This window comes from Trichocoleus sp. FACHB-6 (assembly GCF_014695815.1).
In the GTDB taxonomy this organism is placed as follows: Bacteria; Cyanobacteriota; Cyanobacteriia; order Cyanobacteriales; family FACHB-T130; genus Funiculus; species Funiculus sociatus.
This window is the reverse complement of record NZ_JACJOY010000012.1, coordinates 1-115,343: the sequence shown is the minus strand read 5'-3', so window position 1 is coordinate 115,343 and position 115,343 is coordinate 1. Positions and strand designations below refer to the sequence as shown.

The window sequence follows — 115,343 nt, the reverse complement described above, 5'->3', positions numbered from 1 at the left end:
AGCCAATACATCGGGTGCCACAACGTCCAAATTTCTATAAAATGCGTGGCACCGCAGGCAATGATAAATAATCCAAATGCCAAGAACACTGAATAAAAGGGGATGTCTCGGCGGGCTTTGTAGACTAAATAGCTTAGAGTTCCGGAAATCGAAACATAAGCAAGTCCAATCAGAAAATCTGAAACTACGTGGAGCCATACCAAGTTGGGTTTCCACAGGTAACAATGTCCATGTGGGATAAAACCGTTTCCTACCAATAGATTTGTTAAGAGATCGGGCCATAGTGCTAGCACAATCAAAGTACAAATCGATACCGCAACGCCGTAGCCTAGTTCATCCCGATGTATTCGCATATCTTGCTTTTTCGTATCTTCCTCCATTGTGAATCTAAATAAAGGCGATCGCATAGTTGTTGCCTTCAGTCTAAAGCCTAAAGGTTAAAGGTAAAAGGCATCTAATGCAGCATAAATCTACCTTTAGAGATAGTTACAATTGATAGCAGGCTACAGATAAAAACTATTGATTTATATTGCAATGCGGCGAAGAGGATGTCCCAGAAATGTCAAAAGTTGGTATGTTCCCCGCGAGCATACCTATAAATTACTTAAAAGTCTGGAAATAAATTTCACAGCGAGAAGCTAAAGCTTACTGGATAAGGTTTTCAAACCGGTTTAACAGGTTTTAGTTTTGAGCCTTGAACTTTAGTTCAGAGCATAAATCAGTACAATTCGGCTCCAAGTCCCCTACATAGAAGTATCTCCACCGTCTAAGCTTCTCGAATATAACTTTGGGGACATCCTCTAAGGCAGAAGCTTGGCGATCGCTTCTACTAATTCGGTTGGATCGACTGGTTTAGCAAGGTGTTGATGGAAACCTGCCGCGATCGCTCTTTTGCTATCTGCCTCGGTACTATAAGCACTCAGGGCTAGTGCTGGCAACTGCTGCCCGCGTTTTGCCAAACGGCTCCTTACTTGCCGAATCAGCGAATAGCCATCTTCTAGAGGCATTCCGATATCACTGACAAGGACATTTGGCTGGAATTGTTCGAGTGCTTTTAGAGCCTCTCTTGTCGATGCTACAGCTAGTACCTTACCGCCGTATTGTGTTATGGCTGTGGTGAGAAATTCACGAGTGTCCGCTTCATCATCGACCACCAGTATCCGCAAACCTTTGAGGGAAATTGGGGATTGGGAATTGGAGATTGGGGAATCCTGCTTGTCCCTAGTCAAGAGTCCCCTTTCTTGGAGTGGTAACTGCACTGTAAATGTAGATCCTAGTCCTTCTCCGGGACTGGTAGCCTTAATAGTGCCACCGTGAAGTTGCACCAGCTGGCGGACAATTGCTAAACCTAACCCTAGACCGGAGTGCGATCGCGTAGTGGTACTATCAGCTTGCCGGAAGCGCTCGAAGATGAAAGGTAGAAATTCTGGGCTAATACCAATGCCTGTGTCGCTTATCTGAATTTGAGCGTAGTAGTTTATTGGCGTTTGAAAGTTGTCAGATGGGATTGTCAACTTGTTAGAACTTGCCAACCCTGCAACTTGAGAACTTGACAACTCTTCGGTTCCCTTTGTCACGTTTAAACGTGGCAAAGTTGTCAACTTGTTAGAACTTGCCAACCCTGCAACTTGAGAACTTGACAACTCTTCGGTTCCCTTTGTCACGTTTAAACGTGGCAAAGTTGTTAACTTGTTAGAACTTGTCAATTCCCTAACCGCTGACAATCGCACCGTCACGCGATCGCCCTCGCTGGTAAACTTTATGGCGTTGGCAAGTAAATTCCAGATAATTTGCTGCAAGCGTTCTGCATCGCCGGAAACAAAGCCAGCAACCGGGTCTATTACCGAGTCTAAAATTATCCCTTTCGCTTCGCAGGAAGGTAGGACAGTATTAATACAAGCTTCAATTAGTGGCTTTAGTTCAACAGGGCAGATATTCAGGCGGATTTTCCCTTGCATCAGGCGCGAGACATCCAATATATCCTCGATCAGTTTCACCTGTGATTTGGCATTGCGTTCGATTGTTTCCAGCGCCCGTGACGTTGTTTCTTCGTTAAACTTGCGGCTACGCAGCAGAGTCGCCCAGCCGAGCATGGCGTTTAGAGGTGTCCGCAGTTCGTGGGAAACTACAGCTAGGAACTCATCTTTGATGCGATTTGCTTGTTCTAAGTCTTGTGCCTGTTGTCGCAGGCTTTCCTCTAACAACTTGCGCTCACTTAAGTCGAGTACAAAGCAGACACAAGTATTTTCAGGTTCCTCTAAAAGGGCGATACCGACCAAAATAGAAATGCGCGAGCCGTCTTTGCGAATGTATTCTTTTTCCCAAGAAGTAGAACTTCCAGACGCTTGCAGTTCCAAAATTTTCTCCTCATCTAGAGGGAGATATTCTGGCGGTGTCATGGTATCCCAACGCACTTTCCCTTGGTTAAATTCCTCCCGCGTGTAGCCCACCATTTGCAAAAAGGCATCGTTAGCATCAGTAATGTTGCCGCTAAAATCGGCGACAATTACGCCGAGAATATTAGATTCAGCCAAACGCCTAAACCGTGCCTCGCTCTTTACCAGCGCCTCTTGGGAACGCTGACGCTCAATGGCGATCGCTGCTAAACGAGCTGATATCTCGATTAGTTTCCATTCTTGGGAATTGGGCGATCGCGGCGTGCGATAATACATCCCGAAGGTGCCGAAGACTTCTCCCTGCGTGGAAAATATGGGTAGTGACCAACAAGCTTGGAGTCCGTGATCCAAGGCAAAATGGCTGAATCCTGCCCACAGGGGATCATTGGCAATGTCGGATACAATTACCGGCTCCCGTCTATAAGCCGAAGTTCCGCAACTGCCAGCGTTTTCACCGATGGGAAGACCATCCGCAATTACCTGTTGATAGCTTTCTGGGAGGCCGGGGGCAGCAGCGAAAAATAGTTTTTTCCCTTCTTTGTCCAGTAGTAGGATGGAACAAAGCGCCCCATCGGATTGTTCTTCAATTAATCTAGTCAAGACATCCAGCACTTGGGGAAGGGGAGTGCCGCTGGCAATCATTTCCAAAATGGTGTTTTGCGCTTTCATCAGCGCTTTATTTCGTTTGCGATCGCTGATGTCGGAGAAAATAACTACTCCGGCGACAATGGCATCAGTACGCGATCGCACTGGGGAGGAGCTGACGCGCATTGTACCCCGCGTACCGTCGCCGCGCAGTATTTCAATATCCTCTTCCATCACTACTTCGCCTGTGCTTATGGAACGCGCCAGAGGCCACTCTTGCGGCTCGTAGGAACGCCCATCCGGATGAAAGCCTTTGTACTCGTGGTACTCGTGAATATTTGCAGATGTTAAGAAAGGATAACGTAAAATCCTATCTACCTGGTCGTTGCCCAAAATTAGCTTTCCTGACGGTGCTTCGGCAACTATTGCACCCGCTGGCATTTGTTGCAGCACTGCTTCTAAGAAGGCGCGTTCGGTTTCTAATTGTTCCAGCAGGCGATCGCGTTCCATAGTTGCGTGGAAGCGATCGCTTATATCCAAGGTGCAGCCGACTACTCGCACCGCCGCTTGAGAGGCATCTCTCACTATTAGTCCTCTATCCCAAACATACAGGTAGCGATCGCTTTTGTGGCAAACCCGATACTCGATAGTAAAACTGCTCTCTAGAACAAGAGCTTGCTTAATTGCCTCTTGTACACGCTCTCTATCCTCCGGATGGATGCGCTCTGTCCACCAATCAGCGGTGGCTTCAGCTTCTTGGAGTTGATAGCCTAAAACTTCGGTCAGCCCTTTGGTTCTTTGTGCGTAATTTTTAGTAATATCCCAGTCGTAAATAATACCATTAACCGCCTCTGCTGCCAGATGAAAGCGCTCGTTTGCGTTTCGCAGTTCTACCTCCACCTGCTGCATCTCAACCAGCTGCTGTTTCAGAATGGTATTTGCTGTCTCTAGCTGCACAGCCTTCTCTGCTCTGTGTTTGAGGAAACCTACCATCACTACCAGCGCAGGTGTTGTTAAAGCTAGGACAAGTACGCTGTGTGCATTGGCATCTGTGTAATGAAATAGTTCACCTGGTGTAGAAAAGAACCAGAGAGCATAAACTAGCGTCATCGTCGCGCTGATCCACCCAGAGGGGAAACTGCCGCTGAATGTAGCATATACTACAGCCGTGAGGTAGATCGGGGCTGGGTTAGGAATGGAAAATACAGTCTCGGACAGTAGCTCAATGATAGCAATCGTTACTAAGGTAAGGATGGGGCCACTCTGCTGCGACCAGAAGCTGATGTTCAAGAGATTTCCTCTGAGATGATAATACTCAGGTAATACCTGAGAGTTGTGGCTTGATTTTTAGAAAAGCAATAAATAATTCTTATATGTATGTTTAAATTCCTTTATAGATAACCATTTTAAGCCAGGATTAAAAATAGTTTATTAGGTTGGAGTGCTGAAAATGGGGAACAGCCGTCAGATTTTCCAAAGCTTGCTAAATCTTTTTATTGAGTCTAACTGTCCTCTTTGCCAGCGCCCAACTTCCAAAGAATTTTGTCACGATTGTTACAGGCAACTTCAACGCTGCCAATCATCAAATTATGCCCAGTGGGAAGAGGAATTTCCTGTATTTGCCTGGGGAGCTTATGGGGGCGCAATAAAAAGAGCGATCGCTGCCTTAAAATATGAAAACCAACCCCAGATAGCTCGTCCTTTGGGCCATTGGTTAGGTCAAGCTTGGTTAAATTCTCCTGTGTCTTCTCAATCTCTGGTCGTTGTTCCCGTTCCCATGCACGCAGATAAGCGCAAAAAGCGTGGATATGACCAAGCTGACTTATTAGCACAAAGCTTTTGCGAGTTCACCCGCCTCCCCTTACAAAAATGCGGCTTGGAACGCATTCGGGAGACTGAAGCTCAATTTAGCTTATCTGGTACTCAAAGAGAACAAAACTTAGCTGGAGCTTTCAGTTTGGGCAAAGGCTTTAGGCGATCGCGCCCATCTCGATCTGTACTACTATTAGATGATATTTATACTACCGGGGCGACAGCTAAAGCGGCAAGTGAAACCCTGAAGGGGCAAGGTATTCCAGTATACGGGCTGGTAGCGATTGCTACACCAAAAAATTCCCAAAAAACAGCCCATAAGTAGGGTTTTCCTGACATAAAACCCCCCCGCGTGTGTACGAAAAGCTCGTTAGCATCGAAGAGAGAAACGATCCTAACTCTGGTAAATTCGCCAAAAACGCAATTCCAGCGAGTAGTTCAGTCTTTTAGACAAACAAGTGCGTCAGCGCCAGAGCTAAAATCGACTTAAAGCGATCGCAACGTAGATTCAACCAAAATTAGAGTTTTATGACAAGCGTGCTTCAATCTCCCTACACTAGCCAGCAAATGACGGCTTGGATACGCGGTTTGCTGACGCTTGCTTGGGCAGACGGCGACTTTGATGCCGAAGAACAAAAATTAATTGCATCGCTGGCTCAAGATGAACTGGCTCTTGCTAGTGATTTCGCATCAGTTGAACAAATTACGCCCGATGAACTGGCAGCAGCTTTTGGAAAAGATGCCCGCGCCGCAGAAAATTTCCTGCGTACTGCTGTAATGGTGGCAGTGGCTGATGGTGTCTATTCTTCCAGCGAGGATCAATTGTTGAGCGAGTTTTGTCAGGCATTGGGACAGGAGCCAAAAGCTCTGTCCGTGCTGCGACAGGCGCTGAAATCCAGCCAAGGAGATCAGATTGACTCTAAACTAGAGACAGGAGCGGCAGCTCGGATCAAGAATCGCGTGGTGTTGCAACCTGTCAGAGTTTGGCTTGACGGATTAGAAATTCACGACCAGCGATTAGCCCGATTTTTGTGTAAAATGATTCCCGCTCAGTGTCCGTTTGAGCGAGATGTTAAGGTGTTTGGGCAAAAGATTGTCCACATTCCACCACTTTGCAAGCTTAATCCTCTCTACGAACAGTTAGTAGGTTTGCGCTTCCGGGCGTTGTCCTATCTGGCGGATGATTGTGGAGAAGATGTTTCGACTTACTGTTAATTGCTGATGGCTAATAGCAATGAACAATGAACAATTAGCCATCAGCAATTAGCAATCTTTCAATTAGTAATTATGCAATTTATCGATCAGGCAGAAGTTGAAGTTGAGGCGGGAAAAGGCGGCGATGGAATTGTCGCCTTTCGCCGGGAGAAGTATGTGCCAGCAGGTGGGCCATCGGGAGGTAATGGGGGACGCGGCGGCTCGGTGTATCTAGTAGTTCAAGAGAATTTGCAAACGCTGCTGGACTTTAGGTTCAACCATCGTTTTAAGGCAGACGACGGAGAGCGTGGAGGCCCCAATAATCGGACTGGTGCGGCGGGACGCGATCGCGTTATTAATGTCCCCAGTGGCACTATGATTTATGATGCCGAAACGGATGAACTATTGGCTGATTTGGTCGAGCCAAAGCAAACTTTCTGTATAGCTCAAGGTGGCAAGGGCGGATTGGGAAATCAATATTTCCTGAGCAACCGCAACCGAGCGCCAGAGTACGCTTTAGATGGGCTGCCTGGTGAAAAGCGCCATCTACGTATGGAATTGAAGCTGTTAGCTGAAGTTGGAATTATTGGTTTACCTAATGCTGGTAAGTCTACTCTAATTTCATCGATTTCCGCTGCCAGACCCAAGGTGGCAGATTATCCTTTTACAACTTTGGTGCCGAATTTGGGCGTAGTACGCAAACCCAACGGCGATGGTACTGTGTTTGCTGATATTCCCGGTTTAATTGAAGGCGCTCATACGGGTGTCGGATTAGGCCACGACTTTTTGCGTCACATTGAGCGCACCCGGCTACTGCTGCACATGATTGACGTTACCAGCGACGATCCAATTGAGGCGTATCAAACAATACAGCAGGAGTTAGAAGCTTACGGGCGCGGTTTAACGGAGCGTCCGCAAGTTATAGCACTCAATAAGGTAGATGCGCTGGCTCCGGGGGAACGAGATGTAGAAGCGATCGCGCAACAGTTACGCTCATTGACTTCTGCACCTGTCTTTGCTATTTCAGCAGTGGCGCGAATTGGAATAGACCCTGTATTACAGGAAATCTGGCAAACTCTGGATCAGTTATCACTTGTTACTCAATAGCTAATTGGGGATTAGTAAAAAGTCTTACCCAATCCCTAATCCCCAATCCCTTAATTAATAAAACTGGTATTATTTCCCGCAGTAACAGGCTTAGGTATGGGAGACACTTCAGTTGCATCAGGGACTGATGGCGGTTCGCTGAAGTATTGATAAGCTGTACGAGAAATCTGACGAATCAACTCCGAGGCTTTGTAATCGTTGTGGGGGCGTTTCACCATCACAGCGGCTATGTAGCGCTTGCCACTAGGCAAATCGATTAAACCAACGTCTGCGAGTAGAGAGCCGATATCCCCCGTCTTGTGGGCGATAGTAGCGCCTTTTCCGAGTCCCTTTGGCAGCAATGAGTTAGTTACTGTGCGCTGCATGATGTCCAACAAGCGATCGCGTGATGGCAAAGACATCAAATTTCCTTGATTAACCATTGCCATCAAATTCGCCAAATCTTTAGGAGTGGTAGTGTTGGTTCCTTCCAAGTCTGGAAGTAGGTTGTGAATTACTGTTGCTGTTAAGCCCCAAGATTGGAACCGCTGATTGAGCGCCTGAGCGCCCCCCAGACGCTGGATTAGCATATTTGTGGCAGTGTTGTCACTGATGATAATCATCTTGGTTGCCACTTCCAGGGCTGTGTACTGCGTCCCTGGCTTTTTGTACTGCAATTCGCCGCTTCCACCCGCGATCGCATTTTGCTCTAAAGTTAATTTTTCATCCAAACGGATTTTGCCAGCATCTACATCCTGAAAAAAGGCGACCAAAATTGGCACCTTGATCGTGCTGGCGGCGGCGAAAACTTCGCTTCCCGACAAGTCAAGGTAAGCATTCGTCTCCAAATCTACTAAAAATACTCCCGGCTGAAATTTGGGATTTTGCGTTACCAAAGCTTGCACTTTGGCTTTTAACGTTGGGATTTCTTCGCCCACAGCAAGCGCAGTTGGTGGTAAGTTCTGAGTATTCGGTTGTCTTGAAGCTACTGCTTCGCCGCCAACGGCTGAATTTTGAGCGATCGCGACTTCTGGATTAATAGCGCCTGTTAGTTGGCGCTTCGCTGGGTCCCAGGCTGATAATAAAGTACCAGCGATCGCGCCTACTCCTACCCCCAAAATCAACAGACGGGCAGCGTATAACAGTGGGGATACCGGGCGTTGAGGTCTTGTCCGACGAGTTGACTTATTTACTGGCAGATTGACAGGTAGAGACGCAGAAGGTTTTTTCAGGCGTGTAACATTATTCCTTGGCTCTGAGGAGGCAGCAAAGATTGACTGATTGGCATTTGCTCTCTGGCGCACTCGGCCGCTACGCCGACGTGCTTGTTGCCCTCCACGAGTCAAATCTGTACTGCTTTGCGATCGCGCCGACAAGTAGGATTTCCGTCTTTCTGTTCCCAAAGCTGCTTTCTGCCCTAAATCCGCCCGTAATTCCTCACTCCCAATTCCATGTTGACGCTTGTCTTCCACCCTTACCAAGGGTGTACGTCGTGACACTGGACTGCTAGATGCTTCGCGCTGCGTTGGCGATGCAATTTGACTTTTTTCCTTTCGGCGGCGACGTTCGCGGATGGCGGCGCGAACCTTGTCGGGCGTTTGCCCTTTGCCTGTATACTTACTCCCCACTGATACCTCTGGCACAACTGACTGATTTGCAGGCTGCTGAGTCACTCCCAACTCCTCCACCATTATTAGCTGTTAGTTGTTAAAAAGAGCGCCCAACCACTGTACAGGCGACATCGATTTTGGATTTTGGATTTTGAATTGGGAAATTTTCCCAGTCCCCAGTCCCTTATTCTATGGCGCGTCCTATTGCTTGCGATCGCCTATTGCTGATTCGGGTAAAAATTGCAGCGCCCAATCCATTTGACTAAAAATCCCTCTAAGCATAGCTACTTCCTCTTTGCTTAAATTACCTCGATTGAAGATGCGGCGAAATTTTTCCATGCGACTTGTCGCAGTGTGGGGATACAGATAACCCATTTTTAATAACACAGCTTCCATCTGCTGATAATACCCCTCTAAGAGTTCTAAGGGTGCAGTTTCAGTCGGCGTTTCAATATTGTCAGATTGAAAGGTTGCCAAGTTATTAAAATCTGACAACTCAACCTGACAACTTGACAATTCGCTGATTACTGACGAATAAAGCTCGTAACAACAAATGCCAACAGCAGCTGCCAGATTTAAAGAAGGATACTCCGGATTGGTGGCAATGCGTACAAATCGTTGAGCATAATTCAATTCCGCATTACTTAACCCCCGATCTTCGGGGCCAAAAATCAAAGCTGATGACACTGGTTCTGCAATCAACCACGGTAAAGCGGTTCTGGGATTTTCCAGATTAGTTTCTATACTTCGGACGCGGGCAGTGGTAGCGATCGCACGAGTACACCCGGATAATGCTTCTGGCATTGTGGCAACTACCTGGGCTTGTTCCAACACATCTAGGGCATGAACTGCCATATGCACAGCTTCTTCACTGAGGCGATCGCATTGGGGATTCACCAGCACCAACTGACGCAGCCCCATATTTTTCATCACACGAGCCACAGCACCAACATTTCGAGCGCCAGCTGGCTCCACCAACACAATCCGCACCCTCGTTAATGTGGTTTCATCCATGACTTACTCAAGAAAACAGTAAAAAGCACATCTATCTGTAGACAGATAGTAGCCATCCTGCCCTAATTGTTACGTAAAATTAAATAGCAATGTATCGTCAACTTAGCATGAAGCGTGTTCGTTCCAAGTCCGACTTACCCACAAAAATTTGCCCGGTATGTCAACGTCCCTTCACTTGGCGCAAAAAATGGGCTGATTGCTGGGATGATGTGAAATACTGTTCGGAGCGCTGTCGCCGCCGCCGCTCATAAAATGGCTGCGGGCTGGGGATGGGTAAGATTCCTTCCAATTCCCCATCCCCAAACCCTAATCCCTAATCCTCGCTAAATATCACGCATTACAAAGGTTCAAGGAATGTCAGTTAACCAGGTGCAACCCAAGCTTATCATTCACGGCGGTGCCGGAAGCTCTCTCAAGAGTAAAGGGGGAGTTGATGCAGTACGCCAATCTCTATACAAAGTCGTAGAGGAAGTTTACTTGTTGCTGATGGCAGGAGCAACTGCCTCAGCCGCAGTTGTCAGTGCTTGCCATATGCTAGAGGACGATCCCCGCTTTAATGCTGGAACAGGTTCCGTGCTGCAATCAGACGGGCAAATTCGCATGAGTGCTTCGCTGATGGATGGGGAAAGTCAGCGTTTCAGTGGTGTAATCAATGTCTCGCGGGTACAACATCCGATTGAGTTAGCTCAAGCTTTACAAACGTCTGCGGATCGGGTGCTGTCGGATTTTGGGGCGATGGAACTAATCCGGGAATTGCAAGTTCCAGTTTACAATCCCATGATCGAGATCCGGTTGCAGGAATGGCTTCAGGAACGCGATGAGAACTTTATCAAAGAAGCTGCTGGAGTCATAGCGGAACAAGAGCTGGTTGAGCCAAGCAAGGCAGGAGTTGGAACGATTGGTGTAGTGGCTCTAGATGGGCAAGGAAACTTAGCTGCCGGAACTTCGACGGGTGGCAAGGGTTTTGAGCGAATTGGGCGGGTCAGCGACTCAGCGATGCCAGCCGGGAACTACGCCACTCAGAAAGCAGCGATCAGTTGTACGGGTATTGGGGAAGACATCATTGATGAGTGTCTGGCGGCGCGGATTGTGGTACGTGTCACTGATGGTTTATCTCTTGCCCAAGCGTTTGAGCGCTCGTTTGGCGAAGCTTATCACCACCGCCGAGATTTTGGGGCGATTGGAATTGATGCCACAGGCGCGATCGCTTTTGGCAAAACCAGTGAAGTCCTCCTTTCTGCCTTTCACACTGGCGAAAAAATCGGCGACACTCTGGAATGGACTGGAGACACCCTCACAGGCTTTGTAAGTTAAAAGTAGAGGCATTATCCCAAGCAGCCTCGATTTGTGCGTTCCCAGTGGGAGACTGGGAACGCAAAGACAGGTAAAGTTATTCTTCTGGGTTTAAGCGCCAACCGGGTTTAATTACTTGACGCGATCGCGCAATTACCAGAGAATCGTCTGGCACATCTTCTGTAACTACGCTCCCAGCAGCAACAGTCACATCTTCTCCCAATGTTAGGGGAGCGACAAGAACACTGTTAGAACCAGTTTTCGTGCGATCGCCTATGGTTGTCGGATGTTTTTTCACCCCGTCGTAGTTTGCCGTAATTGTACCAGCACCAATGTTAACTTTATTACCTAGTGTGGCATCTCCTAGATAAGATAGGTGAGCGACATTTGTGCGATCGCCCAAAGTGCTATTTTTCAATTCCACAAAATTCCCGACGCGGCAAGATTCCCCAACCTCTACATGACCGCGCAGATGGGCGTAGGGGCCAATTCGGCTGCCATTTTTAACAGCGCTATCCGTCACCACGGAATAAAGAACTGTCACATTTTCCCCAATAGAGCTATTTTCAATCAAGCTACCAGGGCCAATGCGACTACCGGCACCAATTACCGTTTGTCCGCGCAGATGAGTTTGGGGTTCAACGACCACATCGGGAGACAGCTGCACTGTATCGTCAATCGTAATCGTGTCTGGGTGAATCAGAGTGACTCCAGCAGCCATCCAAGAATCTTTCACCCGCTCTTGTAATATTTCGTAAGCGGAAGCCATCTGCTTGCGATCGTTGATGCCGAGAATTTCCTGATAATCCTCTACATCCACAGCCATCACAGGTGCCATGAATTTTACTGCATCGGTGAGATAGTATTCCTGCTGGTCATTGTTCGCCACCAGTTGCGGCAGCACCTTTTCCAGTTGCGACCACTTGAAACAGTAAACACCTGCATTAATCCGACGATTTTGCTTTTGAGCGGGTGTGCAGTCCCGGTCTTCCACAATTTCTTTTACCAGATTTTGACCGTTACAAAAAACCCGCCCGTAGCCTTTAGGATTAGGGAGATGGGCGGTGAGAAGGGTGGCGGCGTTTTGATTTGTTTTATGAGTCTGCAACAGATTTTGGATGGTTTGCGGTCGCAAGAGAGGAACATCCCCATTTAAAACCAGCAAATCGTCAGCGAAGCCCTCTAGGTGGGGAAGTAATTGCTGGACGGCGTGGCCTGTACCCAACTGTTCTGTTTGTTCGACAAATTCTAAACTTCCAATTGGGGGCAAATGATTAATAACCCCCGCAAGAGAGTCTTTGACGCGATCGCCCTGATACCCGACAATGACAAGACACCGAGATGGATTGATTTCGGACAGACTATGCAGAACCCGTTCGACGAGCGATCGCCCTCCCAAAGAGTGTAAAACTTTGGGCAGATCCGATTTCATCCGCGTTCCGCGTCCTGCTGCAAGAATTGCTACTGCTACCATGTTTAGCTATCAGCCTTCAGCTACCAGCTAAAAGGATAAAGGATGAAGGGTGAACCTTCAAAGTTGAATTTCACACTTGAGGAAAAGCTTTCCCATCATCTGAGTCATTTTTGAGCAAACGCTTCCTCACGACTCAGGCTTTCAGGTTGCTGAGTAGATTGAATAAATTCAGCAAATTGCTGCACAAGTTGGGGATTGCGCCAACCTTTTGAGGCTTCCTCGTTCATGATTTCTAAAGCTTCGGCTGGGGTGAAAGCCCGTTTATATGGGCGTTCACTGGTTAGGGCATCGTAAATATCAATAATTTGAAACACTTGAGCAAGAATTGGAATTTCATCGCCTACGAGTCCATCCGGATAGCCAGTACCGTCCCAGCGTTCGTGATGATAGCGAATAATGGGAAGGACACCCCGCATGGTTCGCAGGGGTTTGCAAATAGTCTCCCCGATGGTGACGTGCTGTTTCATAATGTCCCACTCTTCGGGGGTGAGTTTTCCTTTTTTGAGCAGCACGGAGTCGGGAATCCCTACCTTACCGATATCATGGAGATAGCCTCCCCAGACTAAATCCCGAACTTCATTGCGTCCAAGATTGATAAATTCTCCGAAGGTTTGGCCCATTGTCACCAGCCGTTCGCAGTGGTCGCCAGTTACAGGGTCGCGGCTTTCGACGGTACGGGCAATTGAGAAAAGAACTTGTTCAGCGTGATCCAGGTCTTCATTTAATCGCTTTTGCTGAACGAGCGATCGCACTCTGGCAGATAATTCTAAGCGGTCGAAGGGTTTGGTGAGAAAATCATCACCACCAGCTTCTATGCCCATAATGCGCGATCGCCTGTCATTTAATGCAGTGATGAACACTACCGGAATCAAGCGCGTGTGTTCGTTCTCCTTCAGGCGGCGACACACCTCAAATCCATCCATCCCCGGCATCATTACATCCAGCAAAATCAAGTCCGGATTGCTTTCCAGCACTCGTTCTAATGCTACTGGGCCACTGTCTGCTTCTAATACTTCGTAGCCTTCCACCGACAGGAGTGCTACTGCTGTCATCCGACTGGAGGGATGATCGTCAACAACTAGAACTTTGGGCAATTCAGAATCGATAAAGCTCACTGAAGAACACCTTATTTGCGAAAAAGCAGAAGCATCTAATAAGTTTAAAATCGCTTATCCTAGAAATTTGTTTTTAGTATGAGCGAATCGCTCAATTATAAAATCAGGCTTTTCACGGATATTTTAGAGCGATTATGCAAAGTTTTGTTGCAATAGTTGTGATAAATTTTAAGACCTAAATTTAAGATTTTGGATCTTGCTTTTGACACCAGCGCCTTTTCCAATGAGAGGATGGCTCTAGAGAACTGGTTTGCTGTTCTATTGTACGCCGTTGCAAAATTACATCGGCTGGATCGCTCAGAGTCGGATCGCGGTAGGGAATGGCGGCTTTGGTTTGCAAATGCTCCTGTTCTTGTAATGATAGTGGCGGTAATGGGGCTTTTTGCGCGGCGACGGTTCCCGGCGATCGCCTCCCGACTGGTGGTGTCGCACCAATTTGTAACTGGGCTGCTAAAAGTGCTGTCCGCACCGCCGCCGCACAGGAATAGGTAGCAAGTCTCCCTGAAGGTTTTAAGCATTTGGCAACCATGTCCAGAAATTCCACTGTCCACAGTTGGGGACAGTGCAAGGGTGAGAAGGGATCGAGAAAAATTGCATCTGCTCTAAAGCCGGAGAGATATACTTGCCTAATTGTTTCCCTAGCATCACCGATGAGTAGATTTGCTTGTAAACGTTCTGTCTTAACTTGTCCAGATGTTGCTAGTTTAGCGAGAATTTGGATGTATTCGGGGTTCCAGCTGTTGAAGAGATTATGCGCGATCGCAGCTGGTGCTACAGATGCGTCTAATTCCAAGCCTACCCACTCAACGCGACAATCTGGATTTACTGCCCAAATCGTCTCCAACGCTGCTGCTGTATTGTAGCCAAGACCATAACAAACATCCAATAGATGCAATGTTGGTTGCTGCGCTTTCTCCTTGAGTTGGAGAGGATTCACAAACTTAAGTTCGGCTTCCTGCTTAGCACCATGCTGACTGTGAAAAGCTTCGCCAAACTCTTGTGAGAAGAAGGTGAATGAGCCATCATCTGTAAGTTGTGGTGTGAAGATGCCGCCATTATCCATTATTCTTAATTGATGCTTAGGTTATAGAGACGTTGTAAGCATCTCTACCCTTGAGTGTTCTGAAGTGCTTATAGTAGTTAGTTTGTACCAAGGAAACAACCTAGAGCAATACAAAAAACATCATTTTTGGTAAGATTACTCTGTGCCTATAAGGAAATTGTAAAGATATTGTTACTCATAATTACACCAATCATATTTTTTTATAGCCATTACTCAATACAAAGCGAAGCTCAATTATTTGGTATTTTAGATTGACTTTTCAGGTTATGACTGATAACAATTTTATAGTTTCCGCCCAATGGCTAGGTGAACACCTTAACGATCCTCAAGTCGTTATTATAGATTGTCGCTTTTCCCTGACAGATCCAGAATTAGGACACAAACAGTATCTCACCAGTCACATACCGGGTGCTTACTATCTGGATTTAAATAAAGACCTTTCGGGTAATGTTGAAAAGCATGGTGGAAGACATCCTTTACCCAACCCAGAAGAGTTAGCTAATAAGTTAGCAGCTGTCGGGGTAAATTCTCAAGAAACCCTGGTTGTTGCTTACGATGATTCCAGATTCGCTTTTGCGTCCCGTCTCTGGTGGCTGCTGCGGTACCTGGGGCATAATCGTCAAGTCGTCTTGGATGGAGGGTTTGCGGGATGGGTAGCTGGGGGGCATCGAGTTACAGATGTTCTACCGATACCAGATCCAGGTAATTTTGTGGTGCGGTTGCAAGAAGATTTGGTGGTGGATATTGAAACAGTGAAAGCAAAGAAAGACTTGCCGCAAGTTATGCTTGTAGATTCGCGAGAAGGCGATCGCTACCGAGGCGAACGAGAACCAATTGACCCGATTGCAGGTCATATTCCTGGCGCACTTAACTACCCTTGGCAAGATGTCTCTAACACTCAATCTTACTTACGACTGATGACAGAACAACGCCAACGATGGAACGGTTTAGAGCAAGCTGAAGAAATTTTGGTTTATTGCGGTTCTGGTGTCACTGCTTGCGTCAATCTATTATCTCTTGAAATAGCTGGCATTCACACAGGCAAGCTTTATGCTGGCAGCTGGAGCGATTGGTGTTCCTACCTCTAAGATGTTATAGGGGCAGTAGTGGCTAATAGCTTGTCCTAAATATTCATTCTTGTGACAAGTAGGACATTTACAAATTCCTGAACTAAGGTAGAGTTTAAATAAGCAGTAATTGTCAGAGCGATCTTGGTGTGCAGCGTCAATTTTCCGATTTTGCTCCCCGAAGACAGCTCTAAAGTCCGCCTGAATGCCACTGTCGGTCTTTGGGCATACAGTTACAGAGAAACAGATATAGTATATTGACGCTAGAGTAAGTATAAGTAAACTGTTATACTAACAAATTGCTAGAATAAATCATTCCGATTAAATTCTTTTCTACAAATTTTAGGTCTTAGCTTCTATGGCTTGCTTAATGAACCGTCTTTCTATTTTTGTAGACGGGAACAATATGTTCTACGCTCAACAAAAAAATGGTTGGTTTTTTGATCCTAGAAGGGTGTTGGAATATTTCAAAAAAGAACAGCCAGAAACAACACTCATCAATGCCTTCTGGTACACAGGGCTTAAAGATCCGCAGGATCAGCGGGGATTTCGAGACGCACTAATTAGTTTAGGGTATACCGTTCGCACTAAAATTCTCAAAGAATACTACGATGATACATCTGGGCGCTATTCCCAGAAAGCAAATTTAGATATTGAAATTGTCGTAGATATGTTTAATACAGTAGAGCAGTACGACAGGGTAGTTTTATTTAGTGGGGATGGCGATTTTGAAAGAGCCATCGAACTATTACGTTCCAAAAATACTCATATCACAGTGGTTTCTACAGAAGGAATGATAGCTAGAGAGCTGCGAAACGCTACAGATCGTTACATAGACTTAAATGATATTCGGGATCATATTGAGAAGACTGAATATTAGCTAATGACTAATGGGGATGAAAAATTACCAATTAGCTATTAGAAATTGATCGAGAACAACTGACAACTGACCAATTACTATGGAAAATCAATCAAACCAAGGTAGAATCATAATCTTCGATACCACTCTTCGGGATGGCGAACAGTGTCCCGGAGCCACCCTAAATGTAGACGAAAAGTTGAGCATTGCGCGACAACTGGCGCGTTTAGGCGTGGATGTAATTGAAGCGGGTTTTGCTTATGCAAGCCCTGGGGATTTTGAGGCTGTGCAGAAAATTGCTAAAACAGTAGGGACAGAAGATGGCCCAGTTATCTGTAGTTTGGCCAGAGCAATTAAAGCAGATATCGAAGCAGCAGCCGAAGCGCTAAAACCAGCGGCAAAGGGTAGAATTCACACGTTTATTTCGACATCAGATATTCACTTGGAGTATCAGCTGAGAAAATCTAGGGCTGAAGTGTTAGCGATCGCAGAAGAAATGGTCGCTTATGCGAAATCCTTCATGGACGATGTAGAATTCTCTCCAATGGATGCAGCACGTTCTGACCCAGAGTTTCTTTACCAAGTGCTAGAAAGAACAATTGCTGCTGGTGCGAAAACTGTTAACATTCCCGATACTGTGGGTTACATGACTCCCAGCGAATTTGGGGATTTAATTCGGGGAATTAAAGAAAACGTTCCCAACATTGACCAAGCGATTATTTCAGTTCACGGTCACAACGATCTAGGTTTGGCTGTAGCTAACTTCTTGGAAGCTGTGAAAAATGGAGCGCGTCAGCTGGAATGTACTATTAACGGCATTGGCGAACGTGCTGGAAATGCTTCTTTAGAAGAATTGGTAATGGCTCTCCATGTGCGCCGGCAATATTACAATCCATTTTTGGGACGTTCAGAGGATTCAGAAGAACCGCTGACAAATATTGATACGCGCCAAATTTACAAGACATCCCGATTAGTTTCTAATTTGACTGGGATGTTGGTGCAGCCAAATAAAGCAATTGTCGGCGCAAATGCCTTTGCTCACGAGTCAGGAATTCACCAGGACGGGGTTCTAAAAAACAAGCTGACTTATGAAATCATGGATGCCCAATCCATCGGATTAACAGATAACCAGATTGTATTAGGCAAACATTCTGGCCGCCATGCCTTCAGCGCCAGACTTAAAGAATTGGGCTTTGAACTAACTGATAGCGAGTTAAATAAAGCATTTCTGAAGTTCAAAGAATTGGCGGATAAAAAGAAAGAAATCACCGACTGGGATTTGGAAGCGATCGCTAACGACGAAACCCAACAAGCTCCCGAAATTTTCCGCTTAGAATTGGTGCAGGTATCCTGCGGCAGCAACTCCCAGCCCACAGCCACAGTAACACTCCGCACTCCCGCAGGTGAAGAACTAACTGATGCCGCCATTGGTACGGGGCCAGTAGATGCCGTGTATAAGGCAATCAACCGTGTGGTGAACGTACCCAACCAACTGATTGAGTTTTCCGTTCAATCTGTAACTGCCGGAATTGATGCTATCGGGGAAGTCACCATTCGCCTGAAGCACGGAGAACGAGTATTTTCCGGTCATGCGGCGAACACCGATATCATCGTCGCCTCCGCCCAAGCTTATCTCAACGCCTTGAATCGCCTTTACTCAGCTTTACAAGCTCAGGAAGGACGGAAACCCGTGACTTATCAGAAATTGTAAACGTAGGCGCAGAGCTTGACACAAAGGTACGCAGAGTAAGAAAATCCTTTGCGTACCTTTGCTTTTATTTCTTAATACCAACCATGAAAGAAGATATTTTTGACAAAGAGAAAAAATTTCACGATCAATGGGCATCTACTATAGATGTAGAAGGGATTAAAGTTAAAGATTACTTTGAAGCTTGTACCGCGCCAGAAAATCGATTTATCCTCAAGCAATTAGGGGATATTAGAGGTAAGCGACTTTTAGATTTAGGGTGTGGTGCTGGGGAAAATAGCGTCTATTTTGCCAGAAAAGGGGCGCTATGCTTAGCATCTGATTATTCTCCGGGTATGGTGGAAGTGGCGCTGCAACTGGCAGCTGCTAATGGGGTGGAGATTGAGGGGCGAACTATGAATGCGATCGCTCTCGATTGCCCTGATAATAGTTTTGATATCGTCTACGCCTCGAATTTGCTGCACCATTTGCCTAATCCGAAACTCGCTATTAGGGAAATGCACCGGGTTCTCAAGCCTGGTGGAAAAGCTTGTTTTTGGGACCCTTTGAAGCACAATCCAGTTATTAATGTTTATCGGCGGATGGCTACTAAGGTGCGAACTGAAGATGAAACACCGCTGGATATTAATATTGTCAATTTTGTCAAATCCCAGTTTTCAGAAACGTCTTATGATACTTTTTGGCTGGCCACCCTGTGGATTTTCTTGCGCTTCTATTTAATTGAAAAAGTCGATCCAAATAAGGAGCGTTATTGGAAGAAAATTATTATTGAACAGGAAAGATTAAAGCCGACATATCAGCGCTTAGAAACGCTAGATAGTGTGGTAAAAAATATTCCCTTGATGCGGCGTTTTGCTTGGAATTTGGCTGTGGTGGCGACGAAATAATTTGAAACGCAAAGGACGCGATCGCGCTTTCAAATACTGAAAATTTGCGTTAAATCTAGTACAAATCCAGGTAACACTTCTTCACCAGATAAAGTTGTAGGAGATTGGATAATTTCTACTTCCCGATCTTGTCGATAAATCTCCACCCGTTGATTTTGTGGATCAATTAACCACCCCAAACGACAGCCATTGTCAAGGTACTCTTGCATTTTCTCTCTCGCTTTAGACAGAGAATCACTTGCAGAACGCAATTCCAGCACAAAGTCGGGACAAAGTGGTGGAAATTCTGCTTTTTGTTCAGCAGTTAAAGCATCCCAGCGTTCTTGCTTTACCCAACTGACATCAGGAGAACGAGTCGCACCATTGGGTAATTTAAAACCAGTAGAGGAGTCGAAAGCAACGCCCTGATTTGTTTGGCGATTCCATAGCCAAAGCTGACCGTTTAAGCTAAAGTTACGTCTACCAGTTTCTCCGCCCGTTGGTGGCATAACTATCAATTCTCCTTGTGCAGTTAGTTCCAGCCTTAAATCTGGATTTGCCAGACAAATTTGATAAAATTGTTCATCTGTCAGCTTAACAGCAGAGGGTATATTCAAAATTAGGGTATTCATAAATTTACTATTTTCGGCATCTACTACCATTATGTATAATTCTGATACAACATCTTGGCAAGAGGTTCTCGCAGCTTTTAAAAGAATCTGGGGATATGATGATTTTCGTCCGCCGCAGGGAGAAATTATTCGCAGTTTATTAGAAAAGCATGATGCTTTAATTGTGATGCCAACTGGCGGCGGGAAATCTATTTGTTTTCAACTTCCAGCTTTACTTCAAAATGGGTTAACGTTGGTGATTTCGCCTTTGGTGGCGCTGATGGAAAATCAAGTGCAAGAATTGCGCGATCGCAAGTTGCCAGCTGCTCTTTTGCATAGTGAATTACCCACTTGGGAACGCAAGAAAAATCTGCAAAATTTGGAGAAGTTACGGCTATTGTATTTGTCGCCAGAAACTTTGCTGAGTGCGCCAGTGTGGGAAAAGTTGTGTCAACCACAGCTAGAAATTAATGGGTTAATTTTGGATGAGGCGCATTGTTTGGTGCAGTGGGGAGAAACTTTTCGCCCAGCTTATAGAAGATTGGGTGCAGTGCGTCCAGCTCTGTTAAAATCAAAGCCAGCTGGGACAAAAATAGCGATCGCAGCTTTTACCGCCACAGCCGATCCAAAAGCTAGAGCAACCATCCAGAAAGTCTTACAACTGCAAAAACCAGCTGCTTTCCAAATAAGTCCGTATCGGCAAAATCTGCATCTTAAAGTTCAAACTATTTGGACACCCAGAGGTCGCCGCCAAGGGATGTTAAAGTTTATTCAGGCAAGACCACACGAAGCAGGCTTAGTTTACGTCCGCACACGGCGAGATAGCGAAGAATTAACCGAATTGCTACGGCAAAAAGGTTATGCAACAGCAGCTTATCATGCAGGGTTGAGTCCGGAGGAACGTCGCCAAATAGAAGCAAGTTGGCTGGGTGGTAAAATGCCTTTTGTCGTCTGTACTTGTGCCTTTGGTATGGGCATCAATAAGCCAGATGTTCGCTGGGTCATTCACTACCATTCGCCTTTGCTGCTTTCCGAGTACGTGCAGGAAGTTGGGAGAGCTGGACGAGATGGGAAGCCTGCGGAAGCTTTAACATTAGTTAGCGAGGCTACAGGGTGGCTGAACCCGGAGGATAAGCAGAGACGGGAATTTTTTGCAGGAAAGATGCGATCGCAATACCAAGAAGCTCAAGCTATTGCTTCCAAACTACCAACTCAAGGCGAAGTAGCAACGGTGGCGAAGCAGTTTCGCGACGGTGCAATTGCTCTCTCCCTACTCCACAGCGCCGGACAATTAGAATGGCAAAGCCCGTTTCATTATATTCGCCATCAATCAGGAAAATCTTGCTCCTTTGGCGAATTGAACGCGCAGCAGCAGCAGTTTCAGACTCAAATGACGCAATATCTTACTACACGAGAATGCCGTTGGCAGTTTTTGTTACAAGCTTTTGGCTTTGCAAAAGAGGCGGCTGGGTGGCGATGCGGACACTGCGATAATTGCAATTGAAAAAAGAACCCTACCCTAACCCCATCTCCGCTTGCGGGGAGAGGGCTGGGGGTGGGGTTCCCTTGGAGTTTCGCCTTTAGCCACAGTCTAGCGACGGCGATCGCGCACCTTTTCCACTCGTTTTTCTTTCTCCTGACGGCGATCGCGCACCTTTTCCACTCGTTTTTCTTTCTCCTGACGACGACCAGCGCCGGGCAACTTATTTTCTCGTTTTTCTTTCTCCTGACGACGGCGATCGCGCCACTCCGCCAGCGTCAGATAAACGACACCGCCACTGACTATAAACAGCAACGCAAAGGTAACAAGACCTAAAACACTAACGACAGAAGTTTCCACGATGCTTTTAGAAGCCGTTACGACCCCAAACTACCATTGCAATCGACCACGTAAACAGAACCAGAACCGTCACCCAACCCAACGACAAAATATCCATAGCTATATAGTAAAAACCATTACGAAATGTCTCCAAGCCATATGATAATTCAATCTGAGACTTCTATGGCACTTAATTGGGAATTGAGAATTGGGAATTGGGGATTGGGAAAAAGTCGTACCTAGTCCCTAGTACCCAGCCCCCAGTTCCTAGTCCCTAGTACCCAGCCCCCAGTTCCTAGTCCCCAATCCCCATTATGTTTGATCCAAAAGAGCGAATTGAGTCTATCAAAGCAGGAACCCTGGCGGCAGTGTCCGTTTGCCTAACTTATAGTATTGTCACCCTGGGCAATAATTTACTGTCACAGATACAGATCGCGACTGGTTTTAATTTACTGGTGAAGGTAGCGATCGCTCTTTCGAGCGGTTTTCTCTTTGGTGTCACCTACCGCTATATTATTCGGGAAGACCGCAACTCCCATCTCAAAACTGGCGCTGTGTTTGCCTTTGGGTTGGTGCGGGGATTAGGGCAAATAGAGGTTGGGCTTAATTTCCCCGATACCTTCTGGTTGTATGCTCTACTGGGAGTTGAGAGTATCTTGCTGTTTGCGATCGCTCGTTTCACCCTCGACTTAGCAATTTATCGCAGCTGGCTAAAACCCTTCAAGTCAAGCTAAACTCCTCAAATTCAGCTTGCCCATACATCATATTTCTGTCAAGAGCTGACAAAACTTTATTATTAGCAGCATCAGACTCAAGACATCGACAAACCAATTGCGCCACATCAGCCCGATGAATTGTTCCCGCAACTCGCGGATCTTCCGTTAAAACTCCGTTACCAGTTGCCGGTTCAGACTTCAGCCCACCAGGGCGAATAATTGTGTAAATAAGTCCGCTTTCAATCAAATATTGCTCAGCTTTCTCTTTTTCTATTAAAACTGGTTTTAGAGTTTCCAAAGCTTGCGGCGGCAAAGCAACAACACTATTGCCACTGCCAATAGAAGAAACTAAGATAAACTTTTTCACCCCTGCTTTCACCGCCGCATCTATGAGATTTTTGTTGCCCAAATAATCAGCCCTTTCGCCGTCTTTAGGTAAACCGCCAATGGTACTAATTACAGCATGAATTGGTTCTCCCAGCATTGCCTGCTCCACAGAGGCAACATTTAGGCCATCTCCCATTACTACTTTAATTCCCATCCCTTCCAAATCAGCGCGAGACTGATCAGAGCGCAACATTGCCTTTACCTTTTGATTTTCCCCTGTTAAGTAATTGGCAATTTCTCTACCTACACCCCGACTTGCCCCACCTATAAAAATGTATGATTCAGCCGTCATCTGCAAATTCCCACTAACAACTCAAAACTTTTCTTCTTGCCACCATCACCAGCCAAGATTGAGCCTCGCAGGGCAACCCAGGCGGACGATAGTAGTGATGCAAAATTTCAAAATTAGCTTTTTCTAGACAAGCAGTTAAAGTTTCATATTCCCAACCAACAACATAACGAGAACCAGTTGGACGAACGCTATAACCCTCATCATCGCCGCGACAAATAGAAATAACAATTGCGCCGCCGGGAACAAGTGTTTGATGCAAATCTTTCAAGACCCTAACCATTTCCCCACGGGGAACGTGAAGCAAAGAAGCATTCGCAAAAATGCCATCAAAAGTTTCTGGAGGCAACTCAAGCCGGAGAAACGACTGTTGCCAAACCTCACAATCCGCCGCCTGTTGCGCCATCTCCACAAACGCTGGTGTGGCATCCAAACCAATCACCGTATGCCCCTGACGCTTAAAAGCAACCAAGTCACGCCCAGGGCCACAGCCTAAGTCGAGTATTTTACCAGGTATCTTAGGCATAGCCGCTACCAGAGCATCGCGATTTTGAGAGACATCGTGATCCCAAGTTCCATCCCGGAAAGATTCCGCCGTCGCCTGGTACTCCGCAATTGTCAGATGCTCGTGTTGTTCCACACTCCCTCCCTTTCCTCAAACCTACTAAAATCTTAGTATTGCCAGCTCCTCTGTGTTCCGCAGCGCCTCTGCGGTTGGAACTTCTTATCACACAGCTGTTTCTCGGAGAAATATTGGCTTATAACGCTGATTTTGACAAAAATTCCCATCCAGTGCCTTGATATCCAAACTGGAAGATTTCTGGATGGATAATTTCGGCTAATATCTCCAGAGAGTCTACTAATCTAGGGCCGGGGCGGTTGAAGTAGGCATTACCATCGGTAAGATAGATTCTGCCAGTTTTTACAGCTTGCAAGCTTTGCCATTCGGGACGCTGAATTACCTCAATTGCTTCAGAACGGGTGCGGCTTAAGTCGAAACCACAGGGCATGAAGATAATTATGGCAGGGTTTGCGATCGCCATCTCTTCCCACTTCAACCACGGAGAATGCTCTCCTGCAACACCAAACAGCGGTTCTCCTCCCGCCATTTTGACTAATTCTGGAATCCAATTTCCCGCCGCCATCAACGGATCGATCCACTCAATACAAGCAACAGTGGGACGAGTTGTTAAGGATAGCGATCGCGTCTTTTCCACACAATCATCAATCCGAGATTGTAACCCAGTCAGAACTGGTTGCGATTCCACCCCCAAAGCCGCAGCAACTCTGGCAATATCATCCCAGACATCGCTCAAGAAATTGGGCTGTAAGGAAATAATTTGCGCCTGACTATGGGTAAGACTGGCAACAGCTTTCTCAACTTCTGCCAGACTAACAGCACACACTTCACATTGAGCTTGAGTAACAATGTGCGTAGGTTGCAACTCTTCTAGAATGTCGGTTTCAACTTTATAGACACTCAGAGCCGATTGCAACAAATCCGTAACGCGGTCGTGAATTTCTGGACTGCTGCCTTCCGGATTAAATTTAGGCTGAGTACAGACTGGTAGATTTTGGATTTCTCTTGGATAGTCGCATTCATGCGATCGCCCAACAATGGCATCAGTCAGCCCCAATATCGCTAAAATCTCCGTTGCACTGGGGATAAGAGAGACAATTTTAAACTCTTTTTGTTTCATTACTTTCTAACCAATTAATAAATTGTCAGTGATTACGATCACTTCTTATTATTGGAAAAATAACTAACTATGTAGACATAATTAAAATAAACCTTTGAGCTAGAAACCCAACATTGGCTGGGATTCGATGGGTAAGGCTTGTGTTGCTCTATCCATAATAATTATATCCATCTATTTATAACAATCATCAATCCTCCCTAAAATTGTCTACTTCTCTTTCTTCGCGTTCTCCAGGCTTGATTAATTTTTCCCATTACAGCAAGCATTTCTATAACAACTAAAAACTAACAACATACACTATCTAAAGTTAAAAAAAAATTATGCAGCTAACTAACTCCCGTCTGAGCAAATACCTGCAATCAATCTCGCAAGCTGCCAGTATTATTGTATTTGGAATTGGCTGTTTTGTCATAATCGGCTGGATTTTGGACATTACCATTCTCAAGAGTGTTTTTGCGGGATTTGTGACAATGAAAGCCAACACAGCACTTTTGTTTATCCTGGCAGGTGCTTCCCTGTATAAAGAAGGCAAGAGGCGAAAGGTAAAAATGAATAACCTGGAAATTGGGGGATTTTCAAAAGTTAATAGTCAAGAGCCAAGAGTCCCGATTTATCATTTAATTTTACCTTTTGTCGTTGCTTTAATTGGTTTATTAACGTTGATACAATATGGGTTTAACGTAGACTTTGGTATCGATCAATTACTGATAAAAGAGTCAGCTAATGCCATTCACAGCTTTGCTCCAGGTAGGATGGCATTCAATACGGCTCTAAATTGTTTCATTCTTGGCGTTGCCCAAATATTACTATTAAGAAAACGTCCCAATTATCATTTTGCTCAGGTATTGAGCATTGCGGCTTTTTTAGTCGCATGGCTGGCTTTTTTGGGGTATTTATATGGCATTTCCTCATTTTACGGAATTAGTGTCTATACCAAAATAGCGCTGCACAGTGCGATCGCGTTCATGCTGTTGAGTATGGGGATTTTATTTGCTTGTCCGGACAAAGGATTGATGGCAGTTATCACCAGCAATAACGCTGGCGGCATGATGGCGAGGCGTTTATCTTTAGCTGTAATTCTGATTCCGCCAATCTTATCGTGGTTTATCCTCATCGGTTATCGTCACGATAAGGTTAATGCCGAAGAAGGATTTACAGTAATTGGAGTGATGAATCTGGTAATTTTTAGTATTTTGATTTGGGGAAATGCCAAATCATTAAATACTATAGACGAGCAGCGGCAAAAAGCAGAAGAGGAGCTTCGCCAACTCAATGCAGAATTGGAGGAGCGAATCGAGCGTAACATGACAGAATTGAAACGCTCCAACGAACAATTAGCAAGTGAAATCGTCGAACGTCAACAAGCTTTAGTGGCGCTACAGGAGAGTGAAGAACGCTTCCGTCAGATTACTAATAATATCAGAGAAGTATTCTGGATGAGTGACCCGGATAAGAACAAGATAATCTATATTAATCCTGCATACGAAGAAGTTTGGGGACGCACGCGAGAGAGCCTTTACGAGCAACCTAAATCTTTTGTAGATGCTATCCATGAGGAAGATCGCGATCGCATCCTCGCTGATTTCGCCAAACAAGGTTCAGGCGAGTATGATGAACAATACCGGATTATTCAGCCAAACGGTCAACAACGCTGGATACGCGATCGCGCCTTCCCAGTTCACAACGCCCAAGGGGAAGTTTATCGTATTGTCGGCATTGCCGAAGATATTAGCGATCGCAAACAAGCAGAGTCAGCGTTGCGAAAAGCCACCGAAGAATTAGAAATTCGCGTTCACCAAAGAACTGCCGAACTAGCATTAGCCAATGCAGATTTGCAAGAGCAAATACAAGAACGTAAAGCGGCGGAAGCTGCTTTGCAAAGGACAACCAGCCTGCAACGGGCAATTTTAGATGGTGCCAATTACACAATTATTTCTACTTCACTAGATGGCACAATTCTTACCTTTAATCGAGCGGCTGAAGCCTTATTAGGATATGCTGCCGAAGAAGTAGTGGGGAAAACAACCCCCGCCATATTTCATGATACAGAGGAATTAAAGCAGCGATCGCTCTTGCTTGGGGAACAAGCGGAGCAGTTCCCATTATTCGAGGTTCTTATTGCCAAAGCTCGTCTCGGAGAACCAGATGAGCAGGAATGGACTTATATCTGTAAGGATGGCCGCAGTTCTAGAATGCTGCTGTCGGTGACAGCTTTACACGACGCAGAGGGGAACATCACCGGGGTTCTGGGAATTGGCAGCGACATCACTGAGAGTAAAAAGGCTCAGGAGGAACTGAGAGAAAGCCAACAGCGCCTACAGGCAATTCTAGATAACTCTCCAGCGATCATTTATTTAACTGATACTCAAAACAAATACCAGTTGATAAATCGCAGGTATGAAGAATTGTTTCAGATGACTAAAGAGCAGATCATAGGTAAAAGCCTGTACGATATTTGGCCGTTAGAGATAGCGGATCAATTTGCCAAAAATAACTTGGATGTACTTCAAGCCACAACTTCTTTAGAAATTGAAGAAAGTGTCCCTCATGGCGGCGAAATACACACTTATCTTTCTATCAAATTTCCCCTTTATGACTCTAGTGGTGTCCCTTATGCCGTTTGTGGCATTTCCACCGACATCACCCAGCGTAAACAAGCCCAGGAAGCTTTACAAAAACTGAATGGAGAGCTTGAGAGCAGAGTAAAAGAGCGTACATCTGAGCTGACGCTGGCTAACGAATACTTAAAAATTGAAATCCTAGAGCGCCAGATAGTCGAGGAGCGATTACAACATCTACTCACTTCTAGCCCAGCTGTAATCTATAGCTGCAAGGCTTCAAATGATTACGGTGCCACCTTCATTAGCGATAACGTTGTCTCTCAACTTGGCTATGAAGCGCGGGAATTCATCGAGGATTCCAGCTTCTGGATAAACCATATTCACCCGGAGGATAGACCGGATATCCTTGCTGGGCTGTCAAATCTATTTGAGCAAGGACATCATAATCATGAATACCGCTTCCTACATCCGGATGGCAGCTATCACTGGATGCACGACGAATTAAAACTGGTGCAGGATGAAGCTGGCAACCCGATAGAAATTGTCGGTTCTTGGTGGGACATTACCGAACGCAAGCTCTCAGAACAAGAACGCGCCGAACTTTTGCTGCGGGAACAGGCTGCTCGTGAGTTAGCTCAGGCAAATGAGCAACGCTATCGTTCTCTGGCCGAAGCGATGCCACAGATCGTGTTTTCTGCACAGCCAGATGGTAGTTGCGATTACTTCAATCAGCGCTGGGTTGATTATACTGGTTTAACACTACAAGAAAGTCTGGGCTACAAATGGGTATCTGCGGTGCATCCGGACGATCGACAGCAAATTCGCCGCGACTGGTATCACGCTGTTGGCAGGGGCATAAGTTACGAAGGCGAACATCGCCTGAAGCGATCGCTTGATGGACAATATCGCTGGCACCTGAATCGGATAGTGCCTGTACGTGAGAATGATGGGCAAATTGTCAAGTGGCTCGGAACTTCTACAGATATTCACGATCGCAAGCAGATGGAGTCAGCGCTGCGAGAAAGTGAGGGGCGGTTTAGGCGCGTTGTTGATTCCAACATGATTGGCATCAACTTCTGGGATGTTTTCGGGAACGTTACCGAAGCCAACGATGCTTTTTTAGGGATGATCGGCTACACGCGGGAGGATTTGCTTTCCGGGAAAGTGCTTTGGAAAGACATGACACCTGTGGAATACAAAGAGCTGGATGAGCAAAAACTCCTAGAGGTAGCAGCTACGGGAATTTGTACACCTTTCGAGAAGGAATTCATTCGCGCTGATGGCAGGCGCGTCCCGGTTCTGATTGGTGGCGCTCTTCTCGAAGAAAATGAATATCAAGGTGTGTGCTATATCATCGATATTACCGAGCGTAAGCAGATGGAGGAGACACTTTCTAAACAGGCACAAGAACTAGCCCGCTCCAATGCTGAACTGGAAGAATTTGCTTATGTCGCTTCCCACGACTTGCAGGAGCCGTTGCGAATGGTTGCCAGCTATACCCAGCTTTTGTCTCGGCGTTACAAAGGGAAACTAGATGAAGATGCCGACGAATTTATTACATTCGCGGTAGATGGTGCCAACCGGATGCAAAGGTTGATTAAAGATTTGCTGGAGTATTCGCGAGTGGGGACGCGAGGCAACGAGTTTGATCCCGTCGAGTGCGAGGATGTGTTACACGAAGCGATCGCTAATCTGGAATTCGCTATTGATGAAAGTAACGCCATCATCACTTACGATCCGTTACCCACGGTTAGGGGAGATAGTACGCAACTCGGTCAACTGTTACAGAATCTGATCGGCAATGCTATCAAATTTCGCCAAGATACTCACCCTCGGATTCACATTGGTGTCCAACCAACAGAGAATGAATGGATCTTCTCAGTTCGCGATAACGGCATTGGTCTAAATCCCCAAGAGTGCGATCGCATCTTTGTCATTTTTCAACGCTTACACGCTCGCGAAGCTTATCCCGGAACAGGGATTGGTTTAGCTATCTGCAAAAAAATCGTTGAACGGCACGGCGGACAAATCTGGGTAGAGTCTCAAGTGGGACAGGGAAGTGTATTTTACTTTACAATTCCCCGAACAGGAGTGCATTAAAGGTGAATTCGGGTGATATACCAGTGGAAATTCTACTAGTTGAAGATAACGAGGGTGATATTCGTCTCACCAAAGAAGCGTTTAGAGAAAGTATGGTTTGGAATCACATGAATGTCGTCAGGGATGGTGCTGAGGCGCTAGCTTTCCTACGAAGAGAAGGCAAGTATACAGATGCCATTCGTCCCGGTATTATCTTGCTTGACCTCAACTTACCCAAGCGAAGCGGTATTGAAGTGCTAGAAGAAATCAAGCGGGACGACGAACTAAAACATATTCCTGTGGTAGTTCTCACTTCCTCCCAAGCCGAGCAAGATATTCTCAACAGCTACAATTTCCATGCTAACTGTTTCATCAGCAAGCCTCTTGACCTTGAACAGTTCCTGCAAGTGGTACAGTCAATAAAAGACTTCTGGCTGACCATAGTCAAATTGCCACCAGCTAGCTAGTAGCTAATTTCTTGGGTGAGGTTTCTCAAAAGCCACGCACCGAGGGCGTTATTAACACAGCAAACGGGGTGGCTCCCATTCCCTACAACTAGAGATTTTCCCGGCATGGGAAACAGAAAAATTATTTTACTTATTAGAAAAACTTTTATAAATCAACCTGAAATTCATCTAAAACAGATTTCCGACGCAGAGCCTCGCTTATCAGCGTTTCCGCGCTCAGTCTAGGAACGCGCAAAAAAGTTTTTGGGTTAGAGTTTGTTTATGAGTGTATAATGAAAGTTTTGCAAAGTTAAAGCAGAATAGCCAAGAGGAAGGTATATGTCCCGATATAGAGGCCCACGCCTCAGAGTTGTGCGTCGTTTGGGTGAACTGCCTGGTTTAAGCCGCAAGTCGCCGCGCCGCGCATATCCGCCCGGTCAGCACGGGCAAGCCCGCAAAAAGCGTTCAGAGTATGCTATCCGACTTGAGGAAAAGCAAAAACTCCGCTTTAACTATGGGTTAAGTGAAAAGCAGCTGCTGCGTTACGTGCGTAAAGCACGTCGCGCCACGGGTTCAACGGGTCAAGCATTGCTGCAATTGTTGGAGATGCGTCTGGATAACACCGTCTTCCGCTTGGGGATGGCTCCCACGATCCCTGCGGCGCGTCAGTTAGTGAATCACGGCCATGTGACGGTTAATGGTCGCGTAGTCAATATTCCTAGCTATCAGTGTCGCGCTGGAGAGGCGATTGGTGTCCGCGACAATGACGCATCGCGTCGTTTAGTACAAGCAAACCTGGAATATCCAGGTCTGGCAAATATGCCAAGCCATTTGGAGTTCGACAAAACCAAGCTGGCTGGTAAAGTGAATGGCGTTATTGAGCGCGAATGGATCGCGCTGCAAATTAACGAACTGCTGGTGGTTGAATACTACTCGCGGCAAGCGTAAGCAAGGGACTGGGGACTGGATAAAATTCTTCCCAATCCCCAATTCCCAATCCCCCATTACCCACCAATCTGCGACATGGTGCGGCTATACGCACCAGTCGTTCCTGAATCTCGCTGCTTGAAGTTAATTTCTGGTTTCAGAAAGAGCAACTGCCGCACTTTCTCGCGTAGTTCAGCGGTTTCAATGCCAGTGCGAAGGGCAGTTTTCAGGTCAATTTGACCAGTTTCATTGAGCAGACAGGGGCGCAACCAGCCGTCTGCTGAGAGACGCATCCGGTTACAGCGATCGCAAAAACACTCTGACATCTGACTGATAAATCCCAGCGTACCTTTGGCTCCGGGAATCTGGAAAACATCCGCAGGCCCATTACCACGGACGGAAGATTCTGTCAAGCCAAAAACGTCGCGAATGCGTTGCCGCAAATCGGCAGAGGACACCCAACCCTTTCCCGCAAAAAGCTGGTCGTTGCCGATGGGCATGAATTCAATAAACCGGACGTGCCATTGTCGCTCAAGTGTCAGGGCGGCTAAATCTAGAACTTCGTGGTCGTTGACACCAGGAATTACTACTACATTTAGTTTCAGGGGATCAAAACCGACGCGATGAGCCGCTTGGATTCCATCCCAGACTTCCTGCCAGCGGGAACGGCCGCGATTACCACTAATTTGGGCAAATGTATCTGGATCGAGAGAGTCGAGACTGATATTGAGCCGTCGCAAACCAGCATTGTAGAGGTCTTGCGCTATCGGGGAAAGTAAAAAGGCGTTAGTAGTCATCGAGAGGTCTTGGGTTTCTCTTAGGGATGCGATCGCGCTTACCAATTCCACCACACGCGGACGCAGCAACGGTTCGCCACCAGTCAGGCGAAACCGACTAAATCCCACAGGGATAAACACCTCTTTAAGCAGGGTAAGCAGTTCCTGATTAGTTAACAGCTCCTGCTGCAAAATATAGTCAAGTTCAGCCCCCTCCGGCATACAGTATTGACACCGAAAATTGCAGCGGTCAATTAAGCTGATACGGAGATAATCTACTTGGTTCATAAGATTTGCTGACCCTTACCCAGTTTTGTTGTTATCACCACTACTGGGAACACTGGGGTATATTCACCATACTAAAGACTGCTCCAGAGGAAAGCTTACCTGATACAGTCGTTGACAACCTTGGGGGCTTAAATCATGTTTAATAGAGTCACTTCCCAGACCAGCCGCGGCTGAGCATAGCCCCGGAGATATTCGCGGGCTTTTTCTAAATGCTGTAAGGGCAATTTAGAAATTTTTCTGTCTAAGAATTGCTGCCAGTAACTGTGCTGTAAATAATCAACCAACCACAGTTGGGCTTCTGTATCTAGAGTTTTATCAATTTTTTTGGCGAGTTGGAGAGCATTGCGATGAGATTTGGGCAACTGGGTAATGTCTTGGAGTAAGTCTGGGGGAATGGTGGCGAGTTGCGTGAAGGATGCGATCGCATTCCCCGGACTGCCTTGCGCGATCGCTAACACTGGCGGATGCTTCAAAATCTCTTCGTGACCCGTTTGCAGCAGCACTTGCTTCATCGCCGCCTTATCTAAACCGTAAAAAGGAATCCGCTGACAACGCGATACCAGCGTCGGTAACAACGAGGACTCTGATGGTGCCATCAAAATCAGCGTTGCCTGTCCCGGTTCTTCCAGCGTTTTGAGTAAGCCATTCGCCGCCGCCTCTGCCATTGTTTCTGCGGCCTCCAGCACTATCACATTCCTTGGTGCCTCTAGAGGATAACGTCCCAAAAACTGACCGATTTCCCGGATTTGCTCCAGCCGTATTTGTGGCGGGGCCTTGCGTTTCACACCTTTTTCAGCTGCTTGGGCGGCAGATAATCTTTCCCCCTGGTGGAGATAAGTTGGCTGCACCCAGAGCAAGTCTGGATGGTTTCCAGCAGCCAAGCGTTTTTGTAACGCGAAACCATGTTTTAAGTTTGCTTCGTCAGCAGGGGTAGTGGAATTTAGTTTTGCCAGATGGGTGCAGAATAGAAGCTCCACAAAGCACCGGGCCGCTATACTTCTGCCAACACCTTCTGGCCCAGTAAACAGGTAGGCAGGTGCAACCCGGTTTTGGGCAACTGCCTGGGTTAGTAACTCAACGGCTTGATTTTGTCCTACAAGTGGTGCAAAAAAGTTCATTAAACTGGTCGAGAAAGGCAGCAAAAGGAGTAAACAGAGAATCTGTCTCTATTTTCTCGTTCCCAAGATCAGTCTGGGGAAAAGGAATTGTCTGGATACCATTGGGCAAATTTTTGAGTCAAAATCATCTGAATTTGCTCTTGTACTTCTGCCTCACTGCGACTGGCATCCACCCGCACAATCCGATGCGAATGCGCTGCTGCCAATGCGGTGAAGCCTTGCTGTACCCGTCGATGAAACGCTAAATCTGCTTGCTCCATCCTGTCAGCAGTTCCACGAGCCTTGGCTCGTGCTAAACCAACTTCGACATCAACATCCAGCCACAGGGTGAGGTCACTTGTCCTACCGTCGGTCGCTACCTGGCAGATATTCTCGATTAATTCTAGGCTAAGACCGCGACCATAACCTTGATAGGCAATTGTGGAATCTGTGAAGCGATCGCACAAAATAATTCCCCCCGCCAAGAGAGTCGGATTAATAACTTCCTCAACGTGTTGAGCGCGATCTGCCGCAAAAATCAATAGTTCAGCCCTGTCTTGGATTGGGTGCTGGTGTCCTTGCAGCAACAACTGGCGCAAACGACTGCCTAATGTTGTCCCTCCCGGTTCCCTGGTTACTACAACGTTGGATGGCTTTTGATTCATCCTTTCCAGAAGCCAATGGCGCGATCGCTGTATCTGGGTAGTTTTACCGCTACCTTCGACTCCCTCAAACACAATCAGCTTGCCCTGCATTACCCAATTCTCATCATCACAGCACTTTTTTCCTTTTAAATTCAGCCCGCAGTCCTATTCAGGTTCTTTCCGGAGAGATGACTGGTATGCTAGAAGCTGATAAAAGCTTTATTAATGGCTCTAGCCTTAGAAGAAAGCATACTTATTATGACCCTAAACTAAGGTTCGGTATGATGAGAGGGTCTAGGGATATGACTCGGGGGTTTATTTTATGGCTCGCTATACCTGTTCATTTATCATCGCAGTTCCCCTTGAGCGTCTCCAACAGGTGCTCATAGAAGTTTTGGAGTCCTGCAATTTCGATATTATCTACAACACTGGAGACTACCTGATGGCGAGGGAAATACCAGGACACGTCTCCTTTGCCAAGCTGGTGACGGTCGAGGTGCTGATTGATAAATCTACCGCCACAGAACAAGAAGTGCGGATGAACTTTGTGATTAAAAACGAAGAATTGCCCCTCCAGGTTGACAACCACTGTCATCAAATGTTCCACCAGGTGCAGCAGGCGATCGCCCAAAATCGCCATTGGCAACTGGTTGAAAGCGTTGCCGGATAGGCGATCGCTCACTTTTGGGAGCCGGAAGTTGAGCTTTCGATGTGAAGAGCTTAAGTTTCGTCTTCGCCTACCATGTTGGGGCTAATCAGAGTGATGTCCCACTCATCGGGAGGCCCCGTCGGGATTGATTCTTTCTTCAAGTGGAAATATCTCGCCCGTACTTGCGGCCCAAAAACAATCTCGTCCTCGTCTTCAAGATCGTGGGATTGAAGTTTACGCCCATTAATCAACAGTCCGTTGGCACTAGGCTTGCCTTTGTCGCCATCGACAATCCTGTAGTAATAGGAGCCATCCCCACGCATTTTTTGCACTAAAGTTGCGTGCCTACGGGATACAAACTGTGAGTATAGCCGAATATCGCATTTTTGGTCTCTGCCAACGCAATATTCAGGCTTTTCTAAGGTAAACTCCTTGCGTCCCTGATCATCCTCAATAATCAATAAATGGTTCAGATGCAGTTTTGAAGGCATTGAAAAAATAGTTTAGAGAGAGCGGTTGGGAAAAAACAGTTACTTCAACTAACAATGGCACCATCTTCAACTGGCGGGGTAAGCGCCTGTGCCTGCACCCGGATTGACAACCAGCAACCAGATATTATCTTGAGGAAAACAAGAGTAGCTATGGCTGATGTTGTCCGGACTCCAGCGTAACACCCTCTACACCTTTGAAGCCAGTATTGTCAAGTTGCAGCAGGCATGATAGTGCTTTTGGGTTACAATGTTCCCCCTATCATATTGTAGTTATTAGAGATCCCGTAATGACTACAACCGATAACCTACAAACTCCGGACAAACTTCAATCCTGATTTTTCAGGCTTTGACGGAGTAACAGCGAATTGGTGACGACGCTTACAGAGCTAAATGCCATCAATGCTCCCGCGGCAGATGGGCCTAAAACAATGCCGAAACTTGGTAGTAAGATGCCAGCAGCAACGGGCAATGAGAGTGCATTGTAGGCAAAAGCCCAGAAGAGATTTTGGCGGATTTTGTTGAAGGTGGCACGGGAGAGTTGGATTGACTGCACCACGTCAGATAAGCGATCGCGTATTAAAACAATTTGGGCCGTTTCAATAGCAACATCTGTCCCCCCTTGGAGAGAAATTCCAACATCGGCTTGTGCTAACGCCGGAGCATCATTGATGCCATCCCCAACCATTGCCACTCGTTGCCCTAGAGTTTGCAACTGCTGCACGGCGGTGGCTTTAGCCTCTGGGCGGACATTTGCCAAAACGTCATCAGGGTGCAGTTCTAGTTGAGATGCGATCGCGACAGCAGCTTCCATCCTATCCCCAGTCAGCAGCATCACCCGCAATCCCATTGAACGCAATCGCTCCACCGTAGCTTTCGCATCCGGTCTAAGGGTATCGGTTACAGCAATCAACCCAGCTAAATTACCGTCCACTGCCACATAAACCACCGTTTTCCCAGCAGCAAACAGCGATAAAGTGCGATCCGTCGCTGTATCGCTAATCCCAATCCCTTGCTTAGTTAACCACTCAGCGTTACCCAGGAAAACCCGCGAATTATCTACTAAAGCCGATACCCCCAGCCCCGGTTCTGTATAAAACTCCACAGCCGGAGCGATCGCTAATTCTTGCCGATGTGCTTCCTCTAAAATTGCCTTTGCTAGAGGGTGCGTCGTGCCACTTTCTGCCGCCGCCGCTAGGAGGAGGAGAGTTTCCGGGGTGAAATTTCCTATGGGCAAGCAATCTGTCACCGTAGGATGACCAGTCGTTAGCGTTCCCGTCTTATCAAATACCACTGTATTCAGATGGTGTACCCGTTCCAGCACGTCCCCACCTTTGATCAACAGCCCGCGTTCTGCCCCAAGACCAGTCCCTACTAGAATTGCGGTGGGTGTCGCCAAGCCCAAAGCGCAGGGACAGGCGATGACCGAGACAGAAATCGCCAGCTTCAAACTTAATAACATTGGTGAGTGGTTGCTGAGAGCGTGGTTCATTGCGGCATGGCTATCAATGCCAACAACCCGCAATATGGAGACATCAGGCCAAAGTTGAGAGCCGACAAAGTACCAGAATAGGAACGTTAAAGCCGCAGCTGCTAGAACCCCATAGGTGAAGTAACCCGCCACCGTATCCGCCAACTGTTGTACTGGTGCTTTACGGGTCTGGGCTGCTTCCACCAATGCCACGATTTGAGCTAAAGTCGTGTCCTTGCCAGTACGAGTTGCCTTAATAGCGATCGCTCCCGACTGATTGAGCGTCCCCGCAGCCACCGCGTCCCCTGGCTGCTTCATTACTGGTACAGGCTCCCCCGTCAGCATCGACTCATTCACGGTCGTCTGCCCAGCCACCACTTCCCCATCGACTGGGATCTGCTCACCTGGTAACACCCGCAACCACTCGCCCACACGGACTTGATCTACAGGGATTTCCACTTCTGATTGGGGATTGGGGATTGGGGATTGGGGATTGGGGATTGGGGATTGGGGATTGGGGATTGGGGACTTGGCAAAATTCTCCTCTGCGCCTCTGCCTTTCTCACCTGCGCCTCTTCCCAAATTAGTTGGATTGGCAATCAAACGAGCTACTTTTGGCTGTAATGCTAACAATGCCTCAAACGCCGCCGCCGCACGACCTCTTGCCCGTTGCTCCAAAGTGCGCCCCAGTAAGATAAATCCCAATAGCATTACAGGCTCATCAAAGAAACACTCCCAACCCAGCTGGGGGAAGAACAGCGCCACACAACTTGCTGTGTATGCCGTCAGGGTTCCCAATCCCACCAGCGTGTTCATATTGGGAGCATTTCGCCGCAAACCTCGCCAGCCATCTAGTAATATTTCGCGCCCTGGTAACAGCAACGCCGCTGTTGCTAATCCCCAGTGAAACCAGATATTCGTCAGCAGTGACAACTGCGGCAAAAGTAAAGAGTGTTGCCCAAGATGACCAATTCCGGAGAAGAGAATCAGCACACCCGCAACTACCAAGTGCCAGATTTGCTTACGATTTTCCTCGGCGTGTCGCTGGGCTGGACTCAAAGCCTCTTTTCCATCGCCTGTAGTAGCTACGCGAGACTGGGTGGGAAATCCAGCGTCACTCACCTGCTTCGCCAAAGCTGTTGGATCTACTGCGCCAGATTCGCATTCTACGACAGCCACTTCTGTCACCAGATTGACGCAGGCGGAAATGACACCTGGATGTTCTTTTAGCTGCTTTTCTACAACCTTCACACAGCCTGCACATCTCATTCCCCCCACGTCGAGGGTAATAGTGTCTACCGACGATTCGGGGGTAGCAACTACAGATTTGGTCGAAACTTGCATAGATTTGGGACTTACCGCGACACCAAGAGTGCCAGATTAATCTAGCGCCTCTATTTTGAGGTTAGGCGAAAGTCCGCGTCTTGGTGCAAAAATTGTGAATTTTTTTTAAGTTAATTGCCTCTGGTTGGGTCAACGATTCGCCCAGCGCAGATAAAGCACGAAGCATCACGTAGAGCCACTGCCTAAGATGAAGAGACTCACGAGGGTGGCGCTATTCCAGAGAGAGTGGAGGAGCATGGGGGCGAGGAGGTTGCGCGATCGCGTGTAAACTATACCCAAAACAAACCCCAAAGTCGCCAAAGGCAGGATTTCCGAGAGGTGGAGGTGAACAACAGCAAATAGTAAGCTAGAGACAGCGATCGCGCCCCACACTGGCAAGTAACGAGTCAAAGACGGCAACAGAAACCCGCGAAACAAAAATTCCTCAAATAGCGGTGCCGCCACAGCCGCCGTCAAGAAAAATATTGTCAGTGCCACTCCATCCCGTCCCTCTAAGGCAATTGGGAGAATCGGATTACTCCCGCCTTGTCCCTGCCAGAGTTTTTGGTTAATCAGCGACACTATAATCACCAGGGGTAGCGCTACCAAGTAGCCTCCCAATCCCCATAAAATCCAGTTTCCCCGCCAATCGAACCGAAACCAGCCTTCAGGTAGGGGAAAAAATGGTTTTATGGAGAAATAAAGCACTAAAAGACACGGAATTGCCAAAAATAGGTAAGTAGCTAGAACAAACAAAGCTTGCGTCCGACTATCGAAGCTGGCTCGGTTTAGGGGCAGTAAGCTGAAAAAGATCGGTAGCAGAAATTGACCGATAAAGAAAAAGCCAACAACAAAAACTTGCCAGATAGTTTCCCCATTCCAGGGTGTTGTCCATTTAACATCGCCATTGTGAGCCAGAAGGGATTCTTTTCCCTTAATCAATCGTCCAACTAACAGAAAAATCAGCAATCCGATGCCGACAATTACCCCTAAAAGCGGCACCGTAGCGACCATCGCTAATTTAAAAACTGCTTGTTCGGCTATTTCCTGTTCTTGTACTTTGAGAGCCGAAAGCGCCTCTGTTCGATCCTGTAATTCGTACAGCTTGCTTAAAGCGCGATAACGGAACCAACCGTCTAAATGCTGTTCAATTTGCTCCTGGGCATTGGGCAACAGCCGCGAGGGATTGCTCCAAAGCCCGATCAAAACATTAGCCGTTTGAGAGCGCGATCGCTCACTCGTCTCTTTCCAGGTCGCGATCGCTGCATCCGTTTCTCCTGGCACCTGTAAGATTCCCACTCGCAAGTACAGCTCATCAATCACCTTTTTTAACTTGTCTATTGACAAAAGTAATTGCTGCTGATCCAATTTATTTGGAGCTGTATCAGCTTCAACTTGCAGCTTTTTGAGTTGCCCTTGGAGCTTTTGGAGAGTATTTTTATCCTCCGAAAGTGCATCCTGATACTGCTTTTGGGCAGCTTTTAAGGGTTCGTCACCCAGAATGGCGTTACGGGCGGTCGTCAAATTTGAGCCACCGGAATTTTCCGGCTGCCACTCGGTTGCGTGCAGCAACAGATTCGTTTGGTACAATTCCAGACGACTTTGAATCTGAGGCTGACTCCAGCTGCCTTGCAAGGACAGGGCAACTTGGACAATAGCCAAAATTGTCAGCAACCCCAAAATCAACCGCTTAATTGTCATGCGTTCTCCTATAAACATTTAGTATCGTGTCGCCTCTGGAGAATATCTTAGCGACGTGTCCCGAACAGGTTAAAATTCTCCTGAACCTTTTTTTGTTCACTGATTGAGGCAGCAGCCTTGCTCAACTCGTTCTCAGGCAGCAGCCCAAAAACGAGAAATCCTTGCATCCGATCCCCCCTACCCCCTTATCAAGGGGGTGTCTAAAATCTAAAATCTACAATCGATTCGCGGAGGATATTACCCTGAATACTCGTGTCATTCTCGTGCGTCATGGTCAGAGCAGCTATAACACTGAGCGTAGAATTCAGGGCCGCTGTGATGAATCAATTTTGACCGAAAAAGGTCGTGTCACTGCTGGTCAACTTGGTGCTGCTCTAGGTGGCATAAAATTTGATGCAATCTATACCAGTCCCTTACAAAGAGCAAAACAGACAGCAGAGGTAATCGTATCCTGTTTGGCGACACCTGCGCCCTTACAAGCGTCAGATAAGCTGATGGAAATCGATTTGCCTGCTTGGGAGAAAATGCTTTCTTCTGAGGTGAAGGAGAAATTTTCCGAAGATTATCGCTGCTGGCAGGAACGTCCCCACGAACTGCGAATGATGATACAGGAAGCGGAGGGCGTGAGGGAACATTTTCCAGTTTTATCTCTTTACGAGCAAGCGCGACAGTTTTGGCAGGAAATTCTCCCGCGCCATGCTGGGGGAACTATTTTATTGGTGGGGCATAACGGCATCAATCGAGCTTTGATTGCGAATGCGATCGCGATGTCACCTGAGCGTTACCATTCGATTCAGCAGTCGAACTGTGGCATCAGCGTACTAAATTTTGCTGATGGCTGGGACAAACCTGCTCAATTAGAGTCGATGAATTTGACTGCTCATGTGGGCGAAACTCTACCCAGTTTTCGTCCGGGACATAAGGGGTTACGTTTGTTGCTGGTACGCCACGGGGAAACTGAGTGGAATCGTCAGAAACGCTTTCAGGGACAAATTGATGTCCCGCTTAACGACAATGGGCGAGAACAAGCCGAAAAAGCGGCCCAATTTCTCAAAGATGTGCCAATCGACTTTGCTGTTAGTAGTCCACTGCTGCGTCCCAAGGAAACAGCGGAAATTATTCTCAAATATCATCCCCATGTCCAGATTGAACTACAGCCACCTTTGGCGGAAATCAGTCACGGACTGTGGGAAGGGAAATTTGAGGAAGAAATTGAGCTAACGTACCCAGGTATGTTAGAACAGTGGCGAGATTCGCCCCAGACCGTGCAGATGCCAGAGGGAGAAAATTTGCAGCAGGTATGGGAGCGCAGCGTAGCGGCTTGGCAAATGGCGATCGCATCTTATTCTGGAGATCAGCCTAAAACTGGTTTAGTAGTGGCTCACGATGCCACTAACAAAGTCTTGCTTTGTCACATTTTAGGTTTAAAGCCAGAAAATTTCTGGAGCATTAAGCAGGGTAATGGGGCAGTCACCGTAATTGATTATCCCCAAGGCCCAGATGGTATGCCAGTGCTGCAAGCGATGAACATCACAACTCACTTAGGGGGAGGTGTTCTGGATAAAACGGCTGCTGGCGCGTTGTAACTGCATCTTGCACAATTGTCAATAAGCCTCAAAACCAGCCTATAAATAAATTTTTTGGCTAATAGCGAAAGTCTATTAAAATAAACTGAAATCTTTATCTGGTAAGACTTTAGCCGTCTTAAGAGGAATGGGGCTTAATTGAGCCAGGAAATAAATTTCCCGCTTAAAGCTAAAGTAAGCTAAAGCTTACTGAATAAGTCTTTCAACTCTTTAAAACGGGTTACAAGCTTTGAGCCTGCCGATTTAGTTCAGGGCATAAGTCCATGCCATTCGTCTTAAGAAAACTTTCGCTATTAGCCAGAAAAATCTCTGGCGGGTTATTGCAACTGGTGCAAGATGTGCTTTGTAAACAACTGAGAAGTTCAGGATTGAGGGCTGAGAACAAACAGAATTAACAACGTCCTCAGTCCTTAGCCCTCGGTACTCATATATGAATAGTGAACTACTTCAACAAGTAAGGGTAATAGATCCTGTTTCTGGAACTGACCAGATTGCCGATGTTCTGATTGCGGATGGTTACATAAAAGCAGTCGAAACTCAAATTTCTGCAAATCCCGCAGAAACATCGGTTCGGGATTGTCGTGGATTGGTGCTGGGGCCAGGACTGGTAGATTTATACAGCCACTCCGGTGAACCTGGGTTTGAAGAACGGGAAACCTTAGTAACGCTTGTTTCCGCAGGAGCAGCTGGAGGCTTTACCCGGTTGACAATTTTGCCGGATACGTTACCAGCTATCGATAACGCAGCTGGTTTAGCTTATCTTCAACAATCCACAATCCACAATCCGAAATCCAAAATCCAATTTTGGGGTGCTTTAACTTTGGGTGTGCAAGGTCAGCAAATGACAGAGTTGGCAGAACTTGCAGCAGCTGGGGTGGTGGGTTTTGCTGATGGTAAGCCGATATCAAATTTGGCGCTGCTGCGAAGAACTTTGGAATATCTTCAGCCTCTAGGAAAACCAGTGGCTTTGTCGGCTTGCGATCGCCATCTTTCTACCAATGGGGTGATGCGAGAAGGTGCGGCTTCAATTCGTTTTGGTTTACCAGGAAATCCCGCGATCGCAGAAACATCTGCTCTGGCTGCTTTGTTGGAAGTGGTAGAATCCACTGGCACGAAAGTCCACATCATGCGCGTTTCTACCGGCCGCAGCGTTAAGCTAATTCAGGATGCTAAGGCGCGGGGTTTGCCAATAACGGCGAGTACGACTTGGATGCACTTGCTGCTGAATGCTGAGGATGTGGGGAGTTACGATCCTTCTTTACGTCTGGAACCGCCTCTGGGCAACCCATCTGACCAAGCAGCATTAATTGAGGGTGTGCGGAGTGGGGTACTTGATGCGATCGCTATTGACCACACTCCCTACACTTACGAAGAAAAAACCGTCGCCTTCGCCGAAGCACCAGCAGGCGCAATTGGTTTAGAGTTAGCTTTGCCGCTACTTTGGCACGCCCTGGTTGAGAGTGGCGACTGGAGTTCTTTGGAACTGTGGCGGGTTTTGAGTACCCGTCCCGCCCAGTGTTTACAACAAAAACCAGCTGCGATCGCAGCTGGTCAACTCGCTGAAATTATTTTATTTGACCCCCAACTAACTTGGACAGTCGAGAGACAAAACCTCAAATCCCTCTCACTCAACACTCCCTGGCTAGGTCAACAGTTACAGGGCCGCGTCGTCCAAAATTGGAGTCACGGCTAATCACAGCTAATATAAATGAACAATTAGCCCTCAGGCTTCTGGCAAAAGCCTTAAATAAATTTTAGGCTTAAACCTTAAACCCGTTTTAACGGGTTGAAACATTTACCCAGTCATTAGATGACTTTAGCTATTAGCCCAAACTTTAGTTCAGGGCTTTTCTTGCCATTAGCCATCAGCCCTTTCACTTATCTGAGGAATCAACTGGAGACTGATCCACTTCTCCGGCGCGATTCAAAGGCCAGAAACGTACTATCGCCCGACCAATTATCTTGTCGCGGGGGACAAAACCCCAGTAATGGCTATCGTAGCTGTTGTTGCGATTATCACCAAGTACCAAATAAGCGTTAGGTGGCACCGTCACTGGGCCATAGCGGTAATTAGGCTGTTCGTCGATATATTTTTCCCGCAAGGCTTGGTCGTTGACATAAACCCGCCCCCCTTTCACCTCTACCTTGTCTCCCGGTATACCAATCACCCGCTTAATGAAGGCATCGTGGAAATTTTGCTTTTCTAAGGCTTCGGTGGGATTAAATACTACAATGTCTCCCCGTTCTGGAGAGGTAAACTTGTAACTAACCTTGTCTATAATCAGACGGTCATTGATTTGTAGCGTTGGTAGCATCGATCCCGAAGGGATGTAGCGTGCTTCCGCTACAAAAGAGCGAATTCCAAAGGCTAAAATGGCGCTAAGCCCAATCGTTTTAATTCCCTCTATAAAGGGATTTTCAACTTGTTGTTGGGTTTTGCTGTCAGGTTCTTGATTCTGCACGTCAGTCATAAACGGTTAATCACTCAAAGCAAAGGGATATAACGGATTACCCATCTAATGATTTATATCAAGGAAAACAATGTTTCTACCTATATTTTGTCTAAATTTTGCCTAAATACATCCTGCCATCATTAAAAATATTTGGCTGGCGTGTTTACCGTAATTTCCTCGGCTCCAGTAAAAAAATGCCTTATTGCGGTAAAGTCTAAGCACAGCATACACTTTTCGCGCTCACTTGACGATTGCATAAACCACTGATTGCCATGCTCCTCTGCTTCTTCTCTGTTTATCCGCAACGCTAATATTCTTCTGCCCAATGGTGAGTTTTTCATTGGGGATGTCGAAACTCGTGGCGGGGAAATTGTCCAGGTTACGTCAGAAATCCCAAAAGATGACTCTGGTAAAGAAATAGACGGTTCGGGTCTGACTTTGTTGCCGGGAGTTATTGATCCGCAGGTACACTTCCGGGAACCAGGGTTGGAACACAAAGAAGACTTGTTTACTGCGAGTTGCGCTTGTGCCAAGGGAGGGGTAACGTCGTTTCTGGAGATGCCTAATACTCGCCCTCTGACAACTACGCAGGCGGCTTTGGATGACAAGCTGCTGCGGGCGAAAGAAAAGTGCTTAGTTAATTATGGCTTTTTTATTGGGGCAACGGCGGAAATTTTGCCGGATATTTATAGAGGCGCATCCGACTCCTGGAATTAAAATTTTTATGGGATCGATGCACGGTCAGTTGTTGGTAGATCAGGATACGGCGCTGGAGTCCATTTTTGCACAAGGCGATCGCTTAATTGCGGTTCACGCTGAAGATTAAGCCCGAATTAATCAACGTCGTCAGGAATTTGCCGGGATCAACGATCCGGCAATTCACTCCCAAATTCAGGATAATCAAGCTGCCTTAATGCTACTCAACTAGCGTTAAATCTTTCTAAAAAATACCAGCGACGGTTACATATTTTGCATATGTCCACAGCTGAGGAAGCCCAGTTAATACGTCAGGATAAACCGAGTTGGGTGACTGCGGAAGTAACGCCGCAACATTTGCTGCTAAACACTAGCACTTATGAAAAAAATAGTACGCTGGCGCAGATGAATCCGCCTTTGCGATCGCTTCATGACAACGAAGTTCTCTGGCAAGCTCTTCTTGATGGTGTAATTGATTTTATCGCTACCGATCATGCTCCCCACACTTTGGAAGAAAAAGCCCAAGTCTACCCCAATACTCCTTAGGGAATGCCAGGTGTTGAAACATCTCTACTGCTGATGTTAACTTCTGCTATGCAGGGACTTTGTAGTGTTGCCCAAGTTTCTAACTGGATGTCTGCGGCTGTAGCCCAAGCTTATAATATTCCAAAAAAGGCGCGATCGCTCCTGGTTATAATGCCGATTTAATCCTTGTTGATTTGAACAATTACCGCCCTGTTTTGCGCGAGGACTTACTTACTAAATGTGGTTGGAGTCCCTTTGAAGGCTGGAACCTCACTGGATGGTCTGTTGTGACTATTGTCGGCGGTCAGGTTGTTTACGACCAAGAAAAACTTAATACAGAAGTCCGCGGTCAAGCTTTATCTTTTGGCTAATTTCTAACTTTTAAATTAGTCAATTTTTTCGCACAAACTGCTTGACAAACTCTTGTAATTATAGTTAAATAATAATACAACAAGAGTTGACACGGTGGGCATCATGCCTACCGTGTAACTTTTTAAACGGCAAGATTTAAACGCTCTAGGGAGGCAAAGTTCTTTGCCTTTACCTTTGCTACCTAGAGCGTTTAAATCTTTAATGACCCAAAATTAAATGCACCTGCTGGGACAAGTTCAGCTTGGCGGCCATTATCAGCTGAATAAGTTAAGTAGATGCTCAAGAAGTTTAACGGTTTATACTGCAAACGTTCCGCCCATTCAATGGCGACAATTCCCAAAGGGACTTCAATGCCTTCCCAGTAAGTTTCCAAGTTTAACGCTGTCACTTCGGTAGGTTCTAAGCGGTATAAATCAAGGTGATACAAAGGAATGCGTCCTTCTCGATACTCGTTAATTAAGGTGAAGGTGGGACTAACAATTGGATCGATAATGCCCAATCCTTCACCAATGCCTTGAACAAGAGTAGTTTTGCCAGCACCCAAGTCTCCTTCTAGCAAAATCGTACTCCCAGCACTTAGCGATCGCCCAAGATTTACACCCAGCGATCGCGTCGCTGTTGCATCTAGTAGAGAAATTACTTGCAATTCCTAACTTCCAACTCCTAACTCTATCCCTTGAGCGCGACTATACCACCGCAGCAAAATCCTAGCTAGACGTTGAGGATCGTGCCTTACATAACCTGTTTCTTCATCCTCATCCATCACATTCGCCAGAACAATTCTTCGTCCCAACTCTCCTACAGCTTCTCTGTCTAAAAAAACCGGATGAGAACTTTCCTGAGCATATCGAATCAGAGTATGAGCAGAGGGAACTTTTTTATGTACCAGGACGGCGTTAAATAATTGTTGACCGCAAGCAGCGTCAATGGCGCGGATGTGGTCTGAGACAGTGTAGCTTTGGGTTTCCCCTGGCTGGGTCATAATGTTACAGACGTAGATGATCGGAACTTGTTTTTGGGCGATCGCTGCGGCAATTTCCGGTACTAACAAATTCGGGATCACGCTGGTATAAAGGCTACCAGGGCCAATGATAATATAATCAGCTTCATGAATTGCCTGTAAAGCTTTGGGTAAGGCTGGGGGATTGCTGGGAATGCAACCAATTTTCTTAATTTTACCCCCCGCTTCCGTGATGCTTGATTCTCCCTCAATCCGCCGCCCATCTTCTAATTCTGCCCAGAGACGAACATCACTCAATGTTGCTGGTAGCACCCGTCCCCGCACAGCTAAAACTTGGGAACTAGCAGCGATCGCTCTCTCCAAATCCCCAGTAATATCGCTCATCGCCGTTAAGAACAAGTTACCAAAACTGTGACCTACTAAACCATCCCCAGCCTTAAAGCGGTATTGAAACAGTTCTGTTAATAACTTCTCCTGGTCTGCCAAAGCTGCTATACAGTTGCGAATATCCCCAGGAGGTAGCACCCCAATTTCCCGCCGCAGACGACCGCTAGAGCCGCCATCATCTGCCACAGTGACAATAGCGGTAATGTTGGCACTGTAGTGCTTCAATCCTCTAAGCAGAGTAGAAAGCCCCGTACCGCCGCCAATTGCGACAATTTTTGGACCTCGGTTCAGTTTGCGATGAGCTAGCAGCACATCAATCAGTTGTTCATCTGATGAGGGCTTCAGCACCGAGGTAATCGCTCCCATAGAGCGAGTTTGCCCCAAAAAAATCAAAAACACCCCGAAAGCGATCGCAATAGGGCCAGACACATAGTTAGGAAGGATGGTAGTAATCGTTTCCAGTAGCTCCCCAATGAACTGAATCAACCAAAAAATCGGCGTCAGCTTCACCCAAATTGCCAAACCCAAAGTGGTTAGTAGCACACCACCCGCACTAATCACCAACCAACGTTTTACCAACAATCCGGGAGCCAACCATTTAAACCAGCTATTGACTCGATGGGGAGTTCTGGAGTTCAAACCCCAGGGGATATGCGACTCTTGTCTCAGGGTGCGTAAGGCTTGTTTAAAAATAGCGTTTGACATTGCTGATTTCTGGGGAACACGAAGGCAAGATTCGACTTTAACGAGAAAGGGGGCAAAATCCCTGAAATAGGAACGCTCCCATAAATCGCTTCTACGAATTGATTGGACTGGCACACTTGTGTCTAAGTTGCCACTTATAAAGAGCAACAGGGAGCCTTTGCCCATCAGAATACATTTTTTGCAGCTTCTTGGGATGTGACATACGAAACTAATAAAGTTTGTCTCCAAATTTTTAACTGAGCTTATGATACGCTTGCGACGTTCAGCAGCAAAATCAGGAATTAGAGGGAGCTAATATAAACATTGCATCAGAAGTCAGCTTGAGTCGCCATTTTAGGCGGCAGCTCGCTTGGTTTATCCCGTAAACTTGGCTAAATGGAAAAGCGAATTTTAGGATTAGACCCTGGACTTGCCACATTAGGATTTGGCGTAATTCTGTGTAAACCACCTGACTGCTTAGCTGTGGCGAATCTTCCTGCTGCCAAGCGCCCGGTAAAAACCGCGCCAGAAGTAGCAACATTGCTGGATTTTGGCGTTATCCAAACCTCCGCCAAAACGGAGATGGGAGAACGACTCCGCACAATTTACGACGATTTGCACACTCTGCTCGATCAGTGGGAACCCGATTTGGTGGCGATTGAGAAATTGTTCTTCTATCGGATGGGGAACACAATTTTGGTGGCTCAAGCGCGGGGGATAATGGTTTTAGTGTTAGCCCAGCACGGTATCCCCTATGTTGAATTTACGCCAGCACAGATTAAGCAGGGGCTGACTGGCATGGGTAATGCTGATAAGTCGGAAGTGCAGCAAGCCGTAGCGCGGGAATTAAATTTAGACTATATTCCCAAGCCAGACGATGCCGCAGATGCCCTTGCGGTGGCGCTGACAGCGTGGTATGGGCAGTAGCCGCAATCTACACATCCGTACAAAGGAAACACGCTCAGCCTATTTGCGTCATCAATCTTATGGAGTCATCCCTCTTAAATTCGGCTACTTACCTTTGAGTGTCATGAAACCTGAGCGCTGGTTGTTGTGTGCTGCTTCCCTTTGTTTGCTCAATACGCCTGCCGTGAGCAGTGTTCCCGTTCCCACGATTCTTGCCCAAGCTCAAGGTGAAGAACAAACTAGCATTGATGTTTATCGCACTGTCAGTCCGGCTGTAGTCACTATCAGTACCGGGAGAGGTTCCGGTTCTGGCACTATTGTTAGTCCAGAAGGGCTGGTTTTAACTAACGATCACGTTATTCGCAGCGCCAGAGGTGGTGTGGTGAGCGTCAGTACCACTACAGGCAAGCGCTATACCGGGCAAGTAATTGCTACTGACCGACCGAATGACTTAGCGTTAGTAAGATTGAATACGAGCGATCGCTTCCCCAGTGTAAAGCTGTCCAATCCGGCAAGCATTCAAGTCGGTCAGCGCGTCTTTGCTATTGGCAGCCCCTTTGGATTGTCGGGAACCTTGACAACAGGTATCTTAAGCCGTGTTGGTCGCAATGGCGACTTACAAACGGATGCAGCACTTAATCCGGGCAATTCCGGAGGACCTTTGCTTAACTCACGGGGCGAACTCATCGGTGTAAACAAAGCTATTCTCAGTCCCGGCGGCGGAGGCAATACGGGGATTGGGTTCGCTACCAGTGCTACAGTTGCCAGAAATTTTATTCAACAAAACCGTAACCGAACCGCTCCCCCGATTACTACCGCTCAAAGTCCCTCTGTGCCTTCAACTCGTGGCTTGGGTGTGACTGTAGATACAGGGACACTGGTAGTTTTGGGGGTACAGCCAGGATCGCCTGCTGCGAATATCGGAATCAGACCCGGAGACAGAATCATTGCTATTAATGGTCGTCGTCTTAGGGGAGTTCAAGACTTGCAAACTTTCTTAGCTCGTCGTCCAGCTTCGGCAATTCTCACGGTGGGACGGAATCGCCGTTTGGCTGATGTCCGGGTGAATTTTTGAAGTTGGGAAAAAATGTGTTTTGAACTACAGGACTTACGCAGTTAATTAGTGAATGGCTGATTCTGTCGTAGGGGCATGGCAATGCCATGCCCCTACAGTGTGTTGACGTGCGTAAGCCCTGAACTACTGTAGGGCGGGCATCTTGCCTGCTCCACACGAGCCTACCCAATAACTTCACTTCCGGCACACCGCTTGACAATATTCCCCTTTTTCATGTATTTAACACTAATTTTTCTGTATGCTATTTGACTAAGAAGCTTCCGCGAACTTAACTATCCTATTGCTTAGTGATCTAGGGACGGGTTGATAGAGATGCGCCAGCTAATCAGTCAACCATTATGAAAAACAAGTCTCGACTGCGGGGATGCTTTTCGATGTGGAAGCTTCTAACACAAACGTTTTGGTGAGATGAGGAGTGTAGCGTATGAAAACAAAGAGCCACTGGGCAATGCCTGTTGCCCTGTTTGCTGTCGGATTAAGCGCTGCGGGGGGCTTGAATCTCTCCGCCACTGCGGTCACTAACAGCACCACAGATAGCTCGATTCAAGAATCACAACCAAGTTCTATTCAGCCTCAGGGCGAGTTGCTACTAGCACAGGGACTTGTGGGACAGTGCCGCGCCGTTAATCAGCGGATTTTTGTCTACGCACAGCGTTCAACCACGAGTCAAACGATTAGAACCTTAGCTCCCAACGAAACAGTTACTCTGGCAGATAATGGTAGTGCTGGTTGGATTGCCATTAATGCGCCTGCTACGGGTTACATACAGGCACAATACCTTAAACCCTGCACTGGAGCAAACAATCCTCCCCCGGCTCAACCTTCCAGCCTCTGTCGCGTAGTTACGTACAGAGGAAGTGAGGGTTTGGCTATCCGTAGTGGCCCCAACAAAACTGGCACCAGAGTTGGTGGAATCAGACTTGGCGATCGCGTTACTCTCGCAAAGAGTCCTCCCGACTTAACTTACGATAGCGATCGCCGTGCTTGGGTACAAATTACCGCCCCGGTTGCCGGATGGATTTCTTACGGCTATCCTAGTTCAAACTCATTGAATGTCGGTCGTTGTCCGTAGTATTTTAGCCTAAACTCATTAAGTTAAAATCACCCCATATTTTTACCAAGTTTCTTGGAAATGGGGTGATTTTTTTGACAAGATTCAATTGAATGGCTGTTTCCTTCTATTTATAGGATGCGTTAATCACGCTTAACAACCTAATACTTTGAACCAATTGAAAATCCAAACTTGACATTACTCTACTTGACGTACTGACATTCTGTGTAGCGGGAGAGACAGTATGCAAGAAAAGGTCAACAAGTAAGAAAAAGCAGCCGTCAACCTCAAATTAATTGATAAGATTTCCCACTCAGGATGCCAAAGCTTCAGGATACCTACCATGACGCAGTGTACTATCCAGTAAGAAAAGCTCATTGATAACAGCATTTGCTCACTTGTCTCAAGCTCCGAAGCTTGAGTTGAGTCGCCATCAGATAGTAAAAAAAGTCCCGCAATACTAGCAACTAAAGAAGCGAAAAGTAAATAATCGTGCCAGTGCAGATTTGGCATTTATCTAACCCTGCTTATCTCAAATTTATGAATTGCAACTCAGTCTAAAGGATAATTTTCCGGAGATAAAGCAATAGTTACAAACTGCAACCTACGACACCTGAAAACTTAAAGTTTTGCAACAAATGCCAATTAGCGACTTAGCAACCCTCTTGTTGAGTTTCGCAAGCACCAATACTCACCCAACTACTAGAACCATCCGCCCAATGTTCCTTTTTCCAAATTGGAGCGTTGTGCTTTAGGGTATCAATCGCATATTGGCAGGCTTCAAAGGCTTCGGAACGGTGAGGACAACCCACAGCTACCAGCACACTGATTTGACCAATTTCTAAGCGTCCGATGCGATGGTGAATTACAACCCGATTGACATCTTGCCATGTTTGGCGGATATCAGCGGCAATTTGCCTAAAGATTTGTAAAGCCATCGGCTCATAAGCTTGATACTCCAAGGCAACTACTGGTTTACCATCGGTTTGATTGCGAACCATTCCACTCATCACCACAATGGCACCGTTACCTGGGTCATCTGCTAAGGCATAAACTTCTTCCAGTGACAAGGGAGCAAAGGAGATGGCAAAGTTGTCTCCTTTGTGGTGTTGAGTGGAAGTGTTTAAAAGACTGGTGACACCATTCATCAAGTTGAAATCCTAAGCAAGGAACTGGATCTATTGTGATCGATCCAGCGCCCTAAGCCTATGAAAATATCAACAGTGAGGGGATGGCAAGATGCTGACCCACAGATTAAGATTTGCCGCTGCCCATCAGGTAAAGTAGTGCCATGCGAACGGCAACGCCGCTCGTCACCTGCTGGGAGATTAAACTGAACTGGGGGTCGTCCATCAGGTCAGAACTAATTTCCACGCCACGATTAACTGGCCCTGGATGCAGCACTTTAACGTTCTGTTTACAGAGTTTCAGGCGATCGCGTGTTATCCCATATCGTTGATGGTATTCTCGCAGACTAGGCAGCAAATGCTGAGTCATGCGTTCCTTTTGCAGCCGCAACGTCATCACAAAATCGGCATTTTGTAAAGCTGGTTCTAAATCCCAGTGGAGAAATAGCTTTCGTTGGGGATTGGGGATTGGGGATTGGGAAATTTCCTCTCCATGAATCTCGCTACCGTAGGCAGCAAAAAGCTGGGGTAAAAGAGTGGGTGGCCCAGCTAGATGAACCTCTGCGCCTGTCGCTGTCAAACTCCAGATATTCGATCTGGCTACCCGCGAGTGGAGAATATCGCCAACAATGACAATTTTTTTGTCTTTGAGAAGTTCGAGTCGCGGGTGGCCTGGGTCTAAAAGAGTGCAGATGGTAAACAAGTCTAAGAGTGCTTGGGAAGGGTGTTCGTGCTGACCATCACCAGCATTGAGGACACCTACCCGCGATCGCAAACGATCCATTTCCAAGGCGATCGCTTGCGGCACTCCCGCCTCGCGATGGCGAATCACCATCATATCCGCACCCATTGCCAGATAGGTTTTCGCCGTATCCAGAATTGTCTCGCCCTTCGTCAAAGAAGACGTTGCTGCTGCAAAATTCAGCGTATCAGCAGAAAGGCGCTTTGCTGCCAGTTCAAAACTACTGCGAGTACGGGTAGAAGATTCAAAAAACAAATTAGCGACTACCTGACCTTGTAGCGTTGGTACTTTCTTCGTCCGCCGCGAAAGCACCTCTTGAAAACTGGCAGCAGTTTGCAGCACAGTGTCGTATTCATCTGGCGTAAAATCTGCCAAGGAAAGAATGTGGTGACGAGTCCAATTGGTAGTAGGCATCAGAAAAATAATTAAAAATTAAAAATTAAAAAATCAAGATATGTTCTTTCATTTTTAATTTTTAATTTTACATTTTTAATTGTGGTCTACTACCCTCAAAGCAACCGATATCAGCGATAAGAAGGTCAAAAATCCCACTGCATCCAGCATTGTAGTTAATAACGGGCCGCTAATTAGAGCTGGATCGAGGTTAACCCGCTTCAAACCCATTGGCAGCAAAGTTCCCAAAGTCGCGGCTACGATAACATTAACAGCCATCACCATTGCTGCAACTAAAGCCACCCATCGGTTATTTGGCGGCGACCAAATTAACGAAAGGATTCCAAGGGCAAAACTTAAAGCTAAAGCCGTACCTAACCCCGCTAAGATTTCCTTGCGGAGAATTTTTAACGTATCTTCCGGTGTCACTTCACCTACACCGAGTCCGCGTACTGTCACTGATAAAGCTTGAATGGCGACATTGCCACTGGTGTTAGACAAAATCGGCATGATAACCGCAAGAACTGGCACAACCGAAATTACACCTTGGAAGGGCGCGATCGCACTCGCCGCACCAATATACAAACCAATATTAGCCAACAACCACGGCAGTCGCTTGCGAAGCGTAACGTGAGGAGGCGACAAAGCGGCTTCATCGCCACCACTCACCCCGGCAAGTTTCTGAATGTCTTCAGTTGCTTCCTCCTCTAGAATGTCCACCACGTCGTCAATGGTGATAATCCCTACCAATCGGTCTTCGCGGTCAACTACAGGTACTGCGATCAAGTCGTAACGCTTCATTAGTTGCGCGACTTCTTCCTGGGGCGTTTCCGTAGTAGCTTTGACAACGCGATCGCTGGCAATATCACGGATAAGGGCATCGGGAATTGAAAATAACAGCTGCCGCAAAGACACCACCCGTACCAGTTTACGGTTGTTGTCCGTGACGTAAGCGTAATAAATTGTTTCCTTATCTTCGTCACTCAGACGGATTTTGCTTAAGGCTTCTCCCACCGTTAAGCCTTCCCGCAACCATACATATTCCGTAGTCATTACGCGCCCAGCAGTACCTTCTGGATAACCCAGAATTCTCGCTGTTGCTTGCCGTTCCGAAGCGCTGAGTTGCTGCAACAGCCGCCTTACGACTCCAGCTGGCAACTCATCAAACAATTCTGCCCGGTCATCAGGGCGCATCGCCTCGACAATTTGCACCACCTGGTTGTCATGCAGCGAATTAATTAATTCTTCCTGCACCTCTGGCGGCAGATATTCAAATACATCAATAGCCGGATCTTTCTTCAGTAATCGGAATGCGATCGCCCGCTTTTCTGGAGGCAATTCTACAATGTAATCCCCCACATCTACCGCTGGCAAACCATTCAATTCCGACTTTAGCTGATTTAAGTCGCCAATATCCGCCAGTGCAACACGTCCTTCTTGAGTGAGCATTCTTCCTCCTATTCCTAGTCTCCCCACGCGCTGGCAAAGACTAGATCGCCCACCAGACGCTAGAGGAGTTTACTACTGTCACCTAATGGACTTCGGTCCATAAATTCCGCAGAAATCTACACTGATATCGCTAAGCAATGCCAGTAAATATATGCTATCCCCTCAAGGTGCATTTCACAATTGGCGCGATCGCACCAATCTATCCAAATACCAAATATAGGTTTCAAAAATTATGCAACTTATAAAAAAATCTATCGCCCCGCTTTTAACTGGAGTAATTGTCCTCAACCTAAGTAGTTGCACTACTACTCCTACCAACCGCAAAACAGACAACGCAGTTAATCCAACAACAATTTCAAATACTGCTAGCACAACTACTACCACCACCTCAAAAAACACCGTCACTGTCACCATCTACCAACCGGATAATCAGTGTCAGGAATTAGTGCCAGAAAAAGTAGCTGTCTCAGATAAAAATTCAGTAGCAGCAGCAGTTGGTAAAGTTTTGGAAGAAAGGGACACAGCCGACTTTAATTTAGCTGGGTATCGCGTCAAGGTTAATCAAAAAAGTGGCGTTGCTACTGTTGATTTGCGACTGGCACCAAATCAAGAACGGAAGTTTGTCTCTTTGTCAACTTGCGAACAATTCGCTCTTTTTGGCAGTTTGCGAAAAACGCTGATTAGTAATCAAGCGTGGAAGATTAAAGATGTCAGCTTCACAGACCAAGGACAGAAAATTTATCTCTAGAGTTTGGAAACAGCCGAACAGTTTCCCAGATACCACCGCCAAGGCAAATCAATCCCCTGAGTTAAACCAATCCGGGTCGTCTGGACGATTTCGGGTGTAAATTCTGAGGAGCGATGTTCTAACCACAGAGGTTGACCGGGTTGTAGAACTTGTGCATTGAGAGTGCTATCAATTTGCAAGGCGCGACAGAGTTTCCCGGGCCCAGCCGCAATTCGTGATGGTTTTACTCGGTCGCGCTCATTTATCCATCTGGGTACTGACTCTAGCTGCAAAGCCCGAATTAATACTGCACTAGGAACGCCGTCCCGGTCTGTTACAACGTTGAGGCAGTGATATATCCCATAGATTAAATAAACATAAGTTCGTCCCGCCTCCCCAAACATCACCGAGTTTCGCCCAGTTCGCCGCCGATAGGCATGACACGCTGGATCGTTTTCCCCGTAAGCTTCAGTTTCCACTATTAACCCCCGGATAATTTCTCCGTCTGCCATTTGCCGTACCAGCGAACAGCCAATTAGGTCGGGTGCAACTTCCGCGGATGGACGTTCTAGCCAGCAAAGTTCTACAATTTGATTATTTTTGATACAATTCATCGTAAATATACTTAATTACACCTTGGAGTACATAAAAACAAATGGATGTCAAGCTGGTTTTAGTGGCATTAACAATTCTTTTTACTGTATCGTGCCTGTTCTTTGGCACCAAGAATGGATTCTACGATTCAGACAACTATCATGGAAACGGTTCTGCCCACTAATTAATTTTGGATTTTAAACCGATTTGGATTGAGTCGGAATCCACAATTTTAAATTGCAAATATCAATCGAATAATGAGTCAAGCTCCCGCGGCATCATCTCACGGCTACGATGATCTAGCCTATTTGCCCTATGGCGTTGGTCATAGCGACGAAGGGGTATGTTTGCTGGTGCGGTTGGGCCCATACCGCGTTCTTTTAGACTGTGGTTTGGCGGATATTTCGCCGCTTTTGAAAGCAGGAAATCCTCCAGTAGATTTGGTGCTGTGCAGCCATGCACACTCGGATCACGCTCGTGGGTTACTGGCGTTACGTCAGGCTTTCCCACAGTTGCCAATTTACGCCAGTGAGGTGACAACCCAACTACTGCCGCTGAATTGGCCAGAGGTAGATACTAAGGATATTCCACAATTGTGTCAGGCTTTGCCGATGCGATCGCCTGTGGAATTCCAAACCGGACTAGCGGCGGAATTGTTCCCAGCCGGGCATTTACCAGGCGCTGCGGCAATATTGCTCACCTACACTGCTCCACAACGCACCTACTCGCTACTTTACACAGGTGACTTCTTTCTCTCCAATTCCCGGCTGGTGGAAGGGTTGCCCCTGGAAGCTTTGCGCGGCTTAGAGCCTGATGTGCTAATTGTGGAAGGCAGTTATGGCACAGCACGTCATCCCCACAGACGAAACCAAGAAAACAACCTTGCAGAGCGAATTAATCAAGCGATCGCTGGGGCGAAATCTGTCTTAATGCCCGTCCCGACTTTAGGGCTAGGGCAAGAACTCCTGATGCTGTTGCGGAGTCACCACCTATTCACTGGTCAAAATTTAGACATTTGGGTAGATGGCAACGTTGCAGCTGGCTGCGATGCCTATCTGGAACTGCTATCCTCTCTCCCATCATCAGTACAAAATTTTGCCCGACATCAATCTTTATTTTGGGATGAGCGGGTGCGTCCTCGTGTGCGCCGGTTGGCTTCAGAACAGCGTTCCTCGATTGGTAAGTCTCCCTGTATCGTCCTCACCGATGAAAGTCATGATTTAAGGGAATACTGTCAACCAGGCACCGGGCCTTGGGTATTATTACAACCTCAGCAACGTAGGAACATGGCAATGCCATATCCCTACAGCCTCACTACTGGCGGCGAAGCACTGATTGCTCAGGACTATTTACTGGCCCAGCATTCCGATGGTTTGGGAACCACCCAGTTGATCCATAATCTCCGTCCGCAGCACGTAATTTTTGTTCACGGCTCCCCGACTTATTTGGCTGATTTAACTGGTTTGGAGGAGTTACACAACCGCTACCACTTGCATTCTCCAGGCGCGGGAACGTTGGTAGAACTCGCGATAGGCGAGACGTTTGTGCAACCTGCGGCACCAGAGACCAGCTATGAAGGGGAACTGTCGGAATTGGGAGCCGTGGTGACAATTACTTTACCAGAAGCGATCGCTCTAGACCCTCGCTTTACTAACTTTTCTGACACTGGTTTAGTAGAAGCCCGCTGGCAGGGTGAAGAACTGGTATTGCGCGGCTTGTCCCAACGGGAACTACTTAGTCAGAGCAGCGATGCCAAAGTTCCGCTGAGTATTGAATGCTGTGGCAATTGCCTGCACCAACGGGGGCAACGCTGTTGGAACCAAGACTCGCCCCTCTATGGTTTTAAGGTGACACCGGAGGGATACTGTCCAGTTTTTGAAACGGCGCATCCCACGGCTACCCCTTCTGATACCGACTTAGAAAGTCTTGAAGAGTGAAGTAACCACCACCAAATCCGAGTACCGATTATGGTAGTGGCTTCGAGTTGCATAGTTAAAAAGGCAAAATTCAAAAGTTTGCCTTTTTAACTGTTTAGTCTGGATTCGAGTCTGGGAAACTCGGACGAATTTGCTCAGCTTCTGGGCAATCGTCAGATACAAGAGGTTCAACATTCCCTCGCGGTACTGAAGCCAACTTCTGAGTTACAGCACCGATGCTTTCCAGGCGAACCATTTCTTCCCAAGAACAAACTTCATCTTCTTCTTCGGTTTCATACCGGAGTGTTACTAAATCTCCTTCAATGTCAAGAATGCGAGCGCGTTCTATCCAGCGTTGTTGGTCCCGCAAGAAAATACAGACCTCACGACCATCGCAACAGAGTTGATAAATCTTGCGGTGTAGCATGGGTTGCTTCTCCTGAGCTGATAAGTTTTTAATCCGTAAGAAACCTGTGAACCAATTTTTGGATACACAACTTCTTTCCAACTTGATACGATTTGACTGCCCCACTTCTGGCAAGTTCCACTTTTCATCTTTACCCACTTTTCCCCAAATTCTCGAATCTTGAAGCGAATTTGAGGATAGGGATTTTTCCCCGACAGGGAGAGGGAAAAAGAATTTTTCCTCCAACTCGCTCTCCAAAATCTCGCAGGTAGAATTTCCTTTCCAGGTTCAGGCTGGAAATCCAGTTTTTGGGCTGACGAGGATGCCTTTTGGTCTGCCCGGCGCCGATTTTTAGGAAAATGTGGGAATTGAGGGTAAGGACAAAAATTCAAGGTGAGGGTTCTAAATGATGTTACCGATTTAATCTCAAAGTTTAGCTTGAATCCTGTGGTATTTAAGATGGTAATTTCACAATACTCCCCAGCTACAAGCTCCCAGAAGCCGAGTTGCTTCTCTTAAAAGCTCGCTTCCATCCTCGTTCAAGGTCATTGGCTGACTAGAAAAACTTGAATTACGATAGTTGCGGGTCTCACGCAAGCGCTTTGAGTAGAGTAGATGGAAGGTTACTGATGAGAAAAGCACCGGCGGGAAATAAGTCAAGCTGCGGCAGCCATCAATTTTGACATTACTACTCGCGTTTTTTCCAAGAAGCGCATCCAAGCTGCAATTGGTAGTTCTTATTAATCATTCTAATAATTCTTGGGCAAAGTCGGCAGTTAGAACGGAGAAATTTTTATGAATATATCAATATATGTAGCTTTCCGGTGTTGCGGCATCCCTAAATGAATTAATCAGGACGCTTTGCAGCCCTCTGCTAAGGGTCTGAAAGCGAGGACTCCTAAAGATACCATTGCCACACCCGCGCCCGCCTCTCTTTTGATCTGACCTGCATCCACTGCCTCATAAAGGGAATGAAGAGCTTGTAAATCCGATGACTGGTAGCATTTGTTCACCAGCACCTGGCGAATCAATCCCTCTGAAGCAACGCTGAGACAACCTGTTTGGAAAGCCGATTGTACAAGTGTGCGAATCATGATGTAGGCGTGCATCCTTCGAGTGTGTATTCTTAGTATCTAATACTTTTCAAACGTGGATATTGATTGAAATCGGTCATTAAGTGTGATTTTAGGCGGTATTCACCTGTGATTTGCGTCACAGCTAAGGCGAGCTATTTGAGGGTTTACTGATTGACTGTTCGCTCTTGCTGATTTGTGCATGGAGACTCCAGCGTTTGACCGAAGTAAAATATATTACCCATCCCTTAGTGACAGCTTAGTAGAACAACTGTTAAAAAGGCATAAACTTAATGAGGATGGGTATAAAAGTTTGTTAAAGTTTGAGACTGGTAGCTGATCACCCGATAAGTGGGGAAACAAAACCGGTGTTTGAGATCGCCATTAAGCAACAGCAATACAAAACCTATGTCCTCTCAGACCAAGCCGCCCAATCTCACCTAGAGGTTGTTCCCGAACGAGGCGGCATTATCACCAGCCTACGTCTCAAAGGTCAGGAAATCCTCTACCTAGATGCAGAGCGGTTTGCCAATCCAGACTTGAGTGTCAGAGGTGGGATTCCGATTCTCTTCCCGATTTGCGGGAATTTACCCGAAAATACATACACTATCAACGGTCAGTCATACCATCTCAAGCAACATGGCTTTGCCCGCGAACAGCCTTGGGAAGTCACCGACCAAGAGACTCAAGACAAAGCAAGCCTTACCCTTGTCCTAAACAGCAACGACTCCACACGCGCCGTTTACCCTTTTGACTTTCAACTCGCCTTCACCTATGTTCTGTTGGGCAATACGCTAGAAATTCGACAGCGCTACACCAATCACTCAGGGACAGTGATGCCCTTTTCCACAGGTTTGCATCCTTACTTCTGGACACCGGAAAAGAGTGAACTAAGCTTTGAAATCCCCGGTACGGAATACCTGGATCAGCGCACCCACCAAACCCATTCGTTTAGTGGTGCCTTTGACTTAGACTCTGATGAAATTGATGTTGCTTTTCGACAGCTTAGCGGGAATTCTGCCACAGTTAGCGATCGCGCTCGTCACTTACATCTGACCCTCAACTGGGACAATAACTATTCCACCTTTGTCTTCTGGACGGTCAAAGGCAAAGATTTTTACTGCATAGAACCTTGGAGTGCGGCCCGCAATGCGCTAAATACTGGTGAGCAACTAATTCACCTGGAACCAGGAGCCAGTTTGGAGACACTTGTGCGCCTAGCCATAAATTTTGTCTGAAAAAAGTTTTGCATTTCTAGTAATTCGTGTTATCGTTATGAACGGTGCGAAAAACACAAATTTCTTCGGGTCGCTAACTCAACGGTAGAGTACTCGGCTTTTAACCGAATAGTTCCGGGTTCGAATCCCGGGCGACCCATATAAACATAAAAACAAATAGAAAAAGACAAAAGGCAGAAAAAAGAATTTTCTACTTTCTTGCGCTTGGTATATAAAACAAGTTTATAGTTGCTGTAGTTAGGGATAATCTATGAATTGACTAAGATAATTCCCTAGAGACTGGTAAACTATCTTAAGATTATCGTAATAATTTCGCTCGTCTAGAACAAATTAACTTGACGACCACTAACTAGGAGGATCATATATTATGGCGCTCGTACCAATGCGGCTGATGTTGGATCACGCGGCCGAAAACGATTACGGCATCCCTGCTTATAACGTAAATAACATGGAGCAGATCCAGGCAATTATGCAGGCTGCCCATGAAACAAATAGTCCCGTGATTTTGCAAGCCTCTCGCGGCGCTCGCAAGTATGCTGGAGAAAACTTTCTGCGCCATCTAATTTTAGCGGCAGTGGAAACTTACCCCCACATCCCCATTGCCATGCACCAAGATCATGGTAATTCACCATCTACCTGCTACTCTGCCATGAGCCACGGTTTTACCAGCGTCATGATGGATGGCTCCTTAGAAGCAGATGCTAAGACTCCAGCCAGCTTCGAGTACAACGTCGAAGTCACCCGGAAAGTGGTAGAAGTTGCACACTCCATCGGCGTTAGCGTTGAAGGCGAACTGGGTTGCTTGGGTTCTCTGGAAACTGGCATGGGTGACAAAGAAGATGGTCACGGTGCGGAAGGAGTTCTCTCTCACGACCAGCTGCTGACTGACCCAGACGAAGCTGTTGCCTTCGTGGAACAAACTCAAGTAGATGCTTTGGCGGTTGCTATTGGTACCAGCCACGGTGCTTACAAGTTTACCCGCAAGCCGACTGGGGAAATCCTGGCTATCAGCCGCATTGAAGAAATCCACAGCCGTCTGCCGAACACGCACCTAGTGATGCACGGTTCCTCCTCTGTGCCAGAAGACCTGCTGGCTCTGATTAACCAGTATGGCGGTACAATTCCGGAAACCTACGGTGTACCTGTAGAAGAAATTCAAAAGGGTATCAAGAGCGGTGTTCGGAAAGTGAACATCGACACTGATAACCGCTTGGCTATCACAGCAGCAGTGCGCGAAGCTCTTGCCAAAGATACTAAGGAGTTTGACCCCCGCCACTTCCTCAAGCCTTCTATCAAGTATATGCAGAAGGTTTGTGGCGATCGCTATCAGCAATTTGGCGCAGCTGGTCAAGGCACCAAGATTAAGCAGGTGTCTCTGGATGATTTCGCTGCTAAGTATGCTAAAGGCGAGTTGAGCGCTGTCACCAAGGAGGCTTTGACTGTCTAAGCAAATTTGGATTATGGGTTAATCGCCAATCTAAAATAGAAAATTTTCCTTGACGGGTAGCTAAAAAGCTACCCGTTTTTGTGTATCAGAAGAGTGGCCTAGCAAACTTTCAGGAACCAACCAAAACAACCTTGTATAACTGCGTATCGTTGTTTTTCAAGAGTTTGTTATTTTTATGGCTACTAAGAAAAAGTTTCAGCCTTCTAACATTGGCAAGCCCGCAAGACGGCAGGGAAGCGCCCCGAAAAATACTAGCACCCAAAATACTACTAAGCCAAAGAAGCCTGGTCAGTAAGGTGCAAAGTGTAGGTGTTAACAGTTCGCGGGACTTTTTCCATTCAACAATACTGGCGGTAAGCAGCTTTCTTCGCATATCGCCAGTATTGTTAAGGGGAAGTTACAGGAAAACCCGATGTTGCAGAGAGGGCATCTGACGGCGGACTTGTTCGAGGCGAGAGGGGTTGATTTCTGCGATCGCTACCCCCGGTGCATCCCCTGCATCCGCTAAAATAACGCCCCAAGGATCAATAATCATCGCGTGTCCGTGAGTCTGGCGTAAGGCATAGTGTTGCCCAGTCTGGGCTGGGGCGATAATGTAGCAGGTGTTTTCAATCGCTCTGGCTTGGAGTAATACTTGCCAGTGATATGCGCCAGTGTAGGCGGTAAAGGCAGCTGGGACAAAGAAAATGTCCGCTCCCATCTGCGCCAAGTGCCGATAAAGTTCCGGAAACCGGACATCGTAGCACACCGAGAGCCCTAAATTACCTAAGTGCTTTGAGGGATAAACTGGCGGTATGCGAGTACCAGCCATAACTGTGTTAGATTCTCGGTAGGTATTACCATCGGGCAAGTTAACATCAAATAGATGCACTTTTTCGTAACGGGCGAGTTCTTGCCCTGAAGGATCGATGAGCAGGGCGGTGTTGTAGACTTTGTGGCTGTCAACGGGAACTGGAAACCCGCCCCCTAAGATGGTAATTTGGAAGCGCTGTGCCATCGTTTTGAGGAATTTTTCGCTCTTTGTGGCGATCGCATCCCCAAGAGCAATCTTATCTTCCTCTTTTCCTAGGAACGAAAAGTTTTCTGGCAAGCTCACTAACTCGGCACCCTGCCGCACGGCAAGATCGATCAGTTCTTCTGCCTGTACCAGGTTTTTTTCCAGGTCTGGCAAGCTAGTCATTTGTATGGCGGCGGCAAGATAGGACTTCATGTGGCTCTCGTGGATTAGTTAAATCAGCCTAGATGCTGGTGATGTTGGGAACATAAAAATATATGTTATTACTTTGCCGCCTCTGTGGGCAGTAATAAGGTAATGGTTCAGACAATCTAGCTTTTAGATATAGATATTTAGCCTACTCCTTTGGATAGATATAAGGTTTATCTATCCGGAAAAGCGAAACAAATCTTAAGCAAGGTTGGTCTTCAGTTAAAATGCTGTATAGGAAATTCGCGTGTTCTGATGGGAATAACTATGAGTCTAATCCGTAAAATTGTTCAACAAGCTTTAGCGACTGGGTATCTAACCGTGGAAGCAGAAGATCAGCTGCGTCAACTTTTACAGACAAAGTACGATTTCGAGGACTTTACGGCTTTTATTACGTTACAGAAAGAGGCGATGGAAGGTCGGGTACGGCAAGAGTCGCGGGAATTGCTGCACTCAAAGCGTCTTGCGGCGTTGGTATGACTGGCGAGTAGCGATCGCACACCAGAATGACCAATGATGACGTGTTAGAGAAAGGCTGCAAGGCGCGAGAGGAAGAGAGAAGAACAGGGCGATCGCTTCTGTGAGATGAGGTAAGCGATTGTTTGGGCTGCTTCTTCAGGAAAAGATTAGAGAAATATAACCGCAGGTAGACGCGCTGGGATGCGAAAGAAGATCCAGGGCGGGTAAGGTAAAAAAAATCAGACACAGGCGATCGCTAGTCGGGGCTGGGGCTGCTGACTTGTTAGTTTGAGATCGACCTTCGGAATGGGGAAATTTTATAGCGATCGCATTACGGTTGAGAAAACATTTCGTAAACTTCAATCGTGGATATCTCTGTTCTGGTTAAAACCTTTGTTGCTGTGTTTGTCTTAGCAGATGCCTTGGGCAATGCACCGATATTTCTAGTCCTGACTAAAGGCATGGAATCAGAGCAAAGAGACAATGTGGTGAACCGCGCAAGTATTGTCGCAACAGGTGTGCTGCTGCTATTTGCCTTTGGCGGTAAATGGATTCTAAAATATTTAGAAATCAGCATGGGGTCTTTGCGGGTAGCTGGGGGCCTGTTGTTGCTGTTAATTGCCCTACAAATGCTCCAGGGAGAACTGGATACACCCGTCGTTGACGAGACGCGGGATGTGGCGATTACTCCATTGGCTTTTCCTCTTTTGGCGGGGCCAGGAACCCTGACTGCGGTGATGCTGTTGATGTCTGAGTCTCCTAATGCTCATCTAAGCGTGGTGGTTGGTATTGTGTCTGCTATGCTCGTGACTTGGTTTATTGTGCGTCTGTCTGCTCGCGTAGACCACTTGATCGGGCCAGAAGGGGCAGTTATCATTACTAAACTTCTAGGTTTTCTTCTAGCAGCACTGGCGGTGGAAATTGGCAGTGCTGGAATTCGGGAATTGTTTCTAACGTAAGATGCGATCGCGTTTTCATAAACGCCAGAGACGCAAAGAACGCGAAGGAAGAGGGGAAGAGAGAGCGATTGTATCTGGAACTACCCGGTGGGATTTTTTTTTACTTTTGACTTGCTTACCCTCCCTCCGCAACAATTTCTGCTACCCAGACTTTCTCCTCCGGCGACAAAGACGGTTTTACAGGCTGTGAGTAGTCAATTGCCAAGTCAAACCTAGCCCTTTGATAAACCTCGTTCAATAACCTCTGTAAATCTACTATTGGCTCAGGTTCACCTTGATTCAAAGGTACAGGAAAAGTTGGGATCGGCTCTTTTAGCCCAAAGGTATACAAATCTGCTTCCGGTCTTTGATAGCTTCGACTAACTAGAACGCGGTATCCCGTACTAGCTGCTCCTAGGAGTAGCATTGGTTCTCCTCCTCGCAGCAAATCAATTTCAACCAAGCTGGTTGTTGATGCTAAAATTTGTTGTCGCTTGCGTTCATAAGCCTCTCTACCTTCCTGGGAACGCTTATTTTTGGGCGAAAGTATTTCGATAACCGAAATTACTGCGCCCGTTTGAGTTGAGCGCACCTCTAGAAAGCGCTCTATTACCTCTTCAGGAATTGGTACAACTACCTTAGTTGGTTCGGAAAGCTTAGATGCAACCGTTGTATTTCTAGAGGTTGAGTCATTGCGACGCGAAACAGCTACATCAGCAATTCCAACCAGTGAGGTGCCTGAAATACTGGTATAAGCTCGCTGCTCAATTGAAACTCGGTATTTAGGAACGATTTGCGGAGTTAAGTCATCTGCGATCGCTACTATCAAGCGATTATGTACCTGGTGCCACAGTTCCGGCTCTTCCAAATATGGATTCATTCCAGGGAATGGATTACGCATGATTCGACCTCTCCCTCAACTCATCTCAATCATAGCGATCGCACGGCAAAGATGAGCGATAACAGTCAAGAAGATAAACGATGCTTGGGCATAAGACGCGATCGCGTTTTATTAAACCACTCCACAAACACAGCGATCGCCTAATGATCGCGTTTGTGAAATGAGGTGAGCGCTAGCACTAGCTCTCAACTAGATAAATCTAGTCCAGCCCTAGCTGTTGCTTCAACGCTTCTGGAACATTCTTGGTTGTTCCCAAACTTGTTACATTTTCCCAATTCGTATACTCATTCCAAGTAATCTTTTCGAGGTCTGCGCCGAAGAGGTCTGCGCCGAAGAGGTCTACGCCGATGAGGCTTGCGCCGATGAGGTCTGCGCCCCTGAGGTTTGCACCCCTGAGGTTTGCGCCGATGAGGCCTGCGCAAAAGAGGTCTGCGCCGTGGAGGTGTGCGCCGCTGAGGTTTGCGCCGATGAGGTCTGCGTTGCTGAGGTTTGCGCCGATGAGGTTTGCGCCGATGAGGTTTGCGCCGCTGAGGTCTGCGCCGCTGAGGTCTGCGCGGCTGAGGTTTGCACCGCTGAGGTCTGCGCCAAAGAGGAATTGCCCAACTGTTTCTAAAAAGCCCCCAATACCAAGACATTCGCTGTAACCGATGCTGCGAATCAATCGATATTCATCAAAACTATCAGTATCTTTTTCACCGCAGGGAAAGAAAGCCATTTGATCTTTTAAGTAATCTTTTAACTGAGCATAGCGGTGTAACTCTAAGAGCAAGATCGTGACATTTAACCCTGCATAAATATCCACCTGTCGCAGCCCAATCCACTTGACTTCTGGCGTTTGCTCCTTCATTTGCCGCATCTTTTTCTGAGGCAGATTCTCTGGCGGTGCATCGATAAACTCTCCATCGCACCAACGCAGATAAAAATTCTCCAATCGTTTAAATAGTCTTACGGGCTGAAATTCTGTACTGGCAGCTAATAAAGCCATCAAGTATTGCACAATTTCTGGCGTCAGCCCACCATAGCCAAACAAATCATAGATTTCCCGGTCTATTTGGTCGGTGGAGATAGCAAACTCCCGCCACTTTTCTCCCTTTCGCGTCCAGTCTTCTAAACTTTCTTTGAGTCGTTCCGCACACAAAAATTCCCCAAAACTCTTGTGGGCAAATTCCACCGAACCGCCTTTGTCACCCGTCGCCGGCTGAAGGTAAAAAGCCGCCAAAGCATTTTTTAGCGCATCCTCGCCGTGTCTTTCTCTAGCTTGTTGAATCAACTCAATCGCACTGTCATCGTCCTTCAACCGTGACTCGATTGTTTTTACTGCGGCACATTCCCCGCCGGACTGCACGACGCACAACCCCGCCTCTGCCAAAATCCGGCGCAGTCCTGCCGTTTCCTGTCCGGTTAGTTCTCGATTCAGCCATTTTGGACGTTGTTCCGTCAGTACCCACTCTAAAGATTGCTCGTAAATGAGGATTTTTGCGCCGACACCGCTAGCACCCTCAAACATTTCTACCGTCAATTTGCCATCCCGGTGCATCGCCGCCAACAGATAAAGCAATAGCGGTTCTTTGGCTAATTCTCGCACTCTATCTGGACAGCGTTTATCTTGCAAAAATTGCTGAAATGCGGAAGTTTTATCCCCTCCAACTTGAGTTTCCCATTTAGTAAACCACTGCTGCTGGAGTTCGTCATCCATTGGCAGCAGTTCCACTCGTTCCATGTTGGGAGGCATTCTTCCTTCGATACCTTGTAGTGCCAAAGGTCTGCCTGTAATAATAACTCGATGTTCTTTTTCCGAATTTCGCTGGCAGCTACCTTGAAAATCTTCTACTTGCCAGAGAAAATCCTTTAATTCCTGGCTAGTTCCTCTCTCCATTACTAATTCATCAAATCCATCCAGCAAAAACAAAAATCGGGTATTTCTATCGGTCAACCAGCCATCATCCTTGGTGACAAAATCACAACCTACTGCTGCTTGCAAAGTTTTTTCAAAACTCTTTTCAAATGCCCTGATATCCCGCAACCGAATCAAGATTGGTGTCCAAACTGGATGCAAATGCTGCCGCACCAACTCAGCAAACATCCGACAAAAAACACTTTTTCCTCTTCCCGGCCCGCCTTGGATAAACATCACCTTGTCTTGTTTCTGGGCATCGGCTAGCATCGCCTTTGCCCAGCCTTCAATCTCAATTGGTTCTGCATCTTTATCAGGCTGACCATCTGTATTTACTGACTGTGCTTTCAACGGTACATAAATATCTTTGAAAGTGAAGCTTTCAGCAAATACTTTCTCTAGCGGCTTAGTAGCAATTTGTTCATCTAAATAAGTATTGATACTATAGTATTTGTCTGATTCTTGTCGCCTGCCAGCTAAATACAATTCTGCCCGTTCCCTAACAGAATCCTCAGCATCATCTAAGGCTTTTTTCAGATGTTGATGAGTATTCCAAGCTACCCAAGCTGTTAAAATATCAGCGTCGTACTTATTTATTCCTGCTTGTTGCAGTTTCTTTGACAATACCTGATTTAAAACTTGGGCTAATTCCGATTCGTGGAAGCAGGTGAGAACATTTCTAGCAAGATGCTCATCTAGTCGAAATTCTCCCAGTCTTACGCTTTGCTGTTGGGCAATATTTGCGGGAGAGGGTGCAATTGCTGGCTGTAAATTGACTTGCTGTAATAAGTCATTACTTTGCACCAATTCATTGAAGCTTTCTAGATAAGCCAGAGGAGATGCGATCGCTACCCATTCCTCTAAGGATAAGGATTGTTCTTGATTCGTCTTGTTGCGGTACAGCCTCACGCCTTGGATTGCTAGTTTCGTCCCTGATAGCCCGGCTACAATAATTCCAGCGGGGCTTGCAGTTGCAGAGAATAAACCTAAAGCCAGCCCGAATTCCAGCGCAAATTTAGTAATCTCTGTCCCAGTCTCGGCTACATCTCCGGGTTTTCCTAATTCCCGAATATCAGTGTTCAAAAACTGCCAAATCTGCTTGAGGTTCGTCATGCGATCGCTACTGTCCGTGCTGATGAGTCCAAAATAACTCAACTATTAAGCATCTGCCCTCAGTTGGATATCTCTCATATTTTCTGAAGAAAGCGCGATCGCGTTCTTGACAAAAACCCAAAAAATCAACGATGATAGTAGATTGTCTGTCTATTCCTGCTCGGATCAGGTTGAGACATTCCAAAAGCTGGCATCACTGACATAGCCTGCTCTCGTCAGGCTTCGTTTGTGTAGCCCCACCCTTGACGGTGCGGGTGTCATTTACTAAAGATGAGCCAGCTACCTGTACGGCAACCCCAAGGACTATCCCATGAGTTACGCAATTATTGAGACTGGCGGCAAACAGCTGAGAGTCGAACCAGGCCGCTTTTACGATATCGAACTACTTCACGTCGAGCCAGACACGGATATCACCATCGATAAGGTGTTGTTCGTTCAGAACGATGGCGATGTCACCATCGGGCAACCTTTCATCGAAGGCGCGACTGTAGAAGGGACGGTGATGAGACACCGCCGAGGCAAGAAAGTCATCGTCTACAAGATGAAGCCCAAAAAGAAAACCCGCCGGAAGAAAGGGCATCGTCAGGAAATTACCCAGCTGATGATTAACTCCATCAGCATGAATGGCTCAGTGCTATTCTCACAGCAAGAATCAGCCCAAACGCCAGTGCTTGAAGATCCAGATACTGCGCCTTACCCATCAGAACTCCCCGAAACCCCGGCGGTAGAGGAGTCTGTTGCTGAGGAACCCGCGCCAGTGGAAGTCATAGCTCATGCGATAGAAGAGGCTCAAGAGGCTGTGCAAGAGCTGGTTGAGCAAAACCCAGATGCTGAAGAGTCTGCGCCAGTGGAAACTCTGACCACATCCCTAGATGAAGCTCAAGAAGCTGTGGAAACTCTGGCAACTGAGGAATGAAACTACAGCACAATAGTAAATAGATAAGAAAAATTGAGGAAACTATGGCTCACAAGAAAGGTACAGGTAGTACGCGCAACGGTCGTGACTCTAATGCCCAACGTTTAGGCGTAAAACGCTTCGGCGGTCAAGTTGTCAGGGCTGGTAATATTTTGGTGCGTCAGCGGGGAACTACATTTCACGCTGGGCAAAACGTCGGTGTCGGCAAAGACTATACTTTGTTTGCTCTAGTCGATGGCGTTGTCACCTTTGAAAGAAAGGAAAGATACCGCAAGAAGGTAAGCGTTTACCCAGTGCCAGCGGCAGCTGAGGCACCTGCTGAGGAAGAACTGGCAACCGCACAAGCTTAATTGTTTTGTCGGTAATCTAGAGGCACCCGGCGGGGTGCCTTTTTATTTCAAAGAGTATGTGGCAAAAGTAGGAGGTGCGTCGATTTCCTACTGGGCAAAATGTCAAAAAGGATACTTTGTCAAAATTAGGGGGAGGCAGAACCTGCCCAACTTCGCTATCAGGCTGAGCCTGGTAACTAGATGTCACAGAACTTTACGAAATAATAGAGTTGCTACAGGAAACAAAACGATAAACTTTTTAAACCAGCAAAAAACAGTTTTAACAATTAACAACTACACCAAACGCCATGTTCCCTATACATCGCCCTCGCCGCCTTCGCACTTCACCCCAACTACGCCGGATGGTGCGCGAGACTGTTCTTACCACAAGCGATTTAATCTATCCTCTGTTTGCGGTGCCAGGACAGGGAATCGCTAAAGAAGTGAAATCTATGCCGGGAGTCTATCAACTATCGGTAGACAAAATTGTGGAAGAGGCAAAAGAAGTTTATGACCTCGGCATCCCAGGGATTATTCTATTTGGCATTCCTGAAGATAAGGATACAGATGCGACTGGCGCTTGGCACGATTGCGGAATTGTGCAAAAAGCAGCAACCGCGGTGAAAGAAGCGGTGCCGGATTTAGTTGTGATTGCCGATACTTGCCTGTGCGAGTACACGAGTCACGGTCACTGCGGTTATTTACAAGTTGGTGACTTGTCTGGTCGCGTTTTGAATGACCCGACGCTGGAGTTGCTAAAGAAAACGGCCGTTGCTCAAGCTAAGGCTGGTGCTGATATTATTGCGCCTTCCGGGATGATGGACGGTTTTGTGCAGGCGATTCGGGAAGGATTGGATGCGGCAGGGTATGAGGATATACCGATTCTTTCCTATGCTGCGAAGTATGCTTCAGCTTACTATGGCCCTTTCCGGGATGCTGCTGACTCGGCTCCTCAGTTTGGCGATCGCAGAACCTACCAAATGGACCCAGGTAATGCCCGCGAAGCGATTAAAGAAATTGAACTTGATATCGCTGAAGGTGCAGATATGCTGATGGTTAAACCCGCTTTAGCTTATATGGATATTATCTGGCGGGTGAAGGAAGCAACAAATTTACCAGTAGCGGCCTACAATGTCTCTGGGGAATACGCGATGGTTAAAGCCGCTGCTTTAAATGGCTGGATTGACGAACAGCGAGTTGTGATGGAAACTTTGACTGGCTTTAAGCGGTCTGGTGCAGATTTGATTCTCACCTATCACGCCAAAGATGCTGCTCGTTGGTTGTAATTTAGGCAATAGGTAAAGCCAGAATTAGCTGAAATTCAATTTAATTTCGGTGACGTTGGACACCAATCGGCTGCTGTGTGGTTAGTAAAATGACCCAGTACGAAAATCTAGGTTACTGATGACGATGGATTGCCGTCATATCCAGTTTTGTGACAATAAATCAAAGATCGACTTCAAACAACTGCTGGAGTTGTTTCAAATAGCCGCCTTCTGGGCGCAAAGTCGAAAAATTGAGGATTTAGAAGTGGCGATCGCTAACAGTGAGCCGGCGATCAGCGTCTGGGATGGCGATCGCATGATCGGATTCGCCAGAGCCACTTCCGATGGTGTCTACCGTGCCACTATCTGGGATGTGATCATTCACCCGGACTACCAAGGTGCAGGACTCGGACGCAAGTTAGTGGAAACACTTATCAGCCATCCCCGCCTGAGCCGAGTAGAGCGCGTTTACTTGTTGACTACCTATCAACAAGGCTTTTACGCCCGTATTGGATTTGAATATAGCAATCCCAGTACAACGATGGTGCTGTATAATAACCAGCCGGTAGCTGAGCCTCAGCCTGTCCAGGTTAGATAGTCTCTGGTGTCACGAGGGGAATCGAAAGCTGAAGCCTGGTAAGATTTTCTGGTGCTGAAGTAGCAGGGGTGTCGGCTGGTTGTCCCGCCACCACTTCTAGTCGTCCCTGCATGACTTCCAGCAAAGTTTGATTGATTAACAGATTCATCCCTGCTGATAGCAGTGGCTCTTTTACAGGCTGCTTGTCTGGATTTTTTACCTGTTCTTCTGTCTTTTTCTCGGTATTGAGCAAATCCACAGGCTCGCTCCAAGGGTGGGAGGTTCCCTCCCCTTGAACGTCAATCCAGATGTGGAGATAATCAGATGCTGGTGAGGGAGAACCCGAAACCCGAATGCTACCTCCGTCCATACGAGCGATCGCGCTATCAACTAAATTCAGCACCACTTGCTGTAACCGTCGCGGATCTGCCAAAACGTAAATTTCTGGATCAGGGGGCGATACTTCTAAGCGAATGCTGCGATTAGCTGCTTGCAGGTGCGTAAAGTTATAGACTTGCTCAAAAACATTAGCTATCTGTACGGGCTGAATTTCTAGCCGATTGGTGCCATGTTGGGTTTTGGCAACGGCAATAATTTCGTCTAAAAGTTTTACCAGTTTAAGTGCAGAGGCGTGAGCTTGGGCTATAAACTCTCGTTCTTCCTCTGGAGAGTCACACAAATCTGACAAAATTAGCTGATGTAGACCGATTAAACTGTTTAAGGGCGATCGCAATTCATGGGAAGTCCGCGCCAAAAAACCCGCTTTAAACTGGCCCATTTCTGTTGCCATGTTACAAGCAAGTTGGGTTTGCTTGAGTTCCTCTAAAATGGCTTCCAAGTTTGAGTTAGCGTCTTGGGGCATAAAAATATATCGGTTTTTAGATTTTGAGGATTGAGGAAAAGTTACCCTGTATGGGGAATTAGAAATTAATTATCAGAAAATATCTCTAATCAAGAGTCTTTAGTTCCCAGTTCCTTCCAATTTAACTGCTCCTTGCCGCAAAATTTCCCATTTGCTGTCTGTCCATTTGGCAACGGTGGAAGGAACACCAAGCGCCAATTTTTCAGTCTCTAATTCCGAGGGTGGCAGAGTTAAGACATTGGGAAACTGCGCTTCGATTTCGGTCATTGTTTCGAGGGGTGGTTCCCCAGAACGATTGGCGCTGGTAGTTGCTAAGGGGCCAGTTTGTGCCAGAATTTTACGAGCGATCGCGCAATTTGGCACTCTCACTCCTATTGTGCTGGGATCAGTCGGGTTCATGGTTCTTGGGACACACTCTGAAGCTGGCAATACTAACGTTATCGCTCCCGGCCAATATTGCAAAGCAACTTGTTGCCAAATCTCCCATTCCGCCGCACTTCCAGTTACAAAAGTCCATAAATCTGCTGGCGTTGCTCCCATCAAAATCAACGGTTTATCTCCACTCCGCTGTTTTGCCGTAAAAATTAGCTCTGAGTGTTCCGGCTGTACTGCTAATGCTGGTACTGTATCTGTGGGAAAGCTCACCAAACACCCAGAAAGAGCGCCTTTTATCAGGGCATCAATTGAAACTTGTACCATTCGATTTTGGATTGAATTTACCTTGATTTTCTGCTTTAAAATTAACTTACTATTATTAACTTTTTATTTTTTGCTATAGCCATTTTATGCTATATTTAGATAATGGAAATCTGTCTATTTTTTTAACTATTTACACATTTTTACTATTAATAAAATTACTTAAAACTTTATTATAAAGTTAAATATACCATATAAAAATAGGCATTTCAAGAAATTTCCTCATTTTTAATATAAGCAAGAGCAAAACGTTCAATTCCAGCGAAATCGGCATGAATTGAAATGTCGCAGTAACGCCCTTCTTCTTGCAACAATTGAACAACAGCATCGGCTTGTCCCGCCATCATTTCAATTAGCCAAATACCGCCCGGATTCAGAAATTCAGGTGCTTTCTCTACCAAATGGCGAATGCAATCAAGGCCATCCTTGCCCCCATCTAGGGCGAGATGGGGTTCGTGCTTCGCCACTTCCGGTTGTAGAGAAGGCACCAAACTGCTAGGAATGTACGGCGGGTTGGAAACCATGCCGCTGAGTTTGCCTTTGAGGGCGTGTAAAGGCTCCCACCAGGAACCTTGATAGAAATGAATCCGAGTGGCAAAACCCAGATTAAGAGCATTGTATTGGGCGATCGCAAGAGCCTCAGGGCTAAAATCGACGGCATGAATTGTTGCCTGTCTTAAGCCATCTGCTAAACCAAGAGCGATCGCGCCACTACCTGTTCCCAAATCTGCCCAGTGTCCTTGCTTTAAACTTTGCGTAACTTGGCTTTCTTTAGCAGCAGTAACTGCCAAATCAATCAGATATTCTGTCTCCGGTCGGGGAATCAACACCGCCGGAGTTACCGCCAAAGAAAAATTACGCCAAGGTGTAACACCAGCGATGTACTGTATCGGCAAGCGATCGTAAATTCGCCGTTGCCACATCTGGGTTAAGACTGACAACGGCAGCTTTACCTTTATCTGGGTTCTGCCTTGGAAAGAATCTAACCGCAGCGCCAACCGATTTACATCGGCAACTTCTAAAAGCAGCCAGTCTACTTCAGTTGGGTCAACATCAGCAGACTTAGCCACATCTCTTGCCCAGTTGCGCCAAGACAAGAGTTCCCGACCTGAAACTGTTGGCGACTGCGGGTCATTCATATCTCAACGTCTGGGTTGTTGAGGTCTTGTTGCTGGCTGTTGTTGTTGAGGTCTTGCTGGCTGAGCTTGATTCTGCCCAGCTGCGGGTTGCAGGGTGCGGATAAATTGTATTGACTCCTGCGACGGATACAAGACAATTTTGCTTAGACCAGGATCATTGCTGGTTAGCAAGGTTTGAATAACACTTTGCAAATCCACCACCTGAATCTCAGTGTTAGCTGCTTCAGCAGGGACAGCTTGCTTAAAGCGGTCTATGAGAGCCACGGCTTGCTGTTTGTCAAAATAGAAAGGAATAAACCGCTCATTGCCCAGTGGAATAGTCAGATAGTTATTATCTTTTTTAAACTTGGGTACAAAGAGGGGAATACCATTAAATTGCTGCCCTTGTTGACCGCTCTGAGTCAGCAGCGTTCTTGCCAATTCAACCTGCTGCTGCGCGGGAACTAGAGTAAAAACTGTACCATCTGGCTTCTTTTTACTGGCTTGAGCCATCGTGTAAAAGTCTCCCAAGGACACGGCAACCACCTTCATTGTGTTTGCCAGCTGAGGATTCTCCTTTTTCAGCCGGTCGTCGAGAAATTTTTGAGCATCTTGCTTGCTGACAAAAAAGCCCACCTGTGAAACAGTCTGGTTTTCGTTCTTTATCGAGCGAACCACGAAGTCACCTTGAGCATTGGTGAGCGTAAATACGGGTACTTCAGCTAACTTTTTTACGACCTGATCTTCTGGCAATGCGATCGCCCGCAGATTTTCCATTGCAGGTAGTCCTCCCAGGAGGATACCGCCAACTAGACCCAGTGTTGCGCCCAAACGAACTAATGATTTCATCAGAATTCCCTCAAATTTTTCCTTTGGATACCTCGTCTTACCAAATAGAGTCCAGACCAGGCGAAATGTTTCCTCTTTTAAGCCGTCCCCGTTCATCCGGGTCAAATTTTGTTTCTAACTAAACTGTATCTGTTCTGCTGTTTTGTGGCGACTGCCATTTTTGAAAACTTTAATCCCCCATATACTACTTCCTGACACCTAATGTCAATAGAATATTAGTGATCGCTAATATTCTCATCCTCAATGCGTTCTACTGGAAAATAGGATTCCCTAAGTAGTGGTGCTGTGTCATGACGGCGAATTGTCACCTTACAATGACTATTTAAGCTTCGCCTCGGTTCCAGCCCCTACTTCCCTAGGTTATCCGCTTTTTTCCCACGGCAGCATCTGATTGTTACATACCTGCTCATATCCTGAGAAATCCACACACCAAAATTATAAAAAAGCTCTCCGATTTCGGTTGCCTTGAGGCGCTAATTATTTTTACTACCAAAAATTGTGATGACCGGATTTAAAAAGGGTTTGTAAGTTTAAATGTTCGCAGGCTTGAGGTGTTCTAGCGCTTGTAATCCCTGTAAGGTAATGAATGAGTTACTAGCTAATAGCTCCTTTTTGATACCCAATTTACAGGCTATCGAGAAGGGCATTAGGCAGCGTCTAGCCCTTTTTTCAGTTGTGCTATCAACTACTATGCAGCCAACTGCCGTGCTTTTCTCACTTGAGTTTGCTTGGCTACTCATTCTTCAGCAATTGTTGACCTTTTTTCAAGTTTGCTAACCGAACGATTAACAGAATACTCATCCTAAGAGAACGCCACCAATCCTTTGACCCGGCTCTCCTAAAATAAAAACCCCAAAACCTAGACTAATCAAGGGTTTTGAGGTTTTTATTTTAATCGGGATGACAGGATTTGAACCTGCGGCATCCTGCTCCCAAAGCAGGCGCGCTACCAAGCTGCGCTACATCCCGTTCAAATTGAGCGATCGCATTTTGAATATTTTGTACATTACTTTATGTACTCATACTGCGCCGGCGACCTTTGCTTATTATAGCGTACTTGCTGACTTTTAGCTCACCCATTTTCAAATTAATCTGGATACCAAAACATTCCTTTAATCCCTTCCGGGTCTGCAATAAAATTTATTCCCCGATAAAAATCCACAACTTGAGGATCAGCGAACAGAGTAATGTTACTTATATCTTCGCTGCGAAGTTTCTTGATAGCGTACTTCATTAATGCCTTACCCAGCCCTTTGCCTTGGAAATCTGGGTGAACTACCACATCCCAGATAGTGGCATTGAAGGCATGGTCAGAAGTGGCACGAGCAAAGCCAACTAGCCGTCGCTGAGTTCCCCGCACGTCCCACATTGAAACTACAAGGAAACTGTGTTCAATAGCTTTCTTTACCTTGCGTAACGGTCGCCGCGACCAGCCAACCGCATCGCAGAGTTCTTCCAGTTCATACAGGTCAATGTCGCGCTCAGTGCTAAAAAAGATGCGAGAACCATTGCCTGTGCGATCGCCTGCACCTTCCATAGCATAACCTTCACCAGGCGTCATCTTCGACGCGGTGCTGCTGTCAGAACCGCTAAACAAGCTTTTCCAAAAACCCATGCAGGTGTGGCTAAGGTATTTATATTTTCCTGTTCCTACCGAGCGGTAGAATTCCCACCTTACAGATGAGACTTGCTGATTTACTGATCCCAGTTAACGCTGAAAGAAGCTTAACTTCTAGCGCCAATCACCCCATCTTCACAGGTATTAATGCCCATGTAGGAATGAGAGTAAGGAAGCAATCTAATAAATCAATTGATATTGCCAGAATCGCGTACACTTTTTGATAGTGAGATAGTTGCAGTATCTGAGATACCTCTTATTGCTGCGAATCTGAGCCAAACATCACGAAATAGATGATAACACAATTGCCCTGTCTTTTAACTCACTACAAGCGTTGCTTATCCACATCGCTTGCGGTGTTGGAGCAAGTACAGCGCAATCAGGCAAGACTTTAGTTAGACTGGGGTCTTGAGGGTTCACACTCCGCAGCTTTTCTCTAAATCCTAACCTACCTCTGTTGTTGGAAGGGCAGAAGGCACCAGTTCCTCATGACTTAAGTAGTAGGCTTAAAAAAGAAAATTATGTACGGGCAGCTTCTAATGATACTACTGTTTAGTTACTTCACCTTGAGGAGTTTTAGAACAAAACCCGTAACGGCTATTGGCACCAACTTAGGAAACTTTACCGGAAGCGGGTATCGCGTAGGTAATTTTTTTAGGATTTGTGAGAGATTAACCAGAAGAGAAGGTTCTTTGGTGAAAGGGACTTGGCTCTATGTCCCAAAATGCTTTTAATCTGGCAAGCGAGTCTTGACCCCCATCTATGGCAGCGGGTTTAAAATCATCGACAATGGAACTCCTGAAGCGCTTTAATCGGGCGTTTCCTCAGTTTTACGAGCAGTTTGTCAGTAGTGAGATCCAGCTACAAAATCTTAGACTCGCCTATCGGCTCTACAAAACTAGGAGAGCTGTAATTGAGCTGAAACCTGAAGGTAATAAAAGTGCCTTGCATTTTGCTTACCGCAACCAATCTTTTCTACTAAGTGATATTTTTGGGGTTCTGGCTGCCTATGGGCTGACCATCCACAGTCTCAGTCTGTACGGTCAGATATCCCCGCCCATGCTGGTTTTTATCAAACTTGTGGTGTCTCGTGGTAGCAAAGCACTGACAGACAAAACTTCAGAAAATGTCTGCCGCGCCATTCGGGAGGCTTTGGCTGGGCGTTTTGAAGTAGAAGAGATGCTGGCCGTAGAATTTAACCTAGACGCTGGTTTAGAACAGGTGGAAACGGAATTTTATGTAGATCCTGTATTCCATCTGCCAGCGCTGTTAATTGAGGCAGACAACCAGCCTGGTTTGTTTTATAAGGTGATGTACGCTATCTGGCAAGAGGATTTACTGGTCGTCAATGCTAACTTGCTAGTCTGGCGGGGGCGAACCCGCTTGATTCTCTACTTGTTGGGGCCTAATGAAAGCATAATCCCGGAGTATTTGGGGCAGAAAATTGCTGAAAGTGTGCGACAGCGATTGCTGGGGCGCAGATTTTAATAAGCTGACGGCTAATAGGTAAATGGCTTTTGATAAGCCATTAGCAACTGACCTGTTAACTAAGGAAGGCGGAACTTCAGGATAGGATCAATATATGGCAACTATAGAAATCCTGGGAGTTCGGCACACCTACGATTTGACGGCTCCCACTGCAACATCTACCCCTGTCTTGGTCTTCATTCACGGCTGGCTCTTAAGCCGTCGGTATTGGCAACCGTTAATTGACCGACTCTCGCCAGATTATCAGTGTCTATCTTATGATTTACGAGGGTTTGGGGGTTCCCAGCCTCCGCCAAAAGAACATAGGCAGGAAGCAATAAAAAATAGAAACAGGGAGAATCTTGCCGAGACGCGATCGCTTTTGTCTAAAACTGGGGAAAATCAAGAATCTCTCAGTTTAAGCCTTTGGCAGTACACTCCAGCTGCCTATGGCCGCGATTTGGGCATTTTGTTACAAAAGCTGAATATTTCTAATGCTTGGCTGATTGGTCATTCGTTAGGCGGTAGCATTGCCCTTTGGACAGCAGATCAGCACCCCGATCGTGTCAAGGGCGTTGTCTGCATCAATGCTGGCGGTGGGATTTATCTCAAGGAAGCATTTGATCGGTTTCGGGCTGCTGGTCAGCAGTTGTTGAAAGTTCGCCCGCGTTGGCTGTGCTATGTGCCGGGGATTGATTTGCCCTTTACGCGGGCGCAGGTGGCGCGTCCGATTGCTAGGGTTTGGGGACGGCAGCGGCTGATTGATTTCCTCACGGCTGACCAGGAAGCGGCGCTCTTGACTTTGCTGGATTCGACGACGGAAGCAGAAGTGAACCGCTTACCGCAAGTGGTTTCGCGCCTATTGCAGCCTGTTTATTTCATTGCTGGTGCTAAGGATACGGTGATGGAACCCCAGTATGTGCGTCATCTGGCAAGCTTTCATCCGCTGTTTCAGGCTTGCGGTTATAACGTTATGGAAATTCCTGATTGCGGACATTTGTCGATGGTGGAGCAACCAGAGACAGTTGCTACCCAAATTCGCAATATTCTGGCGGCTCATTCTTCGTAGAAAGAATAAACCATCCCAAAGATAGGGTAGGTGTAGCGATCGCTAATCCTATCCTTGGGACAAGACTGCCTCTTATGCTTTTATCAAGAATTCTGGGCTTTTTGCTTTGTTTAGCTTTCAGACTTAAGATAGATAACCCATAAATTAAGTCAGCTTTATATTTTATCAAGCTAAAATTGTTAAACTAGAAAAGTTTACAAAGATTTAAGCATTATGAGCGATCGCAGCCAGACAATCCAAATCTCACCAGAGTTTCCTGACGAACAGCTACTGGCTATTTGTGAGGCAGCGGATGTGATCGCCTGTGAGTGTCCTAGCTATTTGGTACAAATTTTGAACCAGGTGAGAGAATTTCGCCGCTACACCAAGGAATGTATCGACCACTTTCCGGACAATGCTGCTACTCATCACTGGCTTAGCGAACAGGTTAGTCAGGTGGAAATGCTACTGTGTTTAACTATTTATGAGCTTTTACAGAAAGAAAACCTCATAGATGAGGATAATCAGCTAAATCTGCAACAGCTGTCCGAAAGAAATCGGGAGATCGCGTTGAGCAAAGTTCCCTGCTAGTCTCCGTTTTGGGATATACAAAACATTATTAGATGAAGGGACTGGCGACTAGGGGCTGGGAGCTGGAGACTGGGAGAGTTACCAATCCCAATTCCCAATTCCCCATCCCCAACCCCTAGTAAAGCTGCATGACATCGGTAATGGCAAGGCGGGACTGAACACCCAAAGTCAACCGGGAGGTATGACCCCGATTAAGGTGTTCAGCGGCAGCACAGCCAATCATTGCCGCATTGTCGGTGCAAAACTTGAGATCCGGGAATAGTACCCGCAGGTTGCGAGTGGCAGCAGCGGCAGCTAGATGGCTTCTTAGTCCGCTGTTAGCAGCGACACCGCCACCGATAACGATAGTTTCAAGACCGTAGTCAATAGCGCAAGCGATCGCTCTTTTAGTCAAACTTCGCGATACACTCTCTTGGAAACTCGCAGCAATATCTTTCACTGGCAGCAATCCACCCTGCTGCTGCAACTTTTGCACCAGCCGCAACACCGCCGTCTTTAAGCCACTAAAACTAGAATCGTAGGGATGATAACCGCCACCAGGCAAGCCCACATTTCCCTCCGGTAAAGGATAAGCTTGGGGATTTCCCTCTTGCGCCAGTCGGTCCATTACTGGCCCCCCAGGATAGCCAAGATTTAACAATCGCGCCACCTTATCAAAAGCTTCACCCGCAGCATCATCGCGGGTTTCCCCCAGCGTTTCGTACACACCGCAATCTTTGACATAAATCAAGCTAGTGTGTCCGCCAGAAACCAATAGACACAAAAAAGGCGGTTGTAAAGCTGGGTCGCTTAGATACGAAGCATAAATATGACCCTCCAAATGATGGATGCCGACAAAAGGTTTCTGGTGGACGATAGCAAGAGTTTTAGCAGTAGTCAAACCTACTAACAACGCTCCCACCAAACCCGGTGCTGCGGTTGCTGCAATTCCATCAATTGCCTCCCATTCAACTTGAGCATCTTGGAGAGCTTGTTCTACACAAAAGTTAATAGTTTCGACGTGCTGACGCGAAGCTACTTCCGGCACAACGCCGCCATACTGCTGATGGACAGAGATTTGGGAGGAAACGACGCTACTGCAAACTTCACGATTTTTAACAATCGCTACTGCTGTTTCGTCACAACTTGTTTCAATCGCTAATACTGTTGTCATTTACTGCTACTTAAATATGACGATTTTTAACAAACGCTACCGCTGTTTCGTCACAACTTGTTTCAATCGCTAATACGGTCGCCATTCACTGGTACTTTAATATATCGATACATGATTGCTTTCGTACAAACGAGCGCCTTGTTTTGTACACAAACATTGTCAAGTTGTAACAAAAGGAAACAATCCTATGAGACGATTGTTAGCTTTGATTTTTGCCATTTGTATTTGGGCTAACTTTGCCCCAAGTGCATCTGCTGATGAAGTGGCTGGACTGGTGCCTTGTAGCGAGTCTCCAGCGTTCCAGCAACGTGCTGAAAACGCCCGTAAGACTAACTTCGACCCTGATTCCGGACGTAAGCGCTTTGAGCGTTATGCTCAGGCATACTGCGGCCCAGAGGGTTTACCCCACTTGATTGTAGATGGTCGCCTAAATCGTGCTGGTGATTTTATCATTCCTAGCATTCTGTTTCTATATATCGCAGGTTGGATTGGTTGGGTTGGTCGCTCTTACATCCAATCGGTGAAAAAAGAAGCTTCACCAGAGATGAGAGAAATCATCATTGATGTTCCACGGGCAGTAAGCTTGATGCTCTCCGGCTTCACTTGGCCTTTGGCAGCAGTCAACGAATTACTCACAGATAAATTGACTGCCAAAGAAGATGAGATTCCTGTCTCAATTCGCTAGGTTTCATTGAAATCGTTGACTTGTTTTGGAGAATAATTCATGCAGTTGCAATATTTCATCAAGTATCTTTCCCTAGCCCCGGTTCTAGGTATTGTTTGGATATCCGTTCAAGCAGCTCTTTTGGCTTTCTTTATCTACTATTTCCCAGACCTGCTTTTCCATCCAATGCCGTAAGCTTTTTAGTCATTAGTCATTAGTTATTAGCTGCTTTTAATGACTAATGACTAATAGAATGAAATTACCCTCACTAAAGGTGAAGAAAATTATGGTACAAGCAATTAGTGACTCAAAAAATCGTCCCAGCGATATCAGAAATCGGGAAGTTGTTCACATCGCTGGCGACCCGCAAAATGGCAATTTAGCAACACCGATTAATGCTTCCGGTTTCACGAAAGCTTTCATCAATAACTTGCCAGCCTATCGTAAAGGTCTGTCACCCTTCCGCCGTGGACTAGAAGTTGGCATGGCTCATGGTTATTGGCTGATTGGCCCGTTTGCTAAGCTGGGCCCACTGCGGGACACCGATGTGGCGAATTTGGCTGGTTTGATGTCAACGGTGGGCTTGATTGTCATTTTGACAATTTCCCTATCTCTGTATGCCTCTAGTAATCCTCCCGAACCCACACAAACGATTACAACACCTGCTCCCGACGCTGCCCTGAAAACACAGGAAGGTTGGAATGAGTATGGCAGTGGTTTTCTGATTGGTGGAATTGGCGGCGCGGCATTCGCCTACCTGTTGATTTCTAATGTAGAAATTCTCCAGAACCTCTTCAATGGGTAACTCTGTAAAAGAGCGAACAGTAGTCTGGAAGCCTTTTGTTATAAAAGGCTTTCAGTATTAAAGACTACTAAATGAACCCTGCCCATGCCGTGAGGGCAGGGTTCGTCTTTTTGTGCAGAAGGAGAGCGATCGCATTTATCCTTAATGATGTTGGACAAAGGGAAAGTTTTACCGTCATGCCACGTTTAGCGCTGCTGAGTGTATCTGATAAAACCGGGCTAATCGATTTCGCCCGTCAGCTAGTAGAATTTGAGTTTGATATCATCAGCAGTGGTGGAACAGCCAAAGCCCTAAAAGATGCTGGGCTAAAAGTAACAAAAGTTTCTGATTACACGGGGTTTCCGGAGATTTTGGGGGGACGAGTCAAAACGCTGCATCCCCGGATTCATGGCGGTATCTTAGCGCGTCGGGATTTGCCGCAAGATGTGGCAGATTTGGAAAATCACCAAATTCGTCCGATTGATTTAGTGGTGGTGAATCTATATCCTTTTGAGCAGACTATTGCTAAACCGGGTGTAACTTTGCCGGAGGCGATTGAGCAGATTGACATCGGTGGCCCTGCTATGTTAAGGGCATCTGCAAAAAACTTCCAGCATCTAACGGTGTTGTGTAATCCAGCTCAGTACGATGCTTACTTGAAAGAATTAAAAGAGTATGGTAAAGAGGCATCTTTAGAGTTTCGGCAAGCTTGTGCTTGCGAGGCATTTTCCCACACTGCGGACTACGATCGCGCGATCGCATCCTACCTCCACCTCTTTGCCAGCAAACAGAGGGAAGAAAGCGAAGAAACAAGCTTTACCCTTTCTGGAAACCAGCTGCAATCGCTACGCTATGGCGAAAATCCCCATCAAGCGGCAGCGTGGTATCAAACTGGAACCGTTGCCTCTGGATGGGCAGCGGCGACAAAACTCCAGGGAAAGGAACTGAGTTACAACAATTTAGTTGATTTAGAGGCAGCGCGGCGAATTATTGCTGAATTTACAGATAAGCCAGCGGCAGCAATTCTCAAGCACACGAATCCCTGCGGTGTGGCTGTGGGAGATAGCCTGTCTGAGGCTTATGAAAAGGCTTTCAATGCTGATGCAGTTTCAGCTTTTGGTGGGATTGTAGCCCTAAACAAGTCAATTGATGAACCGACAGCAACAGCGCTGACGAAAACATTTTTAGAATGTGTTGTAGCACCGGGTTGTACCCCAGAGGCGCAGGAAATCCTGGCAGCTAAGTCTAAGGTGCGGGTTTTGACTTTACCAGATATGGGTGCTGGCCCGGAAAATACAGTGAAAGCGATCGCTGGTGGTTTTCTGGTGCAAGCTGCCGATGATGTTGTGGAAACCCCCACGGAGTGGCAAGTTGTCACCCAAAAGCAACCGACTCCAGATCAACTCGAAGAATTGCTATTTGCCTGGAAGATTTGCAAGCACGTCAAGTCTAATGCAATTGTAGTAACACGCGATCGCGCTACCTTAGGAGTTGGTGCCGGACAAATGAATCGCGTCGGCTCGGTTAAAATTGCCCTTGAACAAGCTGGGGAAAAATCTCAAGGTGCCACCCTTGCCAGCGATGGTTTTTTTCCGTTTGATGATTCGGTGCGAACAGCAGCCGCGGCAGGAATTGTGGCTATTGTTCAGCCGGGTGGCAGTATGCGCGATCAAGATTCGATTCAAGCAGCGGATGAATTGGGTTTGGTGATGGTATTCACTGGTGTGCGTCATTTCTTGCATTAAGAGTGTCAGTTATCAAAGTGTCACTTGGCATACCCCTTGGTTGGATTGAACAGGGATATGCTTCTCTTGTGTGAGGAGCGAGCTTAAAGGAAAAAGCGCCTGGGGTCGAAACACGGCAAGACTCCCAGGCGCTTTTTCATTGGACAGAAATGTTAAGGGTGTCCACTTTCTAAAGTGTCACTCTCCAGAGATATTCTTGAATTGAACAGGGATATGCTCTTCTTGTGTGAGGAGCAAGTTTAAAAGAAAAAGCGCCTGGGGTCGAAACACGGCAAGACTCCCAGGCGCTTTTTCATTGGAAAGCCTAAAAGGGTGATAAAAGTATAAATCCTTATCTACTATACATTTCTAAAATCAATCATCGTCTGCCGATAGGGATCTGGTAATCCAGTGTCATAACATTTACCTTTGACAACATATCCTGTCATTCCCTCCTCTTTACACAATTTGTCGAGACAGGATGTTAGTTGAAATTCACCTTTTTCATCGCGGGTGTTGTTGTTGATGTTTTCTTCCAGAAAGTCAAAAATTTTCGGTGTTAGTACATACAAACCAAATATACATAAGAACTGATCTTCTGCCATTCCCTCTACACGAAGATGCTGGAGTGCATACTCAATTGTCGGTTTTTCGGAGAGTTGAGTCACGGAAAGAATTGAGTTTAACTCCTGCCAATTTCCTGTAACACAGCCAGATTTATAAAGGCTTTCTGCTGGAAGCGTAGTCAAACTAACAACGCTTTGATTAGCTTTTTCGTAAATATCTAAAATTTGACGTGCACACGATGTTCCCGTATCAGATGAGTAAACATGATCGCCCAGCATCAGCAGAAATGGCTCATCTTTTACCCATTCTTTGGCACAGAATACAGCATAACCGTAGCCTTCCGGTTTGTCTTGATTTAAAATCGTAATTCGGCTCCCTAAATCTTGGAGATACTGGCTGTATTCCTGATTTTGGGGTGATAGCTTCTTATAAAGTTCTGGTGCGAGTGGCGCTTTAAAGAAATCTTCAAAAAGTCCGCGATCGCTTGGTTGCACAACTATCCCAACTTCTTCTATACCGCCACTAATGGCTTCTTCAACAATCGCCATAATTACAGGCTTAGCACGACCATCTTTATCAATAATTGGAAAAAGTTCTTTTTTCACTGCTTTGGTAGCTGGAAACAAACGAGTGCCGAAACCACCAGCCGGAATCACGGCTTTGCGAATTTTTTTATCCGAATTAACTGTTAAACTTAAAGCTTGCATTTGAGGAAAATCCCGGTTAATTATTTCTATGACTTGTTGCTGGCTTTCTTCATCTTTAACAATAAATTGTACTGTGCCATCCCCTTGCGAACCAACGCCTTTCCCCCCTAAAACATAGGGTTTAAGTGGCTCATAATTGAGAATTTGATGTAAGATAGGAGCGGTTAATTGGGAAGGACAGGCGGGAATTAAATGTTTGTCAAATTGGGTTTGGGCAATTTCCATCAAAGTACCAATTTCTTCAGCATCCCCTTTTTGTAGCGCGTCTACTGCTTGTAGAGTAATTTGAGAACTGATTGAACCAAGATATTTCTGTACATTTTGTTGCACTGCATTGGTGGCTAAGGGATAACACTGATTTAGCTGACGCAGTATTTCCTGCGTATTTTTGCCAGCACCAAGATCCACAATTACAAAAAACAGACTCTTTCGTATTTTAAGCTCAATGACATCAGCGCGATCGCCATCAAAGACCATCAGGATTGGTTGATTTCCGTAAGCACAAGCCTGATCCATCCGTCCACATCCCGAAGGCGTGGTAATTTCACCGAGATAGGCAAACTCCATCTCTTCCCGAACCGTCATCTTTAAGTCATACACGCGATTGAAGGCCCGCGCCACCAGGACACAAATTGCCGCACTCGACGATAGCCCTTTTTGAATCGGCAAATCTGTCAGATAATTGTCGATTTCCAGCCCTTTAACTTGGTAGTGACTGAGAAGTTGGTAAGCAACACCAGCAGCATAACTCCAAAAACCGCCCTTTTGAGCTTCCGCAAGTAAAACCTCTGTTTCCATCGGCAGATTCAAAGTTTTACGGGTGCCGTTACTCACAGAAGCGTGTAGAATCAGCTGAGTTGGATGCGCCTTAACTTCGGCATAAAGTCCCTGATTTGTACCAACCAGCAGCGTGTAGCCTTTCTCTAGATTAGGATTGACCCGGCGATAGCCACCCGCCCAATCGCTGTGTTCGCCAAACAAACACAAGCGACCTGGAACAAAAATTTTCAATAATTTCCCCTCCAATCTTTGCCCCTAGCATTTAGCTGTTGTTCGCCGTTTGAATTTAACCCTAATTTCCTTACATCATAAATCCGATAGTTTTGATTCTGAATGGCAACGGGATAATTTTGTGCGTAGTAAGATTCATTCGCCTGAAGATTTTTTAACTCACCAGGGCCAATAGCTACATAACTTATTTTATATTGGTTTAACAATTTCTCTGCCTCTGCACCTCCTTTAAACATGACTGCTATATCCTTTTCTCTTTGCTGATACAAAAAACCATAGGTGAACACCCATCCAGGGTAGCCCATTAGGATTGATCTTGCACCCCACATCATTACTGGATGATTATGGTCTGTTGAAGTCAGAAATATAGCTAAAGGATCAGTTTTTTCTCGGATTTCTGCTCCTAGCTTAATATCCTCAGCGTTAGCCAGTTGAACTTGATTGCGGTCAATTCTCTGAAGGCGTATGAGTTCCAGCGATCCTGTAAAGGTGAGTACAATTGCGATCAACACGACATCAAATCGGCTAAAAGTTCTACCACCTCTTCTCCACCCCCAGGAAAGAGTAACAGCGGCTAAGCCGGAAAACCCTAAATATGCCCACATAAATATTTTAGTATTATCAAATCTCATGGGCTGGAATAAGAAGAAGTTGGCAAGTATAAATAATAAGAAAAAGCTAAAAAAGAAGGTTTTAATAATTAGAGGCTGTTTTCTCAGCAAGAAAAATCCGAAAACGGCTATGGGTAACATGATTCCCCATAACTGTATCCACATTTTTAACCAACCAATTAATCCACCTGTAGATGTCCATCCTGGCAACCACTGAAAAAATTGTGGATTCTCAATTCCTCCAGAGATAAACATCAAATAGAGGGAAATTGAGATAATTGCAGCGGGAACAGCATAAAACAACAATTCTTTCCATCTTTCATAGGAGATAAGGCATAAAGAGCCTGTAACAACAATAATGACTATAAAACTATGGATATGAATAATTGGCAATAATCCCGCTAATGTTCCTAATACAAGCAAAATTCTTCTATTACCTATAGCTTGCTTTCTATTTAAAAGAATATAAACTAAACCAGTCATTATCCAAAGCGATATTGCCATTCCCAGCAAAAATGCTCGTTGCGGTATCAGCATCCCGACAACAAAATTTCCGGAATATACTTCATAAGGAATGGCATTACTGTATTCCTGTTCTGGATACAGAAGCATCTTCAGGCTGGGATTCTTGGAAAAATCTTTTAAGAAGTTGATAAAACCCAATCCGGCTGAAAGAAAGAAGATAGATATGGCAACAAGAGTTTGCTTTTTGGATTTCAACACTATATAAAATAGTGCATACATACCAGTCAACAAAAAGAAGACATAAATCAACGATGGAATAATAAATGCCATATCCATCGAGAATCCTACTCTTACTAGCATTCCCGAAATAAAATTAACCAGGAATGGATAAGTTAATTTTCCTCCAGCATATACAGGGTGATAAGCAAACCAATATTGGGGGTCTTTGTGAGCAAAAATTGAAACCATGCCAATGTGTAGCGCCCAGTCTCCCCAGACATTTTTGTGACCCACATATAAACCATCCGGTTTATATGCAATCATCCGAATAAATACAAGAAAAAAGTAAAGTCCCCAGGTTGCAAAGAGAACTAAAAGAGCTTTTTTATGAGATTGGTAAATTTTGAGTAATGACTTCATAATCCAGATGAATAGATAAGTAGGGTGGACAATGCCCACCCTAGGTATTAAATCCAAGAACGGAACCACATACGGCTTCCAAAGCTTTCCGGAGACAAGGGGAGTCCCAAATATAGTGGCATCCAGTACACAAAAGCTAGCAAAATCGCAAAGATAATAGTGACTCCTATAGCCCGAAGCCAGAGATTATAACTTTGCACGTAGCTATCAACTATCCACGCGATCGCTAAAAATGCAAAAATAGCAGCACCCATGTAATGATACAGAAAAGCGCAGCGAGTCACTTTTACCCAAGGCAGCAGGTTGGCAACATAATTTAATATCAAAAATAGGGCAACCCCAAACTCGGTTGATTGAACTAAAGAAAGGTTATGATTTGTAGTTGCCCTGATGATTCGCTGGGATAATATCAATAGTAAGATCGCGATCGCTAGCGTTGAAAGCCACCATAAAGCCGGATTCCCCATCGCGTGTACATCAAAGTAAACCACCTTTGGGGGGCTAGGCGGGAAAGGAGAAATTAAAGATGAAACTGGTTCTGGAGTCTTACCAACTTTTTTAAAAAAATACCCAACCGGGCGCATCATCCAGGGCCAGGTGTACCAGGCAGAACAGTAAGGATGTATATTTACATCTCCTCCAACCCGTTGATGATAGCCCAGAATTTGCTTTTGCATTTCCCAGAATCCGCGTTCTGGATTTAGTTGTATGTGGGGAATCCAAGCTAGGCGGTAAACCACAGCGGGAATAGCACCCAACTCAAAAAGCATATGCCTAAAATCAATCTCCGTTAGCTTTTGGATGAAAGTTAAATTCTCTAACTCTTGTAGGGGTATTTCCTCGCCTGTATTGAGTACAGAATTTTCCTCTTTAATACTTAATTTTTTATATTTATTCTTTTCTATCCATCTAATTACCCAAGCAGATATCCAAACTAGATAGATACCAAGTAGAAATCCCAGACCATTCCACTTGACAGAAATGCAAGCACCGAAGCAGATACCAGATAAAGCTAACCAAATCGCGCGTCGTCCAGCACCGCTATTCAATGCCATCAGGAACAATAATTGCCCCAGCAGCCCAAAGATAATCAGGTAGACATTTATCAAAGCATAGCGGGACTCTACCAAGAACAGACCATCGGCTGCCATAAACAGGGCTGCAATCAAAGCATAACTGCGGCGGTGACTCAACTGATAAGCGATCGCTGCCACTACCAACGGAATTAAAGAACCTGTAAAGGCGTTTAGCCAACGGTAACTCCAAGGAGAAAGCAAAGAACCCGTCAACTGGTTACGTGCATCGTTCCCGAAGGGAAGCAGGCGACTCAGCCAGATACCAACAGCGATTAGGTATTTACCCAAGGGCGGGTGAACGTCAAAGAAAGGCGTATTGGTTAAGTAGTTATTGCCATACTTAGCAAAGTAAACTTCGTCAAACACCAGGGTGTTAAATCGGCTTAATCCCCAGAACCGCAAAAACGCTGACAGCAAAAATACCCCAGCCATCCCAATCCAGAACCAGGGGACAGACGACTGGGAAGGAGCTTTAGATAAATTCATAAAACCGCCTTGGAAAAAATAGTGTATTAGACAACCGCAAGAAAGCTTGGATAACCCCGGAGGCTTAGCTGATTGCCAATTTTATAGGGTATTTTCATTAAATCTTAGCTTGCTAATTATTTTTTACCTGTATCTATAGCATTCTTAAATGTTTCGTGAAGGCAAGATACGCGACTTCTCTAAGAAGTCGCGTATCTAAAGGGCTGGATCACAACTCTGGCGAGGATTGCTATAGCTTGTGCAGGCTTGATACCATCCGCGAGGCTCAAAGGTTAGCCTAGCTTGCTTCTGGCTCACTGTCCTTTGTTGTAGCTGCTAACAGTTTATGTAAATACACTTAGCTTGAAAGGGTCTTTGCCGGATATTTACCAGTTTTTGACTATATTTTTTAAGTAAAAACTACATTAATTGTTTATAACTTCATCAAATAATCCGCAAATTTACGTAGCGTTTTTATTTCTACTGCGGCTTTTCCAATTTTGCGGCTAGATGGAGCAATCAAAACTTGTGCAAATTTACTAATTTTTCATAAAGGCAAGACTTAAATGAACTTTCGATAAACTTAAAGTTATCAGTTTATGGAAAATAGTTATCAGAAAGAATTACGTAAAGATGCAATGAATTTTAAAAAAAAATGTAGACAGTAAAATCACTAACATATAAGCTCTTATTCATCAGCTTAAAAACTACTGCTGGTGTTCCTACGAGGTTTTACTGATCATGAAAAATTCTCTTTTTAGTTCATTTTTACCTGGTGTTTTGGCTGGTGCGACTCTTGTCATTGCATCTTCTCAGTTTGCCCCTGCCAATGCCTTTACCTTCACTCAGAGAGGTGACACGGCTGGAAATCCATCAGGTCAGCCACTATTTGATGTTGGTATTACCACTGCTGATATTGGTCAATCCTTCAATGTGGATTACTTTCTAGCGGGTAGCGGCAGCCGAGCAGATTTAAGTGCTACAAGTATTTTTACAGTAAATAGCCTGACATCCAATCTTCTGTCGTTAACTCTTAATCTTACTAATTTAACAGCAGCATCTTTCCAGGCATCTATAGTAGCTTTGGGATTCAGCGTGACTCCAGATGCTACTTCTGTAAGCTTCACTCAACAAGGCTCAGTTTTTAATCAGGCTGAAGTCCAAAAAGGTCAGCAGAATTTTCCTGGCGGCTTCAAAGATATTGATGTTTGTATTTTTGCAGCAAATAATTGTGAAGGTGGCAATGTTAACCAGGGTCTACAATCAGGCAACAAATCTGATACCTTTACTATCGCTATCGGAGGCAATTTTGGCGCAACACCTTCAGTTACTCTGGATGCTTTCCCGATTAAGTTTCAAACTCAAGCAGGTAGCTTTGAGCTAGCTGGAAGACCAAAACCAACCCCAACTCCAACTCCAACCCCAACCCCAACTCCGACTCCAACTCCAACCCCAACTCCGACTCCAACTCCAACCCCAACACCAACACCAACTCCAACCCCAACACCAACACCGACTCCAACCCCAACTCCGGAACCAACCCCAACCCCAACTCCGGAACCAACCCCAACTCCAACTCCGGAACCAACCCCAACTCCAACTCCGGAACCAACCCCAACTCCAACTCCGGAACCAACCCCAACTCCAACTCCGGAACCAACCCCAACTCCAACTCCGGAGCCAGTGCCTGAGCCAAGAACAATGGGTGCAATCGTGCTGAGTGGTTTGGCATTACTGCGCTACGGCAAGAAGCGGAAGTAAGACGATAATCAGTAGCTTTCAGCACTGATTAAGCGATCGCAAATTTTTAGAGTTCAGTTAGAGTGTTAGGCAATACCTAGCACTCTATTTTTGTTTCAATCCACAGCGCCTGCTGCTTTAAGCGATCGCACTATATCCCGAAATCGATTCATTTGTGCCATCATCAAAGCAGTGTAGCCGCCTTGATTTTTTAAATTCACATCTGCACCAGCATCAAGTAAGACTTTTACAGCTTGAACATGATGACGCTGCACAGCCCACATCAAAGCAGTCGCACCGACATCATCCTGAAGATTGATATCTGCACCCAAGGAAAGCAGCTGTTGAATCACGCCCGTATGTCCTGCCATAGCTGCTTTCATTAGCGCTGTTTTCCCGTCACTGGCGCGTGTATTCGGCTTCGCACCACCATCCACCAGCACCTTGACAGTTTCACTGTGTCCGTGAAATGCTGCCAGTGTTAAAGGAGTTTCGCCAAAATTTCGGGCGTTGAAATCAGCTTTTTTTTGCAATAATGAGGATGCGATCGCGTTTCTTCCATGCAACGCCGCCACTAATAAAGCCGTATCCCCTAACTTATTTCGCGTTTGGACATCAGCCCCCCGGTTGAGTAAAATCTCCACAACTTCGTCATAACCTTCGACAACCGCAAAGTTTAAAGCTGTTTCACCATCTATATCTTGGGCGTTGATTTCAGCGCCTTTTTCGAGTAAAGCTAATACGATGTCCCTATCGCCAACCGCCGCCGCCGCCATCAATGCTGTTGAACCATCCGGATTTTTAGCATTCACATCCGCACCAGCACAAAGCATTACCTGCACTACTTCAGCGTCACCTTCATCTATTGCCAAGATTAAAGCTGTCTCACCGTCTTGGTTTTGTGCATTGACATCAGCACCATTCGCTAACAACAACTGGGCGATATCTTTACGACCAAATTCCGCAGCTTGCATTAAGGCAGTTCTGCCGTCATTTCTGCTACAATTCGCATCCGCCCCTCGTTCTAATAAAATTCTTACCGTGTCTGCGTGACCCAAGCCAGCAGCGAGGAATAAGGGAGAGACACCATCATTTCTACTTGCATTAACCTCAGCACCAGCATCTAGCAAAGCTTGCACAATTGCTGCATAACCTTCTTGGACAGCCAAGATTAAAGCCGTATCCTCAACTTTATCTTTAATATTTACTTCCGCACCCGCATCTAGCAAAATTTGCACCACGGAAGCATGACCCTTGAACGCCGCTACCATCAGCGCCGTACTTCCATCTTCGTTTTTGGCGTTCGCGTCAGCGCCCCTAGCCACCAAAGCTTGCACCACGTCAACCTGATTTGCCGCCGCTGCTAACATCAAGGTTGTCAGACCATACTGTTTTCTGGCAAGGTTGATATTAGCGCCTTTGTCTAGCAACACCCGCACGATTTCAGTGTTGCCGTTTTGGGCGGCAAACATTAAAGCAGTGGTGCCTTCTCTATCGGTAGTATTAACATCAGCGCCTTGGTGGAGTAATGCTTGTATCCGTTTGATGTCGCCCTTTTTAGCTGCTCTGATTAAATCTTGATTTGCATTCATGCCAAAGTCTCATCCCATCCCCCGCAATGTCAACTTACCTTCATTTTGGGAATTTGAGAAGATGTTGGCACTGATTCCTAAAATTTCCGATTGCTAATTTTACACGCTACCGGATGAGCATCCCTATCGTTTCCATCGCGAGGTCGGAGAATAGAGGTTTTCCGGCCTTCATCATCTTCTTGATAATCCTTAGAATCAAAAATCCAGTTTCAATCCCTGATAGGGATTTAGAGGTTTTCCGGCTTAACTCTTAAGAATTGCCCTTTAGATGAATTAAGTTTCAATCCCTGATAGGGATTTAGAGGTTTTCCGGCCTTTCCACGTCCGCCAGTCGAAACAGCCATAATATAGTTTCAATCCCTGATAGGGATTTAGAGGTTTTCCGGCTCAGTAATCTCACATAAAAAACTTTGAATTAATGATACGTTTCAATCCCTGATAGGGATTTAGAGGTTTTCCGGCCTTTTAGATTTCAATTTCGTTTTATTCGTTTTGGTTTCAATCCCTGATAGGGATTTAGAGGTTTTCCGGCTTCATCTTCCAGCTCACGAAGATGTTCCCGTAGTTTCAATCCCTGATAGGGATTTAGAGGTTTTCCGGCGAACTTCAAAAAGTATTAGCGATAAAATATTCTGTGTTTCAATCCCTGATAGGGATTTAGAGGTTTTCCGGCTTTATCTTGTGGAGCTGAGTCAGCTCTTGATTTTGTGTTTCAATCCCTGATAGGGATTTAGAGGTTTTCCGGCTTCATGTTCTTTTGATGGTTAATCCTTCTTATTTCAAGTTTCAATCCCTGATAGGGATTTAGAGGTTTTCCGGCGTAGCGTGAATAAATCGCCCATCTACATAGGTTTGTTTCAATCCCTGATAGGGATTTAGAGGTTTTCCGGCTCCCATCTATTTTTTACGAGGAGCTGGTTTATAGTTTCAATCCCTGATAGGGATTTAGAGGTTTTCCGGCAAAATAAGATGGGCTATTACGGAGTTGTTGGCAAGTTTCAATCCCTGATAGGGATTTAGAGGTTTTCCGGCGCGAATTACTTCTGTTGAGTTTGCAATCCTCTATCGTTTCAATCCCTGATAGGGATTTAGAGGTTTTCCGGCGGTCGTCGTGTGTTTTTTGGTGTATCATTAACTTGTTTCAATCCCTGATAGGGATTTAGAGGTTTTCCGGCTGCCGGGTTCTGGAAACATTGATATATGGAGTTTTCGAGGTTCGTTTACGTCAACCTAAAGTGAATGTACTGTTTCAAGCACCGGGTTGTCAAGATTGCATTTTTATAAACCGCCTCAAAGCAAGGCAAAGTATGGATTACAGCGTTTGCAGTAATCCCTGGAATGGTGTCATCTTGCTCAAATCCAAACGGGATAAGCGTTTGAGCCGCAAAAATTGACTTTTTCAAAAAAACACCTATAGGTTGACGCAAGCGGTGAACAAAAAACCAACAGTTTATTCCTGTCCGGAACTGATTGTGTTTTGGACTGATTTATCCTTGGCTGCTGCCACCTGGGGGCGACCTTTTAAACTGTTCAAATAAATGCCACCGATGCTGACTAAAAATAGAACATAAGCGATCGCTTGCACCCGATAAAGTCTATCTGTATAACCAAACAAAGCATTAAGCAGCAGCCCAGGAAACTTGTCTTGGGGCAAAACTTTGGTAGTATTCCAAACCATCGGCCCCAAAATACACGATGCTTCTTTGGCAAATCTTTCATAATAGAAACACAAACTTGCTGATTTGCGATCCATCTTAGAAAGGGTGGCAACGGTTGCGTCAAAATGTCCCATAGCTGAGACAACTAAACCAGCTACAATGAAAAGTAATAATATGCCCATCACCTGAAAAAACAGGCGAATATTAATTTTCACTCCCCACTTAAATAACCCTACGCCAATAAGAACAGCAACAACTATACCGCTAATTGCTCCCAAGGCTGGAATCAAACCTTGTTCAAATTTGGCAACAATAAACAGAACAGTTTCAAATCCTTCTCGCAACACTGCAATAAAGATTAAACTGAAGACGCCCCAACCAGCATTAGCATTTTGGTTCAAGGCATCAGTTAGAGAGCCTTCAACTTGAGCTTTCAGAAATCGTGCTTGCTTCGTCATCCAAATCAGCATCCAGCTGAGCATAGCGATCGCTATCACGCTGAATATACCTTCCAGCAACGTCTCCATAACTGGCGCATAGGGGCTGTTTGATTTCGAGAGGGCTTGACTTACCCCCCCAAGCAGCACTCCCACCAAAGCACTCGCCACAAGTCCCGCCACCACGCCAGCATAAACCCAAGAATTAAGCTGGCTCTGTTTAGCTTTTCTCAGACAAGCCAGCACAATTCCCACCACCAAAGCGGCTTCGACACCTTCTCGCAAGGTAATTACAAACGTCGGTAAGGCAGAACTAAAATCCATAATTTGCTAATTGCTAATTGTTCATTGCTAATTGTTTATTGCTAATGGCTAGTTAGAATTAGCGATTAGCCATTAGCAATTAGCTTTTAACTAAAATCACGCAACATCTTTTTAATTTCAATGTTGTGCATTTCTTCTGTGCCGATCATAGTGCGGGCAAATTCTTCCAGATAAATGCTGCAATCTTGCACCGTTTCGAGTAAAGCTTTATACAAATCCAAAGCTTTTTTCTCGTGGTTCAGACTTTCCCGCAAAATATCCTGCACTGAGTGTTGGTAGCTTTCTTCCATCGGAGCAATTCTTAGGCTAGGATGACCTTCTAAGCCTGTGAGAATTTCTCCAGCTTGCTGAGCGTGGGTTAAAGATTCTGTTGCTTGCAACTTAAAAAAGTCTACAATCGGAATCCGGTTTGGGCCAGTCACCATTAGGGAATAGTGAGTATAGCGCACGACACCAGCTAGCTCAAATTCCATGATTGAGTTCAGCAGGTCGGTGGTCTTTTTTTGGTCAAGCTCTTTCATCAGTTTTTAGTAAAGACGTGATATATCGCGTCTGAGTTTTGAATAGAGACGCAATATAGCGTTTCTCAGTTGGGTGGAGTATATCGCAATTCTGTCCTTCGGGCAGTTTTGCTAGGGGCATGGCAATGTCATGTCCTTACAGATTCGCACCAAACCGTTGAATTGCTATATGTTGCGTCTCTACAACTTATTTAATTACTTTTTGCGCGTTTTGCTCAATTGTTTTAACCAATTGGGAAACTTGCTCTGGAGTTTTCACTAGTGTAGCGGGAGGAACAGCCGAGGGCCACGCGGTTTTGAGTTCAGTCATGCTGGATGCGATCGCTTTTTGAGCTTCCGGATTCTCTTTTGCCATTTGGTCAGAGACATTGTTTAACAATTGGTCAGCATAGTTAACAAATCCCCGCGAGTCCTGATACTCAATTGCGGCGGACACTTTACCGTTAGCGATCGCTGCTCCATATTCCGAGTTTGCCGCATCTAGCAACCCGTTAACTACCTGTAGCACGAATTCCGGTGACTGGCGCTGTTGTTCTGGCAAACCTTGAATTGCTCCATCAACCGCCTGCATGGAAACTTCAAAATTATTCTTTACTTGGGGATCTTTAGGTTTAGACTTCACCAAATCTTGCAAACCGATCAAAGTTGTCTTAAATTCTTTGACGTTTCGCTCTTGGAGTTGGTCTTCCACATCAACATAAATCTCTTCTACTGGGTGTCCGATGTGAGGTTCTGCCTGTTCTGGTTTTTGCTGATCTAGAAGTTCTTTGGCAACCACAAGATGACCTTTCATCAAACCTAATTTTGTCATATAGTCAACATCTTTTGCTTCTCCAGTCAGCACTACATCCTCAATTGTGACCATATCTTTAACTTGGTCAAATTGCTCTTGGCTAATCACTTTTTTAGATACCAATTCTTCAGTGCTACCGTAGGGACGGCTCGCCTGAATTTTATTCGACAGTGCTGGAACGCCTAACTTTGCTTCTAACTTATCCAACTCGGATAGGATGGCGCTGTTGATGTTAATTTTCCGTCCGCCATGATTGCTGTGGGTTGTTGTGGCGACCGGACTGGAACTAGCAACAGGTGCCGTGTTTGTGTTTGAGGTGTCACTTGTGGAAGGTGTCTGACTACAGTTGCTCAGAATAAGCAGACTAGCGACAGCAAAGGCAAGAGCGAAAAAACGAAAGATAGATTTCATATTAATTCTTCACAATTTCTGATCAAACTGGGAGAGTGCTAGCGCTGACTTTTAAAAAAGCTTATCAACAGCTAAGCATGAATCATTCTCAAACTGTTGATAATTTTTGTCAACAGTTTGAGATAAATATCTGACTAACATAGAGGCACTAGGCGTTACGTTCGATGACATCAAAGACACCCATGCAGCCTGCTTCGGCAATGTAATCTTGATGGGGATGAAACATATACTTCCCCGGATACCGGAAGCTAAATTCCAGAATGTGCCGTTCAGCAGTTCCCATCGTAATTACATCGGTTTCCTCAGTAGGTTTGAGAGTCCTTCCTGTGGGATAAACCTGAAACATATTCGCATGAAGATGAAACGTTGCCGCCACATCAAATTCAATCATGTTCAGGAGATATAGCCGAATCAGTTGATTTTGGTAAATCGGGATCGGGTGCATCATGTAGTAGTCTGGCAGACCATTGAAAGCGTAGAGTTCATTGTGCCGATCGTCGTCAATGTCATAGCCAGCCATCATCAGCACCATTTCATCCGCCGGGGGACGACTTTTAGGCGGGTCGATGATAAACATCCCGTAGAGTCCTTTACCAATATGTCGCGTAACTGGTTCGGTGTGACAATGGTACAAATGTACTCCAAAAGGTTCCGCGTCAAACTCATAAACTGTTGCTGCACCGTGACGCACAGGTTTCACCCCATCCATTTCCGAGCGATGGAAACCGTGAAAGTGCATTGAATGGGAATGTCCGCCTTGGTTTAGGAAAAGAACTCGAATGCGATCGCCTTCTTTGGCTCTTAACGTTGGCCCCGGTACGCGATTGTTGAAGTTCCAGGTGTTGAAAGTAACAGCACTATTGAGCTGAAGCGTCGAATTATCAGCAATAATGCGAAATTCCCGGATTTGCCGTCCGTTTTCCTGCTTTATCGTGCCATAATCAAAATCCCGCAGCACCGCCATTGGATTAATACCACTAGCCATCGCCGCATCGCTCGGCAAAGGTGGTATTATTACCCGTGCTTTGGAGTTCACTTGGGATAACTGTTTGAGAGCGATCGCTGCTCCGGTTAAACCGATTCCTGCCATTCCCACCTTGAGAAATGTGCGACGGTTCCATTCAGTATTGTTGTGCGGACGGTCTGTCATGAACCGATTGTTATTGAAAATAATTCCTTACTATTGAAGTATATATGTCCAAGTAGTTATTATCAATTATTGTCAATAGCTCATACGTTGTAGACCTTGTGGATGGTCTTGTTAGCCACAAGAGCAATCAAGTCTATTTACCTGCGCGATCCAAACGACAGGTTGATTGAAATATCGAATTAGGTCAAGTAAACCAAAACGCGATCGCACCTAAAGCGACTTGTTTGCATTTCAAAATTTAAGTCCAGGCGCGAAAGAAAGTGTTATCTTGCCAAGCAGCCGCAGTGCGTTGCTCAATTTGGGCGATCGCATTCTCAGACAGTGGTTCAAATGCCTGCGCCACCTTGACATTCGACTCCAACTGTGCAATATCTTCAGCAGCAATCACAGCACAATGAACACCGGGGACTGAAAGCGTATACCCCAATGCTTGGTGCATCCCGTCCAGCACCCCAGGCTTAAACAATCGCCCGTAGGCTGGCACCTTCATGGCAATTACTCCTATCTGCTTGCTTCGTGCCACAGGCAGCACAGCAGGTATAAACGGACGCGGGTGGTGTTTATCTGCGGCATTCACTGGGATGAGTGTTGTATCAAAGGCATAGCGACGCAAACCTTCAGCAATAATTGTCCCTTCGTGGTGTCCGGTGATGCCCACAAAACGCACCAGTTTTTGCTGCTTTGCCTCTTCCAAAGCTTGAACCGCACCGTTACGCCCAAAGATTGTATCTAGTTCTTCTTCAAAAGAGACGTGGTGGAGTTGCCACAAGTCAAGGTAGTCTGTGTTTAGACGTTTTAGACTTCGCTCTAATGCACGCCAAGCACCGTCTCTATCTCTTTGAGCCGTCTTGCTAGCAAGGAAGAGCCGCGCCCGATGTGCTGGCAGCACTTTGCCTAAATAGTCTTCACTAGGGCCATAGCTATCTGCCGTATCAAAGTAGCGAATACCCAAGTCTAAAGCACGTTGAATCAGAACGATCGCTTCCTTTTCCTTTCCTTCCCAAGATAGCGGTGTCTGACCCGCACCGCCCAAACCCAGAATAGGAACGCGCACCCCTGTACTACCCAGTACCCGTTCTGGCATTGTCGCCGTCGCTGGCACCCCATCTGATGATGCTGGTGTAGATTGTTGTTTCAGCGCCGCACCCCCGACGATTCCCCCCGCCACAGCCATACTTATCGCCAAGAAAACACGGCGCGTAGTTTTTGGTGTCATAGTTGTTTTATGGTGGTGGTTCTTTCTTTGTTTTAGCAGCGATCGCGCTTATATTTCCCGCCTCCCAAGGATAATCTCCAAGGATGTTTTTTATTGTTATCAAAAGATGTATTGGCTGGGACACCGCCGATTTGCCTCTTGTACCTGTATCTCTGCGCTTAAGAAAATTCGTTAATTTATCCACAACGCCACAAACAGCCTGAAAATCGACAATGTACGAGAAAGTTGAATAGTGTGAGAAGTGGTGTTAAAAATGTCTCAAATCTTACCTAATCCTCTCAACAAAGTAAAAGTAACAACTAATTTATTTTGGCTTTTGCCTTTTTACCTTTCCCCTACCTTGATCGTCCATCCAGTATTAGCAGCAACACCCCCTGATGGGGAAGTGACGTTTTCTGCCTCCTCTCCCCTTGTGGGTGAGGGGATAGGGCAGAGGGGCGATATATCTACAAAATTCGGATACTCCCCTCCAGAGGAAACCCTACCAGAGCCAGAAACATCAGTGACTCTGATGCCTTCAGATAAGCCAATCGACGAAACACCAATTTTGGAACAAATTGACCAACAAAGCTTGGAAGAAATTGACCAAGGCACTGACCCTATGAGTCAAGTCACCAACATTTCCCAGCTTAGGGATGTCCAACCCGGTGACTGGGCTTATGAAGCGCTGCGCTCGTTAGTAGAGAGATATGGTATAGTCAGCGGCTATCCAGATGGAACATTTCGGGGCAACAGATCCTTAAGCCGTTATGAATTTGCCGCCGCCGTAAAAGCCACCTTAGATCGGATTACTCAAGTGCTGGCTGTACCAGGCCCGAATGCCATCCGCAAAGAAGACTTAGCGATTTTAAAACGCTTAGAAGCAGAATATACCCTAGAACTAGCCCTCCTACGCGGGAAAGTTGATGCAGCAACAGCGCGAACTGCGGAACTAGAACTGACTGCATTTTCCAAAACCACCAAACTCGCCGGAGAAGTCATCTTTGGAGTTGGCACTATTCCCACAGGAGAAGATGCGACTGGTAAAGATATCGACGACGCGACGATTTTCGGTCATCGGACGCGCCTAAACTTAAAAACCAGCTTGACAGGTAGAGACTTACTCTTGACGCGACTTCAGGCAGAAGGACTTGGTTCTCTTTCTAACCGCACCCTCACACCCGAAGGCGACTTGGCTTTTGCTGGCGATACTAGCAGTGATGTGGTTATCGATGAGTTGCTGTACCAGTTCCCAATTAACAACAACACGCAAGTCGTTGTAGCTGCTAATGCTGATGCCGCAGATTTTACCAATACCGTTAATCCTTACCTAGACGGCGATGGTGCCAGGGGTGCTTTGTCTCGCTTTGGGACGCGCCCTTCCATTTATTATCAAGTTGAAGGTGCTGGTGTGGGTGTCAGGCACAACTTCAGCGACAAATTGGAACTAAGTTTAGGCTATTTAGGTGGTGACGCTGGTAATCCTGCTGCTGGCGGTGGTTTGTTTAATAGCTCTTATGGTGCCTTAGCACAAGTATTATTTAAGCCAAGCGATCGCGCAAGCATTGGCTTAACCTATGTTCACGCTTATAACAACGACCTGCAAACGGGCAGCAATGATGCTAACTTAGCTAATTTGTTAAATCCACTAGGTTTCTCAGTTGTTACCAATTCTTATGGCGTAGAAGCTTCCTTTCAAATTAGCCCCCAGTTTGTAGTGGGGGGATGGGCTGGTTACACAGCGGCGCGAGTAATCGAGCGAGGGGATGCTAGTATTTGGAACTGGGCTGTGACGCTGGCGTTTCCTGACTTGGGGAAAAAAGGCAATCTGGCGGGTTTAATTATTGGCATGGAGCCGAAAGTCACAAATCAGGCTGCAAGCCTCAGCCAGTTGGGTATCACAGACCCCGACACCTCGTTGCATCTGGAAGCTTTCTATCAATACCAGCTGACGGATAATATTTCCCTTACACCAGGAATAATTTGGCTGACGGCTCCCGACCACAACGCTGCCAATGATGATATTTTTATTGGCACCGTCCGCACCACGTTTAGTTTTTAGCTAATGGCTAATGGCTAATTGTTTATCAGCCATTAACCATTAGCCAAAAACTAATGATGAATTTCCAGGTTCAAAATATAGCTACCCAACTCAACCTTCTCTGACCACAACTCGTACTCCAGCCGCAGATGCTCCGGTAAAACACGCCCCTCTAGCGTCAAACTTCGGGTAAAATTCCTCAAACGCAGCTGTCCAGAACCGCTTAATGACTCGCTATGCAGCCAATAGCGGCTTAGCCCATAAATGCCGCGCTCCCACAGGTGACGATAACTCAACTTGCCGTTTCCCTGCATGGTCATAATTACCCGGTAAGGCGAGATTTCTAGCCACAAAAGTCGTGGCGTTACCGTCGTTTGGTCGTCACCAGGGGCAGGCTTTTTGGCGCTAGGTTCCCATTCTCCGATTGACGGTTCCGTGAGCAGTAGGTGAAACCGCTCTTTGTCTTTTTGATAGAGTGTGGCAGAGGTTTCAACTGTAGACCAAACCGGAAGATTGGTCGATACAAGTGATAGACAGACTGGTTTGCGGTGATGGGTCAGCATTGACTGTGAGGAGATAGAATACTATTTCTGTTCTAACAGCTCTACGGAGGGCAATTCTAGGGATCGTCTTATAAAGAATATGCCGAAAACCTCGGACAAACAGGTACCGAGTACCCTAATTTCGGGCTTTAGACCGGGGATGAAGGTGAAGAAGGCAGGATTTATCCTCCCTCCAGTTTCTTGATTAAATCACGTCTTGCTGGGTAGCGATCGCTTCCTTCCCTCGCCCGCCAGAAAAAAAATTCTACAAAAGTGTTGACATAACCATTTTTATTGGCTATCTTAATAAAAGTGCAAAGGACAGGCCCCCATCGTCTAGAGGCCTAGGACACCTCCCTTTCACGGAGGCGACGGGGATTCGAATTCCCCTGGGGGTACTAAAACTAAATAATCTAAATTAAGTCCCTGTAAGAGTTTAAATCCTTACAGGGACTTAGTTTATATAAAGGTGAATAGGGAATATGCCAGACAAACTAGATAGATATAGGGTGGGCATCCACCCTATGCTATTTTTCAGTGAATTTGTCAAATTTTTCTTTAACGCCTAGAATAAGTAGCGATCGCAACAGCGCCAAGAACCAGATTCCAGATAAAGTCAGAATAGCTACACCCAAACCACTATACCCAGGCAGTGACAGCAGCATCACGCCACCTATCAAAGTAAAACCAGTGCAACAGGCATAAATTAGGCTTTTAATAGCTAGATTAATACGTTTGAGGACGCGATCGCTTTCAACTGTTCGCACCCGCAATTGCAATTCACCCCGTTCAATTCGTTCTTCTAAACGTCGGATTACAATTTGGGTTGGGTTAGGTTGTCGCAATTTATATTTAACGAAATCCCTAGCTTGTCTGGCTAATTCTCCGATTAGCGTTCCTTTTCCTTGAGAGATAGTGATACTTTTAATGAAAGGTTGAGCAGCTGCTACTGGGTTATATTCAGGATCTAACGCCCTAGCGATGCCATCCAGAGTAGTCAACGATTTTAATATAAATGTCATCTGAGCAGGCAAACGGAAGGGTTGCTGCTCAAACATGGCATAAGCTTCTGTACTCATTTGACTAAAAGCTTTTATATCTATAGGCTTTTCCGTAAATTTATCTAAAATAAATGTTAATAGTCTACGTACCGGGGTCATATCTGCCACTGGCACAATTAACCCCATGTCAATTAAGGTATCAAGTACCTCGTCCGTGTCCTTTTTTAATACTGCAAAAAACGTCCTAATCATCTGATCTTTAGCAAGTGACTTCAACTCTGCCATCATGCCAAAATCATAAAAAATCAGGCTACCATCTTGACTTACAGCCATATTTCCCGGATGGGGATCTGCCTGAAAAAAGCCATCTAGTAATAATTGTTTTAAGTAACAACAAATACCCATCTGGTTAATTTTCTTAGGATCTAAACCACAGGCTTCAATTGTTTTGCGATCGTTTACCTTTATTCCCGGTAAATAGTCCGCCGTTAAAATTTTGGTTGTGGTGTAACGCCAATAAACTTTTGGTACAAGAATCCGAGGATAATCGCTAAAGTTGGTAGCAAAGCGTTCGGCGTTTTTCCCTTCTTGGATATAGTCAATTTCTTGATATAGAAGGTTGAAAAACTCACTATAAATTGCTTCTAATTCATACTTCCTTGTCCAAGCCAAATAGCGCCGACAAAACCGGACAAGTTTACCCAAAGCTTGAAAATCTAATTTGAATAACTTTTCTAATCCCGGACGCTGTACTTTAACTACTACATCTTCCCCGGTGTGCAGTCGTGCTTTGTGTACTTGTCCTAGACTCGCAGCAGCAATGGGAAGACGATCGAAATCCCGATACAAAGCATGAATAGAGTTGCCGAGTTCGGATTCAATTAAAGCGATCGCTTGTATGTCGCTAAACTCAGGAACCCGATCCTGTAGCTGTCCCAACGCCTCCACATATTCTAGGGGTAGCAAATCAGCACGAGTGGACAATGCCTGTCCAATCTTAATAAATGTCGGCCCTAAATCTAGCAGAGTATTAACTAACCACTGAGCGCGGCGTTTCCTATGTAAAGTGGAATCGTTTTTAAATACACTATCCCACCACAAATAAAACATCAACGCTGCTGCTGAGCCAAAAATGTCTAGTTGTCGTGCTAGTGGAGAATATTTATTTCGTTGCCAACGTAGTGATTTAGGCTCCGCCTTTTTAAGCATAATATTGGTGATTAAAGCGAGAAGTCAGAAAAGAATTAAAAATTAAAAGTTTGTAATTTGGCATCTTTAATTCTTAATTTTGTGGCTTCTAGACTTTAGATTTTGGTAAGGTCAAAAACTAGAGGTAGGGTGAGAGTAAAGCAGGTTTCACAAGATTGGGTATCTTCAATAGGACAGCTAGTGAGTGCGATCGCGCCATTTATGTGCTGTACTAAAGACTTTACCAGAGCCAAGCCCAACCCAGTGCCTTGAACGGCATTTTGGATCGCAACTTGGCCGCGACGGAATTTTTCAAAGATATGCTCCACTTCTGTCGGTGAGATGCAAGCGCCAGTGTTGGTCAAGCAAAGCGCAATTTGATTAACTTTCTGACTGACCTGGTGAGTAACCCGCAAACTAACTATAGAGTCAGGCTCGGAGAATTTTCCAGCATTGGTCAATAGTTCTTCTATAATGCGGTTCAGGCTGTCGGAATCGGTTTGCAGCATCAGCGATCGCGTAGGGGGGTCTATCTCCAAGGTTAATCCCTTATCCGCCCATTTTTTTGCAAACGGCTCAGCCAAATTCTGAATTACTTGTTTGAGGTCTATCTTTTGCAGCTCAATCGGAGATTTCTTAGACTCTACTTTTTGCAGGGTCAGTAAGTCGGTGATCAGATTAATTTCCTGAGTACACTGCTGATCTAAGATTTCCAGGTACTTAGCACGGCGTTCCGTCGGCAGTTCCGCTTGACGCAACATCCGAATCGCTACACTCATAGTAGTGAGCGGTGTTTTCAACTCGTGATTAATAGCGTTGATGAACTCATCCTTAATTTGATTGAGTTGCCGCAGCTGCTCAACCTGTTGGCGCATTTTGTCATACAACTTCGCTTGGACTTCTAAACTCCTTTGTAGTTGAGCGGTGCGTTCCTCGACGAGATCCTGTCTCACTCGTATTGATTGATGTTGAATAATTGCCGTACTCGCCTGGGCGCTCACCCATTTTACTAGCTCTAACTCTTCTGACTGCCAGGAACGAGGCTGATGATGCTGTAGCACCAGAAATCCCAGCACAGTACCTTGACTTTCGAGGGGAACCATCAGCAAAGCTGGCATGGTTTCCAGGTCAAAAAGGTCAAAACCATTAGAGGTGGGAATATCTTGTTTATCGGTAATAATGACTGGCTCAGGTGCCTTTTGGAAGGCTTGTTGGCACAGGTAACAGTCTGACAGCAAAAAGGAACTTGGGAGCGTTGAAGAGAGCGGGTTTATGGAAGATGTTTGTTCGCTGCTGATATTGTCAGCAAAGCTCTCCCCTAGAGCGCTCCCCGGCTCCGAAATAGCGGCTTGTTCCCCTGTGTTGTATTCACAAGCAACTGTAACCTTCGCTTTGGGAAGAGCTTTTGTTAAAGAACGAGTTTTGAATAGGGGATCGACGTATTTCAACAGCAGAATAAAGCCACGTTCAACCTCAAGAGCTTGAGCGGTACCAGCGATCGCCATCTGAAGAATCTGATTTACTTCAATGGCACTACGGATTGCCATCGTTAGCTGGTTAATCAGAGTTTGGTATTGAGTGGCGATGCGTAGCTGCCGCTGGAGTTGCACTTGAGAAATAGCGATCGCTACTGAATCTGCTACAGCTTTGAGCAATCCTTTTTCAACGTCTGTCCACTCAAAGGGTTGCGATCGCCCTATGACAATCAGCCCATTTGCTTGTGATTGAAACTGGGTTTGAATTACCAGCACTGCTCGTACCGGATCTTCTACAGCAAACCTAGTTTCAATTGCATGAATATCAGAAATGGCTAGCGGCTCGTTATTGCTCAAGTTATCTTCTAGCAATGGGTTCAACAGCATCCACAGCTTAAAGCGAATCTCACTCAAATTTCCCGCTAAACCTGTGTGGTCATCGGCACACCACACGACCGTCTGCGGCGTTGCCTGATGGCTAGCAACAGATGAAATTAAGCACGTGTCTGCCTGAAAACTCTTGCCCAAAACATCCGCTATCTTTAGCAACACCGTTTCCGGATCGGGGCTATTGAGGAGGATTTGAGTAATCTGTTGCCCGATTTGAATCGGATCGCCCTTATAGTTCATGACTGCGCCCTTATGTTCCTGCGTGAAAACTGGACTGGAAGGGCTAGACAGCTTTGAGGTAAAAGAATCTACCCTCCGAGGTGCTAGTAGCGATCGCCCTTCCGGAGCCGCTAGATTCTCCGGAAGCGCTTCGCATCCGCTAACGCTAACGTGCAGATGCTTCGCTATGCCAGTGGCTACATCCATATCCGCTTGTGCATCATTCATCTTCGCCGAGCTTAAATAGGGGATCGTTAAGTGAGTGTCTAAGAGACACTGTTACTGTGTAGAGGACAGGCTTTGGACACAGTGGCAATAGAAGCAGCGGTTTACCACAGAGCTTTCCGCAGCAAATTTCTTACAACTATGACTGGGTAAACCAGATCCTAAGCTCTCCCCTCTCTAGATTAGGATTCCCAGAATTTACAGTTTTCTACCAGCTTGATTAGCGAAATTCTCAAAGTTCTGAACCCATATTCCCCGCCCTCAACTGGCATATTCAATTTTTTCGTGATTTTACTTAGTAAAAGGTGATTTAAAATACTTTGATTGCCTACATCTAACTGCCCAATCGCTAGCCCCCCAAAATAGATGTGATTCAAAATGCAAAGTGTAAGGGGTGAAAATTGCTGTTTTTATCAACCGTTCCACAGAAAGAGCTGATTATTCTAGAATTTTCTCCGCCTCCAAGCACGGGAGATTTTTAGGCTTGCTGACCAGACATCGCGGCTTGCGTTGACCTGGTAGAAAGCTAGAAATACTTTAAGTCATAGCTATGGTTATTGCAGTGACGTGTTAAGAAAATAGATGCGATCGCGATCGCATTTATCCTCTACCTAAAGACTGAAATTAACGGGTACTGGTTACTGGGTACTGAAAGGGGCTCGGTAAGAGTCCTTCCAATCCCCAATCCCCAATCCCCAACTAAGAACGCCTTTTCTGCGCTTCCCGTTGTGCAATCTCGCTCTTTTGGCGATAGGCTGTGACCCGATTCTGAGCTGTCGGATAGCGGGGATCGGTCTGGGGGACAGCAGCCATCAGATCGGACGCTCGTTGCCACCTAGCTGCTAAATCCAACCACTGAGCCGAAGTTTGAGCATCTTTCCCAGCCCCAGCAGTTTGTTCAGCTATTCGTACAGCTTCAGCAAAAGGATCTGATGAGGCAGATACAGGGGTACTGGTAGCCGCTGAAAATGGGGTGGAGGATGTTGCTGGCGGTGTAGTCGGCTGCGCCGGAGAGTTTGGCGATCCGGTGGGTACCCTAGCAATCGTAAAAGGCCCTAGCCAATCATAAATAGCCCAGCCAACTAGCACTAAAAATAACGATAAACTTGCACCCCCAACAATGCCGCGCCAGAATTGGCGTTTTTCTCGCCCTGAACGGGAAGAAGGTTGCGGAAGGGGTGCCTTATTTTTGGCAGGTTTGCGATCCTTTAAATCCTCGCCTAGACGGCGGAGAATGTTTGGCTTGGCAAGGATAATTTCTTCTGACCACAGCAGTTGAGCGTCCGGATCGCGGCTAATTTCTTCTAACCAGAGTAATTGTTGCTCTCGGACAATCCGACTGTTGATGTTGACGCGCCGAATATTGTGCGGAGCAATTGACTCCAGAATCTGCCGAATTCGCTGCACCAGGGTAGATTGTTCGAGTTGCTGGGGAGTAGCCGCCTCACACAAAAGTTGCAAGACACCATCGACAAACATCGCTCTGGTTCTGATACCAGACTCTGCCAGCTTTTCATTGAGTATTTGAATAATCGCCGCGACGCTGCCCTGGCGAGCCTGTTTGGCGATGTCATCCATCGGATCAACCATTTTTATTTGAGCAAAGGATGCGGTAGTTCAACCTGAGTTTTTTTTATTTATTAGAGTATCAGTGTTTTTGTTGAAGATCCGAAGATAAATTTTGTTTGATTGCCCAGGCCCACTTTACTGCTAGTCAGACAAAACCGTACTTGCTCTCTGGCAAAGCGAATTTTTGCCGTTGGTGGTGGGCGATCGCGTTCTTGACAACCTGCGCTCTCTTTAAGAGGGCGGATGTCGCTCTTGGATGATAAAGTGAAATAGCTAAACTCCAAGATGGGAAAACCGGGATACTGCTCATGGGCGCATTAATTCGCGGCGCAATTTTTGTTCTGGATGACAACATCGATACCGATCAAATTATCCCAGCTGAATACCTGACTCTGGTTCCCTCAAAGCCTGACGAGTACGAAAAACTGGGTAGTTACGCTCTCGTTGGGTTGCCAGATCGTTACGGCGAGTTTGTGAAGCCGGGCGAAATAAAAACACAGTATCCCATCATTATCGCTGGAGAAAACTTTGGCTGTGGTTCTTCACGGGAACACGCACCGATAGCTCTTGGTGCTAGCGGAGTAAAAGCGGTAGTGGCTCTAAGTTACGCTCGGATCTTTTTCCGTAACTGTGCAGCAACCGGAGAACTCTACCCTTGGGAATCTGTAGAACGGCTGTGTGATGAATTTGAGACGGGACAAGAAGTTTCAATTGATTTTGAACAAAATCAGCTGATTAACCATACGCTAGGCAAAACCTACTCGCTGAAACCGTTAGGCGAAGTAGGCCCGGTGATTGATGCTGGCGGAATTTTTGCCTATGCTCGTCAGACAGGGATGATTTCCCGGTAGCGGTCAAAAAATTATGAGCTATGAGTTTTGAGTTAATTTTTTTAATTCAAAACTCAAAATACCACACTCAAAATTTTTTAAGTTGACAGCTATTGTTTTTACAATAATTTACAATAGTTAAAGTGTCCTTCTTCTAAGAAGAATTTACAACTATGCTGCTGAAGTGTACCACCCGCCACATCCGTATTTACACTGCTGAGGTTAAGAATAACGAACTGGTCGAAAGTGATAAAGTATTAACTCTGGATATCGACCCAGATAATGAATTTAATTGGAATGACGACGCTCTGCAAAGAATTTATCGCAAGTTTGATGAATTGGTTGAATCCTACAATGGTGCAGACTTGACAGAATATAATTTGCGCCGCATCGGTTCTGATTTAGAGCATTTCATGAGATTCATGCTGCAACAAGGTCAAATTAGTTATAACTTGAACAGCCGGGTTCTCAATTACAGTATGGGGCTACCCCAAGTAAGCGCTCAAACTGCTGAGTAATAAGAGTAATTAGTTGTTAGATAAAATTGTATTTAAAACAACTTCTAACAACTAATTACTTGAAGTAACTTACCACCAAACTCGTTCGCCATTTTCGTCTACGCGAGCTTGACGAATCACGTCAGATATTTCTTCGGCATCTTTAACATGGTGTAAAGCCTTGTGTTCGCCATCAGGTTCATCTACTTCAAAGTAAGTAGGAACAACGATATGATCGCCAGTGATATCCGGTGCATCTACAGCGATTTGCTCTCTTTTTTCTTCAATGCTTTGAGGTTCTTCGGAGATAGTATCGCCTGGATTGGTAGTTCTATTTTTTGTATCTTTGGATGGGGTTTCCATAAAACTCCTGAAGATTTAAAAATTTATGGTTTTCTTATTTTAGATTAGAAGAATGAAGGCGCGATCGCATCTTTCTGCGGGCGTAAGTCAAGTATTCATTAATTCCTTCATTTAGGAAGGGCATCCTGTGGGTTTTGGGGAATATCGATACCGTCCGCAGGCGGATTAGTTGTAGCAGCCTGTGACGATCGCTCAGTTCGCTTCCGCTCCAAAAACTGCTTCATAGCCGTGCGACGATTGTCCAAAAAGCGGCTCCAGAACCCAGGAAGAAAATGATCCATCGTTTCAGCAAGCGCCCAAGCTTCGAGATTCATCATCTTGGAACGCAGATGGTGAGACTGCTGTAAATTAGAAATTAATTGCTTAATCTCTGCACTAGCAGGAGAGTTAAGGTCTGTGAAGTTCGGTTCACCAGAGGTGTTGGTTTCAGGCTTCGGCATAGCGATCGCAAAGAAGATAGTATGACAAGAGTTAAGCAGTACAAAAATTAACGGAAAGCTGCAATTGAGGATATACGGATCAAGCAAGATGGCTCCGCGAGCATTTCCCAAAATGCTAGTGCTGGGAACACAGCCTAATTTCAATCTAACGCTACCGTGCAAATTTCCTCACACCCGGTCTACCCATGAGCCGATAAACTTATAAATAGCAACTTGATTATTTCGTAACTATAGTGTATAAAGAATCGTCGGAAAGCCCTTGGAAATATAAACCTTGGTGGTGTCAGCCTTGGTCGATCCTGCTGACTGGTATAGCGATAATCGGTGCATCTTGGGTGCTGGCGAAAAGTATTTGGATAACGGTTGGCGTGTCAATTCCTATCCTCATCTGGATGTCATACTTTTTGTTATTCTGGCCCCGATTGATGAAGCTTTATTACCAACAAACGCAAAATTCTATTAGGGAAGAATGATTTTAATTAGAAAATTACTAATCTATAGGGTGCCAGACGCTACAATCCAGAGTAACGCTTCAGATTTGGCAATTTGAGAAAAAGCTGCTTTGTGTAGGTAGCCAATCTTGAGGGCAAGCTAAATCGCAACTGGCTGATAGGAGCGCATAACCTTGATGAAAAATCCTGCGGCAACGCTATACTGCTCAAATCCGAACTGTCAGGCTCCAAACCTTGAGAGCCATAACTTTTGCCAGCAATGCCGCACGCCGCTTGCAAAACGCTACCTGTGGGCGATGGGTGAAGGGATAGAAGCTTATAAAACTGGAAGCCTGATTGCTGAGAGATACTTGCACAAGAGCGATTCCCTTCGGGATAGCTTCGCTTACCGCATTGTTCTAGATACTAGACCAGGGCTATTGCCACAGATGCCGCCGGAGATACCAAATAGCCTCATACCGTATCTCAAGCTTTCTTCCTATCAACTGCACGTTCCCCAAGTATACGGGCAAATAACATCGGGAGAAGGAAGACGTAACAGCGAAATTTGGCTGCTAGAAAACTCACCTATCTACACCACTGGTAGCCTTGAAGGGCAGCTGATGCCAGAATTGGTCAGCGTCTGGAAAAATGCGTCTCCCATGAGCCAACTTTCCTTTCTCTGGCAGATGGCTTCTTTGTGGTCCCCTTTGCAAAGCAACCGCGTAGCTTCTACTTTGCTGACACCAAAACTGCTGCGAATAGAAGGTTCAATCTTCAGATTGTTGGAATTACGCGACGATCAAAATCAACCAGCCACCCTGCAAAAATTAGGTCAACTTTGGTCGCAATGGGTGAGTTCGGCACATCCAACAGTTGCCAATTTTTTAGCACAAGTGTGTCAGGAGCTGGTACAAGGAACAATACCGTCATCAGATCAACTGGTGGTACATTTGGAGTCGGGACTCGCTAAAATTGGGCGATCGCTTTCATACAGCTATCAAATTGTTACCCGTACCGACACCGGCCCTATCCGCAAGCAAAACGAAGATTCCTGCTACCCACCTTCTCCAGGTAGTCAGGAGACACAAGAGCATCCCTTAGCGATTGTTTGCGACGGCATCGGCGGCCACGAAGGCGGCGAAGTAGCCTCGAATCTAGCGATTGAAACCATCCGGGAGCGGGTAGAGCATCTGCTGGAAAACCCGAACAATATAAATCCGACAACTATCAATCTGGAATTAGAAAGCTTTGCCTGTGCTGCCAATGATGTTATCAGCCAGCGCAACGACTTAGAACAGCGTCAAGACCGACAACGTATGGGAACTACGTTAGTTATGGCGCTAGCCCACGCTCATGAAATGTATATTTCCCATGTGGGAGATAGTCGAGCTTACTGGATTACTCGCACTGGTTGCCGTCAGGTAACGCTGGATGATGACATTGCTTCGCGAGAGGTGCGCCTGGGATATTCTCTTTATCGAGCTGCTGTGGAACAAGCAGGCGCTGGTTCTCTGGTGCAAGCCTTGGGTATGGGTTCATCATTAATGTTGCATCCCACCGTACAGCGCTTTGTTCTGGATGAAGACTCTATATTTTTACTCTGCTCGGATGGTCTGAGTGACAACGACCGAGTAGAACAATATTGGGAAACAGAGATTCTGCCAGTTCTGGAAGGTCAGATTGATTTAGCAACAGCCGGATCGCGGCTAATGGAGATTGCCAATACCCAAAATGGACACGATAATACGACCATTGGCCTAGTTTACTGTCAGGTAAGAGAGGCACAGGCTGGACAAAGTGCCACCGCACTACAGATGGCAGCTATTCCAGAACCTGAAGCTGGGGGAACGCGAAATTTGGCTTCTCCCCAAGCTGCTTCTTCCAGAATTAAAACGAAGATTATTCCGCAGCGATCTTCCTCTGGGAGTCCCTGGTTAACGCTACTGATGCTAATTATTTTCGCAAGTTTAGGGGGAGCGATCGCTTACTGGTTTCTTCCAGAAGTTCAAGCTTGGGTGAATCCCCTAATTGGTCTAGATTCCACTCCCACCCCCACCGCCACAACGCCGACTACGACACCACAGTCAACAGAACCACCAGTTACCAGCTCTACCCCGGCTCCCGATATAGAAGCGGGAACTATAGTGCAAATTAACAGTTTCACAACCAGGAACTCTCAAGATAACGAAGTTCCCGTTTTACTCAGACGCGGTACTCAGCAACCTCAAAACGAATCAGTAAACGGTATAATCTTGCCCGGTAGTGTTTTGCAAGTTAGCTCAATTCAAAGAAATGGAAACCTAGACACCTGGCTACAAGTACAGGTTTGCTCAACACCTGCTACACCTGAACCTCCAGTTCCATCTCCCAATGTAAATGCTGGTACCCAAAAACCACCAGCCGCCCCAGAACAAAAAAAACAACCGCCAGGAGTCGTTTGGCAACCCTCACAGACAACTGGTTCTAAGTCACCTGTTATCACCTATCGTCCAGTGAAACAAGGCGATCTCGGCTGGATAAGAGAGTCGGAATTTACACCTGTACTGGTGCAAAATTTCACAGCTACGTCTAGTAATTTGGGTGAATGTGCCATTAAGACTGCCTCACCAACGCCAGCCACCACAGCATCACCTTCTCCTTAGAACATCGGCACATTATCATAGTCAGCAACTTCTACCGAACTGCACTAGATAAAAATCTTTGCTCTCAAGCTGAGCGATAACAGATGGAGAGATATATCCTATAAGTATTTCCTTGCTGTTCAGGTAGACTGAATAAAAAGCCCCATAAATTGCCAATTTTAAGGTTGATGGCTTTGAATGCACCAATCTGAGAATCCCTGCCTTAGTTTAGCGATCGATCCTCTCTCCAGAACCACCACTGGGGCAGAACGTTTTGCCATATGGGTTCTGAAGGCTCCCTTTCCAAATGGGCAAGTCCTCAACGAGTGTGTTTGGCCCGAGACTTTAACGCAGTCCTGGCGAGCATGGCAAGAAATGTTTTCCACACGCGAACTGCCTGATGTTCCCCAGATACATCAAGCTTCCTTGCCACCTCTAGCCCCTAAGTCCGTAAACACAACCCCTTCTGCAAACGGTCAGGTGCTTCCGTATACGGCAATGTTGATGCAAGATTTAGGAATTAGCCTCTGGAGGTGGCTGTTTGATGGAGCGATTAAAAGAAGTCTCGATCAAAGCGAAGGATTTGCCAGAGGGCAGAAAAAACAGCTGCGGCTGCGGCTAGAAATTCGCGATCCGGATTTAATCGCTGTGCCTTGGGAAATTATGCAACCAGAGACAGGGAAACCAGCGATATCGCGATCGCAACAAATTCTTTTTAGTCGCACCACCAGCAACGTTGACCCCCTGCCACCCCAGCGCTTAGAACAGTCTTTAAATATTCTGCTGATACTGGGAGATCCTGACCCAAACCAGAATAATGGCGAACATAAAACAGCTTCCGCTTTGCAGCTGGAACAAGAGGCAAAAGCTCTAGCTAAAATTCTCGAATGTTGCAAAAATGACTCTCAAGAAGGTGAAAATTCCAGCCGCACAGTGCTGTGCCACGTGGATACGCTTCTGCAACCCACAAAAGCAGAACTAATTTCCCGCCTGGAAAATGAAAAATATAACATCTTGTTTTATGCAGGTCATGGCGAACGAGCGCCAGATGGCGGCTTGTTATTTTTGCGACCAGATGCCCGAATCAATGGCACAGAATTAGCGCAGGTTTTGGTTCGCTGTCATGTCAAGCTAGCAGTGTTTAATGCTTGTTGGGGTGCTCAACCAGAGCGGTACAACCAGCACAGTCTACCTCGCAGCAGTTTGGCAGAGGTGCTGATCCATCACGGTGTCCCAGCAGTGTTGGGAATGCGGGAGCCAATTGCCGACGAGGAAGCTCTCTCCTTTATTCAGGCTTTTGCCCAAGCTTTGGCAGCACAAAACTCAATTGATGAGGCGGTGGCGGTGGCAAGACAAAAGCTGTTAACGCTTTACAAATTCAACCAACCAGCTTGGACTTTGCCAGTTCTATATATGCACCCGCAGTTTGATGGTGAGCTGATTAGACCTATTGAGGAGAACCCCACGCAATTCCCGGTAGATTCTCTACAAACGCCTGAATCAACCACTCAATCAGCTTATCTGCGTTTAATCGGAGGGCTGTCTAAAGTTGAGCAAATTGAAGGCGGACATATGCGTGTAGGACGCCACCGAGAGAATGACTTGGTAATTGAAAAACAAGAGGTTTCTCGCAAACACGCTGAAATCTTCTGCCGCGATTCTTTTGAAGGGGGTAAGCCTACTTATTTCTTAAGTGATAATTCTTCATATGGCACGTTCATTTTAGGCCCCAATGGTTGGCAAAGAGTATTCCATCAGGAAGTACCATTACAATCTGGAACCCAGTTAAAGTTTGGAAGTACCCAGGGGCAAACCTGGGAATTTATTATTCAAGACAATATTGAGTAATGATTAATGTTTACGGAACAGGTTAAGGTGCCACTGTAGCTATCCCTGCCGACGTTGGTAAAACAATACACACAGGAGCATCAAAATGGCGGTAAAATCAATGGAATTTGAATGTTTTGAAAATTCTCGCTCACAAGTGGAAACGGAGCTACTAGAAGCTCTCCTACAGCCAGATGAGTCTACTTATCCTTGGAATCCTACTGATCCAAACACGGAAGCGTATTGGGCAGAGTTGGAACAAGGGTTTGAGCTTGATGGGTGGTTGGATGAGGAAATTACAGCTAGATCGCGATCGCTGTATGCCAAATTCGACGAATGTTGGGTTAGAGATACAGCTGTAGCAGTTGCTACCGAATCAGGCGCAGTCTCGGTTAGAGCTAAAATTGCCGAACGGTTTGCAAGTAGTGTTCCCCAAGAGTGGCTCGATACGATATTTTCAAAAGCCCAAGATGTGGTGTCAAGTCAATTGTCACTTACAGATAAGATGGTGCAGTGCGTTCAGGATCTTTTACCTGAGTGGGGTGAAGATGTTTTGCAGGTATGGGCGCGTCCATTAGCATTCTCTATGCGAGAAGCTGAGGTAAGAAACGTCCGCCAAGTAGATTGGAGTGAGTTATCTCAGACTGAGCAGGCGCGTTTGAGTTTAGCGATCGCTCACGATGCTATAAACGAATTCAACAAGCTAACTGCACAAAGCGAACAGTAAGTTGACTAATTGACATATTAGATTGGCTTTAAGCCGCAAGAGCGATCGTCAGGAACTTGCCTTTTGTTTTGAAATCAACAAAAACCATATAGAGCAATTTGCTTAGGATGGGTGATGTGGACTTTACACCTCTAGCTACTGTGTGGTGTGCGTCGCGTTCCATAAGACCGGTGAGTATATCAATACCACCGGTTATATATTTTTTAGAGAAATTTGTATTTAGAATTTGAGTAACCTGAGTTCGGGATAAGGAGAGGACAAGCGAGTAAGCTAAAAGTCATCACACAATAGCTTTACAGGCTCGTCCCATGCTTAGTCTAGAAGAACTTTTTTGCTCTGTCGATGATTTCTGCCTTCTTTTTGAACCTTTGTGGCATAAACAACTGATGAGGGATGCACTCAAACATCGCCACCGCCATCGTCAACTGTGCCTGAGCGAAATTATGACCATCGAGATTGCATTTCATCAATCTCATTACCGGAATTTTAAAGCGTTTTAC

100 protein-coding genes, 3 tRNA genes, 4 pseudogenes and 1 CRISPR repeat array (1 of these 108 running past the window's edge) are annotated in these 115,343 nt (G+C 46.1%); of the genes and pseudogenes, 50 read left to right on the top strand and 57 right to left on the bottom strand.

Features of this window, described 5'->3' with window-relative positions; all coding sequences use genetic code 11:
- Positions 1 to 407: the 5' end (the start) of a PAS domain S-box protein gene (locus H6F66_RS27485; RefSeq protein ID WP_199295016.1), read on the bottom strand. It extends 4,252 nt beyond the left edge of the window; only the first 407 of its 4,659 coding nucleotides appear in the window; it begins with the start codon at positions 405 to 407; its stop codon lies beyond the left edge, outside the window.
- A 393-nt stretch (positions 408 to 800) separates the two neighbouring features.
- Entirely contained in the window at positions 801 to 4,271 is a 3,471-nt protein-coding gene (locus H6F66_RS02075; protein ID WP_190417725.1) for a PAS domain-containing protein, read from the bottom strand.
- Positions 4,272 to 4,431: 160 nt separating this feature from the next.
- Between H6F66_RS02075 and H6F66_RS02070 the strand changes: the two genes are divergently transcribed.
- The 3 genes from H6F66_RS02070 to obgE all read left to right on the top strand — a co-directional run bounded on the left by H6F66_RS02070 (position 4,432) and on the right by obgE (position 7,094).
- Positions 4,432 to 5,118, top strand: a complete 687-nt coding sequence (locus H6F66_RS02070; protein ID WP_190417723.1) for a ComF family protein — start codon at positions 4,432 to 4,434, stop codon at positions 5,116 to 5,118.
- Between the two features lie 203 nt (positions 5,119 to 5,321).
- Positions 5,322 to 6,008: a Mo-dependent nitrogenase C-terminal domain-containing protein gene (locus H6F66_RS02065; RefSeq protein WP_190417721.1), complete on the top strand. Its 687-nt coding sequence runs from the start codon at positions 5,322 to 5,324 to the stop codon at positions 6,006 to 6,008.
- A 72-nt stretch (positions 6,009 to 6,080) separates the two neighbouring features.
- Positions 6,081 to 7,094: a GTPase ObgE gene (gene obgE, locus H6F66_RS02060; protein ID WP_190417719.1), complete on the top strand. Its 1,014-nt coding sequence runs from the start codon at positions 6,081 to 6,083 to the stop codon at positions 7,092 to 7,094.
- A 50-nt stretch (positions 7,095 to 7,144) separates the two neighbouring features.
- Here the strand turns inward: obgE and H6F66_RS02055 are convergent, their stop codons facing one another.
- Together H6F66_RS02055 and H6F66_RS02050 are read right to left on the bottom strand one after the other, a co-directional pair.
- On the bottom strand, positions 7,145 to 8,746 hold the full coding sequence (locus tag H6F66_RS02055) for a serine hydrolase (protein WP_347269319.1): 1,602 nt from the start codon (positions 8,744 to 8,746) through the stop codon (positions 7,145 to 7,147).
- 138 nt (positions 8,747 to 8,884) lie between these two features.
- The gene (locus H6F66_RS02050; protein WP_190417715.1) at positions 8,885 to 9,697 is read right to left on the bottom strand and encodes an RNA methyltransferase; all 813 of its coding nucleotides are present in this window, start codon (positions 9,695 to 9,697) and stop codon (positions 8,885 to 8,887) included.
- A gap of 107 nt (positions 9,698 to 9,804) precedes the next feature.
- On the opposite strand from H6F66_RS02050, the gene H6F66_RS02045 reads away from it, so the two are divergent.
- Together H6F66_RS02045 and H6F66_RS02040 are read left to right on the top strand one after the other, a co-directional pair.
- Positions 9,805 to 9,948: a DUF2256 domain-containing protein gene (locus tag H6F66_RS02045; protein ID WP_190417764.1), complete on the top strand. Its 144-nt coding sequence runs from the start codon at positions 9,805 to 9,807 to the stop codon at positions 9,946 to 9,948.
- A 103-nt stretch (positions 9,949 to 10,051) separates the two neighbouring features.
- Positions 10,052 to 11,011: an isoaspartyl peptidase/L-asparaginase gene (locus H6F66_RS02040; protein ID WP_190417713.1), complete on the top strand. Its 960-nt coding sequence runs from the start codon at positions 10,052 to 10,054 to the stop codon at positions 11,009 to 11,011.
- 76 nt (positions 11,012 to 11,087) lie between these two features.
- Here H6F66_RS02040 and glmU read toward each other — a convergent pair whose 3' ends face one another.
- The 3 genes from glmU to H6F66_RS02025 all read right to left on the bottom strand — a co-directional run bounded on the left by glmU (position 11,088) and on the right by H6F66_RS02025 (position 14,642).
- Entirely contained in the window at positions 11,088 to 12,464 is a 1,377-nt protein-coding gene (gene glmU / locus H6F66_RS02035; RefSeq protein WP_190417712.1) for a bifunctional UDP-N-acetylglucosamine diphosphorylase/glucosamine-1-phosphate N-acetyltransferase GlmU, read from the bottom strand.
- 104 nt (positions 12,465 to 12,568) lie between these two features.
- On the bottom strand, positions 12,569 to 13,630 hold the full coding sequence (locus tag H6F66_RS02030; RefSeq protein WP_347269321.1) for a two-component system response regulator: 1,062 nt from the start codon (positions 13,628 to 13,630) through the stop codon (positions 12,569 to 12,571).
- A 130-nt stretch (positions 13,631 to 13,760) separates the two neighbouring features.
- Entirely contained in the window at positions 13,761 to 14,642 is an 882-nt protein-coding gene (locus tag H6F66_RS02025; RefSeq protein ID WP_190417708.1) for an MnmC family methyltransferase, read from the bottom strand.
- Between the two features lie 266 nt (positions 14,643 to 14,908).
- Here H6F66_RS02025 and H6F66_RS02020 point away from each other — a divergent pair, with 266 nt between their 5' ends.
- The 4 genes from H6F66_RS02020 (at position 14,909) to H6F66_RS02005 (ending at position 19,163) form a co-directional block, all read left to right on the top strand.
- Entirely contained in the window at positions 14,909 to 15,730 is an 822-nt protein-coding gene (locus tag H6F66_RS02020) for a sulfurtransferase (RefSeq protein ID WP_190417706.1), read from the top strand.
- Positions 15,731 to 16,067: 337 nt separating this feature from the next.
- A complete protein-coding gene (locus tag H6F66_RS02015) occupies positions 16,068 to 16,589 on the top strand; it encodes an NYN domain-containing protein (RefSeq protein ID WP_190417704.1) in 522 nt (173 codons plus the stop codon).
- 79 nt (positions 16,590 to 16,668) lie between these two features.
- Positions 16,669 to 18,279, top strand: coding sequence for a 2-isopropylmalate synthase (locus H6F66_RS02010; RefSeq protein WP_190417702.1), 1,611 nt, complete (start codon positions 16,669 to 16,671; stop codon positions 18,277 to 18,279).
- 83 nt (positions 18,280 to 18,362) lie between these two features.
- Positions 18,363 to 19,163 (top strand): class I SAM-dependent methyltransferase, encoded by an 801-nt coding sequence (locus tag H6F66_RS02005; protein ID WP_190417700.1) that lies wholly within the window; start codon positions 18,363 to 18,365, stop codon positions 19,161 to 19,163.
- A gap of 29 nt (positions 19,164 to 19,192) precedes the next feature.
- Here H6F66_RS02005 and H6F66_RS02000 read toward each other — a convergent pair whose 3' ends face one another.
- The gene (locus H6F66_RS02000) at positions 19,193 to 19,774 is read right to left on the bottom strand and encodes a Uma2 family endonuclease (protein WP_190417762.1); all 582 of its coding nucleotides are present in this window, start codon (positions 19,772 to 19,774) and stop codon (positions 19,193 to 19,195) included.
- 31 nt (positions 19,775 to 19,805) lie between these two features.
- Between H6F66_RS02000 and H6F66_RS01995 the strand changes: the two genes are divergently transcribed.
- Complete coding sequence (locus tag H6F66_RS01995; RefSeq protein WP_190417698.1) at positions 19,806 to 21,257, top strand: ATP-dependent DNA helicase RecQ; 1,452 nt, start codon at positions 19,806 to 19,808, stop codon at positions 21,255 to 21,257.
- An 87-nt stretch (positions 21,258 to 21,344) separates the two neighbouring features.
- On the opposite strand, the gene H6F66_RS01990 is transcribed toward H6F66_RS01995, so the two are convergent.
- Together H6F66_RS01990 and petN are read right to left on the bottom strand one after the other, a co-directional pair.
- Entirely contained in the window at positions 21,345 to 21,593 is a 249-nt protein-coding gene (locus tag H6F66_RS01990; protein WP_190417775.1) for a hypothetical protein, read from the bottom strand.
- Positions 21,594 to 21,600: 7 nt separating this feature from the next.
- Positions 21,601 to 21,690, bottom strand: coding sequence for a cytochrome b6-f complex subunit PetN (petN, locus tag H6F66_RS01985; RefSeq protein WP_190417696.1), 90 nt, complete (start codon positions 21,688 to 21,690; stop codon positions 21,601 to 21,603).
- A 196-nt stretch (positions 21,691 to 21,886) separates the two neighbouring features.
- Between petN and H6F66_RS01980 the strand changes: the two genes are divergently transcribed.
- Positions 21,887 to 22,306, top strand: a complete 420-nt coding sequence (locus H6F66_RS01980; protein ID WP_190417694.1) for a hypothetical protein — start codon at positions 21,887 to 21,889, stop codon at positions 22,304 to 22,306.
- Here the strand turns inward: H6F66_RS01980 and H6F66_RS01975 are convergent.
- The 3 genes from H6F66_RS01975 to H6F66_RS01965 all read right to left on the bottom strand — a co-directional run bounded on the left by H6F66_RS01975 (position 22,293) and on the right by H6F66_RS01965 (position 24,664).
- Positions 22,293 to 22,967: an SDR family oxidoreductase gene (locus H6F66_RS01975; RefSeq protein WP_190417692.1), complete on the bottom strand. Its 675-nt coding sequence runs from the start codon at positions 22,965 to 22,967 to the stop codon at positions 22,293 to 22,295. The two genes, H6F66_RS01980 and H6F66_RS01975, sit on opposite strands and share 14 nt — an antisense overlap.
- Positions 22,968 to 22,980: 13 nt before the next feature.
- A complete protein-coding gene (locus H6F66_RS01970) occupies positions 22,981 to 23,604 on the bottom strand; it encodes a methyltransferase domain-containing protein (RefSeq protein ID WP_190417690.1) in 624 nt (207 codons plus the stop codon).
- A gap of 118 nt (positions 23,605 to 23,722) precedes the next feature.
- Positions 23,723 to 24,664 carry a cobalamin-binding protein gene (locus H6F66_RS01965; RefSeq protein ID WP_190417688.1) on the bottom strand — a complete coding sequence of 314 codons (942 nt, stop codon included), beginning with the start codon at positions 24,662 to 24,664 and terminating at the stop codon, positions 23,723 to 23,725.
- Positions 24,665 to 24,984: 320 nt separating this feature from the next.
- Between H6F66_RS01965 and H6F66_RS01960 the strand changes: the two genes are divergently transcribed.
- The 3 genes from H6F66_RS01960 to rpsD all read left to right on the top strand — a co-directional run bounded on the left by H6F66_RS01960 (position 24,985) and on the right by rpsD (position 30,698).
- Positions 24,985 to 29,325: a PAS domain S-box protein gene (locus H6F66_RS01960; protein WP_190417686.1), complete on the top strand. Its 4,341-nt coding sequence runs from the start codon at positions 24,985 to 24,987 to the stop codon at positions 29,323 to 29,325.
- A gap of 2 nt (positions 29,326 to 29,327) precedes the next feature.
- Positions 29,328 to 29,771: a response regulator gene (locus tag H6F66_RS01955; RefSeq protein ID WP_347269318.1), complete on the top strand. Its 444-nt coding sequence runs from the start codon at positions 29,328 to 29,330 to the stop codon at positions 29,769 to 29,771.
- A gap of 318 nt (positions 29,772 to 30,089) precedes the next feature.
- Positions 30,090 to 30,698 (top strand): 30S ribosomal protein S4, encoded by a 609-nt coding sequence (gene rpsD, locus H6F66_RS01950; protein ID WP_190417683.1) that lies wholly within the window; start codon positions 30,090 to 30,092, stop codon positions 30,696 to 30,698.
- 56 nt (positions 30,699 to 30,754) lie between these two features.
- Here the strand turns inward: rpsD and moaA are convergent, their stop codons facing one another.
- The 3 genes from moaA to tmk form a co-directional block, all read right to left on the bottom strand.
- Entirely contained in the window at positions 30,755 to 31,741 is a 987-nt protein-coding gene (moaA, locus tag H6F66_RS01945) for a GTP 3',8-cyclase MoaA (RefSeq protein WP_190417681.1), read from the bottom strand.
- 128 nt (positions 31,742 to 31,869) lie between these two features.
- Positions 31,870 to 32,859 carry a DNA polymerase III subunit delta' gene (locus H6F66_RS01940; protein ID WP_190417679.1) on the bottom strand — a complete coding sequence of 330 codons (990 nt, stop codon included), beginning with the start codon at positions 32,857 to 32,859 and terminating at the stop codon, positions 31,870 to 31,872.
- A 68-nt stretch (positions 32,860 to 32,927) separates the two neighbouring features.
- On the bottom strand, positions 32,928 to 33,593 hold the full coding sequence (gene tmk, locus H6F66_RS01935) for a dTMP kinase (protein WP_190417677.1): 666 nt from the start codon (positions 33,591 to 33,593) through the stop codon (positions 32,928 to 32,930).
- A 211-nt stretch (positions 33,594 to 33,804) separates the two neighbouring features.
- Between tmk and H6F66_RS01930 the strand changes: the two genes are divergently transcribed.
- Positions 33,805 to 34,152 (top strand): hypothetical protein, encoded by a 348-nt coding sequence (locus H6F66_RS01930; RefSeq protein WP_190417675.1) that lies wholly within the window; start codon positions 33,805 to 33,807, stop codon positions 34,150 to 34,152.
- A 50-nt stretch (positions 34,153 to 34,202) separates the two neighbouring features.
- Here the strand turns inward: H6F66_RS01930 and H6F66_RS01925 are convergent, their stop codons facing one another.
- The gene (locus H6F66_RS01925; protein WP_190417673.1) at positions 34,203 to 34,622 is read right to left on the bottom strand and encodes an FHA domain-containing protein; all 420 of its coding nucleotides are present in this window, start codon (positions 34,620 to 34,622) and stop codon (positions 34,203 to 34,205) included.
- Positions 34,623 to 34,676: 54 nt separating this feature from the next.
- On the opposite strand from H6F66_RS01925, the gene H6F66_RS28695 reads away from it, so the two are divergent.
- On the top strand, positions 34,677 to 34,802 hold the full coding sequence (locus tag H6F66_RS28695) for a hypothetical protein (protein WP_277873846.1): 126 nt from the start codon (positions 34,677 to 34,679) through the stop codon (positions 34,800 to 34,802).
- A 145-nt stretch (positions 34,803 to 34,947) separates the two neighbouring features.
- Here the strand turns inward: H6F66_RS28695 and H6F66_RS01920 are convergent, their stop codons facing one another.
- The gene (locus tag H6F66_RS01920; RefSeq protein ID WP_190417671.1) at positions 34,948 to 37,434 is read right to left on the bottom strand and encodes a heavy metal translocating P-type ATPase; all 2,487 of its coding nucleotides are present in this window, start codon (positions 37,432 to 37,434) and stop codon (positions 34,948 to 34,950) included.
- A 165-nt stretch (positions 37,435 to 37,599) separates the two neighbouring features.
- A complete protein-coding gene (locus tag H6F66_RS01915) occupies positions 37,600 to 39,114 on the bottom strand; it encodes a CPBP family glutamic-type intramembrane protease (RefSeq protein ID WP_190417758.1) in 1,515 nt (504 codons plus the stop codon).
- A 242-nt stretch (positions 39,115 to 39,356) separates the two neighbouring features.
- On the opposite strand from H6F66_RS01915, the gene H6F66_RS01910 reads away from it, so the two are divergent.
- Positions 39,357 to 40,700, top strand: a complete 1,344-nt coding sequence (locus H6F66_RS01910; RefSeq protein WP_190417756.1) for a histidine phosphatase family protein — start codon at positions 39,357 to 39,359, stop codon at positions 40,698 to 40,700.
- A 430-nt stretch (positions 40,701 to 41,130) separates the two neighbouring features.
- Positions 41,131 to 42,393, top strand: a complete 1,263-nt coding sequence (locus H6F66_RS01905; protein WP_190417669.1) for a dihydroorotase — start codon at positions 41,131 to 41,133, stop codon at positions 42,391 to 42,393.
- Positions 42,394 to 42,574: 181 nt separating this feature from the next.
- Here the strand turns inward: H6F66_RS01905 and lepB are convergent, their stop codons facing one another.
- On the bottom strand, positions 42,575 to 43,171 hold the full coding sequence (gene lepB / locus H6F66_RS01900) for a signal peptidase I (protein ID WP_190417667.1): 597 nt from the start codon (positions 43,169 to 43,171) through the stop codon (positions 42,575 to 42,577).
- Between the two features lie 249 nt (positions 43,172 to 43,420).
- On the opposite strand from lepB, the pseudogene H6F66_RS29165 reads away from it, so the two are divergent.
- Positions 43,421 to 44,745, top strand: a pseudogene (locus tag H6F66_RS29165) (dihydroorotase).
- A 191-nt stretch (positions 44,746 to 44,936) separates the two neighbouring features.
- Here H6F66_RS29165 and tsaE read toward each other — a convergent pair.
- The gene (tsaE, locus tag H6F66_RS01890) at positions 44,937 to 45,392 is read right to left on the bottom strand and encodes a tRNA (adenosine(37)-N6)-threonylcarbamoyltransferase complex ATPase subunit type 1 TsaE (protein WP_190417665.1); all 456 of its coding nucleotides are present in this window, start codon (positions 45,390 to 45,392) and stop codon (positions 44,937 to 44,939) included.
- A gap of 3 nt (positions 45,393 to 45,395) precedes the next feature.
- Entirely contained in the window at positions 45,396 to 46,799 is a 1,404-nt protein-coding gene (locus H6F66_RS01885; RefSeq protein WP_190417663.1) for a gluconeogenesis factor YvcK family protein, read from the bottom strand.
- Between the two features lie 375 nt (positions 46,800 to 47,174).
- Here H6F66_RS01885 and ruvC point away from each other — a divergent pair, with 375 nt between their 5' ends.
- The 3 genes from ruvC (at position 47,175) to H6F66_RS01870 (ending at position 49,831) form a co-directional block, all read left to right on the top strand.
- Positions 47,175 to 47,705 (top strand): crossover junction endodeoxyribonuclease RuvC, encoded by a 531-nt coding sequence (gene ruvC / locus H6F66_RS01880; RefSeq protein ID WP_190417661.1) that lies wholly within the window; start codon positions 47,175 to 47,177, stop codon positions 47,703 to 47,705.
- Between the two features lie 103 nt (positions 47,706 to 47,808).
- Positions 47,809 to 48,759 (top strand): trypsin-like peptidase domain-containing protein, encoded by a 951-nt coding sequence (locus tag H6F66_RS01875; RefSeq protein ID WP_190417659.1) that lies wholly within the window; start codon positions 47,809 to 47,811, stop codon positions 48,757 to 48,759.
- Positions 48,760 to 49,183: 424 nt separating this feature from the next.
- The gene (locus tag H6F66_RS01870; protein ID WP_190417657.1) at positions 49,184 to 49,831 is read left to right on the top strand and encodes an SH3 domain-containing protein; all 648 of its coding nucleotides are present in this window, start codon (positions 49,184 to 49,186) and stop codon (positions 49,829 to 49,831) included.
- Positions 49,832 to 50,008: 177 nt separating this feature from the next.
- Here H6F66_RS01870 and H6F66_RS01865 read toward each other — a convergent pair whose 3' ends face one another.
- The 4 genes from H6F66_RS01865 to mgtE all read right to left on the bottom strand — a co-directional run bounded on the left by H6F66_RS01865 (position 50,009) and on the right by mgtE (position 53,521).
- Positions 50,009 to 50,323: a hypothetical protein gene (locus tag H6F66_RS01865; RefSeq protein ID WP_190417655.1), complete on the bottom strand. Its 315-nt coding sequence runs from the start codon at positions 50,321 to 50,323 to the stop codon at positions 50,009 to 50,011.
- Positions 50,324 to 50,463: 140 nt separating this feature from the next.
- The gene (locus H6F66_RS01860; RefSeq protein WP_190417653.1) at positions 50,464 to 50,958 is read right to left on the bottom strand and encodes a molybdenum cofactor biosynthesis protein MoaE; all 495 of its coding nucleotides are present in this window, start codon (positions 50,956 to 50,958) and stop codon (positions 50,464 to 50,466) included.
- Between the two features lie 106 nt (positions 50,959 to 51,064).
- The gene (locus H6F66_RS01855; protein WP_190417651.1) at positions 51,065 to 52,093 is read right to left on the bottom strand and encodes an aspartate carbamoyltransferase catalytic subunit; all 1,029 of its coding nucleotides are present in this window, start codon (positions 52,091 to 52,093) and stop codon (positions 51,065 to 51,067) included.
- A 75-nt stretch (positions 52,094 to 52,168) separates the two neighbouring features.
- Positions 52,169 to 53,521 carry a magnesium transporter gene (gene mgtE, locus H6F66_RS01850; protein ID WP_190417650.1) on the bottom strand — a complete coding sequence of 451 codons (1,353 nt, stop codon included), beginning with the start codon at positions 53,519 to 53,521 and terminating at the stop codon, positions 52,169 to 52,171.
- A gap of 232 nt (positions 53,522 to 53,753) precedes the next feature.
- Between mgtE and H6F66_RS01845 the strand changes: the two genes are divergently transcribed.
- The gene (locus H6F66_RS01845) at positions 53,754 to 54,269 is read left to right on the top strand and encodes a sporulation/spore germination protein (RefSeq protein WP_190417649.1); all 516 of its coding nucleotides are present in this window, start codon (positions 53,754 to 53,756) and stop codon (positions 54,267 to 54,269) included.
- Here the strand turns inward: H6F66_RS01845 and H6F66_RS01840 are convergent.
- The gene (locus H6F66_RS01840) at positions 54,266 to 54,862 is read right to left on the bottom strand and encodes a DNA-3-methyladenine glycosylase (protein ID WP_190417648.1); all 597 of its coding nucleotides are present in this window, start codon (positions 54,860 to 54,862) and stop codon (positions 54,266 to 54,268) included. The two genes, H6F66_RS01845 and H6F66_RS01840, sit on opposite strands and share 4 nt — an antisense overlap.
- A 237-nt stretch (positions 54,863 to 55,099) precedes the next feature.
- On the opposite strand from H6F66_RS01840, the gene H6F66_RS01835 reads away from it, so the two are divergent.
- Entirely contained in the window at positions 55,100 to 56,779 is a 1,680-nt protein-coding gene (locus H6F66_RS01835) for an MBL fold metallo-hydrolase (RefSeq protein WP_190417647.1), read from the top strand.
- Positions 56,780 to 56,873: 94 nt separating this feature from the next.
- Here the strand turns inward: H6F66_RS01835 and H6F66_RS01830 are convergent, their stop codons facing one another.
- Positions 56,874 to 57,185 carry a DUF6679 family protein gene (locus H6F66_RS01830; protein ID WP_190417754.1) on the bottom strand — a complete coding sequence of 104 codons (312 nt, stop codon included), beginning with the start codon at positions 57,183 to 57,185 and terminating at the stop codon, positions 56,874 to 56,876.
- An 830-nt stretch (positions 57,186 to 58,015) separates the two neighbouring features.
- The gene (locus H6F66_RS01825; RefSeq protein WP_190417752.1) at positions 58,016 to 58,258 is read right to left on the bottom strand and encodes a hypothetical protein; all 243 of its coding nucleotides are present in this window, start codon (positions 58,256 to 58,258) and stop codon (positions 58,016 to 58,018) included.
- 347 nt (positions 58,259 to 58,605) lie between these two features.
- Between H6F66_RS01825 and H6F66_RS01820 the strand changes: the two genes are divergently transcribed.
- The 3 genes from H6F66_RS01820 (at position 58,606) to fba (ending at position 60,922) form a co-directional block, all read left to right on the top strand.
- Positions 58,606 to 59,475 (top strand): aldose epimerase, encoded by an 870-nt coding sequence (locus tag H6F66_RS01820; protein WP_190417646.1) that lies wholly within the window; start codon positions 58,606 to 58,608, stop codon positions 59,473 to 59,475.
- Between the two features lie 67 nt (positions 59,476 to 59,542).
- Positions 59,543 to 59,614: transfer RNA gene (locus H6F66_RS01815), tRNA-Lys, on the top strand.
- A 228-nt stretch (positions 59,615 to 59,842) separates the two neighbouring features.
- Positions 59,843 to 60,922, top strand: coding sequence for a class II fructose-bisphosphate aldolase (gene fba / locus H6F66_RS01810; protein WP_190417644.1), 1,080 nt, complete (start codon positions 59,843 to 59,845; stop codon positions 60,920 to 60,922).
- A 397-nt stretch (positions 60,923 to 61,319) separates the two neighbouring features.
- On the opposite strand, the gene H6F66_RS01805 is transcribed toward fba, so the two are convergent.
- Entirely contained in the window at positions 61,320 to 62,132 is an 813-nt protein-coding gene (locus H6F66_RS01805; protein ID WP_190417642.1) for a carbon-nitrogen hydrolase family protein, read from the bottom strand.
- Positions 62,133 to 62,393: 261 nt separating this feature from the next.
- Between H6F66_RS01805 and H6F66_RS01800 the strand changes: the two genes are divergently transcribed.
- Complete coding sequence (locus H6F66_RS01800; RefSeq protein WP_190417640.1) at positions 62,394 to 62,606, top strand: hypothetical protein; 213 nt, start codon at positions 62,394 to 62,396, stop codon at positions 62,604 to 62,606.
- Positions 62,607 to 62,741: 135 nt separating this feature from the next.
- Here H6F66_RS01800 and H6F66_RS01795 read toward each other — a convergent pair whose 3' ends face one another.
- The gene (locus H6F66_RS01795) at positions 62,742 to 62,948 is read right to left on the bottom strand and encodes a hypothetical protein (protein WP_190417638.1); all 207 of its coding nucleotides are present in this window, start codon (positions 62,946 to 62,948) and stop codon (positions 62,742 to 62,744) included.
- 2 nt (positions 62,949 to 62,950) lie between these two features.
- Between H6F66_RS01795 and H6F66_RS01790 the strand changes: the two genes are divergently transcribed.
- Positions 62,951 to 63,544 carry a MarC family protein gene (locus tag H6F66_RS01790; protein ID WP_190417636.1) on the top strand — a complete coding sequence of 198 codons (594 nt, stop codon included), beginning with the start codon at positions 62,951 to 62,953 and terminating at the stop codon, positions 63,542 to 63,544.
- A gap of 115 nt (positions 63,545 to 63,659) precedes the next feature.
- Here the strand turns inward: H6F66_RS01790 and H6F66_RS01785 are convergent, their stop codons facing one another.
- Positions 63,660 to 64,424: a DUF4058 family protein gene (locus H6F66_RS01785; protein ID WP_190417634.1), complete on the bottom strand. Its 765-nt coding sequence runs from the start codon at positions 64,422 to 64,424 to the stop codon at positions 63,660 to 63,662.
- A gap of 199 nt (positions 64,425 to 64,623) precedes the next feature.
- Positions 64,624 to 67,473 (bottom strand): pentapeptide repeat-containing protein, encoded by a 2,850-nt coding sequence (locus H6F66_RS01780; protein ID WP_199295014.1) that lies wholly within the window; start codon positions 67,471 to 67,473, stop codon positions 64,624 to 64,626.
- Between the two features lie 268 nt (positions 67,474 to 67,741).
- Here H6F66_RS01780 and rplU point away from each other — a divergent pair.
- The 4 genes and pseudogenes from rplU to H6F66_RS01760 form a co-directional block, all read left to right on the top strand.
- Positions 67,742 to 68,068, top strand: a pseudogene (gene rplU, locus H6F66_RS28155) (50S ribosomal protein L21); the annotation flags it as partial.
- A gap of 323 nt (positions 68,069 to 68,391) precedes the next feature.
- A complete protein-coding gene (rpmA, locus tag H6F66_RS01770; protein ID WP_190417630.1) occupies positions 68,392 to 68,697 on the top strand; it encodes a 50S ribosomal protein L27 in 306 nt (101 codons plus the stop codon).
- A 287-nt stretch (positions 68,698 to 68,984) separates the two neighbouring features.
- Positions 68,985 to 69,962, top strand: coding sequence for a porphobilinogen synthase (gene hemB / locus H6F66_RS01765; RefSeq protein ID WP_190417628.1), 978 nt, complete (start codon positions 68,985 to 68,987; stop codon positions 69,960 to 69,962).
- A 124-nt stretch (positions 69,963 to 70,086) separates the two neighbouring features.
- Complete coding sequence (locus H6F66_RS01760) at positions 70,087 to 70,539, top strand: GNAT family N-acetyltransferase (protein ID WP_190417626.1); 453 nt, start codon at positions 70,087 to 70,089, stop codon at positions 70,537 to 70,539.
- Here the strand turns inward: H6F66_RS01760 and H6F66_RS01755 are convergent.
- The 6 genes from H6F66_RS01755 to H6F66_RS01730 form a co-directional block, all read right to left on the bottom strand.
- The gene (locus H6F66_RS01755; protein ID WP_190417624.1) at positions 70,532 to 71,380 is read right to left on the bottom strand and encodes a HAMP domain-containing sensor histidine kinase; all 849 of its coding nucleotides are present in this window, start codon (positions 71,378 to 71,380) and stop codon (positions 70,532 to 70,534) included. The genes H6F66_RS01760 and H6F66_RS01755 overlap by 8 nt on opposite strands.
- A gap of 99 nt (positions 71,381 to 71,479) precedes the next feature.
- Complete coding sequence (locus H6F66_RS01750) at positions 71,480 to 72,079, bottom strand: L-threonylcarbamoyladenylate synthase (RefSeq protein ID WP_190417622.1); 600 nt, start codon at positions 72,077 to 72,079, stop codon at positions 71,480 to 71,482.
- Between the two features lie 206 nt (positions 72,080 to 72,285).
- The gene (gene prmC, locus H6F66_RS01745) at positions 72,286 to 73,215 is read right to left on the bottom strand and encodes a peptide chain release factor N(5)-glutamine methyltransferase (protein WP_190417621.1); all 930 of its coding nucleotides are present in this window, start codon (positions 73,213 to 73,215) and stop codon (positions 72,286 to 72,288) included.
- A gap of 3 nt (positions 73,216 to 73,218) precedes the next feature.
- Positions 73,219 to 74,043, bottom strand: a complete 825-nt coding sequence (locus tag H6F66_RS01740) for a Tic22 family protein (protein ID WP_190417619.1) — start codon at positions 74,041 to 74,043, stop codon at positions 73,219 to 73,221.
- An 895-nt stretch (positions 74,044 to 74,938) separates the two neighbouring features.
- Positions 74,939 to 75,012: transfer RNA gene (locus H6F66_RS01735), tRNA-Pro, on the bottom strand.
- A gap of 118 nt (positions 75,013 to 75,130) precedes the next feature.
- The gene (locus tag H6F66_RS01730) at positions 75,131 to 75,658 is read right to left on the bottom strand and encodes a GNAT family N-acetyltransferase (protein WP_190417617.1); all 528 of its coding nucleotides are present in this window, start codon (positions 75,656 to 75,658) and stop codon (positions 75,131 to 75,133) included.
- Positions 75,659 to 76,423: 765 nt separating this feature from the next.
- On the opposite strand from H6F66_RS01730, the gene H6F66_RS01725 reads away from it, so the two are divergent.
- The 3 genes from H6F66_RS01725 to H6F66_RS01715 all read left to right on the top strand — a co-directional run bounded on the left by H6F66_RS01725 (position 76,424) and on the right by H6F66_RS01715 (position 78,767).
- Entirely contained in the window at positions 76,424 to 77,149 is a 726-nt protein-coding gene (locus H6F66_RS01725; protein ID WP_190417615.1) for a hypothetical protein, read from the top strand.
- 94 nt (positions 77,150 to 77,243) lie between these two features.
- Positions 77,244 to 78,197, top strand: a complete 954-nt coding sequence (locus H6F66_RS01720; protein WP_190417614.1) for an alpha/beta hydrolase — start codon at positions 77,244 to 77,246, stop codon at positions 78,195 to 78,197.
- 213 nt (positions 78,198 to 78,410) lie between these two features.
- Complete coding sequence (locus H6F66_RS01715; protein ID WP_190417612.1) at positions 78,411 to 78,767, top strand: hypothetical protein; 357 nt, start codon at positions 78,411 to 78,413, stop codon at positions 78,765 to 78,767.
- Positions 78,768 to 78,882: 115 nt separating this feature from the next.
- Here the strand turns inward: H6F66_RS01715 and tsaD are convergent, their stop codons facing one another.
- Complete coding sequence (tsaD, locus tag H6F66_RS01710) at positions 78,883 to 79,920, bottom strand: tRNA (adenosine(37)-N6)-threonylcarbamoyltransferase complex transferase subunit TsaD (protein ID WP_190417611.1); 1,038 nt, start codon at positions 79,918 to 79,920, stop codon at positions 78,883 to 78,885.
- Between the two features lie 187 nt (positions 79,921 to 80,107).
- Here tsaD and H6F66_RS01705 point away from each other — a divergent pair, with 187 nt between their 5' ends.
- From H6F66_RS01705 to purH, 4 genes are all read left to right on the top strand, one after another.
- Positions 80,108 to 80,605 carry a Photosystem I reaction center subunit III gene (locus H6F66_RS01705; protein WP_190417610.1) on the top strand — a complete coding sequence of 166 codons (498 nt, stop codon included), beginning with the start codon at positions 80,108 to 80,110 and terminating at the stop codon, positions 80,603 to 80,605.
- Positions 80,606 to 80,650: 45 nt separating this feature from the next.
- Entirely contained in the window at positions 80,651 to 80,779 is a 129-nt protein-coding gene (locus tag H6F66_RS01700) for a photosystem I reaction center subunit IX (protein ID WP_190417748.1), read from the top strand.
- A gap of 91 nt (positions 80,780 to 80,870) precedes the next feature.
- Positions 80,871 to 81,389 carry a photosystem I reaction center subunit XI gene (locus H6F66_RS01695; protein ID WP_190417746.1) on the top strand — a complete coding sequence of 173 codons (519 nt, stop codon included), beginning with the start codon at positions 80,871 to 80,873 and terminating at the stop codon, positions 81,387 to 81,389.
- Between the two features lie 176 nt (positions 81,390 to 81,565).
- The gene (purH, locus tag H6F66_RS01690) at positions 81,566 to 83,113 is read left to right on the top strand and encodes a bifunctional phosphoribosylaminoimidazolecarboxamide formyltransferase/IMP cyclohydrolase (protein ID WP_190417744.1); all 1,548 of its coding nucleotides are present in this window, start codon (positions 81,566 to 81,568) and stop codon (positions 83,111 to 83,113) included.
- 338 nt (positions 83,114 to 83,451) lie between these two features.
- On the opposite strand, the gene H6F66_RS29160 is transcribed toward purH, so the two are convergent.
- The 4 genes and pseudogenes from H6F66_RS29160 to H6F66_RS01675 all read right to left on the bottom strand — a co-directional run bounded on the left by H6F66_RS29160 (position 83,452) and on the right by H6F66_RS01675 (position 88,654).
- Entirely contained in the window at positions 83,452 to 84,366 is a 915-nt protein-coding gene (locus H6F66_RS29160; RefSeq protein WP_347269320.1) for a UTP--glucose-1-phosphate uridylyltransferase, read from the bottom strand.
- A 504-nt stretch (positions 84,367 to 84,870) separates the two neighbouring features.
- Positions 84,871 to 85,164 (bottom strand): annotated as a pseudogene (locus H6F66_RS29155) (GHMP kinase); the annotation flags it as partial.
- Between the two features lie 209 nt (positions 85,165 to 85,373).
- The gene (locus tag H6F66_RS01680; RefSeq protein ID WP_190417608.1) at positions 85,374 to 87,092 is read right to left on the bottom strand and encodes a hypothetical protein; all 1,719 of its coding nucleotides are present in this window, start codon (positions 87,090 to 87,092) and stop codon (positions 85,374 to 85,376) included.
- 47 nt (positions 87,093 to 87,139) lie between these two features.
- The gene (locus H6F66_RS01675) at positions 87,140 to 88,654 is read right to left on the bottom strand and encodes a phospholipid carrier-dependent glycosyltransferase (RefSeq protein WP_190417607.1); all 1,515 of its coding nucleotides are present in this window, start codon (positions 88,652 to 88,654) and stop codon (positions 87,140 to 87,142) included.
- A 720-nt stretch (positions 88,655 to 89,374) separates the two neighbouring features.
- On the opposite strand from H6F66_RS01675, the gene H6F66_RS01670 reads away from it, so the two are divergent.
- Positions 89,375 to 90,394 carry a cistern family PEP-CTERM protein gene (locus tag H6F66_RS01670; protein WP_190417606.1) on the top strand — a complete coding sequence of 340 codons (1,020 nt, stop codon included), beginning with the start codon at positions 89,375 to 89,377 and terminating at the stop codon, positions 90,392 to 90,394.
- Positions 90,395 to 90,489: 95 nt separating this feature from the next.
- On the opposite strand, the gene H6F66_RS01665 is transcribed toward H6F66_RS01670, so the two are convergent.
- The 6 genes from H6F66_RS01665 to H6F66_RS01640 all read right to left on the bottom strand — a co-directional run bounded on the left by H6F66_RS01665 (position 90,490) and on the right by H6F66_RS01640 (position 98,475).
- On the bottom strand, positions 90,490 to 91,965 hold the full coding sequence (locus H6F66_RS01665; RefSeq protein WP_190417604.1) for an ankyrin repeat domain-containing protein: 1,476 nt from the start codon (positions 91,963 to 91,965) through the stop codon (positions 90,490 to 90,492).
- Between the two features lie 129 nt (positions 91,966 to 92,094).
- A CRISPR array of direct repeats spans positions 92,095 to 93,140; the repeat unit is 37 nt; unit sequence GTTTCAATCCCTGATAGGGATTTAGAGGTTTTCCGGC.
- Between the two features lie 275 nt (positions 93,141 to 93,415).
- Entirely contained in the window at positions 93,416 to 94,384 is a 969-nt protein-coding gene (locus H6F66_RS01660; RefSeq protein WP_190417602.1) for an FTR1 family protein, read from the bottom strand.
- An 86-nt stretch (positions 94,385 to 94,470) separates the two neighbouring features.
- Positions 94,471 to 94,905, bottom strand: a complete 435-nt coding sequence (locus H6F66_RS01655) for a ferritin-like domain-containing protein (protein WP_190417600.1) — start codon at positions 94,903 to 94,905, stop codon at positions 94,471 to 94,473.
- A gap of 187 nt (positions 94,906 to 95,092) precedes the next feature.
- The gene (locus H6F66_RS01650) at positions 95,093 to 96,109 is read right to left on the bottom strand and encodes a helix-hairpin-helix domain-containing protein (protein WP_190417598.1); all 1,017 of its coding nucleotides are present in this window, start codon (positions 96,107 to 96,109) and stop codon (positions 95,093 to 95,095) included.
- A gap of 148 nt (positions 96,110 to 96,257) precedes the next feature.
- The gene (locus H6F66_RS01645; RefSeq protein WP_190417596.1) at positions 96,258 to 97,259 is read right to left on the bottom strand and encodes a multicopper oxidase domain-containing protein; all 1,002 of its coding nucleotides are present in this window, start codon (positions 97,257 to 97,259) and stop codon (positions 96,258 to 96,260) included.
- Between the two features lie 238 nt (positions 97,260 to 97,497).
- Positions 97,498 to 98,475, bottom strand: a complete 978-nt coding sequence (locus H6F66_RS01640; RefSeq protein WP_190417594.1) for an aldo/keto reductase — start codon at positions 98,473 to 98,475, stop codon at positions 97,498 to 97,500.
- 253 nt (positions 98,476 to 98,728) lie between these two features.
- On the opposite strand from H6F66_RS01640, the gene H6F66_RS01635 reads away from it, so the two are divergent.
- Positions 98,729 to 100,516: an iron uptake porin gene (locus tag H6F66_RS01635; protein ID WP_199295012.1), complete on the top strand. Its 1,788-nt coding sequence runs from the start codon at positions 98,729 to 98,731 to the stop codon at positions 100,514 to 100,516.
- Positions 100,517 to 100,566: 50 nt separating this feature from the next.
- On the opposite strand, the gene H6F66_RS01630 is transcribed toward H6F66_RS01635, so the two are convergent.
- A complete protein-coding gene (locus H6F66_RS01630) occupies positions 100,567 to 101,058 on the bottom strand; it encodes a hypothetical protein (RefSeq protein WP_190417592.1) in 492 nt (163 codons plus the stop codon).
- Positions 101,059 to 101,362: 304 nt separating this feature from the next.
- Here H6F66_RS01630 and H6F66_RS01625 point away from each other — a divergent pair.
- Positions 101,363 to 101,435: transfer RNA gene (locus H6F66_RS01625), tRNA-Glu, on the top strand.
- 129 nt (positions 101,436 to 101,564) lie between these two features.
- Here H6F66_RS01625 and H6F66_RS01620 read toward each other — a convergent pair.
- The 4 genes from H6F66_RS01620 to H6F66_RS01605 all read right to left on the bottom strand — a co-directional run bounded on the left by H6F66_RS01620 (position 101,565) and on the right by H6F66_RS01605 (position 107,414).
- Entirely contained in the window at positions 101,565 to 103,247 is a 1,683-nt protein-coding gene (locus H6F66_RS01620) for an AarF/ABC1/UbiB kinase family protein (RefSeq protein ID WP_190417590.1), read from the bottom strand.
- 95 nt (positions 103,248 to 103,342) lie between these two features.
- On the bottom strand, positions 103,343 to 105,538 hold the full coding sequence (locus tag H6F66_RS01615; RefSeq protein WP_190417588.1) for a GAF domain-containing sensor histidine kinase: 2,196 nt from the start codon (positions 105,536 to 105,538) through the stop codon (positions 103,343 to 103,345).
- Positions 105,539 to 106,234: 696 nt separating this feature from the next.
- Complete coding sequence (locus tag H6F66_RS01610) at positions 106,235 to 107,125, bottom strand: hypothetical protein (protein WP_190417586.1); 891 nt, start codon at positions 107,123 to 107,125, stop codon at positions 106,235 to 106,237.
- A gap of 124 nt (positions 107,126 to 107,249) precedes the next feature.
- Positions 107,250 to 107,414 (bottom strand): hypothetical protein, encoded by a 165-nt coding sequence (locus H6F66_RS01605; protein WP_190417584.1) that lies wholly within the window; start codon positions 107,412 to 107,414, stop codon positions 107,250 to 107,252.
- Here H6F66_RS01605 and H6F66_RS01600 point away from each other — a divergent pair.
- Both H6F66_RS01600 and H6F66_RS01595 read left to right on the top strand, forming a co-directional pair.
- Entirely contained in the window at positions 107,413 to 107,955 is a 543-nt protein-coding gene (locus H6F66_RS01600) for a 3-isopropylmalate dehydratase (protein WP_190417582.1), read from the top strand. The genes H6F66_RS01605 and H6F66_RS01600 overlap by 2 nt on opposite strands.
- Positions 107,956 to 108,107: 152 nt before the next feature.
- Positions 108,108 to 108,452 carry an NAD(P)H-quinone oxidoreductase subunit M gene (locus H6F66_RS01595; protein ID WP_190417581.1) on the top strand — a complete coding sequence of 115 codons (345 nt, stop codon included), beginning with the start codon at positions 108,108 to 108,110 and terminating at the stop codon, positions 108,450 to 108,452.
- Between the two features lie 69 nt (positions 108,453 to 108,521).
- Here the strand turns inward: H6F66_RS01595 and H6F66_RS01590 are convergent, their stop codons facing one another.
- Positions 108,522 to 108,794, bottom strand: coding sequence for a hypothetical protein (locus H6F66_RS01590; protein WP_190417579.1), 273 nt, complete (start codon positions 108,792 to 108,794; stop codon positions 108,522 to 108,524).
- A 107-nt stretch (positions 108,795 to 108,901) separates the two neighbouring features.
- Complete coding sequence (locus H6F66_RS01585; protein ID WP_190417577.1) at positions 108,902 to 109,345, bottom strand: hypothetical protein; 444 nt, start codon at positions 109,343 to 109,345, stop codon at positions 108,902 to 108,904.
- A gap of 122 nt (positions 109,346 to 109,467) precedes the next feature.
- Here H6F66_RS01585 and H6F66_RS01580 point away from each other — a divergent pair, with 122 nt between their 5' ends.
- The 5 genes and pseudogenes from H6F66_RS01580 to H6F66_RS29150 all read left to right on the top strand — a co-directional run.
- Positions 109,468 to 109,707 carry a DUF6737 family protein gene (locus H6F66_RS01580; RefSeq protein ID WP_313931485.1) on the top strand — a complete coding sequence of 80 codons (240 nt, stop codon included), beginning with the start codon at positions 109,468 to 109,470 and terminating at the stop codon, positions 109,705 to 109,707.
- A gap of 155 nt (positions 109,708 to 109,862) precedes the next feature.
- Complete coding sequence (locus H6F66_RS01575; RefSeq protein WP_190417573.1) at positions 109,863 to 112,310, top strand: protein phosphatase 2C domain-containing protein; 2,448 nt, start codon at positions 109,863 to 109,865, stop codon at positions 112,308 to 112,310.
- Positions 112,311 to 112,487: 177 nt separating this feature from the next.
- Positions 112,488 to 114,137 (top strand): CHAT domain-containing protein, encoded by a 1,650-nt coding sequence (locus H6F66_RS01570; RefSeq protein ID WP_190417571.1) that lies wholly within the window; start codon positions 112,488 to 112,490, stop codon positions 114,135 to 114,137.
- A gap of 85 nt (positions 114,138 to 114,222) precedes the next feature.
- Complete coding sequence (locus H6F66_RS01565) at positions 114,223 to 114,843, top strand: hypothetical protein (protein ID WP_190417570.1); 621 nt, start codon at positions 114,223 to 114,225, stop codon at positions 114,841 to 114,843.
- A gap of 308 nt (positions 114,844 to 115,151) precedes the next feature.
- Positions 115,152 to 115,343: pseudogene (locus tag H6F66_RS29150) on the top strand (IS982 family transposase); the annotation flags it as partial.

What these genes read in the sequence shown, in the direction of transcription:
- ruvC (WP_190417661.1), top strand. Translation starts at nt 47,175, where the DNA reads ATGGAAAAGCGAATTTTAGGATTAGACCCTGGACTTGCCACATTAGGA.
- H6F66_RS01845 (WP_190417649.1), top strand. Translation starts at nt 53,754, where the DNA reads ATGCAACTTATAAAAAAATCTATCGCCCCGCTTTTAACTGGAGTAATT.
- H6F66_RS01975 (WP_190417692.1), bottom strand. Translation starts at nt 22,967, where the DNA reads ATGACGGCTGAATCATACATTTTTATAGGTGGGGCAAGTCGGGGTGTA.
- H6F66_RS01885 (WP_190417663.1), bottom strand. Translation starts at nt 46,799, where the DNA reads ATGTCAAACGCTATTTTTAAACAAGCCTTACGCACCCTGAGACAAGAG.
- H6F66_RS29160 (WP_347269320.1), bottom strand. Translation starts at nt 84,366, where the DNA reads ATGCAAGCTTTAAGTTTAACAGTTAATTCGGATAAAAAAATTCGCAAA.
- H6F66_RS01830 (WP_190417754.1), bottom strand. Translation starts at nt 57,185, where the DNA reads ATGCTACACCGCAAGATTTATCAACTCTGTTGCGATGGTCGTGAGGTC.
- H6F66_RS02070 (WP_190417723.1), top strand. Translation starts at nt 4,432, where the DNA reads ATGGGGAACAGCCGTCAGATTTTCCAAAGCTTGCTAAATCTTTTTATT.
- H6F66_RS01650 (WP_190417598.1), bottom strand. Translation starts at nt 96,109, where the DNA reads ATGAAATCTATCTTTCGTTTTTTCGCTCTTGCCTTTGCTGTCGCTAGT.
- H6F66_RS01800 (WP_190417640.1), top strand. Translation starts at nt 62,394, where the DNA reads ATGAGTCTAATCCGTAAAATTGTTCAACAAGCTTTAGCGACTGGGTAT.
- glmU (WP_190417712.1), bottom strand. Translation starts at nt 12,464, where the DNA reads ATGGTAGCAGTAGCAATTCTTGCAGCAGGACGCGGAACGCGGATGAAA.
- H6F66_RS01875 (WP_190417659.1), top strand. Translation starts at nt 47,809, where the DNA reads ATGAAACCTGAGCGCTGGTTGTTGTGTGCTGCTTCCCTTTGTTTGCTC.
- H6F66_RS01805 (WP_190417642.1), bottom strand. Translation starts at nt 62,132, where the DNA reads ATGAAGTCCTATCTTGCCGCCGCCATACAAATGACTAGCTTGCCAGAC.
- H6F66_RS01840 (WP_190417648.1), bottom strand. Translation starts at nt 54,862, where the DNA reads ATGAATTGTATCAAAAATAATCAAATTGTAGAACTTTGCTGGCTAGAA.
- H6F66_RS02050 (WP_190417715.1), bottom strand. Translation starts at nt 9,697, where the DNA reads ATGGATGAAACCACATTAACGAGGGTGCGGATTGTGTTGGTGGAGCCA.
- H6F66_RS01675 (WP_190417607.1), bottom strand. Translation starts at nt 88,654, where the DNA reads ATGAATTTATCTAAAGCTCCTTCCCAGTCGTCTGTCCCCTGGTTCTGG.
- H6F66_RS01635 (WP_199295012.1), top strand. Translation starts at nt 98,729, where the DNA reads ATGTCTCAAATCTTACCTAATCCTCTCAACAAAGTAAAAGTAACAACT.
- tmk (WP_190417677.1), bottom strand. Translation starts at nt 33,593, where the DNA reads ATGCAGGGCAAGCTGATTGTGTTTGAGGGAGTCGAAGGTAGCGGTAAA.
- H6F66_RS02005 (WP_190417700.1), top strand. Translation starts at nt 18,363, where the DNA reads ATGAAAGAAGATATTTTTGACAAAGAGAAAAAATTTCACGATCAATGG.
- H6F66_RS01725 (WP_190417615.1), top strand. Translation starts at nt 76,424, where the DNA reads ATGGCAGCGGGTTTAAAATCATCGACAATGGAACTCCTGAAGCGCTTT.
- H6F66_RS01630 (WP_190417592.1), bottom strand. Translation starts at nt 101,058, where the DNA reads ATGCTGACCCATCACCGCAAACCAGTCTGTCTATCACTTGTATCGACC.
- H6F66_RS01785 (WP_190417634.1), bottom strand. Translation starts at nt 64,424, where the DNA reads ATGCGTAATCCATTCCCTGGAATGAATCCATATTTGGAAGAGCCGGAA.
- H6F66_RS01995 (WP_190417698.1), top strand. Translation starts at nt 19,806, where the DNA reads ATGTATAATTCTGATACAACATCTTGGCAAGAGGTTCTCGCAGCTTTT.
- H6F66_RS01670 (WP_190417606.1), top strand. Translation starts at nt 89,375, where the DNA reads ATGAAAAATTCTCTTTTTAGTTCATTTTTACCTGGTGTTTTGGCTGGT.
- H6F66_RS02000 (WP_190417762.1), bottom strand. Translation starts at nt 19,774, where the DNA reads ATGAATACCCTAATTTTGAATATACCCTCTGCTGTTAAGCTGACAGAT.
- H6F66_RS01660 (WP_190417602.1), bottom strand. Translation starts at nt 94,384, where the DNA reads ATGGATTTTAGTTCTGCCTTACCGACGTTTGTAATTACCTTGCGAGAA.
- H6F66_RS01730 (WP_190417617.1), bottom strand. Translation starts at nt 75,658, where the DNA reads ATGGGTTTTTGGAAAAGCTTGTTTAGCGGTTCTGACAGCAGCACCGCG.
- H6F66_RS01760 (WP_190417626.1), top strand. Translation starts at nt 70,087, where the DNA reads ATGGATTGCCGTCATATCCAGTTTTGTGACAATAAATCAAAGATCGAC.
- fba (WP_190417644.1), top strand. Translation starts at nt 59,843, where the DNA reads ATGGCGCTCGTACCAATGCGGCTGATGTTGGATCACGCGGCCGAAAAC.
- H6F66_RS01930 (WP_190417675.1), top strand. Translation starts at nt 33,805, where the DNA reads ATGGCTCGCTATACCTGTTCATTTATCATCGCAGTTCCCCTTGAGCGT.
- H6F66_RS01870 (WP_190417657.1), top strand. Translation starts at nt 49,184, where the DNA reads ATGAAAACAAAGAGCCACTGGGCAATGCCTGTTGCCCTGTTTGCTGTC.
- mgtE (WP_190417650.1), bottom strand. Translation starts at nt 53,521, where the DNA reads ATGCTCACTCAAGAAGGACGTGTTGCACTGGCGGATATTGGCGACTTA.
- H6F66_RS01940 (WP_190417679.1), bottom strand. Translation starts at nt 32,859, where the DNA reads ATGAACTTTTTTGCACCACTTGTAGGACAAAATCAAGCCGTTGAGTTA.
- H6F66_RS01565 (WP_190417570.1), top strand. Translation starts at nt 114,223, where the DNA reads ATGGCGGTAAAATCAATGGAATTTGAATGTTTTGAAAATTCTCGCTCA.
- hemB (WP_190417628.1), top strand. Translation starts at nt 68,985, where the DNA reads ATGTTCCCTATACATCGCCCTCGCCGCCTTCGCACTTCACCCCAACTA.
- H6F66_RS28695 (WP_277873846.1), top strand. Translation starts at nt 34,677, where the DNA reads ATGGCACCATCTTCAACTGGCGGGGTAAGCGCCTGTGCCTGCACCCGG.
- H6F66_RS01590 (WP_190417579.1), bottom strand. Translation starts at nt 108,794, where the DNA reads ATGGAAACCCCATCCAAAGATACAAAAAATAGAACTACCAATCCAGGC.
- H6F66_RS01750 (WP_190417622.1), bottom strand. Translation starts at nt 72,079, where the DNA reads ATGGTACAAGTTTCAATTGATGCCCTGATAAAAGGCGCTCTTTCTGGG.
- H6F66_RS02065 (WP_190417721.1), top strand. Translation starts at nt 5,322, where the DNA reads ATGACAAGCGTGCTTCAATCTCCCTACACTAGCCAGCAAATGACGGCT.
- H6F66_RS01680 (WP_190417608.1), bottom strand. Translation starts at nt 87,092, where the DNA reads ATGAAGTCATTACTCAAAATTTACCAATCTCATAAAAAAGCTCTTTTA.
- H6F66_RS02040 (WP_190417713.1), top strand. Translation starts at nt 10,052, where the DNA reads ATGTCAGTTAACCAGGTGCAACCCAAGCTTATCATTCACGGCGGTGCC.
- H6F66_RS01620 (WP_190417590.1), bottom strand. Translation starts at nt 103,247, where the DNA reads ATGCTTAAAAAGGCGGAGCCTAAATCACTACGTTGGCAACGAAATAAA.
- H6F66_RS01720 (WP_190417614.1), top strand. Translation starts at nt 77,244, where the DNA reads ATGGCAACTATAGAAATCCTGGGAGTTCGGCACACCTACGATTTGACG.
- tsaD (WP_190417611.1), bottom strand. Translation starts at nt 79,920, where the DNA reads ATGACAACAGTATTAGCGATTGAAACAAGTTGTGACGAAACAGCAGTA.
- H6F66_RS01865 (WP_190417655.1), bottom strand. Translation starts at nt 50,323, where the DNA reads ATGCCAAATCTGCACTGGCACGATTATTTACTTTTCGCTTCTTTAGTT.
- H6F66_RS01835 (WP_190417647.1), top strand. Translation starts at nt 55,100, where the DNA reads ATGAGTCAAGCTCCCGCGGCATCATCTCACGGCTACGATGATCTAGCC.
- prmC (WP_190417621.1), bottom strand. Translation starts at nt 73,215, where the DNA reads ATGAATGACCCGCAGTCGCCAACAGTTTCAGGTCGGGAACTCTTGTCT.
- H6F66_RS01705 (WP_190417610.1), top strand. Translation starts at nt 80,108, where the DNA reads ATGAGACGATTGTTAGCTTTGATTTTTGCCATTTGTATTTGGGCTAAC.
- H6F66_RS01965 (WP_190417688.1), bottom strand. Translation starts at nt 24,664, where the DNA reads ATGAAACAAAAAGAGTTTAAAATTGTCTCTCTTATCCCCAGTGCAACG.
- H6F66_RS01825 (WP_190417752.1), bottom strand. Translation starts at nt 58,258, where the DNA reads ATGATTCGCACACTTGTACAATCGGCTTTCCAAACAGGTTGTCTCAGC.
- lepB (WP_190417667.1), bottom strand. Translation starts at nt 43,171, where the DNA reads ATGACTGACGTGCAGAATCAAGAACCTGACAGCAAAACCCAACAACAA.
- purH (WP_190417744.1), top strand. Translation starts at nt 81,566, where the DNA reads ATGCCACGTTTAGCGCTGCTGAGTGTATCTGATAAAACCGGGCTAATC.
- H6F66_RS01980 (WP_190417694.1), top strand. Translation starts at nt 21,887, where the DNA reads ATGTTTGATCCAAAAGAGCGAATTGAGTCTATCAAAGCAGGAACCCTG.
- H6F66_RS01655 (WP_190417600.1), bottom strand. Translation starts at nt 94,905, where the DNA reads ATGAAAGAGCTTGACCAAAAAAAGACCACCGACCTGCTGAACTCAATC.
- H6F66_RS01960 (WP_190417686.1), top strand. Translation starts at nt 24,985, where the DNA reads ATGCAGCTAACTAACTCCCGTCTGAGCAAATACCTGCAATCAATCTCG.
- H6F66_RS01855 (WP_190417651.1), bottom strand. Translation starts at nt 52,093, where the DNA reads ATGCCTACTACCAATTGGACTCGTCACCACATTCTTTCCTTGGCAGAT.
- H6F66_RS01645 (WP_190417596.1), bottom strand. Translation starts at nt 97,259, where the DNA reads ATGACAGACCGTCCGCACAACAATACTGAATGGAACCGTCGCACATTT.
- H6F66_RS01905 (WP_190417669.1), top strand. Translation starts at nt 41,131, where the DNA reads ATGAATAGTGAACTACTTCAACAAGTAAGGGTAATAGATCCTGTTTCT.
- H6F66_RS01600 (WP_190417582.1), top strand. Translation starts at nt 107,413, where the DNA reads ATGGGCGCATTAATTCGCGGCGCAATTTTTGTTCTGGATGACAACATC.
- rpmA (WP_190417630.1), top strand. Translation starts at nt 68,392, where the DNA reads ATGGCTCACAAGAAAGGTACAGGTAGTACGCGCAACGGTCGTGACTCT.
- H6F66_RS01595 (WP_190417581.1), top strand. Translation starts at nt 108,108, where the DNA reads ATGCTGCTGAAGTGTACCACCCGCCACATCCGTATTTACACTGCTGAG.
- H6F66_RS01740 (WP_190417619.1), bottom strand. Translation starts at nt 74,043, where the DNA reads ATGAAATCATTAGTTCGTTTGGGCGCAACACTGGGTCTAGTTGGCGGT.
- H6F66_RS01605 (WP_190417584.1), bottom strand. Translation starts at nt 107,414, where the DNA reads ATGAGCAGTATCCCGGTTTTCCCATCTTGGAGTTTAGCTATTTCACTT.
- H6F66_RS02020 (WP_190417706.1), top strand. Translation starts at nt 14,909, where the DNA reads ATGACTGATAACAATTTTATAGTTTCCGCCCAATGGCTAGGTGAACAC.
- H6F66_RS01665 (WP_190417604.1), bottom strand. Translation starts at nt 91,965, where the DNA reads ATGAATGCAAATCAAGATTTAATCAGAGCAGCTAAAAAGGGCGACATC.
- H6F66_RS01570 (WP_190417571.1), top strand. Translation starts at nt 112,488, where the DNA reads ATGCACCAATCTGAGAATCCCTGCCTTAGTTTAGCGATCGATCCTCTC.
- rpsD (WP_190417683.1), top strand. Translation starts at nt 30,090, where the DNA reads ATGTCCCGATATAGAGGCCCACGCCTCAGAGTTGTGCGTCGTTTGGGT.
- H6F66_RS01925 (WP_190417673.1), bottom strand. Translation starts at nt 34,622, where the DNA reads ATGCCTTCAAAACTGCATCTGAACCATTTATTGATTATTGAGGATGAT.
- H6F66_RS02025 (WP_190417708.1), bottom strand. Translation starts at nt 14,642, where the DNA reads ATGGATAATGGCGGCATCTTCACACCACAACTTACAGATGATGGCTCA.
- H6F66_RS02010 (WP_190417702.1), top strand. Translation starts at nt 16,669, where the DNA reads ATGGAAAATCAATCAAACCAAGGTAGAATCATAATCTTCGATACCACT.
- H6F66_RS01920 (WP_190417671.1), bottom strand. Translation starts at nt 37,434, where the DNA reads ATGCAAGTTTCGACCAAATCTGTAGTTGCTACCCCCGAATCGTCGGTA.
- H6F66_RS01755 (WP_190417624.1), bottom strand. Translation starts at nt 71,380, where the DNA reads ATGCCCCAAGACGCTAACTCAAACTTGGAAGCCATTTTAGAGGAACTC.
- H6F66_RS01615 (WP_190417588.1), bottom strand. Translation starts at nt 105,538, where the DNA reads ATGAATGATGCACAAGCGGATATGGATGTAGCCACTGGCATAGCGAAG.
- H6F66_RS01575 (WP_190417573.1), top strand. Translation starts at nt 109,863, where the DNA reads ATGAAAAATCCTGCGGCAACGCTATACTGCTCAAATCCGAACTGTCAG.
- H6F66_RS01640 (WP_190417594.1), bottom strand. Translation starts at nt 98,475, where the DNA reads ATGACACCAAAAACTACGCGCCGTGTTTTCTTGGCGATAAGTATGGCT.
- H6F66_RS02015 (WP_190417704.1), top strand. Translation starts at nt 16,068, where the DNA reads ATGGCTTGCTTAATGAACCGTCTTTCTATTTTTGTAGACGGGAACAAT.
- H6F66_RS01860 (WP_190417653.1), bottom strand. Translation starts at nt 50,958, where the DNA reads ATGAATGGTGTCACCAGTCTTTTAAACACTTCCACTCAACACCACAAA.
- H6F66_RS01715 (WP_190417612.1), top strand. Translation starts at nt 78,411, where the DNA reads ATGAGCGATCGCAGCCAGACAATCCAAATCTCACCAGAGTTTCCTGAC.
- H6F66_RS01610 (WP_190417586.1), bottom strand. Translation starts at nt 107,125, where the DNA reads ATGGTTGATCCGATGGATGACATCGCCAAACAGGCTCGCCAGGGCAGC.
- moaA (WP_190417681.1), bottom strand. Translation starts at nt 31,741, where the DNA reads ATGAACCAAGTAGATTATCTCCGTATCAGCTTAATTGACCGCTGCAAT.
- H6F66_RS01695 (WP_190417746.1), top strand. Translation starts at nt 80,871, where the DNA reads ATGGTACAAGCAATTAGTGACTCAAAAAATCGTCCCAGCGATATCAGA.
- H6F66_RS01915 (WP_190417758.1), bottom strand. Translation starts at nt 39,114, where the DNA reads ATGACAATTAAGCGGTTGATTTTGGGGTTGCTGACAATTTTGGCTATT.
- obgE (WP_190417719.1), top strand. Translation starts at nt 6,081, where the DNA reads ATGCAATTTATCGATCAGGCAGAAGTTGAAGTTGAGGCGGGAAAAGGC.
- petN (WP_190417696.1), bottom strand. Translation starts at nt 21,690, where the DNA reads ATGGATATTTTGTCGTTGGGTTGGGTGACGGTTCTGGTTCTGTTTACG.
- H6F66_RS02045 (WP_190417764.1), top strand. Translation starts at nt 9,805, where the DNA reads ATGAAGCGTGTTCGTTCCAAGTCCGACTTACCCACAAAAATTTGCCCG.